The sequence below is a fragment of the Paenibacillus campinasensis genome (assembly GCF_002272015.1).
GTDB classification, from domain to species: domain Bacteria; phylum Bacillota; class Bacilli; order Paenibacillales; family Paenibacillaceae; genus Paenibacillus_AQ; species Paenibacillus_AQ campinasensis.
The window spans coordinates 1-115,343 of sequence record NZ_NPBY01000044.1; the positions used below are offsets into that span (position 1 = coordinate 1).

The 115,343-nt window shown below is 53.5% G+C and carries 106 protein-coding genes and 1 pseudogene (1 of these 107 running past the window's edge); 24 read left to right on the forward strand and 83 right to left on the reverse strand.

Features of this window, described 5'->3' with window-relative positions:
• Positions 1–162: 162 nt before the first annotated feature.
• The 8 genes from hslU to CHH67_RS13725 form a co-directional block, all read right to left on the reverse strand.
• Positions 163–1,566 (reverse strand): ATP-dependent protease ATPase subunit HslU, encoded by a 1,404-nt coding sequence (gene hslU, locus CHH67_RS13690; RefSeq protein WP_095265756.1) that lies wholly within the window; start codon positions 1,564–1,566, stop codon positions 163–165.
• A gap of 30 nt (positions 1,567–1,596) precedes the next feature.
• On the reverse strand, positions 1,597–2,139 hold the full coding sequence (hslV, locus tag CHH67_RS13695) for an ATP-dependent protease subunit HslV (protein WP_095265757.1): 543 nt from the start codon (positions 2,137–2,139) through the stop codon (positions 1,597–1,599).
• Positions 2,140–2,160: 21 nt separating this feature from the next.
• Complete coding sequence (gene trmFO, locus CHH67_RS13700) at positions 2,161–3,492, reverse strand: FADH(2)-oxidizing methylenetetrahydrofolate--tRNA-(uracil(54)-C(5))-methyltransferase TrmFO (RefSeq protein ID WP_095265758.1); 1,332 nt, start codon at positions 3,490–3,492, stop codon at positions 2,161–2,163.
• 21 nt (positions 3,493–3,513) lie between these two features.
• Positions 3,514–5,613 carry a type I DNA topoisomerase gene (gene topA / locus CHH67_RS13705; RefSeq protein WP_095265759.1) on the reverse strand — a complete coding sequence of 700 codons (2,100 nt, stop codon included), beginning with the start codon at positions 5,611–5,613 and terminating at the stop codon, positions 3,514–3,516.
• Positions 5,614–5,648: 35 nt separating this feature from the next.
• Positions 5,649–6,821: a DNA-processing protein DprA gene (dprA, locus tag CHH67_RS13710; protein WP_095265760.1), complete on the reverse strand. Its 1,173-nt coding sequence runs from the start codon at positions 6,819–6,821 to the stop codon at positions 5,649–5,651.
• A 150-nt stretch (positions 6,822–6,971) separates the two neighbouring features.
• On the reverse strand, positions 6,972–7,901 hold the full coding sequence (sucD, locus tag CHH67_RS13715) for a succinate--CoA ligase subunit alpha (RefSeq protein ID WP_095265761.1): 930 nt from the start codon (positions 7,899–7,901) through the stop codon (positions 6,972–6,974).
• Positions 7,902–8,026: 125 nt separating this feature from the next.
• Complete coding sequence (gene sucC, locus CHH67_RS13720; RefSeq protein ID WP_095265762.1) at positions 8,027–9,187, reverse strand: ADP-forming succinate--CoA ligase subunit beta; 1,161 nt, start codon at positions 9,185–9,187, stop codon at positions 8,027–8,029.
• A gap of 367 nt (positions 9,188–9,554) precedes the next feature.
• Positions 9,555–12,242, reverse strand: coding sequence for an alpha-L-rhamnosidase (locus CHH67_RS13725; RefSeq protein ID WP_095265763.1), 2,688 nt, complete (start codon positions 12,240–12,242; stop codon positions 9,555–9,557).
• A gap of 183 nt (positions 12,243–12,425) precedes the next feature.
• On the opposite strand from CHH67_RS13725, the gene CHH67_RS13730 reads away from it, so the two are divergent.
• On the forward strand, positions 12,426–13,304 hold the full coding sequence (locus tag CHH67_RS13730; RefSeq protein WP_095265764.1) for an AraC family transcriptional regulator: 879 nt from the start codon (positions 12,426–12,428) through the stop codon (positions 13,302–13,304).
• A 121-nt stretch (positions 13,305–13,425) separates the two neighbouring features.
• Here CHH67_RS13730 and CHH67_RS13735 read toward each other — a convergent pair whose 3' ends face one another.
• Positions 13,426–14,154 (reverse strand): N-acetylmuramoyl-L-alanine amidase, encoded by a 729-nt coding sequence (locus CHH67_RS13735; protein ID WP_095265765.1) that lies wholly within the window; start codon positions 14,152–14,154, stop codon positions 13,426–13,428.
• 729 nt (positions 14,155–14,883) lie between these two features.
• Here CHH67_RS13735 and CHH67_RS13740 point away from each other — a divergent pair.
• Together CHH67_RS13740 and CHH67_RS13745 are read left to right on the forward strand one after the other, a co-directional pair.
• Complete coding sequence (locus CHH67_RS13740) at positions 14,884–16,494, forward strand: YifB family Mg chelatase-like AAA ATPase (protein ID WP_095265766.1); 1,611 nt, start codon at positions 14,884–14,886, stop codon at positions 16,492–16,494.
• 25 nt (positions 16,495–16,519) lie between these two features.
• Entirely contained in the window at positions 16,520–16,954 is a 435-nt protein-coding gene (locus CHH67_RS13745; RefSeq protein ID WP_095265767.1) for an N-acetyltransferase, read from the forward strand.
• 149 nt (positions 16,955–17,103) lie between these two features.
• Here CHH67_RS13745 and CHH67_RS13750 read toward each other — a convergent pair whose 3' ends face one another.
• The 11 genes from CHH67_RS13750 to CHH67_RS13800 all read right to left on the reverse strand — a co-directional run bounded on the left by CHH67_RS13750 (position 17,104) and on the right by CHH67_RS13800 (position 31,436).
• Complete coding sequence (locus tag CHH67_RS13750; protein ID WP_155618128.1) at positions 17,104–17,484, reverse strand: YraN family protein; 381 nt, start codon at positions 17,482–17,484, stop codon at positions 17,104–17,106.
• Positions 17,484–17,789 (reverse strand): EscU/YscU/HrcU family type III secretion system export apparatus switch protein, encoded by a 306-nt coding sequence (locus tag CHH67_RS13755; RefSeq protein ID WP_095265769.1) that lies wholly within the window; start codon positions 17,787–17,789, stop codon positions 17,484–17,486. Before CHH67_RS13755 ends, CHH67_RS13750 begins: the two co-directional genes overlap by 1 nt.
• Positions 17,786–19,777, reverse strand: coding sequence for a hypothetical protein (locus tag CHH67_RS13760; protein WP_095265770.1), 1,992 nt, complete (start codon positions 19,775–19,777; stop codon positions 17,786–17,788). Before CHH67_RS13760 ends, CHH67_RS13755 begins: the two co-directional genes overlap by 4 nt.
• An 81-nt stretch (positions 19,778–19,858) precedes the next feature.
• A complete protein-coding gene (locus CHH67_RS13765; protein ID WP_095265771.1) occupies positions 19,859–20,476 on the reverse strand; it encodes a ribonuclease HII in 618 nt (205 codons plus the stop codon).
• 230 nt (positions 20,477–20,706) lie between these two features.
• Positions 20,707–21,105: a GyrI-like domain-containing protein gene (locus CHH67_RS13770; protein ID WP_095265772.1), complete on the reverse strand. Its 399-nt coding sequence runs from the start codon at positions 21,103–21,105 to the stop codon at positions 20,707–20,709.
• A 446-nt stretch (positions 21,106–21,551) separates the two neighbouring features.
• Positions 21,552–25,220, reverse strand: coding sequence for a GH32 C-terminal domain-containing protein (locus CHH67_RS13775; protein WP_095265773.1), 3,669 nt, complete (start codon positions 25,218–25,220; stop codon positions 21,552–21,554).
• Positions 25,221–25,529: 309 nt separating this feature from the next.
• Complete coding sequence (locus CHH67_RS13780) at positions 25,530–26,420, reverse strand: ROK family protein (protein ID WP_095265774.1); 891 nt, start codon at positions 26,418–26,420, stop codon at positions 25,530–25,532.
• 26 nt (positions 26,421–26,446) lie between these two features.
• Positions 26,447–27,910: a glycoside hydrolase family 32 protein gene (locus CHH67_RS13785; RefSeq protein WP_095265775.1), complete on the reverse strand. Its 1,464-nt coding sequence runs from the start codon at positions 27,908–27,910 to the stop codon at positions 26,447–26,449.
• A gap of 57 nt (positions 27,911–27,967) precedes the next feature.
• A complete protein-coding gene (locus CHH67_RS13790) occupies positions 27,968–29,560 on the reverse strand; it encodes an ABC transporter substrate-binding protein (protein ID WP_413773603.1) in 1,593 nt (530 codons plus the stop codon).
• Positions 29,561–29,611: 51 nt separating this feature from the next.
• Complete coding sequence (locus tag CHH67_RS13795) at positions 29,612–30,493, reverse strand: carbohydrate ABC transporter permease (protein ID WP_095265777.1); 882 nt, start codon at positions 30,491–30,493, stop codon at positions 29,612–29,614.
• Between the two features lie 16 nt (positions 30,494–30,509).
• Complete coding sequence (locus tag CHH67_RS13800) at positions 30,510–31,436, reverse strand: ABC transporter permease (RefSeq protein WP_244908202.1); 927 nt, start codon at positions 31,434–31,436, stop codon at positions 30,510–30,512.
• A gap of 483 nt (positions 31,437–31,919) precedes the next feature.
• On the opposite strand from CHH67_RS13800, the gene CHH67_RS13805 reads away from it, so the two are divergent.
• The gene (locus CHH67_RS13805) at positions 31,920–32,960 is read left to right on the forward strand and encodes a LacI family DNA-binding transcriptional regulator (RefSeq protein ID WP_095265779.1); all 1,041 of its coding nucleotides are present in this window, start codon (positions 31,920–31,922) and stop codon (positions 32,958–32,960) included.
• Positions 32,961–33,050: 90 nt separating this feature from the next.
• On the opposite strand, the gene ylqF is transcribed toward CHH67_RS13805, so the two are convergent.
• From ylqF to trhA, 11 genes are all read right to left on the reverse strand, one after another.
• A complete protein-coding gene (ylqF, locus tag CHH67_RS13810) occupies positions 33,051–33,917 on the reverse strand; it encodes a ribosome biogenesis GTPase YlqF (protein ID WP_095265780.1) in 867 nt (288 codons plus the stop codon).
• A 42-nt stretch (positions 33,918–33,959) separates the two neighbouring features.
• On the reverse strand, positions 33,960–34,577 hold the full coding sequence (gene lepB, locus CHH67_RS13815; protein WP_095265781.1) for a signal peptidase I: 618 nt from the start codon (positions 34,575–34,577) through the stop codon (positions 33,960–33,962).
• A gap of 98 nt (positions 34,578–34,675) precedes the next feature.
• A complete protein-coding gene (gene rplS / locus CHH67_RS13820) occupies positions 34,676–35,020 on the reverse strand; it encodes a 50S ribosomal protein L19 (protein WP_095265782.1) in 345 nt (114 codons plus the stop codon).
• Positions 35,021–35,286: 266 nt separating this feature from the next.
• A complete protein-coding gene (locus CHH67_RS26220) occupies positions 35,287–35,430 on the reverse strand; it encodes a hypothetical protein (RefSeq protein WP_179292128.1) in 144 nt (47 codons plus the stop codon).
• Positions 35,431–35,629: 199 nt separating this feature from the next.
• Positions 35,630–36,568, reverse strand: a complete 939-nt coding sequence (gene trmD, locus CHH67_RS13825; RefSeq protein WP_095265783.1) for a tRNA (guanosine(37)-N1)-methyltransferase TrmD — start codon at positions 36,566–36,568, stop codon at positions 35,630–35,632.
• A 2-nt stretch (positions 36,569–36,570) separates the two neighbouring features.
• Positions 36,571–37,098 (reverse strand): ribosome maturation factor RimM, encoded by a 528-nt coding sequence (rimM, locus tag CHH67_RS13830; protein ID WP_095265784.1) that lies wholly within the window; start codon positions 37,096–37,098, stop codon positions 36,571–36,573.
• A gap of 114 nt (positions 37,099–37,212) precedes the next feature.
• Positions 37,213–37,443, reverse strand: coding sequence for a KH domain-containing protein (locus CHH67_RS13835; protein ID WP_095265785.1), 231 nt, complete (start codon positions 37,441–37,443; stop codon positions 37,213–37,215).
• 21 nt (positions 37,444–37,464) lie between these two features.
• Positions 37,465–37,737: a 30S ribosomal protein S16 gene (gene rpsP / locus CHH67_RS13840; RefSeq protein ID WP_054957805.1), complete on the reverse strand. Its 273-nt coding sequence runs from the start codon at positions 37,735–37,737 to the stop codon at positions 37,465–37,467.
• A 48-nt stretch (positions 37,738–37,785) separates the two neighbouring features.
• A complete protein-coding gene (gene ffh, locus CHH67_RS13845; RefSeq protein WP_095265786.1) occupies positions 37,786–39,165 on the reverse strand; it encodes a signal recognition particle protein in 1,380 nt (459 codons plus the stop codon).
• Between the two features lie 22 nt (positions 39,166–39,187).
• Entirely contained in the window at positions 39,188–39,544 is a 357-nt protein-coding gene (locus CHH67_RS13850) for a putative DNA-binding protein (protein WP_095265787.1), read from the reverse strand.
• A 145-nt stretch (positions 39,545–39,689) separates the two neighbouring features.
• Complete coding sequence (gene trhA, locus CHH67_RS13855) at positions 39,690–40,340, reverse strand: PAQR family membrane homeostasis protein TrhA (RefSeq protein WP_095265788.1); 651 nt, start codon at positions 40,338–40,340, stop codon at positions 39,690–39,692.
• A gap of 276 nt (positions 40,341–40,616) precedes the next feature.
• On the opposite strand from trhA, the gene CHH67_RS13860 reads away from it, so the two are divergent.
• The 5 genes from CHH67_RS13860 (at position 40,617) to CHH67_RS13880 (ending at position 44,570) form a co-directional block, all read left to right on the forward strand.
• Positions 40,617–41,645 carry a glycosyltransferase family protein gene (locus CHH67_RS13860; RefSeq protein ID WP_095265789.1) on the forward strand — a complete coding sequence of 343 codons (1,029 nt, stop codon included), beginning with the start codon at positions 40,617–40,619 and terminating at the stop codon, positions 41,643–41,645.
• Positions 41,642–42,925, forward strand: coding sequence for a glycosyltransferase family 2 protein (locus tag CHH67_RS13865; RefSeq protein ID WP_244908194.1), 1,284 nt, complete (start codon positions 41,642–41,644; stop codon positions 42,923–42,925). The genes CHH67_RS13860 and CHH67_RS13865 overlap by 4 nt, the downstream gene beginning before the upstream one ends.
• 13 nt (positions 42,926–42,938) lie before the next feature.
• A complete protein-coding gene (locus CHH67_RS13870; RefSeq protein ID WP_095265790.1) occupies positions 42,939–43,946 on the forward strand; it encodes a polysaccharide pyruvyl transferase family protein in 1,008 nt (335 codons plus the stop codon).
• A 34-nt stretch (positions 43,947–43,980) separates the two neighbouring features.
• Positions 43,981–44,298, forward strand: a complete 318-nt coding sequence (locus CHH67_RS13875) for a hypothetical protein (RefSeq protein WP_230875665.1) — start codon at positions 43,981–43,983, stop codon at positions 44,296–44,298.
• Between the two features lie 68 nt (positions 44,299–44,366).
• Positions 44,367–44,570 (forward strand): LSm family protein, encoded by a 204-nt coding sequence (locus CHH67_RS13880; protein ID WP_095265791.1) that lies wholly within the window; start codon positions 44,367–44,369, stop codon positions 44,568–44,570.
• A gap of 108 nt (positions 44,571–44,678) precedes the next feature.
• Here CHH67_RS13880 and ftsY read toward each other — a convergent pair whose 3' ends face one another.
• The 12 genes from ftsY to CHH67_RS13940 all read right to left on the reverse strand — a co-directional run bounded on the left by ftsY (position 44,679) and on the right by CHH67_RS13940 (position 57,245).
• Positions 44,679–45,674, reverse strand: a complete 996-nt coding sequence (gene ftsY, locus CHH67_RS13885; RefSeq protein ID WP_095265792.1) for a signal recognition particle-docking protein FtsY — start codon at positions 45,672–45,674, stop codon at positions 44,679–44,681.
• 38 nt (positions 45,675–45,712) lie between these two features.
• Complete coding sequence (gene smc, locus CHH67_RS13890; RefSeq protein WP_095265793.1) at positions 45,713–49,282, reverse strand: chromosome segregation protein SMC; 3,570 nt, start codon at positions 49,280–49,282, stop codon at positions 45,713–45,715.
• A gap of 269 nt (positions 49,283–49,551) precedes the next feature.
• Complete coding sequence (gene rnc / locus CHH67_RS13895; RefSeq protein ID WP_095265794.1) at positions 49,552–50,250, reverse strand: ribonuclease III; 699 nt, start codon at positions 50,248–50,250, stop codon at positions 49,552–49,554.
• A gap of 12 nt (positions 50,251–50,262) precedes the next feature.
• The gene (gene fabF / locus CHH67_RS13900) at positions 50,263–51,501 is read right to left on the reverse strand and encodes a beta-ketoacyl-ACP synthase II (RefSeq protein WP_095265795.1); all 1,239 of its coding nucleotides are present in this window, start codon (positions 51,499–51,501) and stop codon (positions 50,263–50,265) included.
• Between the two features lie 151 nt (positions 51,502–51,652).
• Positions 51,653–51,886, reverse strand: a complete 234-nt coding sequence (gene acpP / locus CHH67_RS13905; RefSeq protein WP_007132116.1) for an acyl carrier protein — start codon at positions 51,884–51,886, stop codon at positions 51,653–51,655.
• Positions 51,887–51,991: 105 nt separating this feature from the next.
• Positions 51,992–52,738, reverse strand: a complete 747-nt coding sequence (gene fabG, locus CHH67_RS13910) for a 3-oxoacyl-[acyl-carrier-protein] reductase (RefSeq protein ID WP_095265796.1) — start codon at positions 52,736–52,738, stop codon at positions 51,992–51,994.
• Positions 52,739–52,786: 48 nt separating this feature from the next.
• Entirely contained in the window at positions 52,787–53,719 is a 933-nt protein-coding gene (gene fabD / locus CHH67_RS13915; RefSeq protein WP_095265797.1) for an ACP S-malonyltransferase, read from the reverse strand.
• A 36-nt stretch (positions 53,720–53,755) separates the two neighbouring features.
• On the reverse strand, positions 53,756–54,745 hold the full coding sequence (locus CHH67_RS13920; protein ID WP_095265798.1) for a beta-ketoacyl-ACP synthase III: 990 nt from the start codon (positions 54,743–54,745) through the stop codon (positions 53,756–53,758).
• Between the two features lie 8 nt (positions 54,746–54,753).
• Complete coding sequence (plsX, locus tag CHH67_RS13925) at positions 54,754–55,740, reverse strand: phosphate acyltransferase PlsX (RefSeq protein WP_095265799.1); 987 nt, start codon at positions 55,738–55,740, stop codon at positions 54,754–54,756.
• Positions 55,737–56,330: a transcription factor FapR gene (gene fapR, locus CHH67_RS13930; RefSeq protein WP_095265800.1), complete on the reverse strand. Its 594-nt coding sequence runs from the start codon at positions 56,328–56,330 to the stop codon at positions 55,737–55,739. The genes plsX and fapR overlap by 4 nt, the downstream gene beginning before the upstream one ends.
• Positions 56,331–56,507: 177 nt before the next feature.
• Entirely contained in the window at positions 56,508–56,681 is a 174-nt protein-coding gene (gene rpmF / locus CHH67_RS13935; protein ID WP_006211382.1) for a 50S ribosomal protein L32, read from the reverse strand.
• A 54-nt stretch (positions 56,682–56,735) separates the two neighbouring features.
• The gene (locus CHH67_RS13940; protein WP_095265801.1) at positions 56,736–57,245 is read right to left on the reverse strand and encodes a YceD family protein; all 510 of its coding nucleotides are present in this window, start codon (positions 57,243–57,245) and stop codon (positions 56,736–56,738) included.
• A gap of 139 nt (positions 57,246–57,384) precedes the next feature.
• Here CHH67_RS13940 and CHH67_RS13945 point away from each other — a divergent pair, with 139 nt between their 5' ends.
• The gene (locus CHH67_RS13945; protein ID WP_095265802.1) at positions 57,385–58,620 is read left to right on the forward strand and encodes a nucleotidyltransferase; all 1,236 of its coding nucleotides are present in this window, start codon (positions 57,385–57,387) and stop codon (positions 58,618–58,620) included.
• Here CHH67_RS13945 and CHH67_RS13950 read toward each other — a convergent pair.
• Complete coding sequence (locus CHH67_RS13950) at positions 58,610–59,650, reverse strand: SepM family pheromone-processing serine protease (protein WP_095265803.1); 1,041 nt, start codon at positions 59,648–59,650, stop codon at positions 58,610–58,612. The genes CHH67_RS13945 and CHH67_RS13950 overlap by 11 nt on opposite strands.
• 114 nt (positions 59,651–59,764) lie before the next feature.
• On the opposite strand from CHH67_RS13950, the gene CHH67_RS13955 reads away from it, so the two are divergent.
• Positions 59,765–61,003 (forward strand): nucleoside recognition domain-containing protein, encoded by a 1,239-nt coding sequence (locus tag CHH67_RS13955; protein ID WP_095265804.1) that lies wholly within the window; start codon positions 59,765–59,767, stop codon positions 61,001–61,003.
• Here the strand turns inward: CHH67_RS13955 and coaD are convergent.
• The 4 genes from coaD to CHH67_RS13980 form a co-directional block, all read right to left on the reverse strand.
• A complete protein-coding gene (coaD, locus tag CHH67_RS13960) occupies positions 60,984–61,493 on the reverse strand; it encodes a pantetheine-phosphate adenylyltransferase (RefSeq protein ID WP_095265805.1) in 510 nt (169 codons plus the stop codon). The two genes, CHH67_RS13955 and coaD, sit on opposite strands and share 20 nt — an antisense overlap.
• A 2-nt stretch (positions 61,494–61,495) precedes the next feature.
• The gene (gene rsmD, locus CHH67_RS13965; protein WP_244908195.1) at positions 61,496–62,089 is read right to left on the reverse strand and encodes a 16S rRNA (guanine(966)-N(2))-methyltransferase RsmD; all 594 of its coding nucleotides are present in this window, start codon (positions 62,087–62,089) and stop codon (positions 61,496–61,498) included.
• Between the two features lie 424 nt (positions 62,090–62,513).
• Positions 62,514–62,624 (reverse strand): YjcZ family sporulation protein, encoded by a 111-nt coding sequence (locus CHH67_RS13975; RefSeq protein WP_280523039.1) that lies wholly within the window; start codon positions 62,622–62,624, stop codon positions 62,514–62,516.
• A 144-nt stretch (positions 62,625–62,768) separates the two neighbouring features.
• A complete protein-coding gene (locus CHH67_RS13980; RefSeq protein ID WP_095265808.1) occupies positions 62,769–63,020 on the reverse strand; it encodes a helix-turn-helix domain-containing protein in 252 nt (83 codons plus the stop codon).
• 211 nt (positions 63,021–63,231) lie between these two features.
• Here CHH67_RS13980 and CHH67_RS13985 point away from each other — a divergent pair, with 211 nt between their 5' ends.
• The gene (locus CHH67_RS13985) at positions 63,232–63,885 is read left to right on the forward strand and encodes a tetratricopeptide repeat protein (RefSeq protein WP_244908196.1); all 654 of its coding nucleotides are present in this window, start codon (positions 63,232–63,234) and stop codon (positions 63,883–63,885) included.
• Positions 63,886–64,051: 166 nt separating this feature from the next.
• On the opposite strand, the gene CHH67_RS13990 is transcribed toward CHH67_RS13985, so the two are convergent.
• The 10 genes from CHH67_RS13990 to CHH67_RS14035 all read right to left on the reverse strand — a co-directional run bounded on the left by CHH67_RS13990 (position 64,052) and on the right by CHH67_RS14035 (position 70,628).
• Positions 64,052–64,717, reverse strand: a complete 666-nt coding sequence (locus tag CHH67_RS13990; RefSeq protein ID WP_095265810.1) for a GDSL-type esterase/lipase family protein — start codon at positions 64,715–64,717, stop codon at positions 64,052–64,054.
• A gap of 112 nt (positions 64,718–64,829) precedes the next feature.
• Positions 64,830–65,258 (reverse strand): GNAT family N-acetyltransferase, encoded by a 429-nt coding sequence (locus tag CHH67_RS13995; protein ID WP_095265811.1) that lies wholly within the window; start codon positions 65,256–65,258, stop codon positions 64,830–64,832.
• 29 nt (positions 65,259–65,287) lie between these two features.
• Positions 65,288–65,737 carry a MarR family winged helix-turn-helix transcriptional regulator gene (locus CHH67_RS14000; protein WP_095265812.1) on the reverse strand — a complete coding sequence of 150 codons (450 nt, stop codon included), beginning with the start codon at positions 65,735–65,737 and terminating at the stop codon, positions 65,288–65,290.
• A 104-nt stretch (positions 65,738–65,841) separates the two neighbouring features.
• Positions 65,842–66,519, reverse strand: a complete 678-nt coding sequence (gene rpiA, locus CHH67_RS14005; RefSeq protein ID WP_179292130.1) for a ribose-5-phosphate isomerase RpiA — start codon at positions 66,517–66,519, stop codon at positions 65,842–65,844.
• A 108-nt stretch (positions 66,520–66,627) separates the two neighbouring features.
• Positions 66,628–67,197 carry an O-acetyl-ADP-ribose deacetylase gene (locus CHH67_RS14010; RefSeq protein ID WP_095265814.1) on the reverse strand — a complete coding sequence of 190 codons (570 nt, stop codon included), beginning with the start codon at positions 67,195–67,197 and terminating at the stop codon, positions 66,628–66,630.
• Between the two features lie 78 nt (positions 67,198–67,275).
• Positions 67,276–67,704, reverse strand: a complete 429-nt coding sequence (locus CHH67_RS14015; RefSeq protein WP_095265815.1) for a hypothetical protein — start codon at positions 67,702–67,704, stop codon at positions 67,276–67,278.
• A gap of 79 nt (positions 67,705–67,783) precedes the next feature.
• Positions 67,784–68,407, reverse strand: coding sequence for a TraX family protein (locus tag CHH67_RS14020; RefSeq protein WP_095265816.1), 624 nt, complete (start codon positions 68,405–68,407; stop codon positions 67,784–67,786).
• Positions 68,373–68,642 carry a hypothetical protein gene (locus CHH67_RS26515; protein WP_095265817.1) on the reverse strand — a complete coding sequence of 90 codons (270 nt, stop codon included), beginning with the start codon at positions 68,640–68,642 and terminating at the stop codon, positions 68,373–68,375. The genes CHH67_RS14020 and CHH67_RS26515 overlap by 35 nt, the downstream gene beginning before the upstream one ends.
• A gap of 38 nt (positions 68,643–68,680) precedes the next feature.
• On the reverse strand, positions 68,681–69,886 hold the full coding sequence (locus tag CHH67_RS14030; protein WP_095265818.1) for an SLC45 family MFS transporter: 1,206 nt from the start codon (positions 69,884–69,886) through the stop codon (positions 68,681–68,683).
• A gap of 4 nt (positions 69,887–69,890) precedes the next feature.
• The gene (locus CHH67_RS14035) at positions 69,891–70,628 is read right to left on the reverse strand and encodes a glycerophosphodiester phosphodiesterase (RefSeq protein ID WP_095265819.1); all 738 of its coding nucleotides are present in this window, start codon (positions 70,626–70,628) and stop codon (positions 69,891–69,893) included.
• A gap of 350 nt (positions 70,629–70,978) precedes the next feature.
• Between CHH67_RS14035 and CHH67_RS14040 the strand changes: the two genes are divergently transcribed.
• From CHH67_RS14040 to CHH67_RS14050, 3 genes are read left to right on the forward strand one after another with little or no spacing between them, the layout of a single operon-like run.
• Positions 70,979–72,109, forward strand: coding sequence for an ABC transporter ATP-binding protein (locus tag CHH67_RS14040; RefSeq protein ID WP_095265820.1), 1,131 nt, complete (start codon positions 70,979–70,981; stop codon positions 72,107–72,109).
• Positions 72,106–72,762, forward strand: coding sequence for an ABC transporter permease (locus CHH67_RS14045; RefSeq protein ID WP_095265821.1), 657 nt, complete (start codon positions 72,106–72,108; stop codon positions 72,760–72,762). The genes CHH67_RS14040 and CHH67_RS14045 overlap by 4 nt, the downstream gene beginning before the upstream one ends.
• Before the next feature lie 14 nt (positions 72,763–72,776).
• Positions 72,777–73,682, forward strand: a complete 906-nt coding sequence (locus tag CHH67_RS14050; RefSeq protein ID WP_095265822.1) for a glycine betaine ABC transporter substrate-binding protein — start codon at positions 72,777–72,779, stop codon at positions 73,680–73,682.
• A gap of 44 nt (positions 73,683–73,726) precedes the next feature.
• Here the strand turns inward: CHH67_RS14050 and CHH67_RS14055 are convergent, their stop codons facing one another.
• The 8 genes from CHH67_RS14055 to CHH67_RS14090 all read right to left on the reverse strand — a co-directional run bounded on the left by CHH67_RS14055 (position 73,727) and on the right by CHH67_RS14090 (position 85,604).
• The gene (locus CHH67_RS14055) at positions 73,727–75,343 is read right to left on the reverse strand and encodes a response regulator (RefSeq protein ID WP_095265823.1); all 1,617 of its coding nucleotides are present in this window, start codon (positions 75,341–75,343) and stop codon (positions 73,727–73,729) included.
• 96 nt (positions 75,344–75,439) lie between these two features.
• Positions 75,440–77,215, reverse strand: a complete 1,776-nt coding sequence (locus CHH67_RS14060) for a cache domain-containing sensor histidine kinase (RefSeq protein ID WP_244908197.1) — start codon at positions 77,213–77,215, stop codon at positions 75,440–75,442.
• A 19-nt stretch (positions 77,216–77,234) separates the two neighbouring features.
• Positions 77,235–78,542 (reverse strand): ABC transporter substrate-binding protein, encoded by a 1,308-nt coding sequence (locus CHH67_RS14065; RefSeq protein WP_095265824.1) that lies wholly within the window; start codon positions 78,540–78,542, stop codon positions 77,235–77,237.
• A gap of 74 nt (positions 78,543–78,616) precedes the next feature.
• On the reverse strand, positions 78,617–80,344 hold the full coding sequence (locus CHH67_RS14070; RefSeq protein ID WP_095265825.1) for a family 43 glycosylhydrolase: 1,728 nt from the start codon (positions 80,342–80,344) through the stop codon (positions 78,617–78,619).
• A 54-nt stretch (positions 80,345–80,398) separates the two neighbouring features.
• On the reverse strand, positions 80,399–81,232 hold the full coding sequence (locus CHH67_RS14075) for a carbohydrate ABC transporter permease (RefSeq protein ID WP_095265826.1): 834 nt from the start codon (positions 81,230–81,232) through the stop codon (positions 80,399–80,401).
• Between the two features lies 1 nt (position 81,233).
• A complete protein-coding gene (locus CHH67_RS14080; protein ID WP_244908198.1) occupies positions 81,234–82,130 on the reverse strand; it encodes a carbohydrate ABC transporter permease in 897 nt (298 codons plus the stop codon).
• 94 nt (positions 82,131–82,224) lie between these two features.
• Positions 82,225–83,487, reverse strand: coding sequence for an ABC transporter substrate-binding protein (locus tag CHH67_RS14085; RefSeq protein WP_095265827.1), 1,263 nt, complete (start codon positions 83,485–83,487; stop codon positions 82,225–82,227).
• A 122-nt stretch (positions 83,488–83,609) separates the two neighbouring features.
• Positions 83,610–85,604 carry a glycoside hydrolase family 43 protein gene (locus CHH67_RS14090; RefSeq protein WP_095265828.1) on the reverse strand — a complete coding sequence of 665 codons (1,995 nt, stop codon included), beginning with the start codon at positions 85,602–85,604 and terminating at the stop codon, positions 83,610–83,612.
• Positions 85,605–85,957: 353 nt separating this feature from the next.
• Here CHH67_RS14090 and CHH67_RS14095 point away from each other — a divergent pair.
• Positions 85,958–87,292: pseudogene (locus CHH67_RS14095) on the forward strand (family 43 glycosylhydrolase); the annotation flags it as partial.
• 24 nt (positions 87,293–87,316) lie between these two features.
• On the forward strand, positions 87,317–87,733 hold the full coding sequence (locus tag CHH67_RS26775; RefSeq protein ID WP_280523041.1) for an RICIN domain-containing protein: 417 nt from the start codon (positions 87,317–87,319) through the stop codon (positions 87,731–87,733).
• 77 nt (positions 87,734–87,810) lie between these two features.
• Here CHH67_RS26775 and bcbE read toward each other — a convergent pair whose 3' ends face one another.
• The 5 genes from bcbE to CHH67_RS14120 all read right to left on the reverse strand — a co-directional run bounded on the left by bcbE (position 87,811) and on the right by CHH67_RS14120 (position 95,411).
• Positions 87,811–89,103, reverse strand: a complete 1,293-nt coding sequence (bcbE, locus tag CHH67_RS14100; RefSeq protein WP_095265829.1) for a bacillibactin exporter BcbE — start codon at positions 89,101–89,103, stop codon at positions 87,811–87,813.
• Between the two features lie 107 nt (positions 89,104–89,210).
• Positions 89,211–90,914 carry a methyl-accepting chemotaxis protein gene (locus CHH67_RS14105; RefSeq protein WP_095265830.1) on the reverse strand — a complete coding sequence of 568 codons (1,704 nt, stop codon included), beginning with the start codon at positions 90,912–90,914 and terminating at the stop codon, positions 89,211–89,213.
• Between the two features lie 211 nt (positions 90,915–91,125).
• Positions 91,126–93,453 (reverse strand): RNA polymerase recycling motor HelD, encoded by a 2,328-nt coding sequence (helD, locus tag CHH67_RS14110; protein ID WP_095265831.1) that lies wholly within the window; start codon positions 93,451–93,453, stop codon positions 91,126–91,128.
• Between the two features lie 255 nt (positions 93,454–93,708).
• Positions 93,709–94,764, reverse strand: coding sequence for an FUSC family protein (locus tag CHH67_RS14115; RefSeq protein WP_095265832.1), 1,056 nt, complete (start codon positions 94,762–94,764; stop codon positions 93,709–93,711).
• Between the two features lie 77 nt (positions 94,765–94,841).
• The gene (locus tag CHH67_RS14120) at positions 94,842–95,411 is read right to left on the reverse strand and encodes a phosphatase PAP2 family protein (RefSeq protein ID WP_230875668.1); all 570 of its coding nucleotides are present in this window, start codon (positions 95,409–95,411) and stop codon (positions 94,842–94,844) included.
• 346 nt (positions 95,412–95,757) lie between these two features.
• On the opposite strand from CHH67_RS14120, the gene CHH67_RS14125 reads away from it, so the two are divergent.
• A complete protein-coding gene (locus tag CHH67_RS14125; protein WP_095265834.1) occupies positions 95,758–96,531 on the forward strand; it encodes a metallophosphoesterase family protein in 774 nt (257 codons plus the stop codon).
• Between the two features lie 112 nt (positions 96,532–96,643).
• On the opposite strand, the gene CHH67_RS14130 is transcribed toward CHH67_RS14125, so the two are convergent.
• Positions 96,644–96,838, reverse strand: a complete 195-nt coding sequence (locus CHH67_RS14130) for a hypothetical protein (RefSeq protein ID WP_095265835.1) — start codon at positions 96,836–96,838, stop codon at positions 96,644–96,646.
• 259 nt (positions 96,839–97,097) lie between these two features.
• Here CHH67_RS14130 and CHH67_RS14135 point away from each other — a divergent pair, with 259 nt between their 5' ends.
• From CHH67_RS14135 to CHH67_RS14145, 3 genes are all read left to right on the forward strand, one after another.
• Positions 97,098–98,279 (forward strand): peptidylprolyl isomerase, encoded by a 1,182-nt coding sequence (locus CHH67_RS14135; protein ID WP_095265836.1) that lies wholly within the window; start codon positions 97,098–97,100, stop codon positions 98,277–98,279.
• A 165-nt stretch (positions 98,280–98,444) separates the two neighbouring features.
• Positions 98,445–98,792 carry a hypothetical protein gene (locus CHH67_RS14140; RefSeq protein ID WP_095265837.1) on the forward strand — a complete coding sequence of 116 codons (348 nt, stop codon included), beginning with the start codon at positions 98,445–98,447 and terminating at the stop codon, positions 98,790–98,792.
• Positions 98,793–98,956: 164 nt separating this feature from the next.
• Positions 98,957–99,778 carry a YwaF family protein gene (locus tag CHH67_RS14145; protein ID WP_095265838.1) on the forward strand — a complete coding sequence of 274 codons (822 nt, stop codon included), beginning with the start codon at positions 98,957–98,959 and terminating at the stop codon, positions 99,776–99,778.
• Between the two features lie 107 nt (positions 99,779–99,885).
• Here the strand turns inward: CHH67_RS14145 and CHH67_RS14150 are convergent, their stop codons facing one another.
• The 4 genes from CHH67_RS14150 to CHH67_RS14165 form a co-directional block, all read right to left on the reverse strand.
• Positions 99,886–100,884 carry an aldose 1-epimerase gene (locus tag CHH67_RS14150; protein WP_095265839.1) on the reverse strand — a complete coding sequence of 333 codons (999 nt, stop codon included), beginning with the start codon at positions 100,882–100,884 and terminating at the stop codon, positions 99,886–99,888.
• 98 nt (positions 100,885–100,982) lie between these two features.
• Positions 100,983–102,683 (reverse strand): glycerol-3-phosphate dehydrogenase/oxidase, encoded by a 1,701-nt coding sequence (locus CHH67_RS14155; protein WP_095265840.1) that lies wholly within the window; start codon positions 102,681–102,683, stop codon positions 100,983–100,985.
• A gap of 120 nt (positions 102,684–102,803) precedes the next feature.
• Positions 102,804–104,294, reverse strand: a complete 1,491-nt coding sequence (gene glpK, locus CHH67_RS14160; RefSeq protein ID WP_095265841.1) for a glycerol kinase GlpK — start codon at positions 104,292–104,294, stop codon at positions 102,804–102,806.
• Between the two features lie 93 nt (positions 104,295–104,387).
• Positions 104,388–105,593 (reverse strand): ROK family transcriptional regulator, encoded by a 1,206-nt coding sequence (locus CHH67_RS14165; RefSeq protein WP_244908199.1) that lies wholly within the window; start codon positions 105,591–105,593, stop codon positions 104,388–104,390.
• 339 nt (positions 105,594–105,932) lie between these two features.
• Here CHH67_RS14165 and CHH67_RS14170 point away from each other — a divergent pair, with 339 nt between their 5' ends.
• Both CHH67_RS14170 and CHH67_RS14175 read left to right on the forward strand, forming a co-directional pair.
• Positions 105,933–106,955 (forward strand): Gfo/Idh/MocA family protein, encoded by a 1,023-nt coding sequence (locus CHH67_RS14170; RefSeq protein WP_095265843.1) that lies wholly within the window; start codon positions 105,933–105,935, stop codon positions 106,953–106,955.
• A 16-nt stretch (positions 106,956–106,971) separates the two neighbouring features.
• Positions 106,972–107,961 (forward strand): Gfo/Idh/MocA family protein, encoded by a 990-nt coding sequence (locus CHH67_RS14175; RefSeq protein WP_095265844.1) that lies wholly within the window; start codon positions 106,972–106,974, stop codon positions 107,959–107,961.
• A 175-nt stretch (positions 107,962–108,136) separates the two neighbouring features.
• On the opposite strand, the gene CHH67_RS14180 is transcribed toward CHH67_RS14175, so the two are convergent.
• The 5 genes from CHH67_RS14180 to CHH67_RS14200 form a co-directional block, all read right to left on the reverse strand.
• Positions 108,137–109,561, reverse strand: a complete 1,425-nt coding sequence (locus CHH67_RS14180) for an NAD-dependent succinate-semialdehyde dehydrogenase (protein ID WP_095265845.1) — start codon at positions 109,559–109,561, stop codon at positions 108,137–108,139.
• Between the two features lie 235 nt (positions 109,562–109,796).
• Positions 109,797–110,780, reverse strand: a complete 984-nt coding sequence (locus CHH67_RS14185; RefSeq protein WP_095265846.1) for a siderophore ABC transporter substrate-binding protein — start codon at positions 110,778–110,780, stop codon at positions 109,797–109,799.
• 146 nt (positions 110,781–110,926) lie between these two features.
• Positions 110,927–111,685: an iron ABC transporter ATP-binding protein gene (locus tag CHH67_RS14190; RefSeq protein ID WP_095265847.1), complete on the reverse strand. Its 759-nt coding sequence runs from the start codon at positions 111,683–111,685 to the stop codon at positions 110,927–110,929.
• A complete protein-coding gene (locus tag CHH67_RS14195) occupies positions 111,682–112,632 on the reverse strand; it encodes an iron chelate uptake ABC transporter family permease subunit (RefSeq protein ID WP_095265848.1) in 951 nt (316 codons plus the stop codon). The genes CHH67_RS14190 and CHH67_RS14195 overlap by 4 nt, the downstream gene beginning before the upstream one ends.
• The gene (locus CHH67_RS14200; protein ID WP_095265849.1) at positions 112,622–113,575 is read right to left on the reverse strand and encodes an ABC transporter permease; all 954 of its coding nucleotides are present in this window, start codon (positions 113,573–113,575) and stop codon (positions 112,622–112,624) included. The genes CHH67_RS14195 and CHH67_RS14200 overlap by 11 nt, the downstream gene beginning before the upstream one ends.
• A gap of 424 nt (positions 113,576–113,999) precedes the next feature.
• On the opposite strand from CHH67_RS14200, the gene CHH67_RS14205 reads away from it, so the two are divergent.
• Positions 114,000–114,602, forward strand: coding sequence for a nitroreductase family protein (locus CHH67_RS14205; RefSeq protein WP_095265850.1), 603 nt, complete (start codon positions 114,000–114,002; stop codon positions 114,600–114,602).
• A 163-nt stretch (positions 114,603–114,765) separates the two neighbouring features.
• On the opposite strand, the gene CHH67_RS14210 is transcribed toward CHH67_RS14205, so the two are convergent.
• Together CHH67_RS14210 and CHH67_RS14215 are read right to left on the reverse strand one after the other, a co-directional pair.
• Entirely contained in the window at positions 114,766–114,861 is a 96-nt protein-coding gene (locus tag CHH67_RS14210; RefSeq protein ID WP_095265851.1) for a sporulation protein YjcZ, read from the reverse strand.
• Between the two features lie 103 nt (positions 114,862–114,964).
• Positions 114,965–115,343 carry the 3' portion of a nucleotidyltransferase domain-containing protein gene (locus CHH67_RS14215; protein ID WP_095265852.1) on the reverse strand. The gene runs 320 nt beyond the window's last position, so only the last 379 of its 699 coding nucleotides appear in the window; its start codon lies off the right edge, out of view — the gene reads right to left on this strand; it ends in the stop codon at positions 114,965–114,967.

The window sequence follows — 115,343 nt, forward strand, 5'->3', positions numbered from 1 at the left end:
TTTTCTCGTATTTTCACACCACTGGGTCCTGTTTTTCTCCCTATCATTTCCAGAAAAACCACGAAAACCGTCCTGCCAGCTTCCAACTTGCGAAAGTCATTCGACAATATCCCGAGTTTGGGATCGACAGCCTTGTCGCATCCCGCTGTAGAATTGACGGGGTTATAAGATATACTGACTCAGATCCCGATCCTGGGCAATGCCCGCCAGTTTCTCGCGCACATACTGCGGCGTGATCACAAGCCGATCCAGCGTCAGCTCAGGCGCTTCAAACGACAGATCCTCCAGCAGCTTTTCCAATATCGTATGGAGCCTCCGCGCCCCGATGTTCTCGGTATTCTGGTTGACCGAAGCAGCAATTTGCGCAATTTCCCTGATCGCATCAGGTGAGAACTCAACCTCCAAATTCTCGGTTCGAAGCAAATGAATGTACTGTTTGGTCAAAGCATTTTTCGGCTCGGTCAGAATGGATACAAAGTCATCCAGGGACAAACTGTCCAGCTCTACGCGAATCGGAAAACGTCCCTGCAGCTCAGGAATCAGGTCCGACGGTTTTGCAATGTGGAAAGCACCCGCTGCGATAAACAAAATAAAGTCTGTTTTCACCGGCCCATACTTTGTCATCACCGTGGAGCCCTCTACGATAGGCAAAATATCGCGCTGGACCCCTTCCCGGGATACATCAGGTCCCGACTGCCGGCCTTGGCTCGCCACTTTGTCTATCTCATCTATGAAGATGATGCCGGACTGCTCCGCACGGCGAATCGACTCCTGGATGACATCGTCCATGTCGATCAGCTTGGCCGCTTCCTCCTGGGTCAGCACCTTTCTCGCTTCTTTAATGCTGAGCTTGCGTTTCTTGGTGCGCTTGGGCATCAGACTGCCGAGCATCTCCTGCATGTTCATCCCCATCTGATCATTGCCCTGACCGGCAAACATGTCAAACATGTTCGGAGAGGTGTCCTCCACGTCAATCTCGATGATGTCATCCTCCAGCTTCCCTGACAACAAATTAAACCTGACCTGTCTCCGCTGCTCCTTCAGGCTCACATCCTTGTCTTCAGGCTCCTCCTGCTCCGTCTGACCGGCATTTCCCCCGCCGAACAGCATCTCAAACGGGTTGCGCTGATTTTTCTGACTCGATCTCGATGGAACCAAGATTTGCACGATACGCTCATTAGCCATCTCTTCCGCCTTGTCGCGAACCTTCTCGGTACGCTCCAGCTTCACCATCCGAATCGCCGTTTCCACCAGGTCCCGAACCATCGATTCCACATCACGTCCGACATATCCGACCTCGGTAAATTTGGTGGCTTCTACTTTGACGAATGGAGCGTTCACCAGCTTGGCAAGCCTGCGGGCAATCTCTGTCTTGCCGACACCGGTCGGACCGATCATCAGAATATTTTTGGGCACGATTTCATCCCGCTCGCTGTCGCTCAGCAGGCTGCGACGATATCGGTTGCGGAGCGCAACCGCCACCGATTTCTTGGCTTCCTTCTGTCCAACGATATACTTATCCAGTTCGGCAACAATTTGCCTAGGGGTCATCGCTTCATTCTTCATCGCTCTACCTCCGCCCTGTATAAACTTCGATCACAGCTCTTCCACAATGATATTACCATTGGTGTACACACACACTTCAGAGGCAATCTGGAGCGCCTCGCGGGCGATGTCCTTCGCCTCCAAATGCTGGGCATGGCGCTTCAATGCACGGCCGGCGGAGAGCGCAAAATTGCCGCCAGAGCCGATCGCCAGCACATCATCATCCGGCTCGATTATCTCCCCGTTCCCGGAAATGAGCAGCATCCCCGTTTTGTCCATCACGATCATGAGCGCCTCAAGCTTCCGCAAAATCCGGTCCTGTCTCCAGTCTTTGGCCAGCTCCACAGCCGCGCGCTGCAGATTGCCATGATGCTCCTCCAGCTTGGCTTCAAACTTCTCAAACAGCGTGATTGCATCCGCCACAGAACCGGCAAAACCGGCGACAACTTGTCCCCGGTAAAGACGGCGTACCTTTTTGGCGGTCTGCTTCATGATGACGTTCTGCCCGAAGGTTACCTGACCGTCGCCGGCAATGGCTGCAGTGCCGTTATGCCGCACGGCGCAGATCGTAGTCGCATGAAAAGTCATATCCATGATGGCCGACCTCCCTAATGGTTATAAAATCTTATTCAGTCCATGGTCATTAATAAAGTAACGGATCTGGTCCAGCGCCCGGTTGGCCAAAGCTTCGTTCTTCTCCTTCTTGTTGCGAATGCGCTTCTCAAGCTGAGGCAGCAGTCCGAAATTGGCATTCATCGGCTGGAAGTTGTCCGGATCGGCATGGGTAATATAATATGCCATACTGCCGATCGTTGATTCTTGCGGGAATACAATTCCTTCCTTGCCCTGCGCTGCCAGCGCTGCATTGATGCCTGCAATCAAGCCGGAAGCAGCCGATTCCACATATCCTTCCACACCGGTCATTTGCCCGGCGAGATATAGGTTCGGACGGTTTTTCACCTGATAGGTCTGTTCAAGCAGCTTCGGCGAATTGACAAACGTATTGCGGTGCATGACACCGTAGCGTACAATTTCCGCGTTCTCTAGGCCTGGGATCATCGAGATGATCCGCTTCTGCTCTCCCCATTTCAAATGGGTCTGGAATCCTACAAGGTTGTACAGCGTCCCCGCCGCATTGTCCTGACGAAGCTGGACAACGGCATAAGGCAGCTCTCCCGTATGCGGATTGACGAGGCCCACCGGCTTCATCGGACCAAACAGCGCCGTCTGTTTTCCCCGCTTCATCATCACTTCGATCGGCATGCAGCCTTCAAAATAGATCTCCTTCTCGAACTCCTTGAGCTCGGCCACCTCTGCGTTCACGACCGCCTCGTAGAAGGCGTTGAACTCCTCTTCGGTCATCGGGCAGTTCAAGTAGGCGGCTTCTCCCTTATCGTATCGGGAGGCCAGGTAAACCTTGCTCATATCAATCGAGTCTTTCTCGATAATCGGCGCAGCCGCATCGTAGAAGTAGAAATAATCCTGGCCCATCAGCTCGCGAATCTCGGCCGACAGTGCCGGCGATGTCAGCGGACCTGTAGCAATGACGACGATGCCTTCTTCAGGTATATGCTGGATTTCCTCGTTTACGACTTCAATTAACGGGTGATTATGCAGCGTGTGCGTAATCTCTCCGGAAAAGCCGTCCCGGTCTACCGCCAGCGCGCCGCCGGCGGGTACCGAGTTGCGGTCTGCCGAGCCGATAACGAGTGAATTCAACATCCGCATCTCTTCCTTCAGAACGCCCACGGCATTCGTCAAACCGTTCGCGCGAAGGGAGTTGCTGCAGACAAGCTCAGCGAACTTGTCCGTATGATGCGCCGGCGTCTTGACCACCGGACGCATCTCATATAAGGTGACGGGGACCCCCCGGCTGGCAATTTGCCAAGCGGCCTCGCTCCCTGCAAGACCGGCTCCGATGACGGTCACCCTTTGTGCTTCAGTCAACTTCATTACCTCCTGTATGCCTTACAATTCTGCTGCTTCGTCCTGTTCTTCCATCATTTCAGAATAGTCACAGGCTGTACATTGAAGCTTGATGCCCTGCTTGCTCTTCTTCTCGATCATCTGTCCGCTGCAGTTCGGACAAGGCTTCGGAGACGGTTTATCCCAGGATACATAATCGCATTCCGGATAACGGTCGCATCCGTAGAAAATGCGCCCCTTTTTACTCCGGCGTTCCACCACATGCCCCTCCTTGCACTTCGGACAAGCAACACCAATATTCTTGATGATCGGCTTCGTGTTGCGACAATCCGGGAAGCCCGAGCATGCCAGGAATTTTCCGAATCGTCCCAGCTTGTATACGAGCGGCTTGCCGCATTTCTCACATATTTCATCGGAAACCTCATCTTCGATTTCGATTTCCTTCATCTCTTCTTCCGCAACCTCAAGCCGCTTTTCGAAGGATTCATAGAATTCGGACAAAATTTTGACCCAATCCTCCGTGCCATCCTCCACATGGTCAAGGTCTTCTTCCATGTTCGCCGTAAATTCCACGTTCAGAATTTCCGGGAAAAACTGCTCCATCTGCTCGATCACAAGCTCGCCAAGTTCTGTCGGAACGAATTTCTTTTCTTCGATCGCGACATAACCCCGCTTCTGGATCGTCTCCAGCGTCGGCGCATACGTACTCGGACGTCCTATGCCAAGTTCCTCCAGCGTCCGGACAAGACGCGCTTCCGTATAGCGTGGAGGCGGCTGGGTAAAGTGCTGCTTCGGTTCAATGTTCTGTTTCTCCAGTTGATCGCCCTTGTGAAGCGCTGGCAAATATTTGTCTTCCTCGGTGGTGCCATCATCATTGCCCTCAACATACACCTTCATGAATCCAGGGAAACGAACCTTGGAGCCCGTTGCCCGGAAGACCGTGCGTCCGGCGGCGATGTCTACGGAAAGCGTATCCAGTACAGCCGATGACATCTGGCTGGCGACAAAGCGCTCCCAGATCAGTTTATACAGCCGAAGCTGATCACGGCTCATGTAAGGCTTGACGGATTCCGGATCACGCAGGACCGATGTCGGACGAATCGCTTCGTGCGCATCCTGGGCGTTTGCGCCTTTCTTCGAATATTGCCTTGGGCTTTCCGGCACGAAAGGATCTCCGTACTTGTTCTGAATGTAATCCTTGGCCTCGCCTTGCGCCGTTTCCGAGATCCGTGTGGAGTCCGTACGCATGTAGGTAATCAGACCGACGGTTCCCTCTTTGCCGAGTTCCACACCTTCATACAGCTGCTGGGCAACCGACATCGTTTTCGCAGCTCTGAAGCCGAGCTTACGCGCTGCCTCCTGCTGCAAGGAGCTTGTCGTAAACGGTGGCGATGGATGACGCTGACGCTCGCGTTCCTTCACGTCGGTTACCTCGAAGGAGGCATCCTGAATCGCGGCCAGAATTTCGTTTACATCCTGCTCGCTCCCGAGTTCCTTCTTCGCGCCGTCGAGTTGAACAAACTTCGCTTCGAAAGAAGCGCCCTTCACCGCCAGCTTCGCGGTAATCGTCCAGTATTCCTCGGGAACAAACGCATTGATTTCATTCTCCCGATCCAGAATGATCTTGACGGCTACGGATTGCACGCGGCCGGCCGACAGCCCCTTCTTCACTTTCTTCCACAGCAGCGGGCTGATCTTGTAACCTACCAGACGGTCAAGAATTCGTCTCGCCTGCTGTGCGTTCACCAGGTCCATGTTGATTTTGCGCGGTGTTTTGAAAGCGTCCTTGACGGCTGTTTTCGTAATTTCGTTAAAGACGACACGAAGGCTCTGGGATTCATCCAGCTCCAGCGCATGCGCCAGATGCCACGCGATCGCCTCACCTTCACGATCGGGGTCAGCCGCGAGATACACTTTTTTCACTTTTTTGCTTGCATCCTTAAGTTCCTTTAAGACAGAACCTTTTCCGCGGATCGTAATGTATTTCGGGTTGAAGCCATTTTCTACCTCAACGCCGATTTGGCTTTTCGGCAGATCGCGAACATGCCCCATTGAAGCTTTCACGATGTACTTGCTGCCGAGATATTTGCCAATGGTTTTCGCCTTGGCAGGCGACTCTACGATGACGAGAGAATCCGCCACAGGTTCATCCTCCTCTCCAACATCAAACTTCCCATTTAAATGATCTTATATATAGCACCGGGTAATTGGGTTATCTGCTTTTTTATGATTAAAGATAACAGAACTGAATGCAAATGTCCAAAATCCCATCGGGTTTGCTCCAGCAAATCGTCGAGCGAGCCCGGCCCTTGTTCGAGCCTATGGTATATTTCCAGTTCATCATTTGTCAACCCGGCGTTTTCTCCAGCAGCAAAATGATCCTCCTGCCGCTCCTTATTGTATGAATCCTTTATGCCTTTTGGCAACCAAATTTCATATTCTTCTATAATATCCGCACCGCATGTCACCATCTTGGCTCCCTGCTTGATCAAATCCAGCGTCCCCCTGCTCTTCGGAGATGTCACTTGTCCAGGAACCGAGAAAACATCCCTTCCCGCCTCCAGCGCCATATCCGCCGTAATGAGCGAGCCGCTGCGGGCATCGGCCTCGACCACCACCGTCCCGAGCGCAAGCGCTGCAATAATCCGGTTCCGACGCGGAAAGAAGCCCGGGCGCACCTTGGTTCCCGGCGGATATTCAGAGAGGATCAGCCCCTTGTCTGCAATATCCTCATAGAGCGAGCGATTCTCCGGCGGGTAAACGACATCGATCCCTCCTCCGAGCACAGCGATCGTCCGGCCGTCACGGGCCAGAACCGCATCGTGCACCACACTGTCGATGCCTCTTGCCATGCCGCTGACGACGGCAAATCCCGCCTCCGCCAGCTCCTCCGCCAGCACGGCCGCTACCTTCTTGCCATATGCCGTGGGCAGGCGGGTGCCTACCATGGCAATGCTTGGCATCTCCATAAGCTGGAGATCGCCAATTGCGTACAACACCCACGGTGGCTGGGAGGACGAATGCAGGCGCTGTGGATACAACGTATCGAGGGCTGTAATAATACGTATTTTTTGATCATTTGTCAAATTTGATGCGGAGCTGCATTGTTGTCGAGGCTCGTTCGTGTCATCGTCCGACATCCGGTTCGTCACCGATTCGACAGTAAGCATGAAGTTATGTTCGAGATGATGCGCCGTTTCGACACCCACACCGCAAGCCTCCCAATCCGTTGCTCTATAATGAAGCATTTCGCTGCGTATGCCACCGTTATGCATGATGCGCTCGATCGTTTTCCAGCCGATCCCTTCGCTTTCATGCAGTGCCGCCAATACGATATTGCTTATATCCATATAACGCTGCTCCCTTCGGTTCAGTTAATGACGATAGATTTATCCTTAAAAACACGAAAAGCAACCCTCTATCTCCCATCGGGAAATAAAAGGTTGCTTACCTTGAATCAAACTACTATGAAACTATGAATTTCAGTAGCGCTCCGTTAATTAGTGCGTTGTGCACTTCGCCAGAATGCCTTGTTCTTCCAGAACACTAACGAGTGTCGAGCCCATCTCGGAAGGGGTTGGCGCAACTTTGACACCACAAGCTTCAAGTACCGAAATCTTCTCCTTGGCTGTACCTTTACCGCCGGAAATAATGGCGCCGGCATGACCCATCCGCTTCCCTGGAGGCGCTGTAGCGCCACCGATAAAGCCGACAACAGGCTTAGTCATGTTGGCTTTGATCCACTCGGCAGCCTCTTCTTCGGCCGTACCGCCAATTTCACCAATCATAATAACCGCATAGGTGTCCGGGTCTTCATTGAACAGCTTCAGCACATCAATGAATTCGGTTCCCTTCACCGGGTCGCCGCCGATGCCAACCGCGGTGGATTGTCCGATGCCGCGAGCCGTCAGCTGGTGAACCGCCTCATACGTCAGCGTACCGCTGCGGGATACAACGCCGACATGGCCCGGAGTATGGATGTAGCCTGGCATAATGCCGATTTTGCACTGACCTGGCGTAATGACACCCGGACAGTTCGGACCGATCAGGCGTGTCTTCTTGCCTTCCATGTAACGCGCTACCTTCACCATATCAAGGACCGGAATCCCCTCGGTAATACAGATAACCAGCTCCATTTCAGCATCGACAGCTTCCATGATGGAATCTGCGGCAAATGCAGGCGGAACATAGATAACACTGGCCGTAGCACCGGTCTTCGCTTTGGCTTCTTCAACCGTATTAAACACCGGGAGGCTGACGTTTGTTCCATTCTCCAGCGTAATTTCGACTTGGGTTCCACCTTTGCCTGGAGATGTACCGCCCACCATTTGCGTGCCGTAATCCAGAGCGCCCTTGGCATGGAACAGAGCCGTTTTCCCTGTAATCCCTTGCGTTATTACTTTTGTATGTTTATCGATCAAAATACTCACGATTGATTCACATCCCCTATTGTAATTTCAGGACTTTGCAAAATTCCTCATTTGAATAATGAAAGCAACCGCACGGCAGGAGCGGAATTCTCCTTCATGTGCCATGCCTGTTCAGGAATGAATAATTACTGAACGAGGGAGACGATCTTCTGCGCTCCGTCGGCCATGGAATCGGCAGGTACGATGTTCAGTCCGGATTCCGCCAGAATCTGCTTGCCAAGCTCTACGTTTGTCCCTTCCAGACGCACGACAAGCGGACGGCTAAGCCCGATTTGCTTCGCGGCTTCCACCACACCGTTGGCGATCACATCACAGCGCATAATGCCGCCAAAGATGTTCACGAAGATGCCTTTAACCTGCGGGTCGGACAGAATGATCTTGAAGGCTTCCGTAACCTTCTCCGTCGTTGCACCGCCCCCTACATCAAGGAAGTTGGCCGGCTCGCCGCCGTAGTATTTGATGATGTCCATCGTTGCCATCGCAAGACCGGCACCATTCACCATACAGCCAATGTTGCCGTCAAGCGCTATGTAGCTCAGGTCAAATTTGGATGCCTCGATCTCCTTCTCGTCCTCTTCATCCAAATCACGCAGCTCCTGGATGTCCTTATGACGGAACAGCGCATTGGAGTCAAAGTTGAGCTTCGCATCCAGTGCCATCACATTGCCGTCACCTGTAACGACAAGCGGGTTAATCTCGGCAATCGAGCAGTCCTTCTCCACAAAGGCTTTATACAAAGCCATCATGAATTGGGCTGCCTTGCCTACCAGTTCGTTCGGAATATTAATGGAATATGCCAGTTTGCGAGCCTGGAACATTTGCAGTCCAACCGCTGGATCAACGACCTCTTTAAAAATCTTCTCCGGCGTAGCTGCTGCAACCTCTTCAATCTCCGTTCCGCCTTCTTCGGAGGCCATCATAACGACGCGTCCGGTTCCACGGTCCACCACAACGCCGACATAATATTCTTTGCGAATGTCGCAGCCTTCCTCAATAAGCAAGCGCTTAACTTCTTTGCCTTCCGGTCCGGTCTGGTGAGTGACCAGCACCTTGCCCAAAATCTCTTCGGCATAGGCACGAACCTCATCGAGGTTCTTCGCAACTTTCACGCCGCCGGCCTTACCGCGGCCACCTGCATGAATTTGCGCCTTCACAACCGTCACCGGGCTGCCCAAAGATTTGGCCGCTTCGACAGCTTCTTCAACCGTAAACGCAACCTTGCCGTTCGGAACGGCTACTCCGTATTGCTTCAGTACTTGTTTTCCTTGATATTCATGGATATTCATTCTGGAATCCTCCTATCAACATGACTGGAACAAGGCGGGTCGGCTGGGAAAGCTATCTATGTTAGCGGTTCCCATGACAACCTTTTATATAATGAACCCAAGTTATTGTAACATGTTTTTAAAACGCTTACCTTAAAAAAATGGCCTATGATCCACTCTATTTTGATATGGAATTGATCCCGTCAAGAGAATATTTGGAATATAATGGAATTTGGGAGATAGGTTTATCTAACTCTAATCGTAAAAAAATAGAGCGTCTGCCACCCATCAACATGGGTCAACAGCCGCTCAGAAATACAAGGAAGTCCTGTCAGGTGCCCTCCTAATCATCGCTGCCAACGCAGCGCTGCCCGCTCATTCTCGCCGTCTATTCGATGACTCCGCCAGCTACGATTCGGTACGTCCCCGAGCCAAGCTCGAGCACCGCGCAAGCTTCGTACTCTCGGGCGGAAAGCACGCCCTCAGCCTGCTCTGCACGCTTGTTGTTGACCAAGACACCCGCCAGTTGCCCGTGCGGAATGCGAGCCTCTGCCATCGTATTCGGAGGCAGTTCAAACTCATAGATGACGGAGCCGCTCTCGTCTATGCGCCATCCACTCCGAATCACTCCATACCCCGACTCATACGAGGCTCTGGCATAGGCCATACCAGAGTCCGGCCGTGGCCGGAACAGAATGCGTTTATATCCCGGCTGCGACTCGTCGAGGTCAAGCCCGGCCACGACCCGGTACAGCCAGTCGCCGATGGAGCCGTAAGCATAATGGTTAAAGGAGTTCATGTCCTTGCTCCAGAACGTCCCATCCGGCTTGATCCCGTCCCAATGCTCCCATATGGTTGTCGCCCCCTGGCGGATCGAGTACAGCCAGGATGGATAGTCCTCCTGCTGCACAAGCTTTACGGCCAATTCATGATACCCGTTCTCGGACAGCACATGGCACAGGTACGGGGTTCCTACAAAGCCAGTTGTCAGATGACCGTTCTGCTCCTGCACGTCATCCGCCAGCGTCCGTGCCAGTCGCTCGCGCACCGGCCCATCGACGAGCCCGAACATCAGCGGCAGCACATGTGCCGTCTGGGTATGGGCAGCAAGCCTGCCGCTTCCCGTCACAAACTCCCGGTTGAACGCCGCCACAATGCTTTCATACAATTCGCCATACTTTCGAGCGTCCTCCTTATAGCCGAGCACCTGCGCCGTTCTCACAAACAACCCGGTCGAATAGGCATAGAAGCAGGTGGCGATCAAATCCTTCGGCGTAGCTCCTACATAACTGCCTTCCTTAGCATCAAGGCCGAGCCAGTCGCCAAAGTGAAATCCGGTATTCCATAAAAACTCGTTATCCCCTTGGGAGCGGATATACTCAATCCATGCCTTCATGCTGTCATATTGCTCTGCCAGCACACGCTTGTCGCCGTAACAGACATACAGCGTCCATGGGCATATAACCGCTGCATCGCCCCAGGCCGAAGAGGAGTGTGACTTCTCATCCAACACATCCGGAATGACAAACGGCACGCCGCCATCTTCACGTTGATCAGCCTTCAAATCGCGCAGCCACTTCGCAAAAAACGACGCGACTCCGTAATTGAAAGCCGCGGTCCGAATGAACACCTGGGCATCCCCGGTCCAGCCAAGCCGCTCATCCCGCTGCGGGCAATCGGTAGGAACATCCACAAAATTGCCTCGCTGCCCCCATCGGATATTACGCTGGAGTTGGTTCAGCAACGGATGAGCGCATTCAAAGTCACCGGTTCTCTCCATATCGGTATGAATGACATGCCCGGTGATCCGCTCCAGTTCCAGCGGAGCCTCTGCCGGCCAGCCCTCCACCTTGACATAACGGAAGCCCTGAAATGTGAATCGCGGCTCATACGTTTCCCCGCCGCCCTTGCAGGTGTACCGCACCGTTTGTCTGGCAGACCGGAGATTCGCGGTGTAAAAATGGCCGTCTTGATCAAGCACCTCCCCGTGCTGGAGCGTAATCGAAGTGCCTGACGGCAGATCCAGCCGGAGATGAAGGCGGCCGACCATATTCTGGCCCATATCAATGACCGTTTCACCCGACGGGGTCCGCAGCAAGGCCACGGGCTTGATCTGCTCTGTCACGCGTGCAGGCTCATTCTCCTGCATCACAAGCACGTCTCTCGAATCGGCCAACTCCCTGACCTCTGCCCAATCGGAATCATCATAGGCCGCAGTAGACCATCCGGTTTTCTCCAGGCGAGCATCATAGGTTTCGCCATGATAAAGCTCAGACATGAGAATCGCCCCTGTGGAAGCCCGCCAAGACCTGTCGCTGACCAATACATCTGTCGTCCCATCCTCGTAGTCCATATGCAGCTGCAGCAAAAGCGCCCGCGTATCGCCATATTTACCAGATTGACTGTCCCAGCCCAGAACCCCTTTGTACCATCCATTGGCCAGGAAAGCGCCGATGGCGTTGCGCTCGCCCTCCTGAATCTGATCGGTGACATCATAAGCCTGTACCTGCAGCCTGCTGTCATAACTGGTCCAGCCCGGGGCATACTGCTCGTCCCCGACACGCCGGCCGTTCAGCTCCAGCTCATACATCCCTCGCGAGGTGACGTATACGGTAGCCCGGCTAACCCCCTTCCGGACAGTGAAGGTAGTTCTCACCTGGAACACTTCCTCTGCCAGCGGATCAATCGCCTTGTCATCCGGCGTGATCCAGCGTGCAGACCAGTCCGAAGGGTGCAATAACCCCATCTCAAAACAGGCCGACGGGCTCCAGTCCGACTCGCCTCCGCGTTGATCCCATACTTTGACTCGATAGTAGTACCGTTGCCGGGACTGTAACGCCTCTCCGCCGTATTCGACGAGCAAGGAATTGTCCGATGTTTGTTTTCCCGTATCCCATACCAGCCGCTGCTCATCAAACCCCTGCCCGCCGCTGGACACCTGAATCCGGTAAGCATGCTGCATCACATGCATGCGATCCGATGCCAGCTGCCAGCTGAATCTGGGCAGCTTTACTCCCAGTCCAATCGGATTGTGGCGATATTCGCAGCTCAGACGAGTCACTTCCAGTGCTTGCATACGTGTTCCTCCCTTTCATCGAGCATTTGCCGCCATGCGAGCAGCATCTCACCTCTATTGTAGGGGGCGCTGCTCTCTTGTTCAGGGGAGGCATGCGACATTTTTATAGGTCGATCTGGACATTTTGCAACCGGTTTCGTAAGATGAAGCCAAACAAGGCAGTCTGAATAAGGGGCGGTAGGCATGAGCAAGACACGGAGTACTTTTGTAATGCCAGGGGAGCATTTTTTTGAACCGGGAATTCCGATCTATGTAAACCGGGCTTGCGAAACGTTTGAGATGGCCGAGCATTCCCATGAATTTATTGAAATCACTTATGTGAGCGAAGGCTCCGGGGTCCATTACATTGCCGGTGATGCCGTTCCGGTGGAGCACGGGACACTGTTCTTCATTCCGATCGGGCGCAGCCATGTGTTTCGTCCGAGAACGATGCGCAAGGACCGGCCGCTGATCGTATACAACTGTCTGTTTCCAGCCCGGTATTTAGTGGAGCTGCGGGACGCCTTTCCCCATGCTTCAGAGTTATGCGAACCGTTTATCGAGCAGCGGGTGCACTGGTTCTCGATGCGGGATGATGCCGGAGAATACCATGCCCTATTCCGCGAGATGCATCGCGAGTTTTCCGCCAGACCGCCAGGATATTTGGGGGTGCTCGCTGCGCTGGTCGTTCGAATATTAGCCGGCTTGTACAGACATCAGCTTCAGCTCGGATCGCCTGAGCGGGACAGACCGCAGTGGTTGTCCATCGATGAAGCTGTCGCCTATATTGACCGCCATTATGCCAGCAGCCTCAGACTCGGGGATTTTGCCGCCAAGGCCAATCTCAGTGAACGGCAGTTCAGTCGCCTGTTCCGGAAGCAGACCGGAATGAGCTTCACCGAATATGTGCAGGGCATCCGAATGGATGCCGCCTGCCGCCAGCTTGCGGCCAGCCATCAAAGCGTGGCAGAAATAGCATCCGAGGTGGGATACAGCGACCTGAAATTTTTCCATCAACTGTTCAAGAAAAAAATCGGGGTGACCCCAAGGCAATATCGCCAGCAGGCAAGATCGACCTCATAGGGCGATCACAACGATAAACCTCCCTTTAGTCATGTTTAAGGGAGGTTTATAACACGTGTTATGCTGTTGTGTTACCCGTTGGGTTGCAGTACTACTCGCTATTATTGCAATCATTACTCGTTTATTGTGGTTTGGTGACGGTCGCGGTTTTCGTCTGATTGTCCCACGCCACACGATCTCCGCTTGCTTCTGCCAATGCTCTTAAAGGAACATACACCGTATTGTTAATGATGAGGCCATTCTGAATTTCCTTACCGTAGGCGATAACGTTAGCCTTGTCCATTTGAGGAGTCCCCCCTTTTCGTGTCAGGCCCAAGTGTCTGGCAATCCCGTTCACATGACCGTTTACCAGTGCGTTAATGACGTCGGGGTTCTTCAGCTTGTTCGCATCCGACGCTACATCAATAAACAGATTTTCCGTTAGAACGGCCGGCATTCTGCTCTCCCGCAGCATGTGCAGGTTCTGGGATTTCACACCTCGATCTATAACGTTAAATGGCGCCAGTGCTTTCATAATCTCAGCATGCAGCGCATCGTGCAGGTTCACGGTAGTGGATGATACCGAGGTGTAACGAAACGACTCAAACCCTCCATTGCCTCCACCGGCATTACAGTGAATGGATACAAGGATATCGGCACCGGACCGATTCGCTGCGTTCGTGCGCTCCGAGAGTTCCAGGAACACGTCCCTGTCCCGGGACATCAGCACCTGAACCCCGTCATACTCGGCCTCCAGCTTTCGCTTGATCGCTACCGAGAGCGCCAGCACCACATCTTTCTCCAGCAATCCGTTGCCGGTTGCGCCCGAATCCCTTCCACCATGTCCAGGATCTATCCACACTATCGGCATGCTCTTACCTCCTTGATCTCCTGATCTAACACCCATTGCGATTGTCTTAGCATGTACTTTATTCTATGGTTCCGTCTGCAAATGGTAACGGCGGGCTGTCCCCCAACTAGATGGGATGCAGGTTGGCATCAATAATCGATTCGCATACGCTATGGGGGAGTCGTGAATATAGGCATGGACGAGGCTTGGTTAGAGAGTTTTACTAATGGAGTTAGTTATCCAATTAATGTAATTTAAAATATTATAATACATTTTTCAAAGGTAGTCAGGAGGGATTTTCTCTACTTTAGTCGTCCTGCTAGCTTCAAGCAGCCATGCATTATAGATTCACTCTCGATTTTCGCCAGCTTTGTACGCTTATTCCTTTTAGTCAGGTAGAACATTGAACCCGACTTTGAACCGTAAGCTTGTTTATTTCCTATACGTATCCCTCTTGACGTGAGCCGTTGTTGCATCCAGTCTAGCATCTACTCCTGCATCCACACTTTTGTTCCACTCCACGATTCATGAACCTTTCCCACCGCTCTTCGATTCCTGAACGAAAGGGATAATCATGCAAAGGCAGAGGAAAGGGATACCCAAGACTCGTTATTGACAGTAACTGATGAATAATTTTACAATTACTTATATATGAACGAAAATGAGGAAGCACCCTTTTTCGGATTGTCGGCCGGACTCAACATAGTAGAGCCACCAGAGCCGAATATCGAAAGAGAGGTGCTTTTTAATATGTACGGTAAGCTATACAGCGCTTGCCTTCACGGAATCGACGGCGTCACGATTCAGGTTGAAGTTGATCTGTCGAATGGTCTGCCTCAAACCTCCATCATCGGACTACCGGATTCCTCGATCCGGGAATCGGTCGAGCGGGTGCGGGCCGCGGTCAAAAATTGCGGATTCACCTATCCGATGAAAAGGGTCACCATTAATCTGGCGCCAGCCGACCTGCGCAAGGAAGGATCGTCCTTTGATCTTGCCATTGCGTTAGGCATTTTGGTAACGAGCGAGCAAATTGATTTTTCACCTGAATCGCTGCTCATTCTCGGTGAATTGGCGCTGGACGGATCACTCCGTCCCATTAACGGGGTGCTGCCTATGGTGGAGAAGGCCAAACGGGACGGGTTAAAGGGCGTGCTGCTCCCCTACGAGAACGCCCCGGAGGCTGCGCTAATCGGCGGGATGAACGTATACGGGCTGCGTCATATTAAGGAGCTCACGGGCAGCCAGGCGGACGGGTTAATTGAACCGGACGGGCCTCAAAGTGAAACGCACTCGCCGGGGAGATCCGCGCCTTTCACAGTCCATCTGTCCAAACTGCTTTATACCAAGTCCGATATTGAAAACCATGGATGCGTGAACACCCCGGATGATGTCGTTGAGGATTATAGCGACGTCATCGGACAACCGCATGTCAAGCGCGCGCTGACGATTGCCGCAGCAGGCATGCACAATATCATGCTCATCGGCCCTCCCGGTACCGGAAAAACGATGCTGATGAAGCGGCTTCCTACCATTCTGCCTCCGTTAAGTGAACAAGAGTCGTTAACGACAACGAAAATATACAGCGCAGCCGGAAAGCTTAAGCATACCGGAAGTTTGATGACCAGACGTCCTTTCAGATCCCCTCATCATACCATTTCATCCGGCGGGCTGATCGGGGGCGGCACCATTCCAAGGCCCGGCGAGGTCAGCCTCGCACACAAGGGCATACTTTTTCTCGATGAGCTTCCGGAGTTCTCCCGGCATGTGCTTGAGGTGCTGCGCCAGCCGCTGGAGGATCGTGAGGTTACGATCAGCAGGGCGAGAGCTGTTCTCACCTTCCCTGCACATTTCATGCTCGCTGCATCGATGAATCCTTGTCCGTGCGGATTCTGGGGAAACGATCATCCGCAGCAGCGATGCACCTGCAGCCCGCGACGGATCGGACAATATCGTGCTAAAATATCCGGCCCTCTGCTTGATCGCATCGATCTGCAGGTTGAGGTTCCGCGTCCGAAAGACCGTTATGACACCGCGCATCAGCTCTCATCCCGGGAAATGCGGGAGCAGGTTATGGCAGCACAGCTCCTTCAATCCACGCGATACCGACATCTGCCATTCAGCTGGAACAGCGAATTGTTTGGCAGTCATTTGCGTCGTTATGCTGCGCTCGACAGCGCCTCGGCCAGCCTGCTCCAGACCACGATCGATACGCTTGGGCTCAGCATGCGCGCCTATGATAAAATATTAAAGCTTGCCAGAACGATCGCGGATCTGGACCAAGCAGAGTGCATCGGCAGCCACCACGTCGCCGAGGCGATCCAATATCGGCAGCTGGACCAGCTGCCGGTGTATGTCTGAAGAAATCATCACAAGGAGCATGTCTATGAATATTCGACTTATGGAAGAACGTGATCAGGATTCAATGATTGAACTATGGCTGAGAGGGTCGGAACAGGCCCACCATTTTATTCCGATGGAATACTGGTCATCAAAGCAGAGCGAGATGAAAAATGTGTATTTGCCGATGTCGGAATCCTATGTCCTGGAGATAGACGGACATATTCGAGGGTTCATTTCGATTGTCGGTTCGTATTTGGCCGCGCTGTTCATTGACCCTGAGTATCAGTCTCAGGGATATGGCCGGAAGCTGCTCGACCATATCAAAAGCCGACAGGAGCGGTTGGAGCTCAAGGTATACAAGGCAAATGAACAGGCCGTTCAGTTTTATTCCCGACACGGGTTTAAGGTGCAACAAGAAATGCTGGACCCGGACACCCGGCAGCCGGAGTATTTGATGGAGTGGACCAAAAGTAAGTAACGCATGAAACACAATAGAGCAGAGAAATACTGCTGCCTATTAATCATAGAAAAACGCATGCCGAGTCATAGAAGCAATCTGTTGCGGCATGCGTTTTTTGCTATATGAACTTATAATCCGGGAGCAGTGTTCCCCGCTCATCCGTGTTGTTAAAAAGCGTTGACAATATGATCCATGGAGGCCGCTGTCATGTCATCCTGAAGAATGATCGAAATGACGTCAAACCGAACAGGCTTGTCGTAATAGCGTTTATAGTGAATATACTGCTCCGCCGTATTTCTGACCTGCATCATTTTCCTTGCATTGACGGATTCGGACGGCGTACCGTAGCTTGCGGTGCCGGTTCGGCTGCGCACCTCGATAAATACCAGCACGCCTTCCGTCTCTGCAATAATATCCAGCTCGCCGTAACGGCTGCGCCAGTTGCGCTCCAGAATGCGGTATCCTTTCCGGAGCAGCATTTCAGCTGCCGCCGTCTCGGCCGCGTCTCCCTTCTGCTTGCGGTTATCCGCTTTACCTTGTGAGGACATTATTTCATCACGCCCCCTTTTTCTGCCTGGCGGTCAGCCTGATACACATAAGTTAGCACTTCGGCCACCAGCTGATAAAGCTCGGGCGGGATTTGCTGGTCTAGATCCAGCTTGGAGAGCACCTCCACCAAAGCCGCATCCTCCTGTACCGGCACGCCATGCTCCATCGCTTTCTGCAGGATCGTCTCCGCCAGTTCTCCCGAACCCTTCGCTACGACGACAGGCGCTTCATGGTCACCTGGAGCGTACTTGAGGGCGACTGCTTTTTTGATCGCAGCATTGGCTTCAGTATCTGGCTGCTTCATATCCTCATATCCACCCCTTTGTATGATTGAGGCGTATACTCCGAGGCCGTGCCTCTTGAAGGAAGCTCGGACGCCATGTCTTGGGCCTCAGGCAGCGGTTCAACCTTCAGGCTGAGCAACTGGTAGCCGACGGACTCCACCCCTGTGGCAAGGTCTTCCCTCCGCTGTTCAAACAGCTCTGAAGCCCACTCCTGATCATTTCGGATGTTCACACTGACGATCCTGTCGACAATCTGCACATCAATCAGCGTCAGACCGAGCGCTTTCATATCGAGGTCAAACAGCAGTCGGCAGTTCGTACTGTCGAGCTCGCCTTTAGGACCTCTTCGCGACTGGATATGAATCGAAGCGGTCTGCTGACCGTCCGCACCGTGAAGAGGAATAAACATTGTCACCTGGGCAAAAGGTGCGGTCCGGTCGGTATTCAGAAGCAGCTGCTGTCCTGTCAGATGCTGTACAAGCTGCTGGGCTGCCTCCTTGAGCGCTGGCGGCGTATCGTTCGCCGACACCAGTTGAAGCAGCAGCCCTTTGATGGTGTCCTGCTGCGCGGCTATCGAACCTGCCTGCGGAGCGACAGCCCCAGGCAGATTCGGTGCTCCCTGCGCAGCTCCAGCAGGGGCAGCAGCTTGCGGCACAGCCGCTGCTGCCCCCGCGCCTGGCCCTGCGGAGCCGCCAGGCTGGCCTGGGGCTTGGCCGGCTGCCGCTGCCGCAGGCTGCGCAGCCTGGCCCCCCGCGGCAGCTACGCTAGCCGCGGCCTGGCCAGCGGCGGCAGGCGCCGGCGCATTCGCGGCCCCGGCGCCCGCCGCTCCGGCCGCGCCTTGGGCGGAACCGCCCGCGGCCGGCCCGCCCCCGGGCAGCGCTTGCGCGTGCTGCCCGGGTTGCGCGGCGCTGCCTGCGGCTCGCGCCGCGTCCCCCGCGGGGCTGCTGCCAGCCGCCCCGCGCAGGGCCTGCTGCTCGTGCTCCGCACCGAGCAGCTTCAGCAGCCGCCCTACCCACGGCTCGTCAGAGCCGCGGACAGGCGGCTGCTGAGGCGAAGGGCCTGCGGCCCCTTCGCCCCCCTGTGGCGCCGCCGCAGCTGGCGGCGCGCTCGCGGCCGTCGGCCCTGTGGGCAGCCCGGCGGCCTGGCCCTGTGCGGCAGCAGCCGAGCCTTGCGCCAGCTGCTGGCCGTTCCAGGGCTGCTGGGCCAGCTCGGTGCGCAGCTGGTGCAGCAAGCCTTGCAGCTTCACCAGCACCGCCTGCTGGCCCCCGCCCGCCGCCTGGGCAGCGCCGGCTTGGCCTGCTGCTGCGCCCTGCGGCTGCGGAGCCGCATCAGCGGCCGCCCCCGGGCCCGGAGCCGCCTGAGCGGTCCGGGATGCTCCGGCCGCCTCCCCAGGGCTGCCGGGACTGCTCTGCCCGGTCAGCGCAGCGATCAGCTGCTGCTCCAGCGATTGCAGCAGCTGATGGAGCGGCGGGCCGAATACGGCCTGATGCAGCCCCCGCACACTCTCCGGTGTGATAGGCAGCCCGCGATGAAACGCGATCGCTGCCGATTCCAGCCACTCTGCCGCCGGCACCTGCGGCGGCCTGGCTCCCATCATCCCTTGAAACTGGCTTATATTTTCTCGAGTCAAAGGAACGCCCGCAAGCTGCATCGCCCGAATCATTTCCCGGTTTTCCTTCGTATCCGGCAATCCTGCATACTCAAGCACCTCAGCCATCGAGGAAGGAGACAGCGGCAGTGCCTGCGATTGACTCAGCGGTTTCAGGACCGCGGTCGCACTTTCTCCGGGCGGCTGAACCTGAAGCAATGCCGTTTCCCCCGCCCGCAGCGGGGTTTCCAGCTTCGCCTTAACCTGTACGCCCTGAATCTGGACAACCGCCTCCTGACCGTTCTCCGTTACATTCATTACTACACCGCGGACGACTTGGCCGGGCTTCAATTCCAATGTCTTCGCATCCCCCGGCTTCTGCTCTCCCAACAGTCCTCGAATCAACGATCCGATGTTCACCTTATTTGTCCCCCTAATTGTTCCTTTCCCTTATATATCGGCAGCAGCCCGCCTTTTCGCGAGGGCGGGCTGCAACGAACCTTAGAAGAGCGACAATTGCTCGACTTCCATATTTTTCAAAAAACTTCGCCGATGAAGCGACGTGGGGCCATGCAAGCTCAGCTTCTCCCGATGCAGTTTGGTGGCATAGCCTTTATGTATTGCAATCCCGTAATCCGGAAACCGGGCTTCCCACACTTCTTCACATAACCGATCCCGGGTAACCTTGGCTACAATGGAGGCGGCAGCGATTGATTGACTGTTCGCATCCCCTTTAATGATCGCCCGCTGCGGCAGATCACAATCCACCTTCTCCGCATCAACCAGAAGAAAATCCGGTCTGGTCGACAGCTGCTCTAGCGCAAGCTTCATCGCAAGCCGGGCCGCCTGCTTGATATTGATTCTGTCAATCGTCTCCGCATCCACTTGGCCTACCCCAACTGCCAGCGCCTGATCCATGATCTGCTCGTACAAGGCATCCCGCTTCTTCGCGCTCAGTTTCTTGGAATCGTTGATTCCTTCTATCTCCAGCCCCTGCGGCAAAATAACCGCAGCGGCGACCACGTCGCCGAACAGACAGCCCCGTCCCACCTCGTCAATGCCAGCGATATGCACGTAACGCTCCCATAATTCCCGCTCATACATCAATAAATCCGTCATCGATTCTCTCCCTGTCCTTCGCTATGCCGGATTGATCATCTCACGAACTTATATCCTTCATGACAACAAACCGCACCAGATGATATGATTCTATAAAATAGAAAACCCCTCTTGTCCCGTAATGGATTGAACAAAGTAGCTTCAACTTACATGGAGTTTCATATAATATAGATTATCATATCTTATTCCCGATCGTCACGCTAAGATCATTAGGAGAGTCCCCGTCCGAATCACTGTATGGCTATGTAAATCTCAACTCCTCCACGGGAATCATATTTCTCATAATCGTAGGTATACGCTCTATTCAAGGTGCCTGAATCCTCACGTTCCCATATCTTTTTCCAGGTGTTTATAACCCCTTGTTCTTCTGATGGGTCCACGTTAAAGATTTCATATGCTGCGTTATCCGGTATTTCCAGTGCAGGTTCGCTGTTGCTATCTTCTATAGCAATGCTTAATGTATAGTCACCTTTATAGTCGCTCTCGTAATCGTGATAGACGCCATAGATGATCGTCTCTGGATCCGTCAGACGATTAGAAGCCTCCTTCCACAGCTCCGTAATCTTCGGTATCAAATCAGGATCATTGAAATTATTTGTTCGCACACGATTGATAATGGCCAGTTTCATATATTTCCTTCCCTCCAAAACCAAATGTATTCAAAAGACTTCACCGCAAGCTTGCGAATGTTTGTTCGCATATATTATATCAGGAATTTTAAAGTATATCAATTTGGGCTCAGGACCAAAATCTGTGCTTGACTAAATAAATGATGACTGAGATGAGTGTTTGTTGTCTCTCCATACACTTTTCACGGGTGATCCCTTTAGTTCAGGAAGCTACCTGATCAAACGGGATCATCATACAAAGCCTCCGGACAGCTAGTTCGTACTCCAGGCCATGATCGGTTGCAGGCTTGACTGTCAAGCACCGATGATTAGGCCCGAGCCTCGATTTTGAATCTATTCAACAACAAAAAAGACCGCCGAGTGAATTCTGCGGTCTTGTCAAACCAATCCTTAACCAATCCCATCTCTTACGTCATATCCTTGAAGCATACAATAAGAAGTTTAACTTATTCCATAAGCTGAAGATCAACCCCGGGCGTCAGTCTCCAGGATTGACGCGGCTGATCGGGCGATGGCTCTCCCAGCTGAAGCTTTATCCCGTCCTCGGATATCTCCAGCACCCTGTCGTTGTGTGCCGAGACAATGGTTACGGTCCCGTCTCCCCTGTCCTCCAGCCGCCAACGTTGATTGTCATAGCCAAGATAATCGTACAGCTGCAGCCGATCTTGTCCCGTATCCAGATCCAGCGCCTTGCCTTCCTTCGTCCGGATCGAATACATTCCTTTCCCGTCAGGAACAAGCACCCATCGCTGTCTGATAGAACCGTCCGGGTCTTGGATCGTCACCAGATCCCCGTTTCGTGATGACTCGGCATGAAGAGCTTTGTCTATGCCCGCGTTCACGAACTGGGTTTCCATCAGATTCGCATCCGAAATGTCACGAACATAAGCGTTTTGGAACAATGCCTGCCCCCCGAACACATGGAGCCCAAAGCTACCTTCGGCAAATGTACCGTCCATCAGATCCACGACCTTCTCTCCGTTAACATCAATCCTAAGATGCGGCCCACGAGCTTCAATTTTGATACGATATTCCGTTTCCGCATTGAGGAAGCGCGGCATTCGGGCCAATACCTGACGCTCCTCAAACCGGCCGTCCACTTTATAGAAGAGGCGAAAGGCGTTCATGTTCGGGTCCAGATTGAAGTAGTATCCGCTTCTCCCGTCAGGGCTGGCACGAAACAAAATCGATCCGGCGCCGCCCTGTCTCCCCAGCCTCATATCAGTCTCATAGATGAAGTCCCCCGCCTTTTCATCGGCCATATAGACGGTATCTGCCGTGTGACTGCCTCGTAGACCAAGCGGCGTAACCATCCACCTTGCAGACGAGCGGTCCGGCCTCCACCCGCTCAGATTCGTCTCAAACACGCCATCAGCCACGCTTATCGGCATGCTTGAAGATGCCTTCCCGCTTGGAGTGGCGGCTGTGATGAGCGCTTCCCCCGCTTCCTCGGCCCTCACTATTGCACGTCCGCCATTGACGGACATAATCTTGACGATGTCCGGACGGCTGGATGTCCAAACCATCGGCTTCTCTCCGCGGCCGGGACCGTGTACATAAACGGCTCCAAGCTCAGTCGTCTGCCCCTTTGACAGTTCCAGTTCCTTGTGGTCCATGATCATATAGGCTGAAGAAGCCCGGTCACACGCTCTCCATACGGAGGCTAGCTCATACACTTTTAAAGACACGATCTTGACACGGCCTTCCCGGACATAAAAGCTCATCCCTCGTTGGGACGGTTCTGGGAAAATCACGTTGGAAAATACGACCCTGCCGTCATTGCCAAAGGCTTCAACTGAACCCTCATCCACAAATATCCGCAGACGAACTCGGTTATTCTCTGGATAAAGCCTGGTTTCGTGAACCGTAGTGAATCGGTCTGAGAAATCCGTCACCCCGGAAGCGGATCGATCCATAAACATCTGTTGCGCGTCTGCGCTGTAGCCGACAACCGTTCTTCTGCCGCCCCCCTCACGCAGACCAAAGCCGAATTCCGATGCTCCGCCATTTGCCGGAAGCTCTATCTCAGCTTCAATTTCATATGCGCCGGATCCGAGTCCTTTCAAGATATTCTCACTGGACTCCGTAATCCCGCGATTTGCCGCTTCCAGCACGGGAATGCGCAGTGAGGCCAACTCGGCGATTGGCGCTTGATACATTCGAATCCCTTCATCCGTCAGACGCAGCGACACTTCCCGCGGGATCGACAGCTGTCCTGACCAGCCTGCAGTCGGAAAGCTGAAGGGATAATCCCAGTTGGTCATCCACGCCAGCATAATTCGGCGCCCGTCCGGCATGTCGGAAAAGGACATGGAGGCGTAAAACTCTTTGCCCCAGTCCGTCTTCAGCACATGTCCGGGCGGATGATCGTTGATGAATTTGCCGTCCGCGGTCAGTTCACCGATAAAATATTCCGCATCCGAGCCGTCTGTTTTCGGGTGGGCGCCCGTGCTGATCATCAGCACCCACTTGTGCTCCTCTGTACCTTCCACCGGCAGCTGGAACAGGTCCGGGCACTCCCATACGCCGCCGCGAATATAGTTGCCATAACCGAATTGATCGGTCAGCGTCCAATCCAGTAAATTTTCCGAAGTAAAAAAGCGAATGTGATCTCCCCCGGATACCACCATGACCCACCGTTTGTTCGCCTCATCCCTGACCACCTTCGGATCCCGGAAATCCCAGCCTCCCGGTTCTTCGTCGCTGCGCCCCGGGTTTTCGATGAGGACGGGACGCTCTGTGGAATACTCCCAGGTTCGGCCCCGGTCGAGACTATAAGCCAGACCGATTTTCTGGTTGCCGCCCGGAAGATCCAGGTTGTAGGAAGTATAGTACGCAATCAGTCCCTTGCCGCCGACATCGCCGAATAGGCCGGACGCATTCGTTGTATCGGCCACAGCCGATCCGGACCACACATGTCCGAGATCATTCCACGGCAGGGCGATCGGAAGCTGCTTCCAGTGCACCAGGTCACGGCTGACAGCGTGAGCCCACTGTCCCCCATCCTGATGAAAAAGATGGTACTCCCCTTCGAAATAAACCAGGCCGTTCGGATCGCTGGCAGAACCTCGAATCGGGCTGTAATGATACTGCGGCCTGTATTTTTCCGTATAGTAGTCCTCCATATCCACGGTGTACACGTCCTGGAAATAAGCAGTGCCGGCATATACTTTCAGTCCATGATATCCGCTTGTGAAAGTCCCGTCCTCCACATCTATGGCTGCCGGGGCATAGCCGTCCAGTAAGACTTGAATTCGCTGGCCCTCCGCCCTGACTTCAAGATGATGCTTGCTTGTTGGCAAGCTGGGATAGCTAGGCTCGGAGACAGCAAGAATCGAACCGTCGGATTTCCGCAGCTCTACGCGCACCCTGCCGTCCTCCTTCGTAAGCAGCACCTCATATCCCGCCTCGGCCCGTTCATTCATCCGAAATATTAAACCGGCTTTGGACATCTCCTCCAGTATTACATTCCCTTCATATATAACATTTGATGAATGGTTTTCATAAAGCTTCAGCGCAGGTTTACCGTCGCCGGAGGCTGATCCTTTAAGTCCTTTTAGATCGGGCTGCCAGCTTCCTTCAGCAACGAGTTCTACCTCTACATTCCCCAACAGGTCGCTGACTCTTATATTCTGAAACAGCGCTGACCCGTTCCCTGTGCGAAGACCGAGGCGGCCAGTCGCAAATGAGGCATCATGAACTTCAAGCACAGGCTCATAGGCCGTACCCCAATACACCTTAAGGTCAGCGCCCTCAGCCTTTACTTTCAGATGGTAAATCTCCCCTTCCTTGAACTCAACCCGCTTCTCGGACAGCACCTGATCGCTGCCGCTTCGGGAAGTCATCAATTGCAGCAAGCTATCCCTGGAAGATAACTGCAGGATATAGGAAAGCTCCGTCTCTTCAACAGATCGAAAGATCAGTGCGGCATCTGTGTGTCGGTCCTTGATCTGTACGTCCGCTTCATAAATAAAATCGCTGGACTCGGTGTCGGATAGCACTCGAACCTGCTGTCCAGGCTCGGCGGTGACCCGCAGTCCTTGCTCCGTTTCCTCCATCCTTCCCTGGCCCCGGAGCTGCCATCCGGATAAATTGGTATGGACTGGGCTTCCCATTTTAGATACCTCCTCCTTCTTTCCCTCCGCCGCCGCTTGAGGCACGTTCTGCTTGTCCCCTGTCAGATGATGAACGGGGAAACCGTTTAGCAATACGGAAATGCAAATCAAGGTATACACCAGCCCTAAACCTATTTTGACTCGGCCGTTTTTCAACCTTCTCACGCTCCAATCCGAGATATCATCGTAACCGCTTTCAAGTTTCGTTCCACAGTTCCGCTTTCGGGACTCCTGCCCTATATCCCGCACCGAACAGCCGAGCCGCTTAAGCGGCCGGCTATCGGCACTATCTCCTTCCCGGTTTACATTTCAGGGGAGCGCCTTCGACTTCTTCCAAGCTTCAAGGCCAAGCGCCAGCGCTCCGTACAACCCTGCTTCGGCTCCAAGAGCTGGAGGAACGATGTAGTTATCCATATCCTCAAGCAGCGCTTCAGCCTGGACATATCCGTTCAAGTAACGACAAACTTCCTTGCGGACCATGGGGAATAACTGGGATTGCTGCATCACGCCGCCCCCAAGAATGACTTTTTGGGGCGACAGCATCAGAATTGTTCCGCTTACCGCCTGGGCAATGTAGTGGGCCTCCATCGCCCAGGCCGGATGATCTGCGGGAAGCTCGCTTCCTTTCCTCTTCCATCTAGCTTCAATAGCCGGCCCGGACGCCATTCCCTCCAGGCATTCTTGGTGAAACGGGCATACACCTGAAAAATCGTCTTCCGGCAAACGCCGAATCGGCACATGACCTCCTTCAGGATGAACCATGCCGTGAATGAGCCGCCCTTCGGCATAAACACCTGCTCCGACCCCGGTTCCAACGGTATAGTATACACAGCTGTCCAAGCCTTTTGCCGCTCCCCAGGCCGCTTCCCCGAACGCCGCCGCGTTCACATCCGTATCCCAGCCGTAGGGAACTTCGTAATGGCTCCTCAGCGTATCGAGGAACGGATACTGGGCCCAGCCAGCCTTCGGAGTCGTTGTGATATATCCATACGTCGAACTGTCAGGTCTGAGATCGAGAGGGCCGAATGCCCCGATTCCGATGGCATCCACCTGGTGCGACTCAAAATAGGAGATGACCCGAAACATGGTTTGCTCAGGCAGTTCGGTGGGAAAATGGATGCGGTCCTCTATCACCCCATGCTCATTTCCGATTCCACACACGAATTTGGTGCCACCCGCTTCAATTGCTCCAATACGCATATCTCTGCCCCTTCCTTACCTGCAAGTCATACGGATAACTCATACACTTCCAGGGAATCGATAATCATCCGGTCATCTGCGGCAAATACCGTCAGCCCTGTCGAGGCCGGAGCCGGATAGATCAAATCGGTAAGGACCGCCTGTCCACCACCCGCAAACACCTCCACCGAGGCTTGATCGACGAATATCCGCAGTTCAAGTGTCCCCTCCTGCTCCGGGATCATCGCTGTGTGTCTGCCCGGGAAATCCGGATGAAAATCAGTAACGCCGGACTGTGTCCGATCAATAAAGACCTCTGACGCGCTCCCGTTATAACCGATCACCGTTTTTTCCTTGGATCCGACTCTGACATGGATATCGAGCGAATTCGCCGCATCCAGAACAACCCGAATTTCATAGTTTGAAAGCTGCAAATCCTCTAAGACCGCCGCCGCTGCCTTCGCCGTGATCCTGCTGTTATTGATCCGCGGCCTGCGGTAAGCAAGAAGCTCCCTCGCCGGTTGCTGGGTAAGCCATGTTTCATTATTTCTGAGCTGCAGCCCAATCTCCCTAGGTATCGTCATAGCCCCTCTCCAGCCAGCCGTAGGCGTCAAATTTGCATATTTCCAATTGCTCATCCATCCGATAAACAAGCGTCGGCCATCCTCAGCCGGTATATCGGACCAACTGACGCCGGCATAATTATCCCTGCCGCTGTCCAGCCAGCGGATGGTTTCCCTCGATACCCGATCCGGTTTAAATCGTTCACCATCAAAGTCCCCAGTGAAGTATTGTGTTCTCGATCCCTCAGCAAAAGCCGGGTCATCCCCGATGCTGACAAGCAGCACCCATTTCGTGCCGCTATCGTTGCCGTCAACCTGAAGCGGAAACAGGTCGGGGCATTCCCAGACGCCGTTATGAAAGCCAACGTCCTTGCCAAATTCGCTGGCAAATGTCCAGCTCTTCAAATCGGGAGAGCGATACAGACAAACGGTCTGACCGCAGGCAAGCACCATCACCCATAGCTGGGAGGGCTCGTGCCAGAACACCTTGGGGTCGCGGAAATCAACATATGACTCATGCCGCAGAACCGGATTGTGCTCATATTTCACCCAGGTTCTGCCGTTATCCCTGCTGTAAGCCAGGCTCTGGCATTGAACCGCTGGCTTATTGTCCGCCGCTTCGGCATGGTGGGTAAAGATCGCGACCAACCCCGGCTCCCCGTCAAAAAAGCCTGTTGTATTATTCCAGTCAACCACCGCACTTCCGGAAAAGATCATCCCGTGCTCGTCAGGTCCTAAGGCAATAGGAAGCTCCTCCCATACGACCAAATCCTTGCTTACGGCATGCCCCCAGTGCATTGGCCCCCAGGTTGTACCGTAGGGATGATGCTGAAAAAACAGATGATACTCCCCCTGAAAATAGACCATTCCGTTCGGATCGTTCATCCAGTTTTCTTTTGGCGAAAAGTGATAGGTACCCCGGTGGTGTTGTTTCTCAATCGTTGACATATATATGCTCCTTCATCCTTGTGATCATGGTGCACAACCTTGCGACTTCACTTCAACTTATTTTACGTTGCGGTCATATCCCGCCTGCTTGATCGACAACCACTCCTGCAGCCCCAATCGATCCAGCTCTTGCAAATAATCTCCCCATTGCTCTTCAACCTTTCCGTTCTGGTACCATTCTGTACGCATGCGCTCAAGGTAAGCAAACAGGTCGGTTTCAATTGCGGACAGCCGATCCAACTCTTCAATGGAGAAGAATACTTTCGGGTACGTATTCTCCGCCTTCATATGAGGCACCATGACGTCCTCCATCAGCTCAAGCCGCCAGGCCGCATCATCCGGCATGGTAGTATACTTGCCGTAATACTCATCCAGAATCGCCAGCGGTCCGGCAACGCTGGTTTTCTGTCTCAGCTCAACCGGCGCAGTGCCTTCCAAAGGCAGATGCCTCAGCATCCCCTTCTCCTCATCCAATTCGAATATATTCTGCTGTGTATCATCCCCGTAAGTCCCCCAGTTGTTTTGGACCGACTGCAGGGGTTCATAGAGGGCGTCCACCCATTTGGCGGTTTCCTCGGGGTGTTTATTGCTGCTCGTAATCACCATTCTTCCGCGATCCAGCCCGATGCCATTGGTCCTGGTTACATTAATCTCTCCGCTTGGGCCAGCTAGAGGCGGCATGAGCTCATAAGTATCGTTCATGCCGGTAATGTTCGCCTTATCCCAGGTAAAGTACAGCCCATAACGGTGGTCTTTGCCCTTGGCGAGATAGGTGTTCCAATCCTGCTGAGTAGCTTCGATATCAACAAGCCCTTCCTTATACAGTTCATGAATAAACTTCACCGCCTCCTTGTAGCCTTCGTCTGCCGCGGTGAACACGACCTTGCCGTCATTGGTAACCACCGTATGATCCCAGTTCTCGCCAAGGCCAAACGATGCAAACAGGAAGGTCAAATCCTCGCCGCCAGGCTTATTAATGAAGGAGAGCGGGATTTCATCCGCCTTCCCGTTCCCGTTCGGATCCTGCGTTTTAAAAGCGATCAACACTTCCTTAAGCTCATCCGTTGTAGTAGGCATGTCGAGCCCCAGCTTATCCAGCCACTCGACATTGATCCACGGAAAATTATCTACCGACTGAATCCGCCCTTTATCGGATCCAAGCTCTTCGATCCATGGGAAGGAGTAGATATGACCGTCCGGAGCGGTGATCATGCTTCTGTACTCCGGTGCTTGATCCAATACCTTTTTGAAGTTCGGCATATGAGAGTCAATTAAGTCCTCCAGCGGAATAATCACGCCGTCTTTGGCCAGCTTCAGCAGATCGTAATCGCCGTAACCGGCATCGAATATCGCATCGGGAAGATCGCCGCTGGCTACGGCTAAATTCCGTTTCTCAGCAAACACATCATTGGTGTAGTTTTTCCACTGGATATGAATGCCGGTTTTCTCCTCCAGACGCTTGAAGATCAGCTTGTCATTCGGATCGGCCGGAGCCAGCGGTGAGCTCTGGGTCAGAAAATTAAGCGTTAATTTACCGTCCTGTGAATCGGCAGGTTCGTCGCTGCCCCCGCATCCTGACAGAAGCAGCAAGGTTGCCAGCCCGGAGATGGCAAGGCTCTTTCCCAGCTTCTTTCTTTTCAATTTCTTCATGTTCATGACCTCCAAACTAATGTAATCATTGCTTGTATGCTTTGGCGTGTCCTATTTCAGGGATCCCACCATAACACCCTTTTCAAAGTACTTTTGGAAAAATGGATACATAACCAACAGCGGAAGACTCGATATTACAATTGCAGAATATTTAATCATTTCCGAGAGGCGCTTCAATTCGTTCATGGCCAGCTGATCATGAATCATCCCTGGCGCGGCCTGGTTCTGGATCAATATCGACCGGAGCACGAGCTGCAGCGGATGCAACTTGGAATCCTCCAGATAAATCATCGCATCAAAAAATGCGTTCCATTGCCCTACGAATGCATAAAGTGCCAGGACAAACACAATCGGTTTGGACAGCGGAAGGACGATCTGGAAGAAGATTTTCATATCCGATGCACCGTCAACATTGGCGGCTTCCTTCAGCTCGTTAGGCACGCCCTTGAAAAACGTCCTAGACAGGATGATATTCCACACGTTTACTGCTCCCGGAATAATGACAGCCCACACGGTGTTAAGCATTCCGAGTTCCCTGACCAGAAGGTAGGTAGGGATTAAACCGCCTCCAAAGAACATGGTGAATACAAACAGGGTCATAAAAATATGTCGCCCAGCCAGTCTGTTTTCAGAGAGGGCATAGCCCGCACAGATGGATATGGAAACGGTAACAAACGCAAAAGCGGTTGAGTACAGCACAGAATTCGCAAAACCGCGGAGCATTGCCGGATTGGATAATATTTTTTGATATCCTTCCAGACTCCAATCCGACACCCGAAACGAAAGCCCCTGATTCAACAAAACAGTGGGATCCATGAAAGAGGCAACAACAATGTAAACCAAAGGCACGACCACAACCAGAACAGCCAAGATCAGAAATATGGCATTTAGGGTCAGCAAAAACCGGTCGAAGCGTGAATGTTTGACCGCCATAAGATTTAACTCCTTCCTAGTAGAGACCTTCGCCCTCATTCAGTTTCTTTACGATAAAATTCACTGTAACCAGCAGAATCACGTTGATGATGGAATTGAACAGCCCTACAGCTGCGGAATAAGCATAGTCGCCTGATTGCAGCCCCACCTTGTAAACATAGGTTGCTATTATTTCCGAGGCTGGCAGATTCATCGACGTTTGCATTAGATACGCCTTCTCAAATCCGATGGACATGATCCCCCCTGCAGCCAGAATAAACACGATGGCCATGATGGGTTTGATGGTCGGGAGATCGATATTGCGAATGCGCTGAAGCAGATTGGCTCCGTCAAGGCTAGCCGCATTGTGCAGTTCCGGATCCACATTAGCCAAAGCTGCTACATAGATAATGGAAGCCCAACCGGCACTCTGCCATATGTCCGATAGGATATAAATAAATCTGAAATATTCCGGCTGCGACATGAACATCACCGGTTTTCCCGTCAACCAGATCACCAGCTGATTAATTGGGCCTGTCGGGGAAAGAAAAATGAACAGCATTCCGACAATGACAACAACCGAAATGAAGTTTGGGGCGTATAAAAACAGCTGGATGTTTTTTTTCACCGCCGCCTTGCGCAGCTGATTCAGCATAAGCGCCAGCAGGATCGGAACCGGGAAGCTGAATATCAGACCGAAAAAGCTGAGCTTCAGCGTATTCATGAATATCACATCAAAATTCGGGGAGGACAGAAACTTTTCAAAATGTTTCAGGCCTACCCATTCACTGCCCAGAATCCCTTTGATCGGGCTGAAATCTTTAAAGGCAATGATGGCCCCATACATAGGCACGTATTTAAAAATAATCGTCAATAGAAGCGCCGGAGCGAGCAAAACGTAAAGAAAATAATTTTTCTTAATAAACTCAATCCAGCGCCCTGTTGAGTTCCTTCGCCTCAGCACCGCATCCTGTTGACTAGGTTCCACCGTGTTTTCCAAAGCTTTACCTCCGTTCTCTTGCTGCAAGCTTACACAGAACTTACAGTAAGGGTTTTCATTTTGGTGTTTATCCCCTTGTTATATTTACCTTTACAATTTATCAGACAATGTAACTCCAGTCAATGCATTTTGTAAAAATAATATTGTGCATTTGTTATTTAAAATTGTTCATTTTAGTAAAACCAAGGTGGAATTCGCACTTGTATCGGCATAAAAATGCCTATTCAGCATAGTAACGTCTATAGAAAAATATGATTATGAAATCAAATGAGTGATTAAATTTGTGCATTTGTAAAATACATATTGCTATTTGATCCAATCTAGTATACATTTGACATAAGAGATTAACTTTCAGATAGAACATCGTATAAGATCGAACAAATATCTGTATCAGGATTTTGCATAGTCCTCTTATAAATACAGTAACGTTGGGGTGAAATCATATTCATGGCAAAGGAAAAAGTCACGATCCAGGATATTGCCGATGCGCTTGGCATTTCCAGAAATACAGCTTCTAAGGCGCTGAACGGAAGCGACAGCGTCCCGGACGAAACCCGGAACAAGGTGATCAAGAAGGCAATCGAACTTAAATATAAACAATTTGCTTATATGGAAACGGAGAATTTGCTTCCGAAAATCCCGGGAAACATCGCGCTGCTGACAGCCAATCTTCCAAATACCTCGCACTTTGGCTCCCGTCTGATCAGCGGTCTTGAGAAGAGAATCAGTGCTGAAGGCTATAATCTTTCCATCCATATCGTACGGGACATTGATCGCAGTTCGCTTCATCTGCCCAATAACTTCGAAACATCCAAGGTGGATGGGATTATATGTATTGAACTGTTTGATATGGCGTACAGTAAGCTGATTACTGACCTAGGGCTCCCGACTATCTTTATCGATTGCGCGGCCGATATGTTCTACCCTGGTCTGGAAGCTGATCTGCTTCTGATGGAGAACGAGCACAGCACCTTTACGCTGACCAAGCAATTAATCCTGAGCGGATATACCTCTCTCGGATTTATAGGTGACTATAATCACTGCAAAAGTTTTCACGAGCGGTGGATCGGCTTCAATAATGCGCTAACCGACAGCGGCATCCAACTTAACCTTGAACAATGCATCCTGAACCCGGATCGGGAATTTTTCTCCGAGTCTGATTGGATGGACAAACAACTGGAGGCGATGAACCATCTGCCTTCCGCCTTCGTGTGCGCCAATGATTTTATCGCCGTCAATGTCATGAAAGCTCTGAAGAATAAAGATATGGCGATTCCAGATGATATTGTGGTGGCAGGCTTTGACAATGCACCTGAGTCTCGCATTGTGGAACCTCATCTTACAACGGTTCATATCTTCAGCGATGAAATGGGAATCGCCGCAGCCAACATGCTGCTCTCCAGAATCAAGGAGCCTTCACAGCCTTATCAGGTCACGCATATTCAGACCAAACCCATCTTCAGAAGCTCGACAAAGCATTCTCAATAAAATGTGTAAGAGCAAAGATAACATAGGCTCAGAACAACAAATGGCGATGCAGGGGCAGTTCCCCTTGCATCGCCATTCTGTTCATCTCTTCTAATACGGAGCCTCGAGCGAGAAACGGCCCATTTTGCCGGCTCTTAGCTCTCTCAGGAAGATGCTTGACGCCTTCTCCAGATCGACCCGGCCGCCGCTCATCATACAACCGCGCTTGCGCCCGATGGCCTCCATCAGCGCCACGATTTCATCCGGATTGTCGAAATCCGTCGGCTGCTCCTTGAGTTCAAAGCGCTCGCTCATATCTTTCCAGTAATAACGTGAGAAATACTTGATTGCAAAAAAAGCAATGTCCTCCACATTCAAAATCTCTTCACGAATCGCTCCAGTCACCGCTAGGCGATACCCGACATTCTGGTCCTCAAACTTCGGCCACAAAATCCCCGGTGTATCGAGCAGCTCCATATCGCCGCCGGACACCTTAATCCATTGCTGGCCCTTGGTTACGCCGGGTCTGTCCCCTGTCGCAGCGATGCTGCGTCCAGCCAGACGGTTAATCAGCGTGGACTTGCCCACATTCGGAATACCGACAATGAGCACCCGAACCGGCCTCGGCTTCATCCCTTTCGCAATCTGCTTGTCAATCTTGTCCTTCAGCAGCAGGCGAACCTGGTTCGGAATTTCCTTGAGCCCAGTCCCCGTAGAAGCATCCACCGGAAAGGCCGTATGCCCTTCTTCCTTGAAATAAGACAGCCATTGTCTTGTCACTTCAGGATCGGCCAGGTCGGCCTTGTTTAATATAATGAGGCGAGGCTTGCCCTGCAAAATCTCATCGATCATCGGATTGCGGCTGGAGAGCGGAAGTCTGGCATCCGTTAATTCGATAACCGCATCGATCAGCTTCAGCTTCTCCTGAATTTGGCGGCGCGCTTTTGTCATATGTCCTGGAAACCATTGTATCGTCAACGTCGTCACCTCACTTTCAACTTGCCATGCTTGCTTGATTCATTAATGATTCACCAGCCCGATGTCCCGGATCGGCCAGAAGATGACATCCGCACGACCGATAATATCCCCATAAGGCACATATCCTATCATCCGGCTGTCCGTGCTGTTGGAGCGATTGTCCCCCATCACAAACAGATGCCCTTCAGGCACTACGCCCTCTGTCACAAACGAATTCGGAAAGTCGGTATTGTTATACAGCCTGTTCTCCGCATGTGCCTGATCGATCGCTTCCTGTATGTATGCCTCGTTCACAGGCTCGCCATTGACCAATACCTTGTCGCCTTCGACCTTGACGGTATCTCCTTCGACTGCAATCACCCGTTTAATAAAATCCCGTCCTTCCGCCGGCACATGGAATACAATAACCTCTCCACGTTCAGGCTTCCGTATGTCATACAAAACCTGGTTCACGATCAGCTTCTGCCCGGATATGAAGTTCGGTTCCATAGACGGTCCCTGGACGATAAATGGTTTAAAGAGCAACCAGCGTATGAGTACGACAAGTATCAGGGCAATGAGCAAAGCCTTCAGCCATTCCACAAGCTCATTCTTCTGCTTCTTGGCTGGCTGCTGCGATGTCGCTTCCTTCATTGCGTCCTGCTGTTGATCCTGCTGCATAATCCACCGTCCTCTCTACATTTATTGTGGGTCAAGGCTTTTTTGCATATACAAAAGGGGCTTGTAAAGATTCACAAGCCCCTTTTACCGCCTTGTTATTAACGACGAATTTCTTTAATTCTCGCTGCTTTACCGCGAAGTTCACGAAGATAATAAAGCTTCGCACGACGCACTTTACCACGGCGAGCCACTTCGATTTTATCGATTTTCGGCGAGTTGATCGGGAAAGTTCTTTCCACACCAACACCGTAAGAAATTTTACGAACTGTAAAAGTCTCACTGATTCCGCCACCGCGACGTTTAATGACAACACCTTCAAACAGCTGGATACGCTCGCGAGATCCCTCGATAACCTTAACGTACACTTTCAAAGTGTCGCCAGGACGAAAGCTCGGAATATCCTTGCGAAGCTGCTCTTGAGTAATCGCTTGAACGATATTCATCTATGACTCCCTCCTCTCACACAGGCGTTCTTGCCTCTTCCGGAAAACCCTCTGTTCTCCATCATTATCCGCAGCGGACCACCGTATTCACAACAAAAGATATACTATCATATTTATGGGCTTGAATCAAGTATTTTTACTTTACACGATTATATAACCAATTTCAAATTTCACGGAAATTCCAGTGAAATTCCCGGTCCGCACAATTAATAACCATTTCCGGTCCAGGCGACCAGAAATGGTTTCCTGAGAGCAACGCCATAGCTCTACTGGCCTTGTTCTTCTGACGGCTGATCCTTCACACGATGCTGCGCATTGTAGTATTCCAAAATATCGTCGACAGTCCGAAACTGCACATCGGCGATGCTTCGTTCCTGAAGCTGTTCCGTTTCCGCTAGGTGCTCTTTCATAACTGGATGCCTCCCTTAAGATGTAAGTCATGCTATATCCAGATACTTATTACCCGGCAAACACCGGTTTGCACCATAGGCGGCGCTGATGTCGAACATGCAGCATGTGGTCGGCTGACCGCCGCCATGTTAGCAAAGCACACTTGCTGGGGGCGCCGTGAATAACCGAGACATGCGGAGCCATCGTACTTGAGCGCTCCTATCTGTCTTGGGAGGAGTGCGAGGCAGTCCGCAGCTTGTCCAGATAAGCCTGGTCCTGCTTGGTCAGCTCAAGCTTGTCCAGCAGATCTGGTCGGCGCTCCCACGTCCGTTTCAGCGCCTGCTCCCTCCGCCAGGTCTCGATATTGGCATGATGGCCGCTCAGCAAAATATCCGGCACCTTCCAGCCGCGAAATTCGGGCGGACGGGTATAATGCGGATATTCCAGCAATCCGGTGCTGAACGAATCGGTGACGGCCGAAGTTTCATTGCCAAGCACCCCGGGCAGCAGCCGGACGATCGAATCAATGACAACCATGGCCGGCAGCTCGCCGCCTGTCAGCACATAATCGCCGATCGACAGCTCATCGGTCACCAGATGCTCCCGGATGCGCTCATCATATCCCTCATAATGCCCGCAGACGAACACAAGATGCTCTTCCCGGGACAGCTCCTCCGCCTTCTGCTGCGTAAACGTCTCTCCTTGAGGGCACATCAGAATGATGCGCGGGCTGCGTCTCACGGCCGGCTCAGCGCCCGGATCGGCACCCGTTGCCCAGTCTGATCCCTGCTGCACTTGAGCTGCCGGATGATCGATCCCTGGCGCATGCTCAGGCTCCGCCTGAGAAGAAGCCTCAGCAGCCGCCCCTGATGCCTCTCCCGGGGCGTGCCCTTCCTTCCGATCCGTCTGGCTCCCGCCGCCCGATCCGCCTTGCAGCAGGTCCTCGACCGCCGCAAAGATCGGATCCGGCTTCAGCACCATGCCGCCCCCGCCGCCATATGGCGTATCGTCCACCGTTCCATGCTTGTTTCCCGCATATTGCCGGAAGTTAACGGCGCTGAGCTGCACGATGCCTTTTTCCTGCGCCTTGCCCAAAATGCTCGAATGAAAAACGCCGTCAAACATTTCGGGAAAGAGTGTCAGCACATCAACCTTCATGATTATAACAACCCTTCCATAAGATGGACTCGCACGAGTTTGTTATGTTTGTCCACATCCAGAATAACGTCCGGAATAGCTGGTAGAAGGATTTCTTTTCCCTCCGCTGTTCTGACAACCCACACATCATTGGCACCCGGCGTCAAAATCTCGGAAATCGTTCCAAGCTCCTCTGCAGGCTCATCATCGGTGATCACCCGGCAACCGATAATTTCATGGAAGTAAAACTCGTCGTCGGGAAGCTCCTCCTGCATATCCGCCGTAATTTTCAGAAGCGTGCCTTTGTACTTCTCAACTTCATTAATGCCATGCAGCTCCTTGAACTTGATGATGTACATGTTTTTATGATAACGGGAAGTTTCCACCGTAACCTGGGTGGCACCGGCATTCCCGGTCTCGGGTACGATGTAGAGCGTGCTGTTCTTCGCAAAGCGCTGGTCAGCAAAATCCGTATACGGCATTACCTTCACTTCGCCGCGAATACCGTGTGTGTTTACGATTTTACCTACCGTATAAAGCTTTTCAGACATGATCTTCCTCCTGCTACCTGTTATGAAAACCCGCTTGTCAGACGGTGAGTCTCGATTTCTTCAGCATGTACGAAAAAGGGCTAGGACAAACATCCTAACCCCCTTTCGTATATTTTAAGAAATGATATCAACGGTGACCCGTTTATCCATCTTAACTGCCGCTGATGTGACCACGGTGCGCAGTGATTTGGCGATTCGACCCTGCTTGCCGATAACCTTTCCGACATCATCAGGATGCACGTAAAGCTCATATACAATCAGGTTCTCCTTCTCCACTGTCTTCACGGTCACATCTTCTGGATGATCCACCAAAGCCTTAGCAATAACGCGAACTAATTCTTCCATAGATAACCCTCGCGATCAGTTTTATTTCTGATGCTTAAGCTCATGAAACTTCTTCATCACGCCCGCTTTGCTAAGCAAGTTGCGAACCGTATCGGATGCTTGCGCACCATTTTGAAGCCATTTCAGCGCTTTTTCTTCATCAATCTTCACTTCAGCCGGTTGAGCAACCGGGTTATAATAACCGATTTCCTCGATAAAGCGGCCGTCACGCGGGGAACGGGAATCGGATACCACCACGCGGTAGAAAGGAGCCTTGTGAGCACCCATGCGTTTCAGACGAATACGTACTGCCATTTGAACATTCACCTCCTTCAAAAGATATCAAGCTATCTATACAAGCAATTAACGGAACGGGAATTTCATTCCTTTGCCAGTCAGACCCTTCAACTGCTTCAAGGCTTTGTTCTTGCCGCCTTTCGGGCCCATCATGTCCGAGAACTGCTTCATCACCCGCCGCATTTCATCAAATTGCTTGATGAGACGGTTGACCTCAGCCAGCGAAGTCCCGCTGCCTGCTGCAATCCGCTTGCGCCGGTTATGATTGATAATATCCGGATGCTGCTTCTCTTCGGTCGTCATGGAGTGCACGATCGCCTCAATCCGGCCCATCTGCTTCTCATCGACCTTCAAATCCTTGGCCTGCTTCATCTTGCCCATGCCAGGAATCATATCCATCAGCTGGTCCAGCGGTCCAAGCTTCTTCACCTGATCCATCTGCTCCAGGAAATCCTCGAACGTAAATTCCGCATTGCGCATCTTCCGTTCCATTTCCTTCGCTTTCTCGGCATCGATGTTCGACTGGGCTTTCTCGATCAGAGAGAGCATGTCGCCCATGCCAAGAATCCGCGAAGCCATCCGTTCCGGATGGAAAGGCTCCAGCGCGTCGATCTTCTCGCCGAGCGCGGCGAACTTGATCGGGCAGCCTGTTACAGCTTTAACCGAGAGTGCCGCACCGCCGCGGGTATCCCCGTCCAGCTTCGTCAGCACGACCCCGGTCAGCTCCAGCTGCTGGTTGAAGCTGTCTGCCACGTTGACGGCGTCCTGACCGGTCATCGCATCGACCACCAGCAGCACTTCGTCCGGGTTCACTTCACTGTGAATCTGCTTCAGCTCTTCCATCAGCTCTTCGTCCACATGAAGGCGGCCGGCTGTATCGATAATGACATAGTCGTTGCCGTTGTCCTTGGCATGCTGCAAGCCTTGCTTCGCAATTTCGACAGGACTTGTCTTGTCCCCGAGCGCGAAGACCGGAACGTTAATCTGGTCGCCAAGCACCTGCAGCTGCTTGATCGCCGCCGGACGATAAATGTCCGCCGCAACCAGGAGCGGCCTGCTGTTCTGCTTCTGAAGCAGCTTGGCCAGCTTGCCGGATGTCGTTGTCTTACCGGCACCTTGCAGACCCGCCATCATGATGACGGTTGGAGGCTTGTTGCTCTTGGCCAGCTTGGCCTGACTGCCGCCCATCAGCTCCGTCAGTTCCTTGTTCACGATGTCGATAATGACCATGCCCGGCGTAAAGCTGTCCATAACTTCCTTGCCGACGGCCTTCTCCTTCACCTTGGAGACAAAATCCTTAACGACCTTGAAGTTGACGTCGGCTTCCAGAAGCGCCAGACGCACCTCACGCATGGCGGTGGTTACGTCCTCTTCTGACACCTTGCCTTTACCGCGGAGCTTGCTGAACACATTCTGCAGTCTGCTGGTTAGTCCTTCAAACGCCATAACAGCCACCTCCGTTCAATCTTTAATCCCATATCTTTAATCGGTCGACCATATCGGTCATCAATTTCTTGTCGTGATCATTCAATTCGCTGTCTCTGACAAGCTCCATGAGCTTATCCAGCTCGCGGACGCGGGCATCATGCTTGCTCAGCAGCCCGAGCTTCTCCTCATAGGATTCCAGCACCTGCTCCGCCCGTTTAATATGTTCATATACGGCCTGACGACTGATCTCAAATTCGCTTGCGATCTCTCCCAATGAGAAATCATCATGAAAGTAATATTTCAAAAACGTCTGCTGTTTCTCTGTCAGCAGCTGCTCATAGAAATCGAACAGCAAATTGATCCGGTTCGTCTTCTCAAGCCGGTTCTCCTGACTCATATAGGGCACCCCCCTCGTCAAGGAAAAACACTTTACAGTTCACTTAACGAACCCTATCATACATAAAACAAAGAAGGATGTCAAGCCGTTTCCCTTGTCATCCTTCATGATCTTTAAGTCAAGCAGATTTCTCCTCTATGCCCTGTCAGACGCCAATCGGAAGCAGGTAGAACAATATCGCAAAAAAGTGGAGCACGGTTCCCGCGAGCACAAACAGATGCCAGATCGCATGGTGGTACGGAAAGCCCCGCCACACATAAAAGACAGTGCCGAGCGTATATAACAACCCGCCCTCGACGAGAAGCCGGATCCCTTGCGGATCGATCGCCGCCGTCAGCGGCTTCCATATAACGACGATCAGCCAGCCCATCGCGATGTAAAACACGGTGGACATGAACAAAAACTTTTTGACATAAAACGCTTTGAACACGCAGCCCAGCAGCGCGACACCCCAGACGATACCGAACAGGGTCCAGCCGAGCGGACCGCGTACAGCGACCAGCAAAAACGGCGTATACGTCCCCGCGATAAAGAGATAGATGGAGGAGTGGTCCAGAAACTCGAAAAAGTCCTTGGCCTTGCCCTCTCTCAAACTGTGAACGAGCGTGGAGTTGAAATATAACAACAGCATCGTTGTTCCGTATATCGTGAAGCTCACGACATGCCAGGCTGTCCCTTTAAGGCTCGAGAATACAATCAGCAGCACGAGCGCAGCGACGCTAAGGGCAGCCCCTATGCCATGGGTGATGGCATTGGCAATTTCCTCCTTGCGGGGATATATGTGAGTATTGGCCATATCATTTTCCTTTCACTAAGAAATTCTCTACTTCTTATTATAATCGCTGGGCCGATGCAATGCCAGCAAGCGGTCCGGCCCCTGAATGCCGTAAGTTCGGGTGACGTAACCCCGCCTCCACTTCGTCTCCCTGGAGCATGTCACTGGACCGGGGATGGCAGTACCGTATGTTATTCCCGGGAGATTGACCATTTTTCATAAAAAGGTGTATCCATCCAATTCTATAAAGCTAGCAGCGCATATACTGCCTCAGAACCATGAAAGGAGGCAATCTGCTTGGCTGTCATCATCTACCCGAAAACGATGAACTGGTCTTATATGAAACAAAGACCGCAGCAGCTCATGACTCAGCTAGGCTCCCTCGGGCATCAGGTCTACTTTGAGAATCTGGCCCCCATGGATCGGGAGTTTCAGGAAGTCGAACCGAATGTTTATCTGTTCACAGATACAAAGGCCTTTTTGCACCGCAAGCTCCCGGAGCTTCGCAAGCAGCACCCTGTCGTCGTCTGGACGACATGGTCGAAGCTCAGAACCCGCATTGCGACCGTGTTCAATCCGGATGTGACCATCTATGACTGCTGTGACGAGTTTCCGCAGTGGGCCAAATATGAGCATAAAATGGTCCAAGCTGCCGACCATGTCGTGTGCACCGCCGAGACCATTCATGCCCGGCTGTCTCTGGCCTATCCGGAGAAGCCAATTACGCTCATTCCGAACGGAGCGGACGACGCTTTTTTCCGCATTCCCGACGGCGAGCGTCCTGGTGATCTGCCACCTGGACCTGTCGTAGCTTATATAGGCGCATGGGCTTATTGGGTGGACCATGCGCTGTTTGCGAAGCTGGCTGCCCGCTTTCCCGGCGTCCAGTTCATATCGATCGGCGCCCCGTACGGGACATCCGCCGATTATTCACAGCTGCCGAATGTGTTTATTCTTGGCGAGAAGCCCCATCACGAGCTGAAGCGCTATCTGCCGCATATCGACGTTGCGCTTATTCCATTCCAGTACCATCCGATCACCCTTGCCACCAACCCGGTGAAAGCCTATGAATATCTTGCTGCCGGCGTCAGAGTGCTGTCGACGGCACTACCCGAATGCATTCTGATGGAACCCCATGTGACAACGGCAACGACCCATGAAGATTATATCGCTAAGCTCGCCGCCATGCTGAGCGAGCAGGATTCCGCGGAACGCAGGCAGGCGCGGATTGCCTATGCCCGCCAGCATCGCTGGGTTGAGCGCGGCATTGCCGCCGACCAAGTGATCCGCCAAGCGCTGGAAGCCAGGGGCAGCCGCTTCCCATGATGAACAGCTGCAGCAGGCTGATTAGCAGACCGGGCGGCTTCACGCCTCAGGATACGGCTGCTTACCGGCAACGGCTGCTCGAAGAAGCGCTGCACAGCCGCAGTGAATGGCTGCGCTGGGATAATGGCAGCGTACTCCTGGACCGCCATGCCGAAGTCCACTTTCCTGGGAAACTCCCCGGCCCGGCGGAAGCGGTCTGTATGACCCTGAATAAGACGCCGCTCTACTGGCGTAGGTGCTGGCTGATTGAGCGCCTTCGATTGTGGAACAGCCGGCTTCCTGCTGCAAGATTTCTGCCCTTTGATCTTATGCCTGCGGACAATCAGGCTATGCTGGAGCTGGGCGCTCCCCCACCGGCCGGGATGAACGAAGAGGGCCTGACATCGCGGCGGAGAGGCCACGGCCACAGGAAGCACTCTGCCTTTCTGCCAGCAGGCGGACACCCGCAAGAGCTTGGCCATATCCTGCCTGTGCTGCAGGCAGCTTCCGCATTCAATGCCCAATCCATCGGGACGGCGGATAAGGCTGGACGCCCCCCTTCCGTCTCGGTGCTGATGAGCGTTCACAATATGCAAGATACCCTTGGCTGGAGCATCCGATCCGTTCTCGCCCAGACGATGCCCGACTGGGAGCTGCTAGTGGGGGACGATGGATCCACCGATGGCAGCAGTCTGGAGGCGATGTTCTATGACGACAGCCGCATCCGCTGCTTCTCCTATGCGAGAAACCGCGGCAAGGCCTCGGTCATGAGAGGTCTGCTCAAGGAGGCAAGGGGGCGCTATATAGTGGAGCTTGACGGAGATGACTGGCTGTCTCCTGAGGCGCTCTTCCAGCTGAAGACAGCGCTGGACGAGAATCGCGCCGCCGGGATGGCCACCGCTTGCTGCGGGCTGTGGATACGCAGCCGGTCGTTTGGCCCGCTATGGAAGGGCACTGTAGATTCATCCCGGTGGCTTCATCCGGATGGCAAGCTCCAATCCGCAGACAGCGGTGCGCCTCCGCTGGTGCCGCGCATGTACCGCAAAACAGCGCTGGAAGCGGTTGGGGGCTGGTATGCGCGCGAGGATCTTTTGGGCCGGATTTTTGAAGATATCGATCTGACCCATCGGCTGCTGCGCCAATCCCCCCTCGCTTGGACGCCCGGCGTTCTGTATCACCGTGTCCTTCACGGCAGGAGCATCAGCCAGCAGCATCGCGACCTCTTCCCTCTGTGGAGAAAGTTTCACTCGTGCCCAGACACGAAGGGGCTAGAAGCTCTGCCGATAACAAATGACCCCTAGGAGGTGAGACGATATGCACATTGCAGCCAGCGGATATTATGGCATGGGGAATTTCGGCGATGACCTGTTCCTGCATACGTTTCGGCAGCTTTTCCATGGGCATCATGTATACCCGTGGCAAGCCAAGCTGGACCCGGACCAAGCCGACGCGGTCATTATCGGTGGCGGCGATTTGATCACGCCGTATTCCTTTAACCGCTACTACTTCCCGTCCCCCCTGCAAGGACGGCCGACGTGGGTGTACGGCGTAGGCATCGTCGACGCCTATCCCGAGCATACCTGGCCCGAGCGTGAGGTGGCCGCTTACCGGGAATATATATCCAAGGCTAAACGAGCCGTCTTCCGGGATTCACAGTCAGCCGATATCGCCGCCAGGGCGAAGCTGCACCTCCAGCCGGAGGTAGCCCCCGATATTGTGTTCGGTTATCGCGAACCGCAAATTCCGGTAAGACGCTTCTCCCATCGGCCCACGATCGGCGTGGTCGTGTTCTCGTATGATTCCTTTCCGATGGACAATATGACCCAGCTGCTCGCCCATCTATCAGCTCAAGGCTATCATGTGGTGCTCATCCCGGTTATCCACCACCCCGGCAATGCTTTTGCCGATTACAGCACCTGTCTTCAGCTTCAGCAAAATGTCAAAAAATATGCGCCTGCTGCCTCCATCGAGACACTCCCGAATCTTGCGGATACCGAGCTGACCTATTGTATGATCCAATCGGTAGATTACTTGATATCCTTCAAGCTCCACCCTTCCCTGGCCGCCCTTCGGGCAGGCGTTCCGGTACTGGCTCTAAGCACGATGGGAAAGGTGCGGAACCTGCTCGGTTCGCTTGAACTCGGCTCTTATTTCACCCCTTATGATCTCCCGCTGGAAGTGCTGATAGAGAAAGCCGAGCACTTTCTGAAAGCTGCCCCGGCCGATGTGGAGCGGGCGCTGCCGTTAATCCGGGCAGCAGAGAACCGCAGCCGGGAAGCGCTGCAGATGCTGAGAGAGCAGATGGAAGGCAGCTTTGGTTGATAATGACAGCGATTAGCCAGAAAGGAGTATGATTATGTGCTTTCTTTTTCATGGACGACTTCTGTCCCGCATCAAATCTCTATCAAGACAGGTGGAGCTGCTTAGCAGCCAGACCGGTGATTTGACGCAGCGGGTGGAGCAGCTTGAGAGCCAGCTGCGCACAGGACTGATTCTGAATCCGGAACTGACCCGTTTTTTTGAAGTCAGAACCGGCCAGCAAGTAAGGGTGAATACGACCTTTGTCACACTGGAAGGCATCGTGCTCGCCACGGCGGAGGACGGCGTTCAGCTTCGCGAATCGTCAGGCGATATCGTGCTGATTCCGTTTGCCAGCATCACGTCGGTCCAGTGACAGGGTTAAGCGGTGCGTAACCCAACGAATCCGAACGTAATCGTTTCATAAAAGGAGGCAAAATCAGTATGAGTTACACAGATTGGCTTCGGGGCTTTGTCGGTTCCGAAACAGAGGTAGCTGTATCCGGGGACGTGATCATCGGCACGCTGACCGAAGTAAACGACACCACGATCATCCTGAATGTGCCGCCGGTCATTTACGGCCCGCCTACGGACACAGCTGTCATCCCGCTGCAGGCCATTGAATTCGTACGGATCGTGTCCTCATAATATCGGGATCCTATCCTGTTTAAAGCAAAAGCGCAAGCCAGGGGCTGTCTATCGCCCGCTGCTTGCGCTTTTTGTATATCGTGTAATGGGGTTGAAGACCGGGGCTGCCTATGCCTCGGCATTCGTTTCTTCTTCCTTGATCAAGCCGGCAAACAAAGCATGAACGAACTGCTCCGAATCAAACGGCTGCAGATCCTCCTTCTTCTCTCCGAGCCCCACCAGCTTCACCGGGAGATCCAGCTCCTGACGAATCGCGATCACGATGCCTCCCTTGGCTGTACCGTCCAGCTTGGTCAGCACGAGTCCGGTGACTCCGCTCTTCTCCCCGAACAATTTGGCCTGGCTCAGCGCATTTTGCCCAGTCGTTGCATCCAGCACCATCAACACCTCATGCGGCGCACTCGGAATTTCACGCTGGATGACCCGGAAAATTTTGTTAAGCTCCTCCATCAGATTCGTTTTGTTCTGGAGGCGTCCAGCCGTATCGCACAGCAGCACATCGACCTGACGCTGCTTCGCCGCCTGCACCGCATCAAACATAACAGCCGCCGGATCGGAGCCAGGCTGCTGCTTGATCACTTCCACACCTACGCGCTCGCCCCAAACCTCAAGCTGTTCAATCGCGCCCGCGCGGAAGGTATCCCCTGCCGCCAGCAGCACTTTCTTGCCTTCCTGCTTGTAACGGTGAGCCAATTTCCCGATCGTTGTCGTTTTGCCGACACCGTTAACGCCGACGAACAGAATGACAGTAATGCCATCCGGATTGCTGCGCAGCTCGCTGCTGCTGTCATCCCGGAGCAGATCCATCAGCTTCTCGGACAGCACTGGCTGAAGATCAGCAGCGTCCTCGATCCGGCGCTTTCTCACTTCATCGCGCAGCTCGTCCATCAGATTCATCACGGTGTTGACGCCCACGTCCGCCCCGATCAGAATTTCCTCCAGCTCCTCGTAGAACTCCTCATCAATCTTCTTGCGGCGAATTACGAGATCGGACACCTTCTCGATGAAACCTTTGCGTGTCTTCTCCAGTCCGTCGCGGAACTGTTTTGTGACGGTTTCCGTTTTGCTAGAAATGCTTTCTTTTAACTTTTTGAAAAAGCTCATAGGCTCCCTCCATGTTCCTCTATATTTATATCACGCCGTCAGGCGATCTCTGCTTCTTCATTCTCCAGTTTAACCGATACGAGCTTGGATACGCCGCCTTCCTCCATCGTGACCCCATACAGGACATCGGCTTCTTCCATCGTGCCTTTGCGGTGGGTGACCACGATAAACTGCGTTTGCTCCGAGAATTCGCGTAAATACTGGGCGAAACGGACGACGTTCGCCTCGTCCAGCGCCGCCTCCACCTCATCGAGCACGCAGAACGGCACCGGCTTGACCTGCAGGATTGAGAACAGCAGCGCCATCGCCGTCAACGCCCGCTCACCGCCGGACAGCAGCTGCAGGTTCTGCAGCTTCTTCCCTGGCGGCTGAGCAACGATATCGATGCCTGTCTCCAGCAGATGATCCGGATCATTCAGGATCAGATCCGCCCGTCCGCCGCCGAACAGCTTGCTGAACACCGTTCCGAATTCATGGCGGATCGCATCAAAGGTTCCTTTGAAGCGCTTGGACATTTCGTCATCCATTTCCTTGATCACCTGGTACAGCGTCGTTTTTGCCTCCACCAGGTCGGCCTTCTGCTCGCTCAGGAACTGATAGCGCTCGTTCACCCGCTGGTATTCCTCAATCGCCCCCAGATTGACTTCGCCCAGGGAGGAAATGGAACGCTTAAGGTCCCGCACCTCATTCTGCGCCGCCGGCACATCCTCCGGCACCGGATAGCGCTGTTTCGCCAGCTCATAGCTCAGCTCGTATTCCTCGCTCAGCTTTCTCAGGATGTTCTCAAGCTCAACATCAAGCCGGTTTACGCTAATTTCGGTTTGCCGGAGCTGGTCGTCCACCGCTCTCAGCTGGGTGCGCTGCTCCTTCGTCTCGCTCTCCGCCAGCTCCAGCTTGCGGCTGAGGGACGCCCGGGATGCCCGCTTGAATTCCAGCTGCTGCGCAGCCTCTTCCTTCCGCAGCTTGTAGGTGTTCAGCTCCTCAATCTGCTTGACGCTCTCCGCCTCGTTCTGCTCCAAATCAGCCTGAACGGAAGCGAGCAGCGTCCGATTCTGCTGCTGCTCCTTCTCATGATTGTTCACATCGGAGCGCAGCCGCTTCAGCTGGTCTTCCAGCGAGAACTTCTCCTGGTCCAGCTTGCCCTCGCGAACCTTCAGTTGGGTCAGCTGGCCCTGGAGCTCTTCCTTCGCCGATTCATTGGCTTTGCGGGCAAACTCGGCAGCCTGAATCGCCTGTTGGGTCGCCTTCTCTTCCTCCTCCAGCTTCAGCAGCTGCTCTTCTGCTTTGACGCGGCTTTCCTGAATTTCCTTGGCCTCCAGCTCGAAGCTGCTCTTCTCGGCCCCGGCCAGTTCCGCCTGCTCTGTAACATGGCGCAGTTCATGCTCCAGCTGCTTGAGATCGCCAGCTGCCTGCTGCTCTTCCAGCCGCTTGTCATCCCCAGCCTTGCGAAGCTCGTCCAGCTTGTCCTGCGACGCGGTCATCTGCGAACGCACCTGCTCAATTCCTTTGCGAAGCTTATCCAGCTGCTTCTCGGTTTCTTGGATCTCCTGATCGAGCTGGTCCAGCTGGCGTTTACGCCCGAGCAGATTGTTGTTTTTCTTATGCTGGCTGCCCCCGGTCATGGAACCGCCTGCATTAACCACATCTCCCTCGAGCGTAACGACGCGGAAACGGTAGGAGAAGCGCGCTGCAATCCGGTTCGCCTGCTCCAGCGTCTCGGCAATGACCACATTGCCGAGCAGGCTGCCTACAATGTTGCTATATTTCGGATCATACTGCACCAATTCCGAACCAAATCCGATGAATCCAGCTTCCCCTTCGGCAAGCGAACGGTCGGAAGCCGATACGGTCCGCGGCCGGATCACATCCAGCGGCAGGAACGTGGCACGGCCCAGCTGACGCTGCTTCAGGAAAGAGATCGCCTGGCGCGATACAGCCTCGTTATCCATAACGATATGCTGAACGGAAGCGCCAAGCGTGGTTTCCATCGCAAGCTCCAGCTTCTCGGGAACGCGAATCAGCTCCGCCACCGCGCCGTGGACACCATGGAGTACCGATTTGCGCGCGGCCTTGAGCACTTCCTTGACGCCCAGCATAAACCCGTCAAAGTCGTCCTGCAGCTCCTTCATCGTATCGCGGCGGGAAATCTGCGCCTCCCGCTTCTGCTCCCATTTGCGCAGCGTTCCCTGCGTCTCCTCCAGCAGCTTCTGCAAGGACTGATAACGCTCGCTCTCGGTAATGTAGGCGCCGCGAAGCTCCGCAATCTCCTTGCCGAAGCGCTCCACACGGCGAACAATATCCTCCTTGCGGCGCAGCAGTTCCTCCTTCTGGCTTTCCCATTTCCCGGATTCCTCCTGGGCCCGGTTCATCCGCCGCTCCAGTGCCTCCTGCTGCTGATCCGCATATCGTATTTCGTTGCGAGCTTGAGCCATCCGGTTCATCAGCTCAAGCAGATTGCCCTTCAGGCTCTCTTCCTGCTGCTGGCTGATGCCCCCGGTTACACCGACCAGCTTCGCTTCCTCGGCCGAGAGCTGATCTCTCACCTGGGCCAGCTCCTGCTGCAGCTCCTGCAGCTTGCTTTCCATCGCGGACAGCTCCTGCTGACGCTCGGTCAGGCGGGAATCGCCGGTGTTCAAGCTCTGCTCCAGCTGCTCTTTCGTGCGCTCCAGATTCCGGCGCCGCTCCTTCAGCACCTCGCCATAGCCCTCGCTCTTCTCGAAAAGCTCGCTGTACTGCAGCAGCTCGTTCTGAATCTGTTCAATCTCCGTCTCCAGCTGCCGCAGCGCTGAGCGGTCGCTCTCCAGCTTCGCGTCATGCGCCGACACGACGGTTGAGAGCGCCAGCTGTTCCTCTTTCAGCTTCTCCAGCTTCGCACTCTCTTCGCTCCAGGAGGAGTGAATCTGTTCGATCTGGTGCACATACAAGGAGATTTCCTTGTGCTTCAGCTGTTCCCGAAGCTCCTTGTAGCGAATCGCCTTCTCGGACTGATCCTTCAGCGGTCCGATCTGGTCCTCAAGCTCCGTGACCAGGTCATGAATCCGCAGCAGATTCTGCTCGGTCTCCTCCAGCTTGCGGACCGACTCCTTCTTGCGTGATTTATATTTAACTATGCCGGAGGCTTCCTCGAAGATGCCGCGGCGATCCTCCGAACGGGTGCTTAAAATCTCTTCAATCCGGCCTTGTCCAATGATGGAATATGCCTCTTTGCCTATCCCGGTGTCCATGAACAGCTCGGTAATGTCCTTCAGCCTGCAGGACTGCTTGTTAATAAAATATTCGCTGTCGCCGCTGCGATGGACGCGTCTTGTCACTGTCACTTCATTGAAATCAAGCGGCAGCGCATGATCCTCGTTGTCCAGCGTCAGCGACACCTCACCGTAATTGACCGCCTTGCGGGCGTCACTGCCGGCGAAGATGATGTCCTCCATCTTGCCTCCGCGGAGGGACTTGGCGCTCTGCTCCCCCAGCACCCAGCGGATGCCGTCGGAGATATTGCTCTTGCCGCTGCCGTTCGGGCCAACCACGGCCGTGATTCCCCGAACAAACTCCATCTCGGTTTTGTCGGCAAACGATTTAAATCCCGCTAATTCGATCCGTTTCAAAAACATATTCCAGCACTCACCTCTTCCGATATTGTACCACAAGTAGAAGCGGCTTCACTTCCTAGTTCCTATATCGTTCATCTAACCCGAACCTATGAATTTAGCCATACGCTTCCTTCATATCCAGCTTCTTCGGAACCGCCGGCCCAATATCGGTTTCATCTATTTTCTATTTATCGCCAGACAACGAAAAGAGCAAAAAACAGTCACTCTCAAGGTCCGGTAATCCGCCTGACTGCTCTTTGCTCTTTGTTTGTCCTTCACCATAGCGAAGCTTAGGCATCCGCACGTTTCAGCCGCTTCAGCGCTAACGCCGCTGCCTGCTGCTCGGCTTCTTTCTTGGACCTGCCGCTGCCGCGTCCAAGGCAATCGCTTCCCATGTAAACCTCCGAGACAAACTCCCGCTCATGTGCCGGTCCTCGCTCCTCGACAATACGATACTCCAGTGCGCCCATGCCGTGATGCTGCGTTAATTCCTGAAGCTCGGTCTTGTAATCGCTCATCTGCGGCCGACCGTTGACGGTCACCGAAGGAAAGACGTGTTCGCTCAGAAACTGGCGAACCGCATCCAACCCCTGATCCAGATATAGCGCACCCACAAAGGATTCAAATACATCGGCCAGAAGGGCCGGGCGGGTTCTGCCGCCCGTCATCTCCTCGCCCTTGCCAAGAAGAACATATCGACCAAAGTCCAGACCGACGGCAAACTGAACCAGTGAAGGCTCGCATACAATAGCAGCTCTCAGCTTCGTTAATTCGCCCTCCGGCCGATCCGGATAAAGGTTGTACAAAAATTCGCTGACCGTCAGCTCAAGCACGGCGTCGCCAAGAAATTCGAGACGCTCGTTATCCTGATTCTGACTATAGCGATGCTCATTGACATACGATGCGTGGGTAAAGGCCTGCTTCAGCAGCATTGCATTGCGAAACCGGATTTGAAGTTTGTGCTGTAACTGCTTCAGATCTCCACTCAACACACTTTCCCCTTACTCGGCGTATTTTTTTAGAATAATCGTTGCATTGTGACCGCCAAAGCCAAATGAATTGGACATCGTAATGTTCAGCTCGGCTTTCCGCGGCTTGTTCGGAACATAATCCAGATCACATTCCGGATCCTGATTCTCCAGGTTGATCGTCGGTGCAATCATCTGATGCTTCAAGCTGAGTCCGCAAATGACCGCTTCCACACCGCCGGCTGCGCCGAGCAAATGCCCGGTCATCGACTTGGTCGAGCTGACCGCTACCTTGTAGGCATGATCCCCGAGCGCCGTCTTGATAGCACGGGTCTCGGAACGGTCACCGACCGGCGTTGACGTGCCGTGAGCGTTAATATAGTTCACTTCCTCCGGCGCGATGCCGGCATCGCGAATTGCCATCTTCATGCAGCGCGCTGCTCCGTCCGGATCAGGCTCTGTAATATGATAAGCATCTGCGCTCAGTCCATAGCCTGCAACCTCGGCGTAGATGGTCGCTCCCCGCTTCAATGCATGCTCCAGCGATTCTAGCACGAGCACGCCCGCTCCTTCACCCATGACGAACCCGTCGCGACCGGTGTCAAACGGCCGGCTCGCTTTCTCCGGCTCATCGTTGCGGGTCGACATGGCCCGCATGGCGCAGAAGCCAGCCATACCCGTCGGACGGATGGTCGCCTCCGCTCCTCCGCAAATCATGACATCGGCATCTCCGCGCTGAATAAGGCGGAATGAATCCCCGATGGAATGCGTGCCTGTCGCACAAGCCGTCACTTGTGTCGTGTTCGGGCCTTTGGCTCCCAGGTTAATCGACATCTGGCCGGAAGCCATATTGGCAATCATCATCGGGATGAAGAAAGGGCTTACCCGTTTCGGGCCTTTCTCCAGCAAAATGTTATGCTGATCCTCCCAGGTTCCGAGTCCTCCGATCCCTGATCCGATCGATACGCCCACGCGCTCGGCATCGGCATTCTCACCGATCTTCAGCCCGCTGTCCTCCAGCGCCTTCACACCGGCAGCCACCGCCAGCTGGACGAACCGGTCCATCTTGCGTGCTTCCTTACGATCCATATATTCTTCAGGATTGAAATCCTTCATTTCTGCAGCGATCTGGGTCGTATATTCGCTGACATCAAACGATTCAATGCGCGATACGCCCGACTTGCCTTCCATCAAATGATTCCAAAAGGTATCCAGGTCCTGACCTAAGGAGGTCATGACCCCCATTCCTGTTATGACCACTCGTTGCTTCAAATCAAGCTCACCTCTATGTGGACTGTCTATGATCTGCGGCTGAACAGCCGCAGATAAAGACAGCAATAATCTATCATTTGCTGCAATTGGATATGCAGTTGAAATGTGGAGAAGTCCCGCCTTGCTAAAGAACGGGACTTACTGTTAAGACTTAGGTATGAGATTGTATGTAGTTTACAACTTCACCTACGGTCGTAATTTTCTCCGCATCTTCATCAGAGATCTCCATATCAAACTCATCTTCCAATTCCATTACCAATTCAACTACGTCGAGAGAATCAGCTCCAAGGTCATCTTTGAAAGATGCTTCTAGTGTTACGTCGGCTTCGTCTACACCCAGGCGGTCGACAACGATGCGTTTCACGCGTTCCAGTACATCGGACATCCGGCTCACCTCCTCTTGGTAATTATACGAGATATGATTTCAAAATGCCATAGAATGCATTTGAAATCGATAGTACAGCTTTCGCCATGTATAAGTCTTCCTAGATTACATATACATGCCGCCGTCTACATGAAGAACTTGCCCTGTCATGTAGGCTGCTCCGGAGGATGCCAGAAATGCGACTACCTTGGCCACTTCCTCAGGCTCGCCCAGGCGGGCGAGCGGGATGCCGCCAAGCAGCTGCTCTCTCATCTCCTCCGGGAGCTCGCGGGTCATATCGGTGTCGATAAAGCCCGGAGCTACGGCGTTCACCGTAATCCCCCGGGACGCCAGCTCTCTGGCAGCCGACTTCGTCAGGCCAATGACGCCGGCCTTGGCAGCGACATAGTTCGCCTGGCCGGGATTTCCGAGCGCCCCGACGACGGAGGAAATGTTGATGATACGGCCGTAACGCTGCTTCATCATCGGACGGGTTACCGCCTTGAGACAATTAAACACGCCCTTGAGATTCGTCTCGATCACCTGATCGAATTCCTCTTCCTTCATGCGCATGATTAAATTGTCCCGGGTAATCCCCGCATTATTCACCAGAATATCAATTCGACCAAAAGCGTCCAATACCTGCTTGATCAATTCATCCGCTTCCACAGTCTGGCCGACGTTCGCTTTCAGGGCGACGGCCTCGACGCCCTTGGCGCGGATCTCCTCAACCACCTGAGCTGCAGCCGCTTCGCTTCCGGCGTAATTCACCGCCACATTCGCTCCAAGATCGGCCAGCGCCAGCGCGATGCTCCGCCCGATGCCGCGTGAAGCTCCTGTCACGAGTGCAGTTTGTCCTTTCAACTCGTTCATGCTGCTCCTCCTCTCCGGCGTTTGTTATTTCATCCAGTCTGTCCATTTTTAAGCAAGTGATGCCAACTTGTCAATGCCCTCAAGACTATTTATTTGAATCGTGCTGACCGACTTGTCGATTTTCTTGATCAGTCCGCCAAGCACATTGCCTGGGCCAATCTCAACAAACGTGTCCACGCCCTGGCTGATCATCCACTCCACGCTGTCCTGCCACAGCACAGGGGAATACACCTGCTCGACCAGCAGATCGCGAATCGCACCTGCCTCGGTAACCGGACGTGCAGTCACGTTGGCCACAACCGGTACAGCCGCTTCTTGGAAGGAGGCTTCCTTCAGCTTATGTGCCAGCCGGTCCGCCGCTTCCTTCATGAGCGACGAATGGAACGGCCCGCTGACTTCAAGCGGGATCGCCCGCTTGCCGCCCGCTTCCTTCACTCGTTCCGAAGCCGCTGCCACCCCTTCGGCTGTCCCGGAAATGACGATTTGCCCCGGGCAGTTCATATTGGCAAGCTCCACGAGCTGTCCGGCATCCGATATGCTGCGGCACAGGCCCGCCAGCGCTTCCCGGTCTGCACCGAGAACCGCCGCCATCGCGCCGCGGCCGCCTGGAACGGCAGCTTCCATATATTCTCCTCTTGCTCTGACAATCGCTACAGCTTCCTCAAAAGTCAGCACACCTGCACAGACGAGAGCGCTGTATTCGCCCAGGCTGTGTCCGGCTACATAATCGGGGTTCAGCCCCTTGGCACGGAAAGCCTCCAGATAAGCGATGCTGGTCGTTAACAATGCAGGCTGGGTATTGGCGGTCTGCTTCAGATCCTGCTCCGGCCCCTCGAAAATGATCGAGCTGAGCGAGAAGCCAAGCTTCTCATCCGCCGTTTCAAAAATGTGACGGGAAGAGGGAACCGCATCAAATGCGTCCTTCCCCATTCCAACAGACTGCGCGCCCTGCCCCGGAAAAATAAAAGCTGTTTTCCCCAAGTGTACAGCCCCTCTCTTCACCATTATCGTTATGATTTACCAAACTAATACCGATGCGCCCCAAGTCAAGCCACCGCCGAAGCCGACCATCAGCACGGTGTCGCCTTCTTTAATGCGACCGGTCTCCTGGGCTTCCACAAGCGCAAGCGGAACCGACGCGGCCGAGGTGTTGGCGTATCTGTCCACATTGATGACCACCTTGTCCTCCGGCAGCTCCAGGCGCTCCATGGCGGAATTAATAATCCGAATATTTGCCTGATGCGGTATGAACAGGTCGATATCCTTTTTATCCACGCCTGCCTTCGACAGCACCTTCTCCGTCGCGGTGCCCATCACACGGACGGCAAACTTGAACACTTCGCGGCCATTCATGTAGATGTAATGCTTCTTGCTTTCCAGCGTCTCCACAGACGCCGGCAGCCTGGAGCCGCCCGCTTCGATATACAGATGGGCCCCGCCGGCGCCCTCAGCTCCAAGATCAAACGCTTTGAAGCCGCGTCCTTCTGGCACCTCGCCCACAATCACCGCTCCAGCACCGTCACCAAACAGCACGCAGGTGTTGCGGTCCGTATAATCGGTAATGCGGGACAAGCAATCCGCACCGATCACTAGCGCATTGTTATACATTCCCGTCTGCACAAAATTCGTTGCTGTCGCAAGGCCGTACACAAAGCCCGAGCATGCGGCCGAAAGATCAAAGGCCGCCGCCTTTTTCGCGCCCAGACGGTCCTGAATCAGACAGGCAGTGGAAGGGAAAGCCATATCCGGCGTGATCGTCGCTACGATAATCAGGTCCAGATCCTCCGCAGACATGCCGGCCGACTCCAGCGCATTCAGCGCTGCTTTGTAAGCCAGGTCGGAGGTCGCTTCATCCGGCGCGGCAATGTGCCGCTCGCGGATCCCCGTCCGGGATACGATCCATTCGTCGCTCGTATCTACAATCTTCTCCAGATCCTGATTGGTCAAAATTTTCTCAGGTACATATTTGCCGGTGCCGATAATGCCAACCGAACGCAATTTGTTCATTTCCTCACTCACTTCCCGCTGATTTCATTCGATATGCTCTCCACAAGCTTGCTTGACACTGCGATTCTCGCTTGCCGCACCGCGTTCTTGATGGCGCCGGCGTCCGAAGAGCCGTGACCCTTCACAACCAGGCCCGAGAGCCCAAGCAGCGGCGCGCCGCCATGCTCCTTATAATCAAGCGTGGACTTCAGGCTGCGAAGCTCGGGCATCATAAGCGCCGCAGCCAGCTTCGTTTTGAGCGACTGGGAGAACTGCTCCTTCAGCAGGGAGAACAGCGCTCCTGCCGTGCCCTCGATCGCCTTAAGCAAGATGTTGCCCGCAAACCCGTCGCATACGAGCACATCGCATACGCCGTCCATCACATCCCGCGCCTCCACATTGCCGACGAAATGAATCGGCAGCTGTTCAAGCAGCGGATACGCCTGCTTGGTCAGCTCATTGCCTTTGCCTGGCTCGGTTCCGACATTCAGCAGCCCTACCCGGGGCTTCGCGATGCCGTGCACCTTCTCCCGATACAGGCTTCCCATAAGCGCAAATTGCTGCAGATGCTCCGGCTTGGAATCCATGTTCGCACCCAGATCAAGCGCCAGCACGCCCTTGCCGTCAAGCGTTGGGATGATCGGAGCCAGCGCAGGCCGCTCGATCCCCTTCATCCGCCCGACAACGAGCAGCCCGGTCGTCATCAGCGCGCCCGTATTGCCAGCCGAAATCATGGCGCTGGCCTCTCCGTCACGAACCATCCTGCCGGCCACGACCATCGAGGAATCCTTCTTTCTGCGAACAGCCTTTACCGGCTCGTCCTCCGCCTCAATGACTTCGCTGGCATGGACTACGGACAGATTCGACGGACGATCCGTCAGCAAAGCCTCGATCTGCTGCTGGTCTCCTACAAGCACAATCTCGATATCCTGCCATTCCCGGGCAGCCGACAAAGCACCCTCCACATTGCTGCGGGGAGCGTTGTCACCGCCCATAGCGTCAATGACTATCTTCATTGCCGTCTTCCTCCTTCATTGATGTCAGTGCCTTCCGATCGATAAATGATGAAGTTCCCCTGGAACACCATTTCATCGGCGACATAAGTGAACACCTCGACCTTGGCCTTCCCCTTCAGTTCCGGACTGGAACGAACATAAGCCTTGGCAATGCACTTCTCTCCGAGATGAACCTGTCTCAAAAACCGGATATCCGCCGAGGAGGTCAGGGCGATTTCATCATTAATGACGGCAACAGCCAAGGAATTAGCCTGTGCAAAAACATAATGTCCGCGCGCGATCCGGGTTTTGCTGAACACATGCTCTTCACGAATCTCGAATATGGATATACCGCTCTTGTCCAATTGCAAATCGACGACATCTCCGATCACTTCCTCCAGCGACAGGGAGCGAACCTGATCGAAGGAATGTTCGGCCATCTGCTTCATCCGTTCGCGAAGCTCGGGAATGCCAAGCTCCATCCGGTCAAGGCGGATCGTCTGTATGCTAACTTTAAGCTGGCGAGTCAACTCACGGTCTGTTACAAAGGGATTCTCGTCGATCAGCTGGAGCAGCCGCTGGTGACGGTCTTTTTTCGATAAACGGTCGATGACGAAACAACTCCTTCTAGCCGTAATATAATCGCCGTGCTTATGATTTATGTATGATTAGGCGTAAATATTAGAACCTGGTACTAAAATATAAGTATAAAGGATATCCCGTCAAAAAGAAAGTAGAGCGGCAAAAAAAATAGCACCTCACCAAAGATGAAGTACTACTTATAAAAATTATTGTTTGATAATCTCTCTTGCTTTATACGTTCCGCACACTTTGCATACGCGGTGAGCAAGCTTCAATTCTCCGCACTGCTCGCATTTCACCATTCCTGGCACCGCCAGTTTAAAGTGAGTACGACGTTTGTCACGACGTGTTTTGGACGTTCTGCGTTGAGGTACTGCCATGTTCCCACCTCCTTAATCAGGTCAACCCGCATTCACGGGGCTGTTATTCCATTATCATTTAAAAAAGTCCTTCAGCCCAGCCAGCCTCGGGTCGATCACTTCCGTATCGCAATTGCAGGAGCCTTCGTTCAGGTCTTTGCCACAGCTTGGACAAAGCCCCTTGCAGTCCGCGCTGCAAACCGGAGCTAGCGGTAGATGGAGAAGGAACGCTTCCTCTACATACGGGGTGAGATCCACACTCTCGCCTGTCACATATATAGTATCATCGTCATCAGCCTGAACAGCTTCAGGGTCCTCCACCGGCTGGAATACTTCATGAAAAGGGATGTCCAGATGTTCGCTGACCGGCTTCAAGCAACGGGAGCATTTCAGCTCCAGGCCGCCATGCAATCGTCCGCGAACCTCCACCGAGCCTGCGACGGATGGCTTCGCCATCAGCTCAACCTCAAGCGGCTGAACGGACGCGATATCCTTCCGGCCTTTGACGGCACGGCTTACATCCACGGTTTGATGGAACTGTAACGGGTGATCGCTGGTTGTCAATTTTCGAAATTGAATAAGCATATCCATCACTCCAAACAAACAAAAATTATTATACCGATTCCGTCAGACTTTTGTCAACACCGATCGGTGGTTGTCGCAACGTTATTTTTGCAGTAACCCCTGCAATTTATGATATATTTTTAGCAAGGAGTTGTCGTCTATGAAAACCGTTGGCATTGTTGTTGAATATAATCCGCTGCATAACGGGCATGTCCTGCATTATGAACGATCCAAAGCGCTTACCGGCGCGGACGCCGTTGTAGCCGTCATGAGCGGCCCGTTCCTGCAGCGGGGCGAGCCCGCCATCGCCAGCAAGCGGGCCCGAGCTGAAATGGCGCTCCGCATGGGAGCCGATCTCGTCATCGAGCTCCCCGTTGCCTATGCGGTGCAGCCTGCGGAATGGTTCGCCCACGGGGCCGTTGCTTTGCTTGCTGGCACCGGCGTCGTGGACAGCCTCTGCTTCGGCTCCGAAAGCGGCACGCTGGAGCAGCTGCTTCCGCTCGCCAGGCTGCTGGCCCGCGAGACGGAACAGCTGCAGGCCGAAATGGCGAACAGGCTGCAGCAGGGAGACAATTTCCCTGCCGCATATGCCGCGGCCGCGGCGGCTGTGTTCGCTCAAGGCGAACATGATGCTGAATCACTCAGGCAGATGCTCGCCAGGCCGAACAACTCGCTTGGGCTGCATTACCTGATCGCCTTGGAGCGTCTTAAGGCAAGCATCAAGCCCTACACCATCCCGAGGGAGAGTGCCCAGTATCACGATCAGGTACCCGGGTCAGCTTCCATCGCCAGCGCAACGGCGATCCGCAGGCTGATTCTGACCGAAGGCCTCCAGGCCGTTTCTCCTTATATACCCGAATATACCCTCGATATTCTCGAACGGGAGATGGAGAACGGACAAGCGCCTATGCACTGGGAGCGATTCCGTCAGCCGCTGCTGCAAACCTTGCTCACCCGCGGTCCGCAGCAGCTGGAGACGCTGCATGAGGTAACCGAGGGCCTGGAGTTCCGCATTCGGCGCCAGCTGCCCCGTCTGGCCGAGCCGACCGTTGAGGCGCTGCTGGACGCCTTGAAAACGAAGCGCTACACGCGCACCAAGCTTCAGCGCATGCTTGTCCATGTCATGCTGAATCATGGCAAAGCCCGGATGAGCCGTTCCGCTCTAGCCGAAGGCCCCGGCTATCTTCGCATCCTCGGCTTCTCTTCCACCGGCAGAGCGCTGCTGAAGCGAATGAAAAAGACGGCCTCACTTCCGGTTGTCATGAAGCCGTCCGCTTTCGAGCATCCTCAGCTTGATCTGGATCTGCGCGCCGCCGCCGTGTATGCGGCAGGCTGCCCGCAGCCCCTGCTGGGACAGCTGTACAGCGATTACCTGCTGCCGCCGGTTACGATTTAGGCGGCAGCCCCTCCAGGTAATCGACAGCATCCTGCAGCCGGTCCACAGGGACCAGTTCCATCGTGGTGCCGATCCGGTCAGCCCGCTGCTTCGCCTCATCATAATTTTTGCTCGGAACGAGGAAGATATCCGCCCCGCGCCGATCTGCAGCCACGACTTTATGCTTCACGCCTCCGATAGGCCCCACATTCCCGTCTTTGTCAATCGTGCCCGTGCCGGCCACGAGATAGCCTTTGGTCAAGTCGCCTTGAGTCAGCTGGTTGTAAATCTCCAGCGTAAAGATCAGACCCGCTGACGGACCGCCGATATTCGTGTCGGCAAAGTGCACGATATACTCGGGGCTTTCCGGTTCCACCTTCTGCATCGTGGCGATCATCACCCCAAGACCCGGACGCTCCGCTCCCGTGTTGCTGTCCTGAATCGCCACAAGCGGAACCTCGCCGCTTACCTTTTTCCCCTTGCGCTCCAGTTCAACCTGAACCCGGTCGCCAACCTTCTTCCCCTTCAACAGCGCCATCAGCCGTTCATTATCGGTTGCCGGATCGCCGTCCACAGACAGCAGCTTATCACCCGGCCGAAAGAAATCCTTGTTCTCCGCATGATCCGGGATCGACAGCACAAATACATACTCAGGCTCGATCGTGTAATCGATGTCCGCCTCGCCATATGCCGCCTCCATCGCGGCCGACTGGGATGAGTTCATATAGTATACCTGGGTCGCCGTATATTCTTCCCTGCTCTGGTCCCCCATTCGCTCCGCTTTCTGGACAACCTCGGCGTTAGGGTTGAATGCGGACATCATCAGCAGCCAAATATTCGCATAAGTCGCTGACACCGTGGTCATCATGAAGGTTCCCTCTTCTTCAGGATCGCCCTGCTCCACGCTGATCATGGGGCGAACCTCCTGCGCGCTTCCCGGCTGATAGATAAGATACGGCGTCGGCATATAAACGACAACATAGAGCATAATTCCGACCACCAGCAGGTATAAAACAACTTTTAAACCACTTGTTTTTACTGTCTTATTCATGATCCATTCTTCCCTTTCGCCTTAAATCGCTCCGGTTCCATCGAGGATGGTCTGATGATTGTCCCCTTCGCATAAAGTTGTACTAGCTATGTTTACGTGGAAAGGAGAACCCTTATGAATAAAGCCGACGCTGCCGCGCCCGCATCCAGAATGCGAAACACCGTATTGCTCGGAGCCGCTGCCTTCCTCCTGATCCTGGCCGTGGTCAGCGATCCGGAGTCCGCCTTCCAGGCTTCCATGCAAGGATTGAAGCTGTGGTGGAATATCGTATTCCCGGCCCTGCTGCCCTTTCTTGTCCTGGTCGAAATCCTGACCGCTTACGGCTGGGCTCATGGCATCGGCGTGCTGATGGAACCGGTGATGAAAAAAGTGTTCAAGCTCCCGGCTTCTGGCGGCTGGGCGCTGATCACCGGCATGACAGCCGGGTACCCTGCCGGGGCTCACACCGCCGCCAGAATGCATGCGCAAGGGGAGATCGGACTGAGGGAAGCCGGTCACCTCGCCTCATTGTCGCATTTCTGCAATCCGGTTACGATTGTTATCGTGATCGGCACCGGACTGCTGCACCAGCCGTCCGCAGGCTATGTGCTGCTGATCGTTCACTGGCTAGCCGGAGGGCTGGCCGCCTGGACGCTCGGCTTGTTCCGGCGTGAAGACGCCGGCCCGGCCCGGCCCGGCGATGATCAACGCAGCCGCCTTATGAGAGCCGCAGCCAAGGATAGCGCCCAACCTGCGAGGCCGCTGCTGAAGCGAGCCGCTGCCGCAGCAGTTGCGGCCCGGGAGCGCGATGGGCGCAGCTTCGGTCGGCTGCTCGGCGATTCGGTCACCGCATCCGTTCAGACACTGATGATGATCGGCGGCTATATTCTCATATTCGCCGTGCTTGCCCATGTTCTGGGCCGCTATCTGCTGCCTTATTTGCCGGACTATGCCGCTTCCGGCCTGCTTGAAATGCATCTTGGCGCCAACGATATCCGCTTATCGACGGGGGCATCCGGGACGCTTCAGCTTGCCCTGCTATCGGCCATCCTGGGCTGGAGCGGCATCAGTGCCCATCTGCAAAGCCTCTCCCTTCTAAAGGGATCAGGAGGGCTGTGGAAGCGTTTTGTCCTGCAGCGGCTTGTCCATTCCCTGTATGCCTTCATGCTCATGCTTGCCTTTGCCATTCCCGTCGGCAAATTCATCTCGCCGATCTGGCCCGCCTTCCGGACCGAGCCATACGATGCTGGGCCCGAGTTTGTATTCTCCTTGTGGAAGGATTGGCCTGGCCTGCTGCAGGCCCAAGCCGCCATGGTCGTCACCCTCGTCATTCTGTTCGGGATGATCTCCCGCTTTATTTCCCGTCGCCGCTGAATTTGCGCCGCAGCGCGGCATCCACCTCAGGGCTGACAAGGTCGGTCGTGTCGCCGTTGAAATGCGCGATTTCCTTCACCAGGCTTGAGCTGAGGAACGAATACTTCGGATGGGTCATCATGAAGATCGTTTCCGCCTCCGGATTCAGCTTGTGATTGGTGGAAGCCAGCTGCAGCTCATACTCGAAGTCGGTTACCGTACGAATGCCCCGGACGATCACCTGGGCATTCTTCTGTCTTATGTAATTCGCAAGCAAATCGCGGAAGCTGTCGATTTCGACATTCGGAAGATGCTCGGTCGCCTGACGCAACAGCTCTGTGCGTTCCTCCACCGTAAACAGCGGATTTTTGCTCAAATTGTTAAGCACGGCCACAATCAACAGATCAAACTGCTTCGAGGCGCGAGTAATAATATCCATATGCCCCATCGTTACAGGGTCGAAGCTGCCGGGATACACGGCAACACGGTATGCTTTCTGCGGTTCTGCCATCTCTAGTTATCCTCCTCAACAGGGTCCGAATGTTCTTCCTGGTTCTCTTGGTATCGGTAAATGGACACTGCGGTATCTCCATACTCTGCTTTTCGAAGACAGCGAAATGTTTCGAAATCTCCAGGATACGTATGCGATGATTCATATTCCAGCACAACCAGCGCCTCATCTCGCAGCAGGCCTCGCGCCGCCATATCCAGCATCAGCTCGTCCCCGTTCTTCATCCGGTACGGCGGGTCCAGAAACACCAGATCAAAGCTGGCGCTGCGTTTGGCTAATGCTTTCAGCGCCCGTCCCGCATCATTGCGATATACTTCTGCGCTGTCCTCGAGCCGGCAGGCCTTCAGGTTCTCCTTCACCGTCTCGATGCTCTTTGACTCGGAATCAATAAAAACAGCACGATCCATCCCCCGGCTCAGCGCCTCGATTCCGAGCCCGCCCGTACCGGCGAACAGATCGAGCACGGTGCCACCCTCGAAGTAGGGGCCGATCATACTGAATATCGCTTCCTTCACTTTATCCGTCGTCGGACGGGTGCTCATGCCTGGAACGCTTTTGAGCGGCCGGCCTTTGGCACTACCCGATATTACTCTCACAACTGCACTCACCCGTTTCATCTTCTTTAGGCTGCATGTCAATTAAGACATGGGTCGTGATTATCGTATCACAATCCCACCTTATATGAAAAACGAAACCTGGTTCAACCCATTTTTTTATATGCTGGACGTATATTTCCTTGCCGGACGGGCATCCTTGAAGTATCGACATCAATGAATGTCGTAGACAACCGCGGAGAAGACTTACGTTTCCCCATAAGCTCTTCGTCCGGTTTCTCCTCTCCCATGATGGGCGTCCCGCGAGGGGCGCCCGGACAAAAGCCCTTGTAGACAGCAGTGTCTACGAGGGCTTTTGTTTTTATGGCAGTAAAAAAGACCCTGCCCTTCACAGGGCAAGGTCATCTACATGTCATTGGTCACATGCGTAATGGTATTTGTTATTTGTTATTCAAGAAAGAATGGATTAGATAAAGGCGCGAGTAATTATCACCAACAAGATAAACAATACCAGGATGCCACCAATGCCGTAACCAAAACCGCCGCCGTAACCATAACCTCCAGCTACTCCGCTCACATAAATCCCTCCTTTTCTGAACATACCACATACTATGTCGTTTCTGTCAGGAAGGACTAGGCCAATGCCTTTTCTTTCGCGATTTGATGAATTAGCCCCTTCATGCGCGACGGAGGAGAAAGGCGCTCGGCGGATCTAAAGCCGTTACGCCTCCTCTGGAGTATCCTCGTCATTCATCTCTATGCCGGCCGACTCGGTGCTTCGTCTGCGGCGATCAATCAAGCCTTCCTCGCCGTGTTCGCGATATTTCCTCATCCACACCTTCAAGCGTCCGATATCCGAAATTTGCAAGGCGGAAGCTACCTCTTTCTTGGTCATGCCCTCCAGACGCATGGCGACTGCCTTTTTCTTTGTTTCGAAGCTGTAATAATGAAAAATCTGCCCTTTTTTCGCCATGAATATCACCTCTTAGTAACTATATCGGCAACGATCAGCGGCTTTTCAAGACCTGATGCACGAGCCGTCTGCACAGCGGGCAATGGGGGAGATGTGACCCGAACCGGACAAACATTCTTTCGCTTTACGCCCAGAATATGGTATCCTATACTGTGGCTTTATAAGATCATTGATTTGAAAATGGGGGATAGCATTGGGGAAATTTATAGGCTTGGTTATATTATGGCAAATTTTAGGAAATCCCATTGCAGCGATCTTGGTGCTGCTTGTTATTTTGTATCTGCTTGACCGGCGCTTTATCGGCTTGTCACCGAGCATCACCCGTCCAATAAAGCGGCTGCGCAACATATCCAATCTTCGAAAGGTCATTGCGGCAAGCCCGAGCGACGTATCCTCAAGACATGAGCTTGCACGCCTCCTTCTCGAACGGAAGAAGTATGGTGAAGCGCTGCAGCTGCTTGAATCGATTAAGGACAGCAGCGAGGAATCAGCTGAATACTGGGACGATCTCGGAACGGCGCGTCTATTCACCGGCGATATCCCAAATGGCGAACAGGATATTCTGCGCGGGCTTAGCCTGAATTCACGCGTTAAATACGGGCGGCCCTATCTGAGACTGGCCGAAGCATACCGCACACGAGATAAGGACAAGGCGCTCCACTATCTGGAACAGTTCCACGACATTCACTCTTCCTCCAGCGAAGCTTACTACCTGCTCGGTTCCATGTACCGGACGCTTGGAAGAGAGGATGACGCCAAAAAATCATTCAAGGAATCGCTGCAGGTTTACCGGGCGCTTCCCAAATATAAAAGACGCCAGGAACGCAGATGGGCGTTAAAGAGCTACTTCCGCTCCATCGCTTAACGGCGGCCGCATCCGGCAGCAGCCGCCTCGCTTGCTCCAAGAGACTTTTACATTCACAAATCGAAGGGTGCCCGAAAGGTCCAGGACCTGAATCGGACACCCTTTTGTATAGAACATTTTTTGTATGAACATAGCAACATGTTAGCTTCTCTCCTAATCCCCGTCACTAACCGAAAGGCTTGTACCCGAGCCGGTCCAGCTGCAGGGCAATGACGCGATAACCGCTCCCGTTCGGATGAATGCCGTCGATGGACAGCAGCTCCCGCTCCCTGCCTGCAAACAGAGAATATACGTCAGCCACCCGGAAATAATCATGCTCCATCGCGAACAGAAACCGATTGAACCTGACCACATATTCGACAGCCTCAGACCAAGCGGGATAAGGGTTGTACAAGCCTATGACCCGCATATAATACGGCTTGCCTTCGGCAGACTTGAGCCGCTGAATTTTCCCGATGATCTCCGCGACGTGATGCTGGCAGCGATACAAGGCCGCATCCAGCACCTCCCTTGTCGGGCGGCCGCCGCTCGACTTGACCGCCCGGATCAGATCATTGCCGCCGATGGAGAGCGTAATGATCTGCGCCTGCTGCAGGTGATAGCGAAAAGCGGCAGCTTGCATGAGCCGCTCATTCAGCTCCTTCGCGGTCAATCCGTTGATGCCCAGGTTTTCATGTGCGACAAACCGCTTCAGCTTCACCTCGGCCATGCGGCGGTATAACGAAACAAAACCGCTGCCGGGCATTGCACCAAACCCAAAGGTTAGGGAATCACCGACAGCGGTATAATGGTACACCACAAACTTCACCCCCGTTCCACTCGGTAGTAACATCTTATGTAGATGCCCCCCGATCGGAAACCGAGCTTCGTCTATCCGCATATTGCCACAACAGGCAATTATGATATGGAAGCGAAAAGTGTAGCCGAGATTAGCAGCGATTCATTCACTCCCCGGGCTCCTCGACATCATAGACGCATCGGAACCGTTCTACACCGGGATACGTTTCGCCAAGGCTGTATACTTCAAAACCGAGGCTGCGATAAAAACCGAGCGCCTCTTCATCTGTTTCAGCCACGACCTGCTCGGCCTGATGATGCAGCAGCAGCTCCAGGATCATGCCCCGGCCATAATCTTTGCCCCGATTCTCCGGAATCACCGCGATATGATGAATCGTCAGCACCTTCTCCTTCAGACTGCAGCCGATCACGCCTATGATCAGCCCTTCCTCTTCATATCCATACAGCTTGTTCTTCTCCGAGTTCCGGTAGAAGTCCACAGCCTGGTCGACCGCGTCCGGGTCGGATAAAACCGCATAGCCGAGCAGCTCGCGAATCTCAAGCTGGTTCACTCGGGAAGTTATATCTTTCAGCATTGTTCCAGTCTCCTATCTTTCAATTCCTGTTACAGCAGGTCCTGCGCACTGCGCCCCAGCTTGCGAAGCAAGTGGGCAGCCTGGGCCTTCTCCTCGTCGGTTAAGCCGCTGACCGCCCGGGCCATCCGTTCTTTATGTTCTGGGAATATGCGTTCAAACAGCTCCCGTCCCTCCGCCGTCAGCTCTGCATAAATTACACGGCGGTCCTCTTCGGACGAGCGGCGCACGAGCAGATTTTTCTTCTGCAGCTTGTCTACGACATATGTAATATTCCCGCTGGAGATCAGCACCTTCTCGCCAATCTTCTGCAGCGGCTGTGGTCCTTTATGATACAGCACATCCAGCACGCCAAACTCGGTGGAGTTCAGTCCATGACTGTTAATACTCCGATTGGAATGCGTCATGACGGCGTTAAAGGATCTGGCCAGAACGACCAGTAAGTATAAAGGCAAATCTTCATGCTCTCGAGTATCTGACATACTTCACCCTCCGAAAGATATCAATGTATTTAGGTTAATGAACGCAGGTTGAACTGTCAAATCCATTCTATAATGGCAATCTGTGCTCCTCGTCCATAATCGCTTCAGGAGGAGCGCGTCAGGGTTTGAATGGAGCCGTCGCCGCAGCCGATAACCGCCATGTCCGCCATGCTGATAAACAAGCCATGCTCCACGACGCCCGGGATGCGCTGCAGCTCACGCGCAAGCTCTTCCGGTGCATCGATTAGACCGAAGCTGCAGTCGGCAATATAATTGCCGTTATCCGTTCTGTACAGGTCGCCTTGACCATCCAGGCGCAGCTTCACATCGGCGCCCAGAGTCTCCAGCGAGCGGACCGTCCATTCCTTAGCAAACGTCACCACTTCAACCGGAAGTGGAAATCCACCCAGCCGGGGCACCCGTTTAGACTCATCCGCGATAATGATGAGCCGTTTGCTGTTGTATGCGGTCATTTTCTCTCGCAGAAGGGCCCCGCCGCCCCCTTTGATCAACCGCAGCCGATCATCCAGTTCATCGGCACCGTCTATGGTGATATCAAGCTGCCGAGCCTGTTCAATCGGCACCAGCGGAATGCCAAGCTCACGCGCCAGCTGTTCCGACGCTTGCGACGTGGCGACCGCCTCGATCGACAGACCGGATCTTACTCTCTCGCCGATGGTGACAATGGCATAGTACGCGGTCGAGCCGGTGCCAAGACCGACCTTCATCCCGTTCTGTATGAATCCGGCGGCATGCTCTGCTGCGATTCGCTTCATATTCATACTGTCCATCATAAGCGGACATCTCCTTTATGTCGCCCGCGAACCGGGAGCTACCGCTTACGCTGCAGCTCCCGGTTCACCGAATCGAATCATTATCATATCTGTGTATTAACTGGCCCGCTCTTCAGCATAACGCTGGAGCCACTCGACATACAATTGTTCATTCTCCGGGGAAAAACATACGAAATCAATGCGCTCCAGCCGAAGATCCGGTCGCTCCTCTTCAAGCCAGGTTGTGACCGCCTTCAAGGCGACGTCGCAGGCAGGGCCTTTCGGATAACCATAGATCCCGGTGCTGATATTCGGAAAAGCAATGCTTCTTGCCTCGACCTCAACGGCCAGCTGCAAGCTGTTTCTATAGCAATCCGCTAAAGTTTCTTCCTCCCGGCGACCGCCGCCTTCCCAAATTGGGCCAACGGTATGGATGACATGCTTGGCCCGGAGCTTGCCAGCGCAAGTAATGACAGCATGACCCGGAGGGCATCCGCCTTTGCTCTTGCGGATCTCCATGCACTCTTCCATGATGGATGGGCCGCCGGCTTGATGAATAGCTCCATCCACCCCTTCTCCGCCCAAGAGACCTGAATTGGCTGCGTTGACAATAATGTCGCCCGCCCACGTCGTAATATCGCCGATAAAGACGGAGACCGATGTCCTTCCGATCCTAAACGTGTTCATTCGGAATTTCTCCTTTCGGTCTTTTATTGTTTATTACCCCGGAAGAAGCCTCCTTGACCCTATCGCTATAATATCGGCTTAGCCATGCATTTCTTTCCCGCGCGATGCAGCGGACAGTCGTTCAGTAACGCGCTGCTCCTCCTCGTCCCGCAGCGATCCGGGTTCTGTTCGGAAAGACAGGAAGCTCCCGTTCTTCAGCGAGGCCTCAAGATGGCGCTTAAAAACATCGGCGGCTTCGCTCAGCTTCAGCTCCGGCTCACCGCTATGTATTCGGCACAGGCAGACCTGCATGGAAGCGCCGCCCTCCCGGTATTCCATCACCGCCACTGGCGCCAAGTTCCGCGCGTCTTCTCCCGTGAATGACCGCGTCATATACACCGTATAGGACGCCGCCTGTACCGGCTCGCTTCTATACTTCTTCTCGCCAATGAGCCTTGAATTCAGGTATACGATATACCCTGCTGTGCCCATCAATAATAGGAATGCAGCCAATGCTACATACAGCATCTGACGATCGCTCCTTCATCGTTGTATTTTTTTGAAACTGACATGGTGTCTGTTATATGAGCTGCATCGCATGCATCTCTCACATGATGTATCTTGCCAGAGCGATGAGCACCAGATGCAGCGGGTAGAAGGAACGCCAGACCCAGCGGCTGACCTGCATTGACTCCAGTCGCTTCCAGAACTCCGGACCGTAGGCGATCACAACGGTGGGCAGCACACTCCACATCTGCATCTCCCAATTGTTCAGCAGCCAGAACAACAGGTTGAGCATAATATGACACGGCACGAGCCAGACTGATGAGGCATATCGGAAAATAAGAATCAACAGCAAGCCATATGCGCCATAGTCAAAAGGAAGATCATTCATCACCACACAGGCAGCAATAACGAGGATGACCGACAGGATCGCCGACTCCGACCGATCAAGCAAATACAAGATGACCGCCCCGACAAACAAGGTAACCACCACATTTAACCCATATGGATCAAGCGCCAGCTGGTACGGAATTTGCGAAATTACCGCGATCACCGCTAGGCGCATCATATAACGCGGTCTTGATGAAGTATGAAAGTGCCCCTGCACCAGTGCATAGACATAGATCGGAAAAGCGATGCGACCGATCACTCTCCACATCTCCTGATCCGGAAAAAACACAAGACCGATGTGATCAATCAGCATCGTAATCATCGCGATCCACTGCATACGCTTCCCTCCTCTCTTTATGTACTCCGCCCTTATTCCTGAAGGAAGGAATTTCGTCGCTATTCTCATTATCCGGCGCTTTTACATGATGTGCAAGTTTTAAGGCAAAAAGACATGGGGGCAACGCTTTAGCATGATGACAAGCAGTCGCACCGCTCGTTTCTCTCCCCCTCCTCTCGCAGACAACAAAAAAAGCCGAAGACAGCGAGCCCATGTCGGGGCTGTCTTCGACCATGACGCGGATATAAATGGACTGGAATCCCTCCTCCGAGTCTAGGAGAGCTGGGCAGAACTATCGTGCTGAAGGTCCGTCGCGCCTGTCTCGGTATGCCGGATCATCATCATGCAGATGAGCGCCAGCAGCATGCTGCCGGCCGCCGAGTAGAACAGGACGGAGTAGCCCGCGCTGTCAATCAGCCAGCCCAACAGCGGCGGAGAGGAAATTGCCGCCAGCGAGGAGACCAGGTAATACAGACCGGTTCGGGTTCCGATGCTTTCCTCCGAGCCTGTAGACACAACAAAAGGATAGGAGTTAATGTTGATGCAGGCCCAGAATATGCCTCCGATCGCCAAGGTTGCCCGCAGCACAATCAGGGACTCGACCATTGGCACAAGCGAGAAGACGATCAGAAGGCCGCAAATGCCGGTCAGAATCATCCGTTTTTTGCCCAGCTTGGCGCCAAGCCAGCCGCTTGGAATGGCAAACAGCACAAAGGCCAGCGAGAAGAAGGTCAAGGAGAATGAAGCCTCGGCTTCGGTCAGACCCATCTCGTTTTTGCCATACAATGTGAACAGGGTCTCTACACCCTGATAAGCTACAAACCAGAAAAAAATCGCGGCCAGCAGCAAAACCGTGGTACGGTTCAGCTGGCTTCTGAACGAAGTGGCGGATGGAGACGGCTCTTCAACATAGGTGTGTGCGTCCCGCTTCTCCTGAATAAACTTCAACAGAATAAACAGGGAGATCAGGGTAACGGCCGCAGCGGCGATAAACGGCAGCGACTCATGGGTGTTGTACAGCATGGAGCCTGCAGCAAACGCCAGAATCGCCCCTACCCCGCCCATAAAATTAATGATGCCGTTCGCCCGCGTGCGGCGACGTTCCTCGGTAATGTCCGGCATCAGCGATATCGTTGGCGAACGATACAAGCTCATGGACAGATTCATCATCACCATGAAAATCAGCAGGGTGGCCAAGCTGGTGTGAAACGGAAGAATAGCGGTAAACAGCGCGCCCAGCGGCATGCCGATCAACAGATACGGCATTCTTCTGCCGAGCCGCGTGCGCGTTCTGTCGCTCCGACGACCGATCCATGGCTGCAGGAACAAGGCAAAATAATTGTCAATCGTCATGAAAAATCCGATCCAGGCCACACTGGATATGTACTTTTCCAAAAAAAACGGAACGAATGCATTGTATAGCGCCCAAGTGATGCTAATGCTAAAAAAGCCAAATCCCAGCAGCCAGGTCTTCTTCACATGCTCACACTCCCTTGGCCTGCAGCAATCCCGCCAGGACATCCGGATGATCCGTGATAATGCCTGCAACACCGGCATCAATCAGCGCTTTCATCTCTTCCTCGCTGTTCACTGTGAACGGATGGTAGACGATGCCATGCGCCCGCGCCTCAGCCACCCATTCCGGACGAACAGCCAGACGATAGGCATGCAGCGCATCCGCCTTGACCGTTTGTGCATAGTCCCACGGATTATACAGCCCTTCCATATAGAGAATCCCGGTGCGAATCTCAGCGTCAATCTGCTTGCAGGCTGCCAGCGAGAAATGATTGAAGCTGGAGATGACCACTTGCCCGGACATCTTGAAGCGATGCACCGTCTCGATAACCTGCTGTTCGAGTCCGGCATATGGAATCACGCCATTCTTCAGCTCAATGTTCACCACAGTCCCTGTGCTGCTGGTCAGTTCGAGCAGCTCATCCAGCAAGGGCAGCTTCTCGCCGCGAAATGCCTCTCCGAACCATGAGCCTGCATCGAGTCCGGACAGTTCCGCATACGTATAATCCTTTACCAGTCCCTCGGCACCGGTCGTCCGCTTCAGCGTCTCGTCATGGATCAGGACGAGCTTTCCGTCCTTCGTCATTTGCACATCGGTTTCGATTCCCGTTGCTCCAAGCGCCAGCGCCTTCTCAAAAGCCGCCATTGTATTTTCCGGACAAGCGGCAGAAGCGCCGCGATGAGCGAAATTAATAATAGGTGTCATGAGCTTTTTCCTCCCGATCTTTAATATTCTTCTCTACTATATCTTCCATTTGTTAAGGCTATGTTATCGCTACGGAACCTATTCGACATTCCGCTGTTCTTTCGCCTCTATTTATGTGAGCGTTACCTTTACAGTGCAGCAGGCCGAAGGCAGCCCTCTGCATTCAGAGCCCGGACAAGCATAAATCGTCTCTTTGGAGGACACAGTAAATATATTCCGTTTCAAAACGCTCGCTTTGGGACAATAGAAAAAAGATAGCTAACTGTCTTCAGCTGCTTGCTGAAGACTTTTGCTCTTTACCGTCTTAAAACAGCTCAAGACACATAGAAGGGAATTATGGAGGGGTGTTCATGATCAAATTTGAGAACGTCAGCAAAACCTATCCGGATGGGTTCAATGCTGTCAAAGAGCTGAATTTTGAAATTCAGTCAGGGGAGTTTCTGGTTCTTATCGGCCCGAGCGGCTGCGGCAAAACGACCACAATGAAAATGATCAACCGGCTTGTTTCTCATACCGGCGGGACCATTACGATCCACGGTAAGGACATTCGCAAAACCGACCCGGTGGAGCTGCGCAGAAGCATCGGCTATGTCATTCAGCAGACCGGACTTTTCCCGCACTATACGCTGGAGCAAAATGTCGGGCTGGTGCCGGATCTGAAAGGCTGGGATAAGCAGAAACGAAAACGGCGGGTCTATGAGCTGCTCGATATGGTCGGGCTTGACCCGGACATCTATGCTTCCCGCTATCCGAAAGAGCTGTCTGGCGGCCAGCAGCAGCGCGTCGGTGTGGCCAGGGCGCTCGCGGCCGATCCGGAAATTATACTGATGGATGAGCCGTTTGGCGCGCTGGACCCGATCACGAGGGAGCAGCTTCAGGACGAGGTGCTCCGGCTGCAGCAGGAGATGAAGAAAACGATCGTGTTTGTCACGCATGATATGGATGAAGCGCTCAAGATGGGCGACCGGATCGGTGTGATGAAATCAGGCACGATGCTGCAGCTGGATTCGCCGGAGAAGCTGCTGCGCGAGCCTGGACACGGGTTCGTGGAAGAATTTATCGGGAAAAATCGGGTCTACCAGAACCCGACCTTCATTCCTGTAAAAGAAGTGATGCGCACCAACCCGGCAACCGTGGCCATCACCCGCTCGCCGCTGCGTGCGATCACCTTTATGCGCCAGCGAAAAACGGACACGCTGCTGGTCGTCGATGAACACGGCGTTCTGCAAGGACTGGTATCCGCCTATGATCTGCAGGCCAACATCGATACCGCTTCAACCGTCGAAGAAATCATGAAGCCTGTGCAGATTACGCTCCCTGACACCGCAACAGCCAAGGACGCGCTCATTTCGGTTACGGATGCGCCCTTCGGCATCATTCCGGTCGTGGACAGCCGCGGCAGGGTCGTTGGTGTCGTCACAAGAGGAACACTGATTTCCACCTTTGCAAGTCACTGGGCAGGAGGAGGCGAAGAAGCATGATGACATTATCGATCTGGGAACAATTCGGCAGACAGTTCAGCCTGCGCTGGGGAGAGCTGCTTGTGTCGATCGGAGAACATATCCAGCTGGTGCTGCTCTCCATGATCATTGCGATATTGATCGGTGTGCCAGCTGGCATATTGGTTACCCGTTTCTCCGCACTGCGGTCGTGGATCATCGGCGGGGCAAGCGTTCTTCAAACGATTCCCAGTCTGGCACTGCTCGGGTTCATGATTCCGATTCTCGGCATCGGGACAAAAACGGCGGTGGCCGCACTGTTCCTGTACTCCCTGCTGCCCATTATTCGCAATACGTACACCGGCATCAAGGATGTTGACCCTTCGGTCATCGAAGCGGCCAGAGGGATGGGACTAACCGGAAGACAGGTGCTGTTCCGGGTGCAGCTTCCGCTGGCCATGTCCGTGATCCTCGCCGGCATTCGCACGGCCACGGTAATCAACGTCGGTACGGCAACGCTGGCCGCCTTTATCGGCGCCGGGGGATTGGGTAATTTTATATTCCTTGGCATCACCCGCAACATCGATGCCTTGATCCTGCTCGGCGCGCTTCCGGCTGCTGTGCTGGCGCTGCTGCTTGACTATCTGCTGGGTCTGCTTGAACGGTGGACAACCCCGCGGGGACTGAAGGTATGAGGAGGCTGACTGTGATGGGAAAACGGAATTTCGCGCTGGCCTTCATGCTGGCGCTTCCCCTCCTGCTGAGCAGCTGCACGAATCCGCAAGCGCAGACGGGGAATACCGGGCCCGCCGACCTGGTGATCGGCTCCAAAAACTTTACCGAAAACATTATTCTGGCGCACATGATGGCCGATCTGATCGAGGACCGAACCGGACTAACGGTCAGACGGACCGTGAATCTGGGCGGCTCCAGCGTCACCTGGAAGGCGCTCCTGAACAACGACATCCAGCTCTATCCGGAGTATACCGGAACCATTGTGGCCAACTACTATCTCGAAGAGACAGGCACCGCCGAAGAAACGCTTGAGCGGACCAAAACGTTGCTGGCTCAGGACAATCTCGAATTTCTGGAGCCCCTTGGCTTCAACAACTCCTACGCGCTGGCTGTGACGCCGGAGACCGCCGAGCAATACAATCTGAGAACGTTCAGCGATCTGGCAAAGGTATCCGCTGAGCTTGAGCTCGGGGCGGAATTCGAGTTCACGGACCGGCCGGATACCTATCCCGGTCTAAGAGATCTGTACAATATGCACTTTAAGCGGGTCAAGGGCATGGACCAAGGCATTAAATATCGCCTCATTGCCCAGAACGATCTGGATGTGGCCAGCGCCTATACAACAGACGGCCAGATCAAAGTGATCAATCTGGTTATTCTGGAGGATGACAAAGGATTCTTCCCTCCTTATCATGCCGGCCCTGTCGTGCGCGACGATCTTCTGGCCAGGTACCCGGAAATCCGCGATGCGCTCAATGAGCTGGGCGGAAAGATCAGCGAGGAAGACATGCAGGAACTGAACGCCCGGGTGGATGAGGGCTATCGCGAGGATATCGTGGCCCGGGACTTCTTGATTGAAATCGGCCTCCTCCAGAAATGAGGAGGCTGTTTTTCTTGTGTGGGTGGACGTCTTGAGCGCAGCAGTTACACCTTGTGCTGCTGGCGGATGCGCTCGCGGTACTCTTTTGGCGTTACGCCCGTTTCATTTTTAAATACGCGGTTGAAGTGACGGATGTTGGAGAAGCCTGTAGACTCGGCAATGCTTGCGATCTTCTCGTCCGTGGAAGCCAGCCGTTTCTTGGCGTCCTCGATTCGCAGCTCTGTCATATGCTCGATAAAGGTCTTCCCGACCCGCTGCTTGAAAAGCGTGCTGAAATAGGCAGGGTTCAAATACACCCGGTCTGCAATCTCGGTCAACGTGACCGGCTCGCTGTAATGGCGCTTCATGTAGCGCAGCGCCAGCGAAATCGGATCGCTCTCCAGCTGCTTGCTCCCCGCAGCGATGACGGCCGCCAGATTGCCAAACAGCTGTCGGCACTGCTCCATTAGCTCTGTCCGAGAGCTGATCGAGCAAATCTCGATCAACAGGGCGCGAATATCCCGCCCGCCGAGCCAGGCCTTGGCGATGCCCAAATCCTCGGACAATTCGTAATAATGGATCAGCAGCTTGCAGATTTGCTGATGCACAAGCTCCGGAGTCGGGGCCTGCTCGCACAGCTCAAGCACAACCGAGTCAACCAGTTCGTGGATGCCATGCAGCCTGCCTTCATTGATCGCCTGCTCAAGCGCTTCCCAGGACCACTTCCGCCGCTCGGATCTAAGAAATTGCTGCTGCACCGCCTGCTCATACACAAGCACCTTGTCACCGCCTACGACCAGCCGGTACAGAAGGGCAACCTGCGCCTCCCGAAACGTGGACAGCATCGATTCAAACCCTTTCACCGGGCGCCCGATCCCGATTGTAACCGTCAGGTTGGACAGTGACTTGATCTGCCGGCGCACGGATTCCGCCATGTCCAGCAAGCGTTTCTCCCCGCCCTCGCCATAGGGCAAGTTAATGAGGGCCGCCACCTCGGAGTCGGAGAACACAAAGCTGAACCCCTTCATCCGCAGATCGATCATTTCCTGTACAAACTGCTGAATATACAGCTGGAACAGGGACGGATCCGTCTTGCGATAACGATCATCATCCACGGAGTCCTTATCTAGCTTAATGACCATGCAATTGAAGAATGGCTCATTCAGCTCGATCCCGATCTGGCTCAGCAGATCCAGATGAGCCTGCTGGACACTGCCTCGCATAATCCCCGCCACTAAATAGGCCGCCGCCTTCTGGCGCAGCTTCTGCCCTTCGAACGGCAGTTCCTGCTGCTGTTCACTCTGCCTCGATTGCCAGTCCCGCTTCAATCCGTCCAGCACCCGCAGCAGCTCCTCGCGCTCCACCGGCTTCATCAAATAATCGCGCGCCCCGCTGCGCATCGATTGCCGGGCGTAGGAGAAATCCTCATATCCGCTGATGACAACCACCTGCAGCTCAGGGAAACGCTCGCGTGCAATGTGCTGCAGCTGCAGCCCATCCATGCGCGGCATGCGAATGTCCGTCAACACCACGTCCGGACGATGCTTCTCCAGCAGCTCTAACGCTTCATAGCCGTCGCGGGCATCGGCCACGATGTCCCAATCCCCGCCGGAATCGGCGATCATCGCTCTGAGCCCCCTCCGAAAAATAGCTTCGTCATCCACAATCATGATCGTTGGCATTCGGCTGACCTTCCTCCCTCAAATGAAATCTGGCAGATAGAATGGAATCGCTTGTGCGGCGGAGCGGCGTGCGGCGCACGGCTAGTTAGTGAACGATCACTCCGTATGACGCTGTGCTGGCAATATCATGCTCACCTTCACTCCCTGGTACGGCATGCTCTCCAGCGTCAGGCCGTAAGCTTCCCCATAGTGCAGCACAATCCGGCGATGCACATTCAGCAATCCGTTGCCTGACTGTCCGCCCAGCTCCTTGGAATGCAGCATCCGTTCCCGGAGCGAATCAAGCTCCTCTTTAGTCAAACCAATGCCGTCGTCCTCAACGATAATGGTGAGCGTATTCGCATCGACCACGGCCCGAAGCTCGATACGCCCGCTGCCAATGCCCTTATCGATGCCGTGATTGATCGCGTTCTCCACAATCGGCTGAATCATCAGCGGGATGACCAGCAGATCCAGGGACTCGTCCGGCACTTGCTGCGTGTAGTGAATCCGCTCCTCGTAGCGGATTTTCTGAATGCTCATATAACCGCCGACATGAATCAGTTCATCGCGCAAGGTTACCCGCTCTTTGCGGTTGCTCAGACTGTAGCGGAGCAGCCGCCCCAAATTGTTGGACATCGTCACAATCTCGCGATTGCCCGCCACTTCAGCCAGCATGCTGATCGATCCCAGCGTGTTGTAGAGGAAATGCGGATTAATCTGGCTCTGGAGGGCGGCAATTTGCGCATCCTTCTCCCGTATCTCCGTCTCATAGAGCAAATATCCAAGCTTGCTCAGCTTCGATACCATCATATTAAAGGCATGGCCGAGGCGGCCCACCTCATCCTCGGAATGCACGGGAAACTGGACGAGCAGCTCTCCCTGCTCCACCTTGCGCATGAGCCGGCTAAGCTTGCGCAGCGGCCGCGTGATGCGGTATGCAACGATAACTGAAACCGCTATCGCCAGCCCGATGCATACCAGCATCGCCAAAGCGATGGAATTGCGCACAATGAGGCTGTCCTTCATCAGCTCTTTGATGGGCACAGCACTAATCGTGGTCCATCCGGTCACCTCGGAGGTAACATAAGCGACAAGCCGCTTCTCATTTCCTTTCCCGCTGCCCTGGAGCACGCCTTGCCCGCTTAGTGCGCCAAGCTCCAGCACAGGCTGCGAGTCATCGCGCCGGATGACAGCCTGACCCTGGCCGTCCACGATATACATCATTTCGTGAGCGCTCGTCTCGGCCTGCTGCAGCAGCTTGCGCACACTGACAGGATCAATGTCAATGACGATGTACCCTAACGAGCGCCCGGTGTCAAAGCTGCGCAGCTCGCGGGCGATGGAAAATACCTGATAGGGCGTGCCGCTCGTGGAGACAACCTCATGCGTCGTTATGAAGGTAGGCTGACCGAAGCGGCTGCGCGCCTGCTTCAGCCAATCGGCGCTTTCGTCCAGCCTGTACGTGGTGATGTATTGGCTCTCGGGCAGGACCACATAGGAAGCGCCCTTCTCGCCGTACAGCGATACGCCCATAATATCCAGGCGGCCATTGATGAATATGGAGGAGACAAAGCGATTCAGGCTTTCGATTTCCTCCAGCGACAACGGCTGTCCGGGCTCACGGGGAGATGAAATAAAGTCCATAATTTCCTTGTACGAATACGGGGTCAGCGTGAGCCGGTCAAGCTCGTTCATATAGGTGTCGATATTCAGCGAGACTTGCCTGAGTGTCTGCAATTGATAGCTCCCGACATTCTTCTCCATGGCATGCTGGAAGCTGGCGAAGGTGTAGACGCCCATGGCGGCCAGCGGAACAAGAATGAGCAGACAGTTGATCCATATGAGCTTGCGGGCAAGCTCCTGGTTTCTAAACGCACGCGCGGGTTTCATGAACAGCCTCATCATCTGCCTATTCCTCCAGCGCGACATCAACTTTCAGTTGTGCCTGCATCAGCGTTTCTTCCGGTGTCTGCTTGTCGTAGATCATCCGCTCGAACTCCGTAATCAGAATCTCGATCATCGACCACTGCTTCGGGTGGCGCGGCCAATAAACCACATGATCGGCTGCCGCCGCATAATCGTTGCGGTATTCAAGCTGGTGGAACGCCTCGCTCTCCACCACCTTGGTCATGCTGGGCACATGCCCTGCCTGCGCCCACAGCTCGCCGTTCTCCACCATCCATTTGGAGAAGATCATCGCAGCACGTCTTTTCTCATCCGTCATGTTGTGCTTTTTCGGTATGGCAAGAGAATGGGAATCCCCCCACTGTGCAGGACGATCATACAAAACCGGCACGGTGACGACACCGAGCTCCACCTCGGGCGATTTCTCAAATGCTCCTGTTCCCCACATGCCGAGAAATAGGACCGCCGCCTTGCCGTCATAGAACAACTTGAATGAGTCGTTGATATTGGGGCCTATGAGACCATCCTTATATAAACCATGAATATAAGAAAGCGCTTGCAATCCCTGCGGGTTATTAAACGCGGCTTTGCCTTGCTCATTGTAGAAAATACCGCCCTCGTCCATCTGATTGTACAGGCTCCACCACAGCCAGACCGAGTCAATCCGGGTGCTCGGCATCGCCATCGGGGTCACATCGGCCGGAACCGCTTCTCGAATCTGCTCCAGGAACTGGCGAAAGCCCTCCTCACCCGGTTCAATTCGGGGCTTGCCTGTCGCCTCATCAAGCACGCCTGCCCGCCGCAGATGCTGCTTGTTGTAATACATGACAAGCGCATGCGTATCGAGCGGCACGGCATAGGACTGGCCGTTATACTCCGTGGACTCGCGGATGTTCGAATTCAGCTGGTTCAGATCGAGTCCGATCTGTTCTGCGGCCGCCGTCACCTCTTCAATGTAACCGTTCTGTACGAACTGCGGCATGCTCGTCGTATGGATAATTGCGATATCCGGCGCGTTGCCCGACAAAATCGCGGTGCGCAAGCGAGTATAATAATCATCCAGCCGCGAGTTGGTCTGTACGACCATGATCTCGCTTTGCTCCTTGTTGAATCGCTCGACCATTTCGGTCATGAATTGATTGTCGCCTCCGCTAAACGGCGTCCAGTAATCCAGTCGCACCGCTTCCCTGCGCGGCTGAGGCGCGGGCTGCTCCTCACTCTCGCCTGTGCAGCCCGCCAGCGCTCCAGCCAGCAGCAGCACTGCCGCCGCCTTCGCCCATCTACTCGCCCATCCCAATCTGTCTCGTGCCACGCTGAAGAGTCCCCCTCGTCAGGATGCTTATCCCGCATCTTCGATCTATTCGATATCCCTTGCTATTATGCTTCCTATCTTAATATATCGATATAGTCAATCGCGAGAGATTCGTTCAATTTGTCGATGACGATTTCGTTCGCCCCTTGGCGAAGCTTCACATTGACCGTTACCGTCGTAAACTGTCTGTCGCTAGAGGGTATTGCTGCGCGTGCAGCCTGCTTGCCGCTTAGCTTGATCTCAAGCGTCTCCTCCGACGCCGAGCGGTTCGAAGCAGCGATGCGCAGCTGATATTCGCCTGCTTGTGGCACGATGACATTCGCAAACTTCACTGCGCCCGTGCCCTCACCTGCGCCGGATGCGATCCCTCCGCCCGAAGCAAACGGGTTGCTTTCTGCCCATGCCCCGCCTTCTGCTTGACCATACTCCGCTTCATAGCGCGTCAGCTCCATCGCCTCTATAGTCGTGCCTTCAGGCGCTTGAATCCCCAGTGTGTTCATGCCTGCTTCCAGCGGAACGCTAGCCCAGGCATAGCCAGCTTCGCCGCCTTCAACAAGAGGCAGCTCCAGCCTGCTCTTCTCCTCACCATTGACGTCCAGGATCACTTCATCTCCGCCTCCGCTGTAGTGCAGCAGAACCGGCATTTCTCCCTGAACGGTTGATGGAATAAGGTCAAATAGCAGCTTCCCTTCCTCCATCACAGCATATTCCGCGCGATAGACTCCCTCCCCGGACGGCACTTCAATGGCCGTATCCAGCGACAGCGGCTGGCCAAATACCGGCATCCCCTGCTCATCCCAGGATACTTTCTGCGCTCTGGCCTTCCGATTGCTCCAGCCATCGTGAACGCCGCTTGTGGCGTGGTATACAATCCAGGTTTCGCTTCCGTCCGGTGAGCTGGTGAACGAGTTATGTCCCGGACCGTACACTTCAGCCTCCTCGTCCATAACCATAAGCGGCTGTTCCAGCTTCGTCCAGTCGTCCGGCTGGAGCGGATCTCCGCCCTCCTTCAAGGTCAGCAAGCCAATGCTGTAAAACGGGGTCCAGCTGCCTGCGCCGGAATACGCGATAAACAAGCGGCCTTGATGCTTCAGAATCGCCTGGCCCTCCTGTATATACGGCGGGCCGCCCGCCCGCTCCCAATCCAGCGTCGGCTCGCTCAGCAGCACGCGCGGGCCGCTGATCGTCAGCGGATCGCTCATCGGGGCAATATACGTATTCTGGCTGATGTTGATGTCGCCTTCCCAGCCTGACCATACGAAGTAAAGCTGATCCTCGTGCTCCATCACAAGCCCGTCAATCGCCCATTTGTCGCTGCCATCGTCGATTTTGCCGCGGAATTCGTACTCCCCGAGCGGATCGTCGCTGAGCGCCTCCAGCGCATACATCCGGTGATTCTCATTCTGTCCGTCATCAGCTGCAAAGTAGATATACCATTTCCCCTGTATGTATTGCAGCTCCGGAGCCCATAGGTTCGCGGAGTACATCGTGCCAATCGGCGGATACCATACCACCTTGCGCTCGGCCTGACGGAAATCGATCGTGCGCGATTTCATAACCATAATGTCAGCCCCGTTATGGGTAAACGTCATATAATAGTAACCATCCTTATAGACAACACTCGGGTCCGGTGTATCCATGTCTACAATGGTGTTTTTGAATGTACCGCCATGACCGGCATAGGCTGTCATATTCCCTTCACTCCCATCCTGCTTGTTTCCTGCTACGAGCCATACGATCAGGACGATCATGGCAAAGGCAGCCCCGAGAGCCGCCAATGGATAAGCGATTTTTTTGTTCATGCAGTCATCTCCCTTTCTCCGCTCCCCCTATCCGAGGGTACATCGCTGCTGGTTCTATTTGACCGCTGATTGCGTAATAGCTTTCACAAAAGAGCGCTGGCCAGCGATGAAAATAATGAGCACCGGCAAGGTCGCAATCGTTGTCATCGCCATCAGCTTGCCATAAGCCTGCGTATAGCTGCCCTGCGACATCAACGCAATCCCGGCTGTAATCGTGCGCATCTCTGGCGAAGTGGTAGCATAAAGCGGCCATACGAAATCGTTATAAATGCCCATAAACGTAAAGATCCCAAGAGTAACCATAATCGATACGGACGCCGGCAGCAATATCCGCGCGTAAATCTGCCACTTGTTAGCACCGTCAATGCGCGCTGCCTCTTCAATTTCCTTCGGGAAGGAGATGAAGAACTGGTACAGCAAAAACACACCGAACGCACCGGCGGTATACGGCAGCACCAGCGCAGCGTACGTATTGATCAATCCGAGTCCGTTGAACTCCATGTACATCGGCAGGAACGTCAGCACCCCGGGAATCATCAAGGACGCGATGAACATCGAGAACAACGTTTTGCGAAACGGCATATCGCTCAAGCGGGCAAGCGCATACGCTGCCATCGAATCGATCAGCAGCACAATGGCCGTGCCGATCATGCCGACCGACAGGGAGTTCATGATCCAGCGCATGATTGGCACATTCATCAGATCTCCGTTCAAGCCTTGAATGTAGTTATCCAGCGTCGGTTTTTTCGGAATGAAATTCATCTGTCCGGCAAGCGCCTCAAAGTCGTTTTTCAAGGAGGTTGACAGCATCCAGATTAAAGGGAGCAGAAATACAGCGGCCAATAGGACAGCCAGTGCAACCAGCATGGTTTGGCGCAGTTTGTTCATGTTAGTTCCCCTCCTTGCGTCCATAGGTCAGTCGATATTGCACCACAGAGATGACCATAATGATCAGCGCCATCATAATCGCCATCGCTGACGCTGAGCCAACCTCTTTGCGAATAAAGGCATGATCCAGCACATTCATGAGCAGCACCCGGGTCGTGTCCCCAGGACCTCCGCGAGTCAGCAGGAACGGCTGCGCATAAATATTGAAGGAGGCAATCGTTGAAGTGATCATCACAAACAGCATGACAGGCCGGATCGAAGGCAATGTAATATGCCTGAATTTGCTCCATGCATTGGCCCCGTCAATCGAAGCAGCTTCATAATAATCCTCCGGCACCTCATTAAGCGCATTAATAAAAATAATCATATTAAAGCCGATGGTCCACCACAGTGTCGTGGCAATCAGGGAAATCCATACCCACGGCGTATCGGTCAGCCACGGAATGGACGCAATGCCGAGCTGCTGCAGCATACTGTTCAGAAAACCAGCATTGGTATCAAACATCATCAGCCAGATGACCGCCATAACCGAAGCCGAAATCGCATAAGGCATAAAATAAAACGTACGGAACAGCCCCCTGATTCTACGCGGCAGTGCGTTGACGAGCAGCGCAATGCCCAGTCCGACCAAGATCAGCAGCGGCACCGAGAACAGCACGAATTGAATCGTCACCCACAGTCCGTTGAAGAACAAGGCATTCTCATAGGTTCCCGAAGTAAAGATCGCAATATAATTGCTTAGTCCGACAAACGGATGCTCCTGCGACAGCAGCTCGAAATCATGCAGGCTGATGTAAATGCCATAGCCTATCGGAAACAGCATAAATGCCGCAAAGCACAGCGTGTATGGCAAAGCAAACAGCGAGGAGCTTAACCGGGACTTCCAGGTTGTTTTCACACGTATAACCCCCTACAACTTTTCATGAACTTTCGGCATCGCTGAAAAAGGGAAGGACGGAGCGGCTCCGTCCCTGTCCCATATGACACCCAGCTTATTTGATCGCCTGTCTCGATTTGGCAACCGCATCGTCCATCGCCTGCTGGGCAGGTTTCTTGCCAAGAAGCGCATTGTTCAGCTCGCCCCAGATCGGCTCGGAAATCGTTGGCCAGTTCAGCACATCCGGTGCAAACTGTACATAGGAGAAGCTTTCGGCAATCGCGCTTTGCGGCAGCGCCTTAAACTCTTCGCTTTCCAGCATCGGCTTGGCTGCCAGCGCCTGGCCTGACTCCGCCCAATCCAGGGAATTGGAAGCGACGTATTTCAGGAAATCGCCAATGCCTGCCAGCACATTCTCGTCTGTCACATCACGCGGAACCGCAAAGTTATGCGACCCTCCATATACAGCCTGCTTCGCTTTGCCGATTTGCGGAACCGGCGCTACACCATAGTTCAGACCCGCTTCATCGAACTGGGATTTCATCCAAGGCCCGTTAAATTGAATCGCATTTTTGCCTTGCAGGAACAATGTGTTCTCTCCATCCTGCTGCACGTTGGCCGGCGATACGCCCATATCGATCAGGCTGCGCAGCCACTCAACCATCTCAACCGCTTCCGGCGAGTTGTATGCCACATCGCTGCCGTTCCACAGCTCTCCACCGTTCTGCCACACGAGGGTCGGGAAAATGAACTGCTGCGGCCACAGTGTCGGCACAACATAACCGTATACGCCCGCGCCTTGATCCGTCAGTTGTTGAGTTGCATTCTCAAACTCCTCGCGCGTGGTCGGCGGCGAAGCAATGCCCGCCTTCTCGAACAGATCCTCGTTGTAATACATGACCAGCGGATGGATATCCAGCGGAATGCCGTACCATTTGCCTTCAATCGTGGCATAGTCAATGGCCGCTTCCACATAGTCCGATTTGCTTAGGCCCGCATTCGCAGCGATTTCATCAATCGCCTGCAGCTGGCCTTTATTCTGATAGGTCGGAATTTGATCAAGATGCATAATTACCAAATCCGGACGATCCTTGGCTGCACTCAGCGCGACGTCAAGCTGCTTGTAATACTCCCCGTTCGGCTGGATGACAAACTTGACGCTGTACTGGTCCTGTGATGCGTTGTACCGATCCACAATCTGCTTCATGAACGGGCCGTCTGCGCCAGAGAACGGAGACCAGAACAGCAGCTCCGTTTTGCCGCTCTTGCCGCCTTCCCCGGAGCTTTGCCCCCCGGAACCGCTCTGACCGCCACAGCCTGCCATCACGAGCGCGACCATGATCACAAGCGTAAGCAAGGATGACCATTTTTTTCTCATTTGGATTACCCCCTCAGGATGTTCGATTTAATAATGGAAGCGGATTCTCTTCCTCGCTTCTCATCTTAAGCGCCGGACATGGGCAAAGATATGTCATCTCTTTCGATGAAATGGACATTTTTTTAGAAGCCTAATGCCGTCCATTCCACCGCTTCCAATCGCATATCAAGCCTGGCTTCAACCAGGACCGCGCAGATATCCTCTGTCCATGGCTCGCTTGCGATCAGCTCACGCCCATACCAGATGCGCAGCTGTCCGCCCTGCCGCTGCAGGTGAACGGTGCCTGTGTGCTCTCCTGCTGCCGCAGGCAGATCCAGGCGCAGCTGCTTCCCCGCGGATGCTATTGCTGTGAGCTGTAGCGGCGAATTGCCCCATCTGCCCTTCACATCAAAGCGAAGCTTGCAATCCATCGCATCGAACGGATGAAGCAGCTCGATCGCCGCTGCCTCCTTATCGCGCAAGCGCCCTTGGAGCGCTCCGCCCTCCATTCTCCACGCCCCTTGCCGCACATTAACAAACGGAAGGAAGCGGCTCGCCGTTTGTTCTGACAGCGCCAAATGTCCTGTCAATGCCACCCCGGCAAACGCGGCAGCCGTATAATGGGTAGTCAAGCCGAACCGTGGTTTGTCTGCCGCTTCAAGGGGCTGCAAATGAGTCTCTAGCATTGTCATTCCATCAAGCTTGATCGATATATGATCGCCCGTGACCGCCAGCAGGAGCTGGTGATACACGTCAAACCGAAACCGATCCGGCACTTTCACCGTCATTGGGTCCAGCTGCACTCCGGCAACTGTCTCATATATGCCAATCGTCCGTTTGCCAACGTCCAGCAGCACCTCCGCCACATGCTGCTCGCTTAAATATCGGGCGGTAACGCCGTATAGTCCTCCCATATGATGGGGCTGCCAGCGAAGATTCACCTCAAACAGCGCTGCCTTGTAGCTGTGCTCCAGCAGCAGCCGGGCCGTTCCGACCGTGCTCTGCTGCTCCAGCTGCCGGTTTCGGACATGCCATGTGCCGTTCACATTGTGCCAGCTGCTGCCCGGCTGGATCCCGTTGCTGCCGTCAAACAGATCGCGAAAGCCCGGGAACGCCGGTGCATCGCATTCCTCGCTGCTCGGACCGGGAACCCACATATTGTCGCCAAGCCAGAGCAAAGGATCAATTCGCATCTGACGGCGTTCCTCCCCGGAGTCAGCACCTTTCCCCTGCTCGTCCTTCGCATCCAGACGATCGCGTCCATGGTAAACGACCCAGTCATCCACATTGTTCGGCGCTTTGACCACACTGTTATGCCCTACCCCTTCCACCTGCGCGCTCTGACGCAGCAGTGGCTGGTATGTCTGCTCGTCCGGAAATTTCGTCCACGTCAGATCAGCGATGGATACGCCATCCTGATGACGCGCGGTGCTATAGCCAATGTAGTAGTGCGGCTTGGTAAAGGCATTGCCGCTGTACATGCAATAGTGAATGCCGCGCCGCTGCAAATAGAACGCGCCTTCGATCGTATGCCAGTTGCGTCCATCGCCGAAACGGTTGCGCTCGTAAATCTCTTCGTCCAGCGTCGGCTTGACGATCAGCTTCGGCTTGCCTTCCGGGGTGAGCGGGTCCAGCATTCGGTCGGCCAGAATGACCGTGCCCGGTCGCTCGCCGTCAATGCCAAGCGTCGCATTCGTCGAATAGAGCAGGACAAGTCCCCCATCCACATCCCGCACCACATGCGCATCTATTGAAAAGGTATCAAACAATTGACGCTGAAACTGGAACGGCCCTTGCGGGCGTTCCGATACCGCGACCTGCAAATATTCATAATGCACGTCCTCCTCCCCGATCTTCCGGGAGGACACATATAAGTAGAACAAACCGTTATCGTAAAAAACCGCCGGCGCCCAGTAATCGGACTGCCCTTCCCGCTGATAGCCGTATCCAAGATGGGTCCAATCCACCATATCGCTGGAGTGAAGCACGCTGACACCGCCGCCGGATGTCGCATACGCATAATATTCACCGTTGAATTTCAGCACGTACGGGTCCGGATTGACACCGGGGTTCAAAGCGCTGTGCTGCTCCGCTGTGGAACGGACTGAAATATGTACCGGGTTTGCAAATGTTCTCATTTCTATAACCTCCAAGTCTCCCGCTGCATGATCGGCCGGACCACGAGGTATCCACCCTCGTATCTTCCGTCCGCTACAAGTATAGCGAGCGGCGCAGAGAGTCGGACAGCGCGCATCTTTGGAGATTATGGACGTATTTTTAGATCATCGGCGGCATTTATAGGCTAATGTCCAGTACTTACAAAAAAACGGCCTGTTGTCACAGGAAAAAACATGGTTTGCTGGAAGTAAATGCGCACATGCATTATGCGCATCATTATGAAGGAAGGGGTTGAATGAGGATGACGATGGGATACCGCGCTTGGAGGAAGCTGGTGAGCCGGGCGCTGGCCGCACTGCTGATCCTTGGCCTGATGCTTCCGGCGGGAGCAGCCGAGGCGGCAACACATCAAAACCAGTTTTACAACGTGATTATGCAGGATGGGGCCGACCCTTGGGTCTACCGTCACACGGACGGCTACTATTATTTTACGAAGACGACGGGGAACAACGTGACCATTTGGAAAAGCGCCACTTTGAGCGGCTTGGACGCCGCCCCATCGCGAGCCATCGAGACCGGCTGCTGCAACGTATGGGCGCCAGAAATCCACTATATTAATGGAGCCTGGTATATCTATTACGCCAAAGACGACGGTGACAATGTCAACCACCGGATGTACGTTATGGAGAATACGTCGCCGGATCCGATGCAGGGGAACTGGGTACACAAGGGCCAGATTACCGATCCGACCAATAAGTGGGCCATTGATGGTACCGTGCTGCAGGTCGGAGGTCAGCTCTATTTCATCTGGTCTGGCTGGGAAGGCGACGTGAATGTGCGGCAGAACCTGTACATCGCCGCCATGAGCAATCCGTGGACGATCAGTTCCAACCGGGTTGAGATTGCCCGGCCAACCTACAGCTGGGAAACGAATCACTCCCCTCATGTCAATGAAGGGCCTCAGGTGATTGTCCGAAACGGTGTGATCAGTCTTGTCTATTCCGCCAGCGGCAGCTGGACCAATGATTATTGTCTGGGCCTGATCACGGCCAGCACGAACAGCAATCTGTTGTCTGCGTCTTCCTGGACCAAACGCAGTCAGCCGATCTTCTCATCGGGAAATGGCATGTATGGCCCAGGACATCAATCCTTCACCGTATCGCCGGATGGCAAGGAGGACTGGATGATCTATCATGTCGCCAAGCATCACAATGCGGGCTGGAATCGGGAAATTCGCGCTCAGAAATTCACCTGGAATGCTGACAACACGCCGAATTTAGGCGTGCCGGTCCCGCCCAATACGCCGATACCGGTTCCATCGGGCGAGTCTCAGCGCGTTCGCTATGAAGCGGAGGAAGGCACATTCGGAGGTGCAGCCTATGCCTCCCCAGGTCCGGGCAGCTCCGGAGGCATGAAGGCCGGACATATCGATACCGCGGACAGTTTTGTCGAGTTTTCGGTATACGCAGCAGCGGCTGGTGATTACATCTTGTCCGCTCGCACGGCAAACGGAACGTCTGGCGGAGGCTGGTCCAATTTGAACATTACCATCAACGGCCGAACATCGCCGTTTCATGTCACGAACAAAGGATGGGATAACTGGGGATTGTCCACGATCCGCACCCATCTGAACGCAAGCTGGAATACCGTCCGCTTCACCAAAGGGAACGGCTATGCGGAAATCGACTTTTTTGATCTGACACCGGCGGAGCCTGCAGCATGGACCGGCTCCATCTACAAACTCATCAATCCAAACAGCGGCAAAGCGCTGGATGTCGCGGGAGGCGAGCGGGGCAACGGCACCAATGTGCAGATATGGGAGGATAATAACACCTCCGCCCAAGAATGGCGCGTGACCAGCCTTGGCGATGGCGCGTATACCCTGATCAATCCGAACAGCGGCCGGGCGCTGGATGTTGCCGGAACAGGCACGGCCGACGGCACCAATGTTCATATTTGGGATGACTTTGGCGGAAATCCGGCCCAGCGCTGGGCAATCATCCGCAGCAACAACGGCTACAAGCTCATCAACCCGAACAGCGGCAAGGCGCTTGACGTCGCCGGAGGCGGGACAGCAAACGGCACCAATGTGCAGATTTGGAGCGATTATGGCAATGCTGCGCAAACGTGGCAGCTGTACAGAAAATAACAATTCGTCATAGCATAAAAACAAGGGGATCACCCGTCACTGCAACATGACAGCGTGATCCCTATCTTATGTCGAAGTCAACGCAAAGCCGAGAGCCGCTTGTGGGTCAGTTCCTTTTTGCCCATGCCGCCCGGCTTTTTAAAATCCATCCGATACGTGCCTTCACCCGAGCCCCCCTTGGACTCCGGCTTAACCGCAAACAGACTCAACAGGCCGCCCAGCAGAGATACGCCCGCCAGCGTGCCGAACAACGCCCAGCGGTTGCCTCCCATCAGAAGGGACACGGCCGGCGGGCCGAGCGACACCCCGATGAAACGCATGCTGCTGTATAGCGACGTAATCGTGCCACGCTGCTCCTTCTCGATGCCTTCGGTAAGCAGCGTATCCATGCAGGGCAGCACCATCCCGATCCCGATGCTTCCGAAACTCATCAGGCCTAATACATATATGATTTGGCTCGTGAAGCCGACAGCGATCAATGAAACGGTTAACAAACTCATTCCGGCAAATCCGGTCCACTTCATGGCCGCCTTGTTTTTGCCCGTAAATTTGCCTGCAAGATACGAGGCAAGACATAAAAAAGCGAGGGGGATCGCAAGCACCAGACCTTTAATGACGCCGTGAAGATGATGCTTGCTTTCAAGCGTCTCTGACAAATAAAAAAGCAGACCAAACACGCCAAACATCGCGATGCCCCCGATCGCAAAAATGGCGTAAACCCATCTTCCCTTCTCCCGGAGCACTTTTTTTGTCGTTCTCAGAAATTCCCCAATCGACTGCTCGTTCTTCTCATTCTTAGGCACCTTGACCAGAAAGATCACAAGCACCAACGAAATGAGACTGATAATCGGAATAGCCACAAAAGGAAGAAACCAGATAAAACTCCCAAGCAGCGCGCCGAGAATCGGGCTTAGCACCTTCCCGAAGGTGTTGGAGGTCTCAATAATGCCGAGGCTCTTGGCCACTTTTTCCTCGTTGTCGAACATGTCGCCGACAAGCGGGATCACGATCGGGAAAGCGCCTGCCGCACCAATCCCTTGTAGAAACCTGCCCGCAAGGATGACCGTATAGGCTGTCCCGCCTTCCATCATCCATGCCGCAGCAGCTGACACCGCCCCGCCAGCCGCTGTAATAATCAAACTGGGAATGATGATCTTCTTGCGGCCAAACCGATCGGACAAGTAACCTGCGATCGGAATCAGCAGGATGGCAACGACAGCATAAACGGTGATGATCATGCTGACTCGAAAGGAGCCGATCCCAAGTGCCCTGGAGATTTGCGGCAAAACAGGTATAAGCATTGAATTGCCCAGGGTCATAATGAGAGGTATGGAAGCAAGGGCAACCAAGTCCCATTTCTTTTTTTCCATGAGAAGACCACCTTTATGTTTTCTGCATCCATATTGTAGGTTAAATGGCCTTTAATATGCATGCGTAAAGGTGGTCGTTTTTTCCCATATTAACGTTATGAGCCGAACTATACTTTAAAACCGGACATCAGCTGGCGAAGTCTGCCCGACATTTCGTTCAGTTCTTCTACCGACATCGAGATTTCCTCCATGGAGGCAAGCTGTTCTTCGGTTGCTGCGCTGACGCTTTGCGTGCCGCCTGCTGTCGTTTCCGTGACTTCCTGAATTCTGCGGATAGCTTGAACGAGTTCTTCCACGCCGTAATTCATTTCATCCGTTGCAGCCGTCACCCCGTAAATTTGTTCATTGAGCTGCACGATGGATTGCTCGATATCTTTGAACGCCCGCTCTGCTCCCTGGGCGACGCTCATGCCCTCGGTAACTTTGTGGGTTCCGTTCTCCATCACATTCGCAAGCTCATAAATGTCCTGCTGCAGCTCCTGTACGAATTGCTTGATTTCAATCGAGGAGTTGGAAGCCTGCTCAGCCAGCTTGCGTACTTCGGAAGCAACAACCGCAAAGCCCCGTCCGTGCTCGCCGGCACGCGCCGCCTCAATCGAGGCGTTCATGGCAAGCAGAGACGTCTGTTCGGCAATTTCAATGATGATCTGACCGATGGAGCTGATGTTTGTTGCCTTCTCACCGAGGGAGCGCACCGACTGCGCGGATTCATCCACACTGCTGCGAATGTCGTCCATCTGGTTCAAGGTTTGCAGGATAGCCTGCTCGCCGTCGGAAGCCAGCTGATTGGTCCTCGAAGCCAGGCTGGATACATCCTTGGCCGTTTCGGCGATATGCTTCATGCCTTCCGACATATCCGTCGCCGTTGTCGTTGTTTGCTCAGTATCGGCAAGCTGGTTCTCTACACCGGCCGCCAGTTCTTCCATAATGCCGGCCGTTTGCTGGGAAGCCTGCCGGATTTCGACCGTGCTCGATTTCAGTTGTGCCGCGGATTCGCCGACTTTTTCTGCCGTTTGCTGAACCTGCATGACAATATTTCTGAACCCTTCTACCAATTTATTATACGCATCCGCAATATCTCTAATCTCGTCCTTGGTTGTAATGTTCAATCTCGTTACCAAGTCGCCTCCGCCTTCAGCAATCTTCAACAATTGGTCCTTCATTGTATTCAGCGGCCGAATGGAACGAATCAGCAGGTAAGCCTGAACAATATAGTAGCCAACGGCAATCACCCCGAATAACAGCATCGCGCTTCGATTCCATGAGCTGCTGCTCATTGTTTGATTAATCCGCTCATTAAGCTCCTGATTCTTCTCTTCCGTAAAGTTCGCGATCAGGCTTGCAAATGCAGAGCGAATGCTTTGCTCCTGTTTATACGATTCCTCGTAAACCCGGAACGGAACCGCTTTGTAGAAGCCGGTGTCGTAACCAAGCTTATTCAATACGGTCATGACAGCCTGCTCATATTCTTCGAAACCGGACTCGATTTCGGACAGCATCTCCAAATCAGACTCTTCGCTCATAAGCTCTCTTGTGCTTGTCAGAAGACTGTTAATCTCACTTCGCTTGACGTTCAAATCTTCTGTATAAGCAAAATCCCCGGTCAACAAAAACCCGCGTTCATTATTAGCAATTCCTTCCAGATTCTTCTCAATCTGAGTCAGGTTATAAATAATCTGCTCGTCTACATCGATAATCTCATTAAAATTCTGTTCGGTTGAATAGGATGATACAAATGCGATGAAGACAATAACAGCCGTTGCAAGCGTTAATAAAGAAGACGAAATGACCATTTTTGTTCTTATTTTCATTCCAAAGCACCGACCTTCTCTTATTTGAAATAAAACCCCCTAGTATTTTTTCGGACGTTTGAATAGGAAAGTGAATAGATCGCTTTTGTGCGGAATCGCTTACATTTATATTTTTTTGTCCATTGGTCAAAATTTTTTCGTCAGCGGCGATTTCCCCATCAAAAAAGGCTGCAGAGATGACTCTCTTGGCAGCCTTTTTATGCAATTCATATTATGGATTCGGCAGAAACCGGCTCTTCTCTCCGATATGATACACATGCAGCACATGCATGGCCCGCGTACATGCGGTGTAAAACAGCTTTCGCTCGCTTTCCCGGCGATACACATCGGCAGAGCCGTTATAGATAATAACAGCATCAAACTCCACACCCTTGGCCAAATAAGCGGGAACGACAAGCGTCCCTTTCTCGAAAGAAGGCGTCGTTTTGGTGACGAGACGGGTCTGAAGCGTTGCCGACAGACGCTCATGGACCTGCCGGCTTTCTTCGGCCGTTTTGCAAATGACAGCCACATAATTGTAGCCCTGCTCATGCAGCTCGCGGAGATCGCGAATCACCGCCTCATCCAGCGACTTCTCGTCCGCCTGCTGGATGACCCGGGGCGCCTCGCCTGGCCGGTTAAATGGAACGATCCGCTCTCCGCCCGGTATCATTTGACGAGTAAACTCTACAATTTCATAGGTTGAGCGGTAGCTCCGCGTAAGCGATATGACCTCCGTATCCTCTGCCCCATACAGGCCCACGAGGTTCTCCAGGCTTCCAAGCACCTCGCCATGGGCGTAGATCGCCTGATTCAGATCGCCAAGAACCGTCATTTTAGCCCTTGGGAACAACCGCTTCAGAAACTCAAGCTGAAATGCGGAGTAATCCTGCACCTCATCCACAATGACATGACGGATGGCGGTGTTGGTTCTGAAGCCTTGAAGCAGCTCCTTCAAATACAGAAACGGCGTTGCGTCCTCATACAGCAATCTTTTATCCCGCAAAGCCTGCAAGGTCAGGCTGCAAATCTCCTCCCAATGCGCTGGGATGCTGTCCGCATCTATGGCTGCCTGCCGAAACAGCGCCTGATCGGTGAACAGTCTCCGGTACATGCCGGTAACATTGACATACCGCAGCCGCTTGATCCAGCGGCGAACCGGTTTCAGCCGATCGCTGACGACCATCCGTGCAAGCACGTCTTTCTCGACATCATGATCGTTAAAGGTCGTGTCTTTTTTGTTCTGTTTCCGGCGCATCGTTTGGAACGCCCGTTGATAGTCCTCGATATCCAGCAGCTGCATCTGTTCTTCAACCCACGGCTCCTTTTTCTCTGCCTGGGCGAAATCCGCAAGCCGCTTCAGCAGCCATTCACGCATCAAGTCAATGCGACCGGCCAGCTTCACAGCACGATCATAGCTGTAGAAATGGGCCGCCATCTCATCAGCGCTGACCACCACCTTGCCCTGGAACACAATCGGCTTGAACATCATGCCTTCCTTCTCCAGCATCTCTTTGTAGCGTCTGATCGTATCCAGGAAGGCGACCGAAGATTTGTAAGTAATGCTCTCGATGCGCGCCCGGTATTCCGGAGTATCCTCGCTGTTCAGCAGTGATTCGGTCTGTGTGAACACATCCTCCAGTTCAAACTCCTTGCCGAGACGGTGCTCCAGATAGGCCTGAAATGTCGTCTGCTGCATGTTGTCTTCCCCAAGCTCCGGCAGAACGGAAGATACATAGCTGTTAAACAGCGGATTCGGGGAAAACAGCAGCATCTGGTCGGCCCGCAACGAGCCGCGGTATTTGTAGAGCAGGTAGGCCACGCGCTGCAGCGCGGCGGAAGTCTTGCCGCTGCCTGCCGCCCCCTGTACGATCAGCATACGGGTCTTGTCATTGCGGATCACCGCGTTCTGTTCCTTCTGAATCGTGGCCACAATGCTCTTCATCCGATCATCCGCACTATGGCTGAGCACCTGCTGCAGCAGTTCGTCTCCAATGGTGACCCCGGTGTCGAACATCACCTGGATCTTGCCGTCATGAATGATGAACTGGCGCTTAAGCTCCATCTCCCCGCTGACTTCACCTGAAGGAGTTTCGTACTTGGCAGGACCGGGAGCCCCGTCATAGTACAGGCTGGATATGGGCGCACGCCAGTCATACACAAGGAAGCTCTCCATATCCTCATCCAAGAATGAACCGGTCCCCAAATAAATGGACTCTGTCTCAGACGATCCATGTTCTTTGAAATCAATTCTCCCGAAATAGGGGGACTCCACCAATTTTCTATATTTTTTGAGCAGCTTGCTGGATTGCAAATGCGCCCGTTCCCGGTCAGATAACACCTGCGACTGCTGCCTGAGGTTCGTGGAGGTTTCCCCCAGATCATCCGGGTTGCTGAAGTTCACCGTAACCTCATCCCAGAAATCCTTCCGCATATCGATAACATCGCCGCGTATTTGGCCCACATCGGCCTCCAGCTGCGCGATTTTATGTTTGATTTTACCTGTGACTTCGGTAACCCGCTGCTGTTCGTCTTTCCAATCTTGCTCACTGATCGCCATTTTTCCATCCCCCCATTTTACTGGTTGACAGCTCTGAACATCTCTGTTATAATAAAATTGATGTATTCTGTCTATTATATTTCTTTTGTTGAGAAACCAGTTTCCATTGTATCAGCCTATATTATATTTATCAATAGAGTATCCAGCCCCCCGGTATATAACCGGATTTTTTTATTTATACATCGTAACTAGCAAATCAGCAGCCGGCCCGAATACTTGGACCAGCTGCTGTTCTTATATGATCTTGAGCGCACCCTACCTTCCTAGCCAGGACAGATACGCATCATCTCCATCCTTCTCGCCCAGACGGTTGATTTGTTCCGCAACCCGGTTCAGACGATCGAGTTGATATCCGTAATCATACATAGCCGCTGCGACGACGGACAGGCGCAGTCCTCCGGATTCCGAGCCATGGACTTTCATGACCCGCTCCATAAACTCCTCGTTGCACGCGGACATACTATCCGCTTCATGCTCATTGGGCTTCAGCTTTCCTTCGAATTTCCACAAAATATGTTCATGGTATTTCATCAGCCGCTCCAGGTTCTGATCAAACTCGGCATCCACCTCTTCGGTGCGTTCTGCCTGGAAGTAGTGATTCTCCACGGCATCGAGCACCTCGTACCCTTTGCGCAGCGACTGCAGCAGCTGCTTGTAGACAACCAGCTGTCTGGCCTGGCTATATTTGGCCCGTTTCAGCTTCTTCTGCTCTTCCTCGAACAAATTATATTTGTCAGACAGCGATTTAATCGCGGCTTCAAGCGCCTTCTTTTCGGCACGATAGACGGAATCTTTCATCTCATGCGAAATGGCTGTGCGCAGAAGCAGCGACATTTTCTCAAAAACGCTGTGAATCCGCTCGAAATATTGCTCTTTAGGTTTGGGCGGGAACACAAGGATATTGATAAGAAAAGCAGATATGATACCGATAATCGTTAGTATGAAGCGGTTGAGCGCAAAATCCCACTGACCCGAAGCCTCCATTACGGAGATGACCGTCACCAGCGTCAGGCCGATCGTCTCTCCCATGTTCAGCTTCATACATATCATGATGACGACGATGCAGATCAGGCCGACAGCAATCGGCTGATTGGACAGAAAGTATCCGCCCAGCATCGCGAGAACGGCCCCCAGCGTGCTTGTCTGCAATTGATCAAGGAAATATCTCCATGACCGATAAATGGATGGCTGCATGGCGAATATGGCCGCAATCGCCGCCACAACAGGCGACTCGAACTCAAACAGCATCGTCAAATATAGCGCCAGCGTAACCGCCAGGCCGGTTTTGAACATCCTTGCACCAAATGCCACGAAAGAAGCCTCCCTTCCTGCATTCTATTACCCGCCGCTGCATTACGTTATGCAACAGGCGCTGTGATCATGAGGCACTATGAAGTTCGCCCGAACCTTCGCTCATAAAAAGCTACACACAAGGTTAGCCAAAAGGCAGCGGCGAAATACCCTCCAACAATGTCGCTCGGATAGTGAACCCCCAAATAGATCCGGCTCAGCCCAATCGCGGCCATCATCACAATCGCCGCAGCAAGCAGAATCAATTTCCCCGCGCGGCCCGGCATATATCTCCACAGCAAGTAAGCAAGAACACCGTAAAAGGAAACGGAAGACATCGCATGCCCGCTCGGATAGCTGTAGCCGGCCGCTTCCGCCAAACGGTATATCTCCGGCCGCTCCCGTTGAAACTGCCATTTAAGCAGGGAATTCAATATCGGAGAACCGGCCACTACCGCAAGCATAAGCAGCAATTCCGTCCGAAACCGGAGCCGAATATAGAACATGAAGGCCAGGATCAGACAGATGATAAACATCGGAATCACCGATCCGATATAAGATAAAACCTGTGCTGCCTGCGTGATCCGGGGGTGCTCGCCTGCTTGCACGGCATCGATAAGCGGCGGATCCAGCCAATCTGTGCGATGCTGCGCGACAAGCAGGGACATTATGATAAATCCGGCAAGGCTAACCGCTCCTAATATCCAACGAATACGCGGCCATCGCTCTGTATGTATCATTCTTATATCATTCAGACTCCTTCCAGCAACATTATCAGCATCATCTCCAACCGAAGATAGATATATTATCACATTTTGGCGGGAAGTCCCAAGTATATTCTGCTCAAATGAAGCGGGATTAGTCTGTTAAAGACGAGTTCTCGCCTTCCGATAAGTTATTTTACCGTATTTTTTCTTCAAAAAAAGCAGGGTTATCGGACTTAAATAGGGAACACATTACGTCGGGAATAGATCGCGTCAATCTGTCCATATTACACAGAAGGGAGGTACTTGGATGAGGACCATTGTCATCAGCGATATCCACGGGTGTTATGATGAATTTAACACCATGCTGGAGAAGGTCCGTTATCGCCCGGCTGAGGATCAATTGCTGCTGCTTGGCGATTATGTGGACCGGGGCATGAAAAGCAAGGATGTGGTCGACCAGGTCATCAAGCTGCATGAGCAGGCCGGGGCCGTCGTGCTGAAAGGCAATCATGATGATATGATGCTTAAGGCGCTGCTTGAAGAAAATGCGCGGTATCAGTATCACTGGCTGAGCAACGGCGGCAGCCAAACCTTGCTCAGCTATTGCAGCGAAGTCATTACAGGCGACATTATGGAGCCCGAAGTCTTTCAGGCGGCCAAAACATACATATTAGAGCATTACCGGCATCATCTCGATTTTCTCCAGTCCCTGCCCCTCTATCATGAGGGAGAGAAGCACATCTTTGTCCACGCTGGAACCAATCCGGCCTATGCGGACTGGAAGGAGCAACCCGGCGACGATTTCATGTGGATACGGGATGCGTTCTACAACCATCCGACCGGACTTGGCAAAACCGTTGTGTTCGGGCATACGCCGACGTTCCATTTGCATCACACCGGCGAAGTCTGGTTCAGCCCGCACGGGGACAAGATCGGCATCGACGGCGCCTGCGCTTATGGCCACCGTCTTCTCTGCCTGGAAATTGGGAACGATGATGAATATAAAACATACGCCGTACCGAATGCTGCAAATGAATGGCCGGAAGATTCCCCGCTGGAAATGGAATCGACCGAACCTTAGGGCTTAAGCGCCCATCGGGTTCGGCCGATGCGATGTTACCCAGACATATGTATCATGGAATCCTGTCAGATTCGTGCATGCCAGGTTATGGATGAGGCTCTGCCCGGACTGATCAATCAACCAGCGCCCAGATCGTTATGAAGCCGATCAGCGCAATCAGATAAATGACAACCAGCTTTACGATGTTGTTCTTGGTCTTCCGCTCATATTCCGGATTCGACTTTCTGTTTTCCTGGGACAGTCCGACAAGCATCGTAGCGATGCCGCCGATTAACGCCAAGGTAATGACCATTATGTACAAAAGCAATGCGCAATCCTCCTTATGAACAGGGACATGCCGGACAGCAGCACAGCGTTCTCCAGCAGCTCAATTACGTTTATTTCCATTATATGAGATGATTAGCGTCAAGTCCATGTCACTTTATTAACAATCATATCCGCATGTGCAGAAGCTTTGCTCCGCGGCAATTTTTATTTTTTATTAAGGTAAAAAGCGCGGCAATCTGGTACAGTTAAAAAGTGGAACAAGCCATAAATACATGCCTTTGAAGGGAGTCAACATTTACATGAAAGATCAAGATCTGCAATCAACGAATCCGGGTCCGCCGGAGGATGAGCAAGGAAAAACCAATGAGAATGAACGCGAGCTTCAACCTGAGCAGGTTGCTCCTTCTGATGATCATACAGAAATGACGGCATCAGAAGATCCGCATGCACCGGAGGAAGAGTCCGCGCTGGAAATACAACCTGAGGAGTACAACGCCAACGAAGACACAACCCAAGACGAGCAGTCATCGGACCCGGTCGGTGTCATGGTTGCCGACCAGCCAGCTGGCCAGACTGAGCAGGCTGCCAGCGGCGGGGGCGGCGGCAACAAGGGCTGGATGATCACTTCACTTGTGCTTGCTGCAGCGCTTATTGTCGTCCTGATCGTGCCGCCATTCGGTAAGAGCTCCAATAACGATGCGGTTGCGCGGGTCAACAATGTCGATATTACGAAAGACAGCCTGTATGAAGAGATGGTGAAGGCTGGCGGGCCGCAAACGCTGGACGGCCTGATTACAATGGAAGTGATCCGCCAGGCGATGGAGGAGCAATCCCTCACCGTGACGGAAGAAGATCTCAACAAAGAAATTGATGCCTTGAAGGCATCGTTCCCTTCCGAGGAAGATTTCAATACGGCGCTTGGACAAGCGGGCATGACCATCGATGATTTGAAGGAGCAGGCCACAACCCAGATTCAGCTGAAAAAGCTGCTTGGCGACAAGGTTCAGCCGACCGAGGAAGAAATTGAACAAACCTACGAGCAGAACAAGGACCGATACGCCACGCCGGAACAAGTCCGAGCTTCCCACATCCTGGTAGAGACGAAGGAAGAAGCTGAGGAAATCGAGAAGCAGCTGAAGGAAGGCGCCGATTTTGCCGAGATCGCTGCCGAGAAGAATGAGGACGCCACCAAGGATCGAGGCGGTGACCTGAACTTCTTTGGACGCGGAGAGATGGACCCGGCATTTGAAGAGGCTGCCTTCAAACTGGCGGTCGGCGAAATCAGCGGTCCGGTACAAAGCTCTTTCGGCTACCATATCATTAAAGTAACCGACAAGAAGGAAGCAACCAATCCGACGTTCGAGGAGAAGAAAGAAGAAATCCGCGAGGAGCTCATTAACCAGAAGGTTTACGAGCAGGCGAACGGCTTTGTCCAGGAACTGAAAAACCAAGCTACGATTACAAACACACTGGAGGACTAAGCAGCTCCGAACCTGTGTTTAGCATTGATTTTGTTGCCCTGTGCTTGATGCGCAGGGCAATTTATTTTAAGTTTACACAAAAATCCCTTTTCAACTCATTCCGGTTCATGTTAAAATGAAAGCGTTACCAATTAGTTGGACTTTGAAATAAGGGGGAAGCACAGAATGATGAAACACGCATCGCAAAGCCGAAACGTGTACGAGGACTTCGTTGTGGAGACGGACATTCTGTTCTTTAAAACCGGTTCACATGGTTTGGTCAGCTTTCACGGCAGAAACTACAATATTACAAAGAGAATGACTGCCGAACAACTTCGCGGCCTGCTCTCGGATAAAACCTTTTACCCTGTATACTCCAATTGCTATGTGAATGTGCGGAAGATCACCGCTTTGGAGCAAGGCGTTGCCTACTTTGGCGAGATGGCCCCATCGGCCAAGCGGCTTCGCATTCCTCGCTGGAAGCAGGAGGCGATCAAACGTCTGATGGGTTCGGTTGAGCAGTTCGCCACTTAACATGACATCAACTTATCGCTCCAAGACAAAAGAAAAGCAAACGCCCCGTTTAGCTCTCGTTAAGCGGGGCGTTTTGTCATTGGTCATTGATCATAGATGATTGGTTATTAGTGATTGGGTCATTATGATTGAAAGCACCAGCTCATATTCAAAAATGCCCGTTCATGGTAAGATCATCGGTAACAGAGTCAACCCGCACGAAAGGAGCGATCCCCATCGAATCGCTATTTGATCCGGACTACCCGCAGCGGTTTGCCGCCTTTGCGGCTGACCATTGGAGCGCGATTGCTGCACTATGCCTGTCGGCCCTTCTGCTATACTGGTTTCGCAACAGGCTGGCCGGCAGCGACCGTGCTCAAAGCATCGTCAAATGGACACTGCTGACCGCCTTGCTGCTTCCTGAAGCGGCGCTTCATATCTGGTATGGCGTCAAGGGCGTCTGGAATCCTGCTACTTCCCTGCCGCTGGAGTTGTGCAGCCTGACCCTGTTTTTGTCCGCGGCATTGCTGATCACAGGCGCTGATAAATTATATCCGCTTGTGTATTTTGCCGGTATCGGCGGGGCCATGCAGGCGATATTGACACCGAGCCTGGATTACCCGTTTCCGCATTTTCGCTTCTTTCACTTCTTCATTATCCACAGTGCGATCATCCTCACCGCGCTCTATATGACATGGGTGCGGAAATACAGGCCAACCTGGCGCTCCATCGGCTGGACGATGCTGTTCCTGAACGGTGCTGCGCTGGCAGTAGGACTGATCAACATGGCGCTCGGCTCCAATTATATGTTTCTTATGCGCAAGCCCGAGACGTCCTCTCTGCTGGACCTGCTGGGCCCGCATCCGTATTACATTCTCGCGGAGGAACTGATTGCACTGATGTTATTTGTGGTCATGTACGCGCTCTTCTTCGCGCTTCCTTCCCGAGTGGCCCGCTATCGGAAGCGCGCAGCTCCGAAAGCCGGCTCCTCCTCTTCCATCGATTAACGAATCAAAAAAACGCATCCGGCATCGGCAGGAGTGCCTGCAGACGGGATGCGTTTTTGGGTGGAACGGCTGCGGTCCATTTCCTTAGCAGAAATCAGCAGAAGGAATCAGCCGTTGTTTCTAACATACAATCGAGAGGTTTCCTCCCAGATCTCTCCCGGCTCCAGACCGAACAGTCCGATTTCGTCCGCCGGAAGCTTCACATTCGGCGCATTGACCAGGTTGATTTGCGGCTCTGGACAGAAGAACTTCCCGGCAGCGCCGTTGTTCCAGATCATCCATTGCTTGTAGGAAGCTCCTACATCATATACGAGCGTCTTGCCGATATTGGAATCGGTCAGCTCCATCCGGTTTCGGCCGTTCTGGGGAACTGCGGTATAATGGTTGTCCATCGACGTGAAGAACGGGCTGACCCCTTCCCCCTGCAGCTGCTTCTCTTCCCCAGTCAGCGGCTGATATTTGCCCGTCGGCAGCATCCGTCCATCCAGTTCCCAGCGCTCGCCGATCGTAAGTTTAACCTTGCAATCCGCCTCGGTGCTGCCCGGAGCAAACGGCGCATTGACCGCCGTATGGAACGCCAACAGACAAGGCATCGACTCACGGCCTTCATTGCGAATGAAGACGTGCTGGGACAATCCGTCCTCGCTCAAAGCGTAACGCAGACGGAAGGTGAACGTGTGCGGAAGCATGCGGTATACCGGATGATTCTCGTCAATCTTCACGGATACGGTTACATAGCTCTCGGAAGCGGTGCTGCCGAACTCTTCCACACGCCATGGAATCGTATGCAAGAAACCGTGCAGGTGGTTGCCTGTGGACTCCTCGTTGACCGGGAATTGATATGTTTTTCCGTTCCAAGGAAATTTGCCGTCCTCATAACGGTTTGGCGGAAACAGCACCGGGATGCCGTGCACGCCAGGGTTGGCCTTGAACTGCTCCATCTCCGATTCGGCTGGCTCGCGCAGAAAACGGTAACCGCTTTCGGTATCGCGAAATGCAATCAGATTGCCGCCGATTTCCGGCAGCACCACGGCTTCATATGGTCCAAACTGAAGCCATACTGCCTTCTCACCCTGATAGGTTCCTTCATATGCTTTATGACTCACGCTAGATCTCTCCTCTCAACTAAGAACGCTAATAGATTACCATAGAAAGCACGGTCATTCTATCCTTTTTGGCACACTTCGAGACAGTGGACCGCAGTTTATAACTGCGGCCTTGTCTGCGGCTGTGTTGCACGCTCGATCTCCTGCTCCAGCTCGGACGCATGCTGCTCTTTCTCCTGATCACTCCAGTTCAGTACGGACGCCATGTAATCAATGACCGGCTCCATCCATTTCTGAGTCCAGCTAATATCAAACAGCAGGGAACCGGTGCGCCGAATGAAAAAGTCGGTCGGCTTGCATGCCATTTCGTGCCGGATCGCATACACAAGCGGAACGAGCACAGCATCCGGAAGGGGGGTGGCTTTATGCGGCCCTTCGCCCATGCTCTGCTCCGCGAGCTCTTGGGCGAGCTCGTACAGGATAGGCGCATTGGAGCCGTAAGTCTGTACCCACTGTTCAGCCAGCTTGCGGTCAATTCCTTGAGCTGCCGCGATCTCGGTCTGTTCCCGGACATAGTCCGCGAACCCGGCTGAACCGCCGACGTGGCCGCCCGATATCGGCATATGCCTGGTCTGGCATTCGCCAAAGGCCGGGCCTCCCGCCTCCCGGATTTTGGCAGCCACCAGATTCACGACCGTATCGGCCATCTTGCGGTATCCGGTCAGCTTACCGCCGGCAATCGTAATCATCCCGCTCGGGGACTCCCAGATTTCATCCTTGCGTGAAATTTCCGACGGGCTCTTTCCTTCTTCCAGAATGAGCGGACGGACCCCGGCCCATCCGGATTCCACATCGGCAGCCGTCAGCTTCACTTCAGGGAACATATAGTGAATGGCTCGTAGAATATAGTCCCGATCCTCCTCATGGATGTGCGGGCTGGCAGGATCATCCTTATACACCGTGTCGGTTGTGCCAACATAGGTCTTGCCGCTCCGCGGAATGGCAAACACCATCCGACCATCCGGCGTGTCGAAATAAATCGCTTGTTTCAGCGGGAACTTCGACTGGTCGATGACAAGATGCACGCCCTTCGTCAGTTGAAGCTGCTTCCCCTTTCGCGATTGATCCATCTCCCGAATCTGATCAACCCAAGGCCCGGCCGCATTGACGACCTTCAGAGCGCTGACGTCGCGCGTCTGGCCGCTGATCATATCACGGACGGTAATTCCGGCAATTCGCCCGTTCGCATCGTAGTTCAGCCGCTCGGCCTTGGCATAATTCAGCAGCACCGCGCCTCGGGCCGCTGCCTCCTTCAGCACTTCCAGCGTCAACCGGGCGTCATCGGTCCGGTATTCTACATAATACCCAGCCCCGAGCAGACCGTCCGCTTTAAGCAGCGGCTCCCTGAGCAGCGTCTGCACCGGGGACAGCATCACCCGGCGCTCGCTCCGCTTGACACCCGCCAGGAAATCATAAACCATCAGCCCGATCGAAGTGCTGAATTTGCCGAAGGTGCCCCCCTTGTGAATCGGCAGCAGCATCCATTCCGGTATCGTCACGTGAGGGCCGTTCTCATATACAACCGCACGCTCTTTGCCAACCTCGGCGACCATCCCGACTTCAAGCTGTTTCAGATAGCGAAGCCCCCCATGCACCAGCTTCGTAGAACGGCTGCTGGTGCCAGCGGCATAATCCTGCATCTCAACCAGCAGCACTTTCATTCCGCGCGTGATCGCATCCAGCGCTATCCCGGCCCCTGTAATCCCGCCGCCAATAACGATAAGATCATAAGGATGTGCTCCCAGCCCTTCAAATATCGACTGTCGCTCCAAGCTTGAGAATGACAGTACTTCGTTCATATAAGAACTCCTCCCCAATCCAATCTCCGAAATCGATCTTAGATGCTGCTCTCTGCATTTCCCCTGTATCTGTTTCCTCAATTCCCGGCAAAACCCTGGCGAACAGACATCATCAGCCGATCACTGGAACGCCATCGCTGCATGGACGGCCTTTTTCCACCCGCCATACAGCCGCTCCCTGACCTCATCCTCCATCGCCGGGTCAAAGCGCTGCTCCAGGCTCCACTTGCTGCATATTTCGTCCTGACTCTTCCAGAAGCCGACGGCCAGGCCTCCGAGGTAAGCAGCGCCCAGCGCTGTCGTCTCGATAATGACCGGGCGCTCCACCGGCACATTCAGAATATCGCTTTGAAATTCCATCAGAAATGAGTTCGATACCGCGCCGCCGTCGACCCGCAGCGTTTCAATCTTATAGCCGGTGTCCTCCTCCATGACAGCCAGCACATCCCGCGTCTGATACGCCAGAGACTCCAGCGTTGCGCGCACAAAATGCTCCTTCGTTGTCCCGCGGGTCAGCCCGAACACGGCCCCTCGGACCTCGCTGTTCCAATAAGGGCTGCCGAGGCCGACAAACGCCGGGACTACATACACGCCCTCTGTTGAGTCGACCCTGCGCGCATATTGCTCGCTGTCCTTGGATTCACGGAACATGCGCAGGCCATCACGCAGCCATTGAACGGCTGAGCCCGCTACAAAAACACTGCCTTCCAGCGCATACTCCACCTTGCCGTTAACGCCCCAGGCGATGGTAGTGATCAGTCCGTGCTCCGATTTCACCGGCCGCTCGCCGGTGTGCATCAGCATGAAGCTGCCCGTGCCATAAGTGATCTTGACCATGCCTTCCTTGAAGCAGGTCTGGCCGAACAAAGCCGCCTGCTGATCGCCCGCCGCTCCGGCAATCGGAACCTCGCGTCCAAAGAAATGATACGCCGCCGTCAACGCGTAAATTTCCGACGAAGGCCGCACCTCCGGCAGCATGCAGGCTGGAATGTCCAGCAGCTCCAATAGCTCCTCATCCCATTTCAGCTCGTGAATGTTATACAGCATCGTGCGGGAGGCATTCGAATAATCGGTTACATGCGCTTTGCCACCGGACAGCTTCCAGATAAGCCAGGTGTCGATCGTCCCGAACAACAGCTCTCCGCGCTCTGCCCTTGCACGAACGCCCTCCACATGATCCAGAATCCACCTGATCTTCGTTCCCGAAAAATAGGGATCAATAAGCAGTCCCGTCTTCTCTCTGATCAGACTGTCATAGCCCGCCGAAGCCAGCTGCTCACAAATATCGGCTGTTTGCCGGGATTGCCACACAATGGCATGGTAGACTGGCTCTCCCGTTTCCTTATCCCAGACCACCGTAGTTTCCCGCTGGTTCGTAATTCCGATGCCGGCGATCTGGTCGGTCTTCACACCGGCCTCAGACAAGCAGGTGGCGATCACCGCAAGGATCGACCCCCAAATTTCATTCGCATTCTGCTCAACCCAGCCCGGCTGTGGAAAATATTGCGGAAACTCCTTCTGGGCGGCATGCACCATTTTCCCGTCACGGTCAAACAAAATGGCTCTGGAACTTGTCGTTCCCTGATCGAGCGCCATCATGTACTGCTCCATGTTTCGTCTCCCCTTTGCGGATGCATTTACCCAAAGATTACGATGCGGTGGAAACGTTGTCAAATCGGTCACAAACCGATGTTCGCATTCAGATCAGGATTCCATCAGTGAAAACCCGAACAAATCCTGCAGCAATACCGCTGCCGCGCCGATCAGCTTATCGTCCTCCCCAAGCGAGGTCATCCCGAACACCAGATCCTCCCTCAGGATCGGCATCGCATGCTTGTTGATATATAGGCGCACCTTCTCAAGCAATGCCTCGTTGTCCCTGCCCATTTCGCCGCCAAGGACCAGCGCTTCCGGGTTAAACATATTGATCAAATTCACGATTGCCGCCCCCAGATGGTCCGCGACTTCTTCATTAATATCTAGCGCCAGCCGATCCCCCCTGCGCAGCGCCTCCTTATACACCTCAGGCACGATGCGGGTATAATCGCCTCCCGTCAATTCGTTAATCTGTGTCGTACGCCCGGAGGTCAGTGCGGTCAGGATCCGGGAATAGACCGCCATCCAGCTGATATAGCTGTCCAGACAGCCGACGTTGCCGCATTCGCACCGTACCCCGCCCCGGTTCACGCTGGTGTGGCCAAACTCCCCGGCACCGCCATGCTTGCCGTGCAGCAGCGTTTCGTTAATAAGAATGCCGGAACCGAGACCGTCACCGATAGAAATGTAGATCAGATTCGCATAAGCATACTTGCCAAATTGCCGCTCGGCCAGCACGACGGAGTTCATGTCATTCTCAAGCCACACCTTCATTCCATATCGCGACTCCAGCATACGCTTGAGTGGGACGCGGTTCATGCCGAGCTTCGTATTATAAAGCACAATCCCTTCATCACTTCGCACAATGCCTGGAACCGTAACGGAAATGCCAATGCATGTGCTCTGAACGCCGTCCTCGGTCAGAAAACGATCCAGGTGCTCAACCAAAAACTCGGCCACCGCCTCCCCCTTGACGCCGGATATCGGGTATTCCGCCTTCGCAAGCACCCTGGCTTCCAAATTCATGCGCGCCAGCAGCATCCTGGAATTGGTAATAGCAACAGCGATCAAATGGTGATGATCCGGGTTGAATCGAAGCAGAATGGGCTTCCTCCCCCCGCTGGAGCTTCCCGGTCCTATCTCCGACACGTAGCCTTCCTTGATCAGTTCCTGTACGGCAGAAGCCACCGTGGAGGGACTGATCCCGTTCTGTTTGGCCAACGCAATGCGGGAGATGGGACCCTCTCTGCGAATATGGTTAAGCACCTTTGATCGGTTCAGCTCCTGAATGAGTCTATGATCGCCCTTTCTCATATTGGTCAAGCAAGTCCAACCTTTCTATTCCCTATGATACACAGCATATGTGTTCGGATATTAAAATCGATGCTAACAACACTATACCATGTTTTTCGACTTTTTCCATAACTCGAAATAAGAAGTTTAACAGAAACCTGTCTGTTAAGATCATATCGTTCAATCGAACCGTCCTCTCTATCGTTTCACTTGAAATATAGGCTCAAGAATTATATAATTTTCGCAAATGAGCGATATTGACTCGTTTTATCATGTTGTGATGATCGTTACTTTTTTCGAACATTGGAATAACTATGTGTCTAGGGGTCCCATTAGGCAGTAAAAAGGAGTGGTTCAACCATGTTACACGTACTGGTGATCGGTGCTGGCACAATGGGCAGTGTCCATGCCGAAGCTTACAAGAACATGCCCGGCGTTAAACTCGTTGGTATCGCTGATCTCCAAGCGGATAAAGCAGCGCTGCTCGCCGCACATTGCGAATGCAGAGCCTTCACGAGTTATGATCAGGCCCTTGGACAGCTTGGCAGCGAGCACATCGATGTCATTGACATCTGCTTGCCAACCCCGCTTCACAAGAGCTATGTCCTCCGAGCCGCCGATGATGGCAAGGATGTCATCTGTGAAAAGCCGCTCGCAGGCAGCCTGGCCGATGCCCGTCTGATGATCGACTACTGCAAGCAAAAAGGAGTGCGCCTTTTCGTCGGCCAGGTGCTGCGCTTCTTCCCGGAGTATCAAAACGCCAAGGCGCTTTTGGACAGAGGAGCGATCGGCAGTCCTGCTGTCATTCGCGCCGCGCGCGGCGGCAGCTATCCGGTCGGCTGGAACGACTGGTACAGCGATACGTCAGCCAGCGGGGGCGTCATTGTGGATGCGTTGATCCATGATTTTGATTATTTGCGTTGGTGCTTTGGCGAGGTGGAGCGCGTATTTGCCAAAAGTCTACACGGCCGTGTTCAAGCACAGCTCGATTACGCGCTGGTTACGCTCCGCTTCCAGAGCGGCGTTATCGCCCATATCGAAGGAACCTGGGCGCATGAAGGATTCTTCATGCAATTGGAAATGGCGGGAACGAGCGGAGTGATCGACTATGACAGCTCCAAGGATACACCGCTGATCATGCGGGATCGGGGGCAAAGACCCGGATCGCGCGCGGGGGTTCCTGTTCCGGAAAGTCCGCTTGAGCCTAGCCCGTATGCCCGGGAGCTTGCGCATTTTGTGTCGTGTATTCAGGACGGAAGCGAGCCGCTTGTTACAGCGGAGGATGCCTGGGAAGCCCTTCGTATCTCACTTGCCGCGCTGGAGTCGGCCCGCACCGGTCGTCCGGTTACGCTGAACGACGCCGCCCGGTCGACATCAGGTTAATAAGGAGGATATTGTAATGAAAATCGGAATCATCAGCTTCGCCCATATGCATGCTGCCGGCTATGCCTCCGCCCTGATGCAGATCGAGGGCGTCGAACTCGTCGGTATTGCCGATCCGGTTGCGGAGCGCGGCCAGAAGTACGCCGCACAGTTTGGAACATCGTATTTTCAAAGCTATGAAGATTTGTTAGCACAAGGCTTGGACGGTGTCGTCGTTACTTCTGAGAACGCTTATCATAAAGAGCATGTGCTTGCTGCCGCGAAAGCGGGTGTTCACGTGCTGTGCGAAAAGCCGCTCTCGACCAATGTCAAGGATGCTCAGGCGATGATTGAGGCTTGCCGCGCGCATGGCGTGCTGCTTCAGACCGCCTTTCCGGTTCGATTCAACTCATCGGTTCGGCGCGCCAAACAGCTGGTGGACGAAGGCAAGCTGGGACGCATCTTGGCCATGAAAGGCACGAACCGCGGGCGGAATCCGGGCGGATGGTTTGTCGAACCTTCCCTTTCCGGGGGCGGTGCCGTTATCGACCATACGGTGCATGTCGCGGACATTATGCGCTGGATGACCGGCGCCGAGGTGAAGGAAGTGTATGCCGAGGTCGATCATTTGATTGCCGAGACCCCGATTGACGATTGTGGCATGCTGAGTTTGGAGTTTGACAACGGCGTGTTCGCCACCCTGGATTGCAGCTGGTCCCGCAACAAAACGTATCCCGTCTGGGGCGATGTTACCCTGGAGATTATCGGGTCTGCCGGCACGTTGACGCTCAACGCGATCAATCAGAAGCTGAACGTGTACCGGGATGAGCAGGGTTACTCCCATCACTTCTGGGGCGATGATATGGATTTGGCGCTGGTGCGTGATTTTGTCTCTTCGATTGCATCCGGGGCGTCCGAAGCCTCTGTCACCGGAGAGGATGGCCTGCAAGCACTGGCTGTCGCCGTCGCCGCCTATCGCTCGGATGAGCGCAAAGATACCGTTTCGATGACGGACGTGCTGGCCTAACTTTCACTCTGAATCGATCCAGCCCACAGCCGGATTCACCAGAGGGCAGTGTATAACCGTGCGTAACAGATGGTTTCAGCAGGGATTCAATCACCAAAAAAGCGCCGTTTTCGGGCGCTTTTTTGGGTTGAGTCCTATCGAAGGCTGCTTGTTCCCACTCGCTGCTACAGCAGCACTACAGCCCGATTGAAATATATTTCGTTTCCAAATATTCCTCGATGCCGTACCGGCCGCCCTCGCGTCCAAGACCGCTTTCCTTGAACCCGCCAAAAGGGGCCTGCGCCGTCGAAGGCAGCGCGTCATTAACGCCCACGATCCCGTAATCCAGCGACTCAGCCAACCGGACTGCCTCGCACAAATGCTCGGTATACACATAGGCGGCCAGCCCATACGGGCTGTTATTGGCCCGCTCCACTGCCTCCTCGATCTTCCGGAAGCTGGAGATCGGTGCCAGCGGCCCGAAGGTTTCCTCGACCATGCATAGCATGTCATCAGTTGCATTCATGATCACTGTCGGTTCCATATAATGTCCCTGCAGTTCGCCCAGCACACGGCCCCCTGCCAGAATGACGCCTCCTTTGTCTACGGCATCCCGGATGTGGGCCGCTACCTTCTCCACCGCATCCCGATTGATCAGGGGACCGATATCAACGCCCTCTTCCAAACCGCTGCCAACCTTCAGCGCGCGGACCAATTCCGCGACTTTGCCGGCGAATGCTTCGGCAATCTCCTCCTGCACATATACCCGGTTGGCACACACGCAGGTTTGGCCCGCATTGCGGAATTTCGAAGCGATCAGTCCGGCAGCAGCCTTATCCAGGTCTGCTTTGGCCGTTACGATGAACGGCGCGTGTCCACCAAGCTCCAGTGATATTTTCTTGATATTGGCCGCCGCTCCCTCCATCAGCATTCTGCCCACTTCGGTTGAACCGGTAAATGACAGCTTTCTCACTCGGGAATCCTGCTGCCACACATCCACAATGTCCGCCGACGGCCCGGTTACGATATTGATGACACCTGCTGGAAAACCGGCCGCCTCCGCCAGCTCCACCAGCTTCAAAGCGGTGAACGGCGTCTCACCCGACGGCTTGATCACCACCGTACAGCCTGCAGCCAGCGCCGGGGCTACTTTGCGCGTAATCATCGACGCGGGAAAGTTCCATGGCGTAATGGCCGCAACAACCCCGACCGGCTGTTTGGTCACAATAATGCGCTTCCCGGAGGACGAGGCCGGAATCGTATCGCCATATACCCGTTTACCTTCCTCAGCATACCAGGATACAAAACTGTTCGCATACGCAATCTCCCCGGCTGCCTCCTTCAGAGGCTTGCCCTGCTCCAAAGTCATGATCCGGGCCAATGCCTCCGTATGCTCTTCAATCAGATCATGCCAGCGCCATAGCAGCTTGCCGCGCTCATCTGCCGTTGTGCCCGACCAGGAAGCCAGCGCCCTGGCAGCGGCGTCAACCGCCTGCTGTGCCTCCTTGCGGCCGGCCTTGGCTGACGTGCCAAGCACCTCACCGGTCGCCGGATTATAGACATCCGTCCCCTCAGGGGTCCCGATCCACTCTCCATCTATATAAATGTCATTCCGAAACATTGCAAATCCCTCCCATTAAAAATAAGGCTGCCTTCCATCTCTATATTATCACTTAACCTTCTGCCCAATTGCAAAACGGACAACGCTCTATCCTAACCAGTCAGGCAGTCAGGCTGGACTCAGACATCGCGCACCGCCTTAATCCTCATCTCTGATCATAAAAGAACCTCACCTCCCACGTCTGCGTGGAAGATGAGGTCCTTGGGGTAGTAGGTGATGAAAGGACAAGCTTGGATTATTCGATAGCCGCTTCTACTTCTTTCACCATTTCCGATACGGACAGCAAGCCGCCGCCGGAGAGGTACCAATAGTTAGGGTTCAAATAAACGATATGGCCTTCTTTATAAGCATTGGTTGTTTGGACAAGCTCGTTCTCTACCGTTTGCTGTGCGCTCGACTCGCCGCTTCCTGTTGTCACAACGGCACCGCGGTCAACAACAAACAAGTAGTCCGGATTTTGCTCTACAATGTACTCATTGGAAATGTCCTTGCCGTGCGTGCTTACTTCAATGCTGCTGTCAACGGCTTCAAAGCCGAATACATCGTGCAGAATACCGAAGCGGGAACCCGGGCCGTAAGCGCTGATTTTGCCTTCGTTCGCCAGAATGATCAATGCATTTTTGCCGGAAGCTGTCGCTTTTTCATTCAGAGCCTTAATGCTCTCCTCAATGTCGGCAAGCTTTTGCTCAACCTCGACATCTTTATCGAAGATTTGCCCCAGCGTATGCATGTTTTCTTTAAAAGAATCCATGTAACGACTTGTATCTACACCCAGATAAATGGTTGGGCCGATTTTTTGCAGCTCGTCATAAGCTTCCTGCTGTCTTCCGGAAATGATAATCAAATCCGGTTTGATGCTGTTGATTTTCTCGAAATCCGGCTCCTTCAGGCTGCCGACATTCTCGTACTTGGCATCCTCGAATTTGGACAGATACGGAGGAATGTTCGCCTGCGGCACACCGGCTACTTCAACGCCGAGCTCATCCAGGGAATCCAGAATCCCGAAATCAAACACAACGACCTTGGCCGGATTCTTTGTCACTTTGGTTTCACCAAGCTGATGTGTAATCGTCAATTCCTCAGCTACAGGAGCTTCGGGCTCGCCACCGCCGGCACCATTCGCTCCGCCTGCAGCGCTGGAAGCTCCTTGATCCTGACCGCATGCTGCGATTACGATAGTAAATACGGTTAGGGTTAATAGAATCAGCCATTTTTTCATATGTAACACTCCTCTAAATATTATATAATTTCTTCAATTTCTTACTATATATGGATTCCTAAGACGGCAGTAAGCCTGCCCTGATAAGCCAAGGCCACAAGGGCCTTGTGCTACAGATCGTAAAGGCTGAGCCTACTCATGAAACATCAGGCATAATACACGCATACACGGTTGTCATTGATTTCCTCAATCTTGATATCCATATCGTAGATGTCCCGCAGCACCTGACTTTGAATAATCGAGTCTGTCTTACCCTCGTTCTCAATCCGTCCATCCTTCAACGCCACGATGTAATCGGAGTAAAAGGAAGCAAAGTTAATGTCATGGATGACAATCACAATGGTTTTGTTCAGATCCGCAACAAGCTTTCGAAGGATCTTCATAATCTGGACCGAATGTTTCATATCCAGGTTATTCAGAGGCTCATCGAGCAGGATGTAATCGGTATCCTGGGCAATCGTCATCGCGATATACGCGCGCTGCAGCTGCCCGCCGCTCAGCTGGTGAAGATACCGGTGCTGCATTTCCTCCAGCCCCATATAGCCGATCGCTTCATCCACGAACTTCTCATCCTCTGCATTCAGCCTGCCTTGGGAATACGGAAAACGCCCGAAGGATACAAGCTCTCTCACAGTCAGCCGCAGACTGATGTGATTGGACTGCTTGAGGATGGAAATTTTCTTTGCCAGATCACCGCTCTTCCACTGGCTTACCTCTTTGCCATCAACCAGAATTTGTCCGGTGTCCTTGCCAGTCAATCTGCTGATCATGGACAGCAAGGTGCTTTTTCCGGCCCCGTTGGGACCGATGAACGAGGTAATTTGCCCTGTCGGGATCGTAATCGACACATTATCAACGACTTTTTTGCCGCCATAGACCTTCGATACATTCGTTACCTGGATCATGCTTTACTCTCCTTTAATAGCAGATAGATGAAATAAACACCGCCGATGAAATTGATGATGACACTTAGCGTCGTGGAGAAAGTGAATACCCGTTCTACCACGAGCTGCCCTCCGACAAGCGCGATCACGCTAATCAGAATGGAAGCGGTAATGAGATAGGAATGCCGGTAGGTCTTCATCCATTCATAGGCCACATTAACGACCAGAAGGCCCAGGAATGTAATCGGCCCTACCAGGGCGGTCGCTGCGGAGATCAATATTGCAACGACAATCAGCAGCCGCTTCACCGCATAATCATACGGAACCCCGAGATTGATCGCCTGCTCTCTTCCGAGTGAAATCACATTCAGATATTTGGCAAACCTTGCAAAGTACAGAAGTGCTGCAGCCATTACGATGCCGGCGATGAGCAGCAGCTCGGTCTTCACATTGTTGAAGCTGGCAAACATCTTGTCAGATACGAACTGGAACTCATTCGGATCGATGAGCACCTCCATGAAAGATGTCATACTGGAGAACAGCGTCCCGAAGATCATGCCGATCAAGAGCAGGAAGAATATCGATCTGCTGCCTTCCCTGCGGAACAACATTTTGTACAGTATCCCTGAGAAAATCACCATGAGACAGACATTTATCAGAAAGTTCGCATTCGCCCCCATCTGGTACAGGGTAAAGGAGCCAAATACGAAAATGACTGTGGTCTGAATGAGCATATACAGTGAATCCAGCCCCATAACGCTTGGCGTCAATATCCGATTGTTCGTTACGGTCTGGAACACCATCGTTGACAGCGCAATGGCTCCGCCGGTCATTACGATGGCCAGCACCTTCTTGACTCTTCGCGGAAACGCATAATCCCAGCTTCCATTAAGATCAATGAGCAGGAACAAAGCGATCAGAACGGTGGACACCGCAGCCAGGAGAATGATTTTGCCTTTAAGATTCATGTGCCCTTCTCCTCATCAGCAAATAGATAAATATACCGCTTCCGAGCACGCCTACAGTCAGACTGATCGGAATTTCATAAGGATAGATAATAATCCGTCCCAGAATGTCGCAAAACAGCACAAACCCTGCTCCCAGCAGCGCGGTGTGCGAGAGGCTCTTCTTCAGGTGATCCCCCTGATACAGGCTGACGATATTCGGAATAATGAGCCCGAGAAACGGAATCATCCCTACCGTCAGGACGACGGATGCCGTTACCATCGCCACGATCACAAGGCCGGTGTTCACAACACTTCGGTAATGGAGGCCCAGGTTCGTTGCAAACTCTTCCCCCATTCCGGCGACCGTGAACTTGTTGGCAAACAGATAAGCCAGAACGACAAGCGGTATGCTGATGTACATCAGCTCGTAGTTTCCTCTGAGAATCATGGAGAAGTCTCCTTGAAGCCAAGCGGACATGTTCTGAATCAGATCATATTTATAAGCGAAGAATGTCGCAATCGAACTGACGATGTTGCCAAACATCAATCCGACCAGCGGGATAAAGACCGCGTCCTTGAACTTGATCCGATCCAGTATCTTCATAAATATGAACGTACCGGCAAGAGCGAATACGAAGGCAACGAGCATTTTGACAAGCGGACCCGAAGTCGAGAAGACGAGCATTGCAACCAGAATTCCCAGTCTGGCCGAATCCATCGTTCCGGCTGTCGTTGGCGATACGAATTTGTTGCGGCTGAGCTGCTGCATAATCAAACCGCAGATGCTCATGCTTACACCGGCTAATAGCAGACTCACCAGCCTCGGTATTCGGCTCGCGACCATAATATGCTGCTGCTGCTCCGTCATACGGAACAGGTCAAGAGGGGTGATGTCCTTGACCCCGATGAACAAAGAGATCATGGACAGCACGATAACGATGGCGATCAAATATCGAATCTTCATGGCACTTTCCTTTTAATGCAGTGTATCAGCAGCACAAGCGATTTTGTATGCCGACCCAATTGATAGTGATTCTCATTTTCGCTATGTTTAGCATTATAGCATTCACTTAATTTGCCATCAAGTCTAAATGAGAATAAAAATCAATTAAAATTTGATTTTTGTCATTTTCGTGGATTTGGTTCACAAGACGTCTGAATGTTTAATTTTCTTCTTGACAGCGATGACGAATTTGTAATATTATCCTTACATAAATATTATTCCTTACCATTTGTAAGTAAGTAGGGAATAATGATTAACGAGGGATTTTTCCATTGGAATTCCCTCGTGCATATTCGCCTGATTACAGGGAAATCTTAAATCAGGTTTGTATCTGAGAAGCTTGGCCATTTTTGGTACAAAAACAACGATAGCAGGAGGTTTACCCATGTCCAAAGATTTTTCTACAGCCATTAAAGAGCGCCGTTCTTACTATGCCATCACGAAAGAATCTGTCATCTCTGACGAACGGATCCAAGAAATCGTGAATGAAGCCGTGAAATACACGCCGTCTTCCTTCAACTCCCAAAGCGCACGTGTCGTTGTCCTGCTTGGTGAACAGCATGATAAACTGTGGAATATTACAGAAGGAATTCTGAAAGAAGTGGTTGGCGATGGAGATGCTTTCAAATCCACTGCCGAGAAGATGGCTTCCTTCCGTGCAGGTTACGGTACGGTATTGTTCTTTGAAGACAATGATGTCGTTGCAGACCTGCAGAAAAACTTTGCACTGTATGCGGACAATTTTCCGGTATGGTCCAATCAATCCAACGGCATGCTGCAGTTAGTCGTTTGGACAGCCCTCGAGGCAGAAGGTCTTGGCGCTTCGCTCCAGCATTACAATCCACTGATCGACGACAAGGTCAAAGCCGAGTGGAGCATCCCGGACAGCTGGAAGCTGATCGCCCAGATGCCGTTTGGCAAACCGGCAGCCGAGCCTGGAGACAAAGAATTCGCTCCTATTGAAGATCGCGTAAAAGTATACAAATAAGGAATTCTGGAGTTGGTCATCAGCACGCGAGTGCCGTCAGGCCAGCTCTTTTATTAACAAAACTCTGCTTCCCCTCATCCATGAAATGATAAAGACCCGGCCTCACGGCCGGGTCTTTATCTCGTGTATCGCGCATTGCTAGGATGCCTTGCCCATGGTGGGATTAAACCCAAGCAACTGTGATGATAACAAGCAGGATGAAGAGGACCAGAACCACACCTGTAGAAGTTCCCCAGAAACCACCGTATGCTCCGCTCATGGCAATCCCTCCCGAAAAAATAAGGTTGCGTGATGTAATCACAATATTAATCTATTAGTGATGCAGCCACGCGGGAACGGCGATTGTCCTTCTTGTCCTCGGCCTATTCTTCGTATCCGACAAGAAGAAACCCGCCATAGGCATTCAGCGTATCGGCGCACAGATCCATCAGCTGAGCGGGCTCATCCTGATGATAGATCGCCTCCATCGCTTGCTCCAGCCGCTGCGAGAAGTCAGGATCGAAAGCGCTCAGCAGGCGAAACAGCGTCTTGCCTTCTCCTGTCCACTGATTATGAACGCGCAGGACAAACTCACTTAGCAGCGTTGTAATCTTTTGCACGGTGAACCATAGCTCCGCTCCCGGCCGCACACTTCTCAGATCGGCAATGTACTCTGTGAGCATGTAACGGTATGCGTCAATATCCGATGAAACCAGGGGGAACGGTCCGTAGCGAAGATCGCTCTGCGCCTCATGCAGAACC

Coding starts and splice junctions, on each gene's coding strand:
- hslU (WP_095265756.1), bottom strand. CDS start 1,566: ATGAAGAATGAAGCGATGACCCCTAGGCAAATTGTTGCCGAACTGGAT.
- hslV (WP_095265757.1), bottom strand. CDS start 2,139: ATGGATATGACTTTTCATGCGACTACGATCTGCGCCGTGCGGCATAAC.
- dprA (WP_095265760.1), bottom strand. CDS start 6,821: ATGGATATAAGCAATATCGTATTGGCGGCACTGCATGAAAGCGAAGGG.
- sucC (WP_095265762.1), bottom strand. CDS start 9,187: ATGAATATCCATGAATATCAAGGAAAACAAGTACTGAAGCAATACGGA.
- CHH67_RS13725 (WP_095265763.1), bottom strand. CDS start 12,242: ATGCAAGCACTGGAAGTGACTCGTCTGAGCTGCGAATATCGCCACAAT.
- CHH67_RS13730 (WP_095265764.1), top strand. CDS start 12,426: ATGAGCAAGACACGGAGTACTTTTGTAATGCCAGGGGAGCATTTTTTT.
- CHH67_RS13735 (WP_095265765.1), bottom strand. CDS start 14,154: ATGCCGATAGTGTGGATAGATCCTGGACATGGTGGAAGGGATTCGGGC.
- CHH67_RS13740 (WP_095265766.1), top strand. CDS start 14,884: ATGTACGGTAAGCTATACAGCGCTTGCCTTCACGGAATCGACGGCGTC.
- CHH67_RS13745 (WP_095265767.1), top strand. CDS start 16,520: ATGAATATTCGACTTATGGAAGAACGTGATCAGGATTCAATGATTGAA.
- CHH67_RS13750 (WP_155618128.1), bottom strand. CDS start 17,484: ATGTCCTCACAAGGTAAAGCGGATAACCGCAAGCAGAAGGGAGACGCG.
- CHH67_RS13755 (WP_095265769.1), bottom strand. CDS start 17,789: ATGAAGCAGCCAGATACTGAAGCCAATGCTGCGATCAAAAAAGCAGTC.
- CHH67_RS13765 (WP_095265771.1), bottom strand. CDS start 20,476: ATGACGGATTTATTGATGTATGAGCGGGAATTATGGGAGCGTTACGTG.
- CHH67_RS13770 (WP_095265772.1), bottom strand. CDS start 21,105: ATGAAACTGGCCATTATCAATCGTGTGCGAACAAATAATTTCAATGAT.
- CHH67_RS13775 (WP_095265773.1), bottom strand. CDS start 25,220: ATGGGAAGCCCAGTCCATACCAATTTATCCGGATGGCAGCTCCGGGGC.
- CHH67_RS13780 (WP_095265774.1), bottom strand. CDS start 26,420: ATGCGTATTGGAGCAATTGAAGCGGGTGGCACCAAATTCGTGTGTGGA.
- CHH67_RS13785 (WP_095265775.1), bottom strand. CDS start 27,910: ATGTCAACGATTGAGAAACAACACCACCGGGGTACCTATCACTTTTCG.
- CHH67_RS13790 (WP_413773603.1), bottom strand. CDS start 29,560: ATGAAGAAATTGAAAAGAAAGAAGCTGGGAAAGAGCCTTGCCATCTCC.
- CHH67_RS13795 (WP_095265777.1), bottom strand. CDS start 30,493: ATGGCGGTCAAACATTCACGCTTCGACCGGTTTTTGCTGACCCTAAAT.
- CHH67_RS13805 (WP_095265779.1), top strand. CDS start 31,920: ATGGCAAAGGAAAAAGTCACGATCCAGGATATTGCCGATGCGCTTGGC.
- lepB (WP_095265781.1), bottom strand. CDS start 34,577: ATGCAGCAGGATCAACAGCAGGACGCAATGAAGGAAGCGACATCGCAG.
- rplS (WP_095265782.1), bottom strand. CDS start 35,020: ATGAATATCGTTCAAGCGATTACTCAAGAGCAGCTTCGCAAGGATATT.
- CHH67_RS26220 (WP_179292128.1), bottom strand. CDS start 35,430: ATGAAAGAGCACCTAGCGGAAACGGAACAGCTTCAGGAACGAAGCATC.
- trmD (WP_095265783.1), bottom strand. CDS start 36,568: ATGAAGGTTGATGTGCTGACACTCTTTCCCGAAATGTTTGACGGCGTT.
- rimM (WP_095265784.1), bottom strand. CDS start 37,098: ATGTCTGAAAAGCTTTATACGGTAGGTAAAATCGTAAACACACACGGT.
- CHH67_RS13835 (WP_095265785.1), bottom strand. CDS start 37,443: ATGGAAGAATTAGTTCGCGTTATTGCTAAGGCTTTGGTGGATCATCCA.
- rpsP (WP_054957805.1), bottom strand. CDS start 37,737: ATGGCAGTACGTATTCGTCTGAAACGCATGGGTGCTCACAAGGCTCCT.
- ffh (WP_095265786.1), bottom strand. CDS start 39,165: ATGGCGTTTGAAGGACTAACCAGCAGACTGCAGAATGTGTTCAGCAAG.
- CHH67_RS13850 (WP_095265787.1), bottom strand. CDS start 39,544: ATGAGTCAGGAGAACCGGCTTGAGAAGACGAACCGGATCAATTTGCTG.
- trhA (WP_095265788.1), bottom strand. CDS start 40,340: ATGGCCAATACTCACATATATCCCCGCAAGGAGGAAATTGCCAATGCC.
- CHH67_RS13865 (WP_244908194.1), top strand. CDS start 41,642: ATGATGAACAGCTGCAGCAGGCTGATTAGCAGACCGGGCGGCTTCACG.
- CHH67_RS13870 (WP_095265790.1), top strand. CDS start 42,939: ATGCACATTGCAGCCAGCGGATATTATGGCATGGGGAATTTCGGCGAT.
- CHH67_RS13875 (WP_230875665.1), top strand. CDS start 43,981: ATGTGCTTTCTTTTTCATGGACGACTTCTGTCCCGCATCAAATCTCTA.
- CHH67_RS13880 (WP_095265791.1), top strand. CDS start 44,367: ATGAGTTACACAGATTGGCTTCGGGGCTTTGTCGGTTCCGAAACAGAG.
- ftsY (WP_095265792.1), bottom strand. CDS start 45,674: ATGAGCTTTTTCAAAAAGTTAAAAGAAAGCATTTCTAGCAAAACGGAA.
- smc (WP_095265793.1), bottom strand. CDS start 49,282: ATGTTTTTGAAACGGATCGAATTAGCGGGATTTAAATCGTTTGCCGAC.
- acpP (WP_007132116.1), bottom strand. CDS start 51,886: ATGTCCGATGTACTGGAACGCGTGAAACGCATCGTTGTCGACCGCCTG.
- fabG (WP_095265796.1), bottom strand. CDS start 52,738: ATGAACGAGTTGAAAGGACAAACTGCACTCGTGACAGGAGCTTCACGC.
- CHH67_RS13920 (WP_095265798.1), bottom strand. CDS start 54,745: ATGAACAAATTGCGTTCGGTTGGCATTATCGGCACCGGCAAATATGTA.
- plsX (WP_095265799.1), bottom strand. CDS start 55,740: ATGAAGATAGTCATTGACGCTATGGGCGGTGACAACGCTCCCCGCAGC.
- rpmF (WP_006211382.1), bottom strand. CDS start 56,681: ATGGCAGTACCTCAACGCAGAACGTCCAAAACACGTCGTGACAAACGT.
- CHH67_RS13940 (WP_095265801.1), bottom strand. CDS start 57,245: ATGCTTATTCAATTTCGAAAATTGACAACCAGCGATCACCCGTTACAG.
- CHH67_RS13945 (WP_095265802.1), top strand. CDS start 57,385: ATGAAAACCGTTGGCATTGTTGTTGAATATAATCCGCTGCATAACGGG.
- CHH67_RS13950 (WP_095265803.1), bottom strand. CDS start 59,650: ATGAATAAGACAGTAAAAACAAGTGGTTTAAAAGTTGTTTTATACCTG.
- CHH67_RS13955 (WP_095265804.1), top strand. CDS start 59,765: ATGAATAAAGCCGACGCTGCCGCGCCCGCATCCAGAATGCGAAACACC.
- coaD (WP_095265805.1), bottom strand. CDS start 61,493: ATGGCAGAACCGCAGAAAGCATACCGTGTTGCCGTGTATCCCGGCAGC.
- CHH67_RS13980 (WP_095265808.1), bottom strand. CDS start 63,020: ATGGCGAAAAAAGGGCAGATTTTTCATTATTACAGCTTCGAAACAAAG.
- CHH67_RS13990 (WP_095265810.1), bottom strand. CDS start 64,717: ATGTTACTACCGAGTGGAACGGGGGTGAAGTTTGTGGTGTACCATTAT.
- CHH67_RS13995 (WP_095265811.1), bottom strand. CDS start 65,258: ATGCTGAAAGATATAACTTCCCGAGTGAACCAGCTTGAGATTCGCGAG.
- CHH67_RS14000 (WP_095265812.1), bottom strand. CDS start 65,737: ATGTCAGATACTCGAGAGCATGAAGATTTGCCTTTATACTTACTGGTC.
- rpiA (WP_179292130.1), bottom strand. CDS start 66,519: ATGAATATGAAGCGAATCGCAGCAGAGCATGCCGCCGGATTCATACAG.
- CHH67_RS14010 (WP_095265814.1), bottom strand. CDS start 67,197: ATGAACACGTTTAGGATCGGAAGGACATCGGTCTCCGTCTTTATCGGC.
- CHH67_RS14015 (WP_095265815.1), bottom strand. CDS start 67,704: ATGCTGTATGTAGCATTGGCTGCATTCCTATTATTGATGGGCACAGCA.
- CHH67_RS14020 (WP_095265816.1), bottom strand. CDS start 68,407: ATGCAGTGGATCGCGATGATTACGATGCTGATTGATCACATCGGTCTT.
- CHH67_RS26515 (WP_095265817.1), bottom strand. CDS start 68,642: ATGGTCGAAGACAGCCCCGACATGGGCTCGCTGTCTTCGGCTTTTTTT.
- CHH67_RS14035 (WP_095265819.1), bottom strand. CDS start 70,628: ATGACACCTATTATTAATTTCGCTCATCGCGGCGCTTCTGCCGCTTGT.
- CHH67_RS14040 (WP_095265820.1), top strand. CDS start 70,979: ATGATCAAATTTGAGAACGTCAGCAAAACCTATCCGGATGGGTTCAAT.
- CHH67_RS14045 (WP_095265821.1), top strand. CDS start 72,106: ATGATGACATTATCGATCTGGGAACAATTCGGCAGACAGTTCAGCCTG.
- CHH67_RS14050 (WP_095265822.1), top strand. CDS start 72,777: ATGGGAAAACGGAATTTCGCGCTGGCCTTCATGCTGGCGCTTCCCCTC.
- CHH67_RS14055 (WP_095265823.1), bottom strand. CDS start 75,343: ATGCCAACGATCATGATTGTGGATGACGAAGCTATTTTTCGGAGGGGG.
- CHH67_RS14060 (WP_244908197.1), bottom strand. CDS start 77,215: ATGAAACCCGCGCGTGCGTTTAGAAACCAGGAGCTTGCCCGCAAGCTC.
- CHH67_RS14070 (WP_095265825.1), bottom strand. CDS start 80,344: ATGAACAAAAAAATCGCTTATCCATTGGCGGCTCTCGGGGCTGCCTTT.
- CHH67_RS14075 (WP_095265826.1), bottom strand. CDS start 81,232: ATGAACAAACTGCGCCAAACCATGCTGGTTGCACTGGCTGTCCTATTG.
- CHH67_RS14085 (WP_095265827.1), bottom strand. CDS start 83,487: ATGAGAAAAAAATGGTCATCCTTGCTTACGCTTGTGATCATGGTCGCG.
- CHH67_RS14090 (WP_095265828.1), bottom strand. CDS start 85,604: ATGAGAACATTTGCAAACCCGGTACATATTTCAGTCCGTTCCACAGCG.
- bcbE (WP_095265829.1), bottom strand. CDS start 89,103: ATGGAAAAAAAGAAATGGGACTTGGTTGCCCTTGCTTCCATACCTCTC.
- CHH67_RS14105 (WP_095265830.1), bottom strand. CDS start 90,914: ATGAAAATAAGAACAAAAATGGTCATTTCGTCTTCTTTATTAACGCTT.
- helD (WP_095265831.1), bottom strand. CDS start 93,453: ATGGCGATCAGTGAGCAAGATTGGAAAGACGAACAGCAGCGGGTTACC.
- CHH67_RS14120 (WP_230875668.1), bottom strand. CDS start 95,411: ATGTCCCTGCTTGTCGCGCAGCATCGCACAGATTGGCTGGATCCGCCG.
- CHH67_RS14125 (WP_095265834.1), top strand. CDS start 95,758: ATGAGGACCATTGTCATCAGCGATATCCACGGGTGTTATGATGAATTT.
- CHH67_RS14135 (WP_095265836.1), top strand. CDS start 97,098: ATGAAAGATCAAGATCTGCAATCAACGAATCCGGGTCCGCCGGAGGAT.
- CHH67_RS14140 (WP_095265837.1), top strand. CDS start 98,445: ATGATGAAACACGCATCGCAAAGCCGAAACGTGTACGAGGACTTCGTT.
- CHH67_RS14145 (WP_095265838.1), top strand. CDS start 98,957: ATGGTAAGATCATCGGTAACAGAGTCAACCCGCACGAAAGGAGCGATC.
- CHH67_RS14155 (WP_095265840.1), bottom strand. CDS start 102,683: ATGAACGAAGTACTGTCATTCTCAAGCTTGGAGCGACAGTCGATATTT.
- glpK (WP_095265841.1), bottom strand. CDS start 104,294: ATGGAGCAGTACATGATGGCGCTCGATCAGGGAACGACAAGTTCCAGA.
- CHH67_RS14165 (WP_244908199.1), bottom strand. CDS start 105,593: ATGAGAAAGGGCGATCATAGACTCATTCAGGAGCTGAACCGATCAAAG.
- CHH67_RS14170 (WP_095265843.1), top strand. CDS start 105,933: ATGTTACACGTACTGGTGATCGGTGCTGGCACAATGGGCAGTGTCCAT.
- CHH67_RS14175 (WP_095265844.1), top strand. CDS start 106,972: ATGAAAATCGGAATCATCAGCTTCGCCCATATGCATGCTGCCGGCTAT.
- CHH67_RS14180 (WP_095265845.1), bottom strand. CDS start 109,561: ATGTTTCGGAATGACATTTATATAGATGGAGAGTGGATCGGGACCCCT.
- CHH67_RS14185 (WP_095265846.1), bottom strand. CDS start 110,780: ATGAAAAAATGGCTGATTCTATTAACCCTAACCGTATTTACTATCGTA.
- CHH67_RS14190 (WP_095265847.1), bottom strand. CDS start 111,685: ATGATCCAGGTAACGAATGTATCGAAGGTCTATGGCGGCAAAAAAGTC.
- CHH67_RS14195 (WP_095265848.1), bottom strand. CDS start 112,632: ATGAATCTTAAAGGCAAAATCATTCTCCTGGCTGCGGTGTCCACCGTT.
- CHH67_RS14200 (WP_095265849.1), bottom strand. CDS start 113,575: ATGAAGATTCGATATTTGATCGCCATCGTTATCGTGCTGTCCATGATC.
- CHH67_RS14205 (WP_095265850.1), top strand. CDS start 114,000: ATGTCCAAAGATTTTTCTACAGCCATTAAAGAGCGCCGTTCTTACTAT.
- CHH67_RS14210 (WP_095265851.1), bottom strand. CDS start 114,861: ATGAGCGGAGCATACGGTGGTTTCTGGGGAACTTCTACAGGTGTGGTT.